118 protein-coding genes, 3 tRNA genes and 1 pseudogene (2 of these 122 only partly in view) are annotated in these 111,087 nt (G+C 57.4%); 42 read left to right on the plus strand and 80 right to left on the minus strand.

From position 1 onward, the window contains the following. From AZE99_RS13760 to AZE99_RS13860, 20 genes and pseudogenes are all read right to left on the minus strand, one after another. A protein-coding gene (locus AZE99_RS13760; RefSeq protein WP_067202228.1) for a GTA baseplate fiber-binding domain-containing protein crosses the window boundary here: on the minus strand, positions 1-1,003 show its 5' end (the start). 1,223 nt of this gene lie to the left of the window's left edge; only the first 1,003 of its 2,226 coding nucleotides appear in the window; it begins with the start codon at positions 1,001-1,003; its stop codon lies beyond the left edge, outside the window. Continuing rightward, positions 1,004-1,396: a hypothetical protein gene (locus tag AZE99_RS13765; protein WP_067202231.1), complete on the minus strand. Its 393-nt coding sequence runs from the start codon at positions 1,394-1,396 to the stop codon at positions 1,004-1,006. It lies immediately after the preceding gene. A gap of 26 nt (positions 1,397-1,422) precedes the next feature. Further along, positions 1,423-2,241, minus strand: a complete 819-nt coding sequence (locus tag AZE99_RS13770) for a DUF2163 domain-containing protein (RefSeq protein WP_067202234.1) — start codon at positions 2,239-2,241, stop codon at positions 1,423-1,425. After that, positions 2,238-4,586, minus strand: a pseudogene (locus AZE99_RS13775) (DUF2460 domain-containing protein). The gene AZE99_RS13770 and the pseudogene AZE99_RS13775 overlap by 4 nt, the downstream one beginning before the upstream one ends. A 2-nt stretch (positions 4,587-4,588) precedes the next feature. Next, positions 4,589-5,176, minus strand: a complete 588-nt coding sequence (locus tag AZE99_RS13780) for a tail tape measure protein (RefSeq protein ID WP_067202236.1) — start codon at positions 5,174-5,176, stop codon at positions 4,589-4,591. Then, entirely contained in the window at positions 5,169-5,381 is a 213-nt protein-coding gene (locus AZE99_RS13785; RefSeq protein WP_067202239.1) for a phage tail assembly chaperone, read from the minus strand. Before AZE99_RS13785 ends, AZE99_RS13780 begins: the two co-directional genes overlap by 8 nt. Then, complete coding sequence (locus AZE99_RS13790; protein ID WP_067202240.1) at positions 5,381-5,710, minus strand: gene transfer agent family protein; 330 nt, start codon at positions 5,708-5,710, stop codon at positions 5,381-5,383. The genes AZE99_RS13785 and AZE99_RS13790 overlap by 1 nt, the downstream gene beginning before the upstream one ends. Then, complete coding sequence (locus AZE99_RS13795) at positions 5,703-6,110, minus strand: phage tail tube protein (protein WP_067202243.1); 408 nt, start codon at positions 6,108-6,110, stop codon at positions 5,703-5,705. Before AZE99_RS13795 ends, AZE99_RS13790 begins: the two co-directional genes overlap by 8 nt. A gap of 247 nt (positions 6,111-6,357) precedes the next feature. Next, positions 6,358-6,753, minus strand: a complete 396-nt coding sequence (locus tag AZE99_RS13800; RefSeq protein WP_067202246.1) for a DUF3168 domain-containing protein — start codon at positions 6,751-6,753, stop codon at positions 6,358-6,360. After that, a complete protein-coding gene (locus AZE99_RS13805; RefSeq protein WP_067202249.1) occupies positions 6,750-6,971 on the minus strand; it encodes a hypothetical protein in 222 nt (73 codons plus the stop codon). The genes AZE99_RS13800 and AZE99_RS13805 overlap by 4 nt, the downstream gene beginning before the upstream one ends. Further along, a complete protein-coding gene (locus AZE99_RS13810) occupies positions 6,968-7,297 on the minus strand; it encodes a head-tail adaptor protein (protein WP_067202252.1) in 330 nt (109 codons plus the stop codon). The genes AZE99_RS13805 and AZE99_RS13810 overlap by 4 nt, the downstream gene beginning before the upstream one ends. After that, positions 7,294-7,839, minus strand: coding sequence for a head-tail connector protein (locus AZE99_RS13815; RefSeq protein ID WP_231862624.1), 546 nt, complete (start codon positions 7,837-7,839; stop codon positions 7,294-7,296). Before AZE99_RS13815 ends, AZE99_RS13810 begins: the two co-directional genes overlap by 4 nt. Before the next feature lie 117 nt (positions 7,840-7,956). Further along, positions 7,957-9,129: a phage major capsid protein gene (locus AZE99_RS13820; protein ID WP_067202254.1), complete on the minus strand. Its 1,173-nt coding sequence runs from the start codon at positions 9,127-9,129 to the stop codon at positions 7,957-7,959. A gap of 119 nt (positions 9,130-9,248) precedes the next feature. Then, positions 9,249-9,653 carry an HK97 family phage prohead protease gene (locus AZE99_RS13825; protein WP_443027771.1) on the minus strand — a complete coding sequence of 135 codons (405 nt, stop codon included), beginning with the start codon at positions 9,651-9,653 and terminating at the stop codon, positions 9,249-9,251. 92 nt (positions 9,654-9,745) lie between these two features. Next, a complete protein-coding gene (locus AZE99_RS13830; RefSeq protein ID WP_067202256.1) occupies positions 9,746-10,054 on the minus strand; it encodes a DUF6127 family protein in 309 nt (102 codons plus the stop codon). Positions 10,055-10,331: 277 nt separating this feature from the next. Beyond that, positions 10,332-11,468, minus strand: coding sequence for a phage portal protein (locus tag AZE99_RS13840; protein ID WP_082788390.1), 1,137 nt, complete (start codon positions 11,466-11,468; stop codon positions 10,332-10,334). Between the two features lie 108 nt (positions 11,469-11,576). Next, positions 11,577-12,965 carry a DNA-packaging protein gene (locus AZE99_RS13845; protein ID WP_156472359.1) on the minus strand — a complete coding sequence of 463 codons (1,389 nt, stop codon included), beginning with the start codon at positions 12,963-12,965 and terminating at the stop codon, positions 11,577-11,579. Further along, a complete protein-coding gene (locus AZE99_RS13850) occupies positions 12,958-13,446 on the minus strand; it encodes a hypothetical protein (protein WP_067202264.1) in 489 nt (162 codons plus the stop codon). The genes AZE99_RS13845 and AZE99_RS13850 overlap by 8 nt, the downstream gene beginning before the upstream one ends. A 184-nt stretch (positions 13,447-13,630) precedes the next feature. Further along, positions 13,631-15,412, minus strand: a complete 1,782-nt coding sequence (locus AZE99_RS13855) for a patatin-like phospholipase family protein (RefSeq protein WP_067202267.1) — start codon at positions 15,410-15,412, stop codon at positions 13,631-13,633. A 62-nt stretch (positions 15,413-15,474) separates the two neighbouring features. After that, a complete protein-coding gene (locus AZE99_RS13860; RefSeq protein WP_067202270.1) occupies positions 15,475-16,554 on the minus strand; it encodes a DUF2855 family protein in 1,080 nt (359 codons plus the stop codon). Between the two features lie 148 nt (positions 16,555-16,702). Between AZE99_RS13860 and AZE99_RS13865 the strand changes: the two genes are divergently transcribed. The 3 genes from AZE99_RS13865 to AZE99_RS13875 all read left to right on the plus strand — a co-directional run bounded on the left by AZE99_RS13865 (position 16,703) and on the right by AZE99_RS13875 (position 20,452). Further along, a complete protein-coding gene (locus AZE99_RS13865) occupies positions 16,703-18,259 on the plus strand; it encodes an alanine/glycine:cation symporter family protein (protein ID WP_067202272.1) in 1,557 nt (518 codons plus the stop codon). Positions 18,260-18,422: 163 nt separating this feature from the next. After that, a complete protein-coding gene (locus AZE99_RS13870; RefSeq protein ID WP_067202275.1) occupies positions 18,423-19,004 on the plus strand; it encodes a YqaA family protein in 582 nt (193 codons plus the stop codon). Between the two features lie 74 nt (positions 19,005-19,078). Next, the gene (locus AZE99_RS13875) at positions 19,079-20,452 is read left to right on the plus strand and encodes a glutamate--cysteine ligase (RefSeq protein WP_067203723.1); all 1,374 of its coding nucleotides are present in this window, start codon (positions 19,079-19,081) and stop codon (positions 20,450-20,452) included. A gap of 113 nt (positions 20,453-20,565) precedes the next feature. On the opposite strand, the gene dinB is transcribed toward AZE99_RS13875, so the two are convergent. The 3 genes from dinB to AZE99_RS13890 are packed head-to-tail and all read right to left on the minus strand — an operon-like array spanning position 20,566 to position 23,281. Then, complete coding sequence (gene dinB, locus AZE99_RS13880) at positions 20,566-21,672, minus strand: DNA polymerase IV (RefSeq protein ID WP_067202278.1); 1,107 nt, start codon at positions 21,670-21,672, stop codon at positions 20,566-20,568. A 39-nt stretch (positions 21,673-21,711) separates the two neighbouring features. Then, positions 21,712-22,428, minus strand: a complete 717-nt coding sequence (locus AZE99_RS13885) for a hypothetical protein (protein ID WP_067202280.1) — start codon at positions 22,426-22,428, stop codon at positions 21,712-21,714. Continuing rightward, complete coding sequence (locus AZE99_RS13890) at positions 22,370-23,281, minus strand: pentapeptide repeat-containing protein (protein ID WP_067202283.1); 912 nt, start codon at positions 23,279-23,281, stop codon at positions 22,370-22,372. The genes AZE99_RS13885 and AZE99_RS13890 overlap by 59 nt, the downstream gene beginning before the upstream one ends. 91 nt (positions 23,282-23,372) lie before the next feature. On the opposite strand from AZE99_RS13890, the gene AZE99_RS13895 reads away from it, so the two are divergent. Further along, positions 23,373-24,632, plus strand: a complete 1,260-nt coding sequence (locus AZE99_RS13895) for a multidrug effflux MFS transporter (RefSeq protein ID WP_067202286.1) — start codon at positions 23,373-23,375, stop codon at positions 24,630-24,632. Positions 24,633-24,674: 42 nt separating this feature from the next. Then, the gene (locus AZE99_RS13900; protein WP_067202289.1) at positions 24,675-25,109 is read left to right on the plus strand and encodes a DUF2147 domain-containing protein; all 435 of its coding nucleotides are present in this window, start codon (positions 24,675-24,677) and stop codon (positions 25,107-25,109) included. Positions 25,110-25,118: 9 nt separating this feature from the next. Here the strand turns inward: AZE99_RS13900 and AZE99_RS13905 are convergent, their stop codons facing one another. From AZE99_RS13905 to AZE99_RS13945, 9 genes are all read right to left on the minus strand, one after another. Continuing rightward, positions 25,119-25,541, minus strand: coding sequence for a GFA family protein (locus tag AZE99_RS13905; protein WP_067202292.1), 423 nt, complete (start codon positions 25,539-25,541; stop codon positions 25,119-25,121). 9 nt (positions 25,542-25,550) lie between these two features. Beyond that, the gene (locus AZE99_RS13910) at positions 25,551-26,561 is read right to left on the minus strand and encodes an SO2930 family diheme c-type cytochrome (protein ID WP_067202294.1); all 1,011 of its coding nucleotides are present in this window, start codon (positions 26,559-26,561) and stop codon (positions 25,551-25,553) included. After that, positions 26,562-28,022 carry a parallel beta-helix domain-containing protein gene (locus AZE99_RS13915; RefSeq protein WP_231862625.1) on the minus strand — a complete coding sequence of 487 codons (1,461 nt, stop codon included), beginning with the start codon at positions 28,020-28,022 and terminating at the stop codon, positions 26,562-26,564. Positions 28,023-28,130: 108 nt separating this feature from the next. Continuing rightward, the gene (locus AZE99_RS13920; protein ID WP_067202296.1) at positions 28,131-28,826 is read right to left on the minus strand and encodes an aspartate/glutamate racemase family protein; all 696 of its coding nucleotides are present in this window, start codon (positions 28,824-28,826) and stop codon (positions 28,131-28,133) included. A 37-nt stretch (positions 28,827-28,863) separates the two neighbouring features. Then, on the minus strand, positions 28,864-30,336 hold the full coding sequence (locus AZE99_RS13925; RefSeq protein ID WP_082788393.1) for an NAD(P)(+) transhydrogenase (Re/Si-specific) subunit beta: 1,473 nt from the start codon (positions 30,334-30,336) through the stop codon (positions 28,864-28,866). Then, positions 30,336-30,632, minus strand: a complete 297-nt coding sequence (locus tag AZE99_RS13930) for an NAD(P) transhydrogenase subunit alpha (RefSeq protein WP_066743604.1) — start codon at positions 30,630-30,632, stop codon at positions 30,336-30,338. The genes AZE99_RS13925 and AZE99_RS13930 overlap by 1 nt, the downstream gene beginning before the upstream one ends. After that, complete coding sequence (locus tag AZE99_RS13935; RefSeq protein WP_067202299.1) at positions 30,632-30,991, minus strand: PH domain-containing protein; 360 nt, start codon at positions 30,989-30,991, stop codon at positions 30,632-30,634. Before AZE99_RS13935 ends, AZE99_RS13930 begins: the two co-directional genes overlap by 1 nt. Before the next feature lie 10 nt (positions 30,992-31,001). Continuing rightward, positions 31,002-32,129 (minus strand): NAD(P) transhydrogenase subunit alpha, encoded by a 1,128-nt coding sequence (locus AZE99_RS13940; protein ID WP_067202302.1) that lies wholly within the window; start codon positions 32,127-32,129, stop codon positions 31,002-31,004. Positions 32,130-32,145: 16 nt separating this feature from the next. Beyond that, complete coding sequence (locus AZE99_RS13945; protein WP_067202305.1) at positions 32,146-32,268, minus strand: aa3-type cytochrome c oxidase subunit IV; 123 nt, start codon at positions 32,266-32,268, stop codon at positions 32,146-32,148. 168 nt (positions 32,269-32,436) lie between these two features. Between AZE99_RS13945 and AZE99_RS13950 the strand changes: the two genes are divergently transcribed. Next, positions 32,437-33,864: a sigma-54-dependent transcriptional regulator gene (locus AZE99_RS13950; RefSeq protein WP_067202308.1), complete on the plus strand. Its 1,428-nt coding sequence runs from the start codon at positions 32,437-32,439 to the stop codon at positions 33,862-33,864. Between the two features lie 127 nt (positions 33,865-33,991). Continuing rightward, positions 33,992-34,597 carry a hypothetical protein gene (locus AZE99_RS13955; protein WP_197460203.1) on the plus strand — a complete coding sequence of 202 codons (606 nt, stop codon included), beginning with the start codon at positions 33,992-33,994 and terminating at the stop codon, positions 34,595-34,597. A gap of 7 nt (positions 34,598-34,604) precedes the next feature. On the opposite strand, the gene AZE99_RS13960 is transcribed toward AZE99_RS13955, so the two are convergent. Next, entirely contained in the window at positions 34,605-35,996 is a 1,392-nt protein-coding gene (locus tag AZE99_RS13960) for a DEAD/DEAH box helicase (RefSeq protein WP_067202314.1), read from the minus strand. Positions 35,997-36,104: 108 nt separating this feature from the next. Continuing rightward, positions 36,105-36,605, minus strand: coding sequence for a hypothetical protein (locus tag AZE99_RS13965; RefSeq protein ID WP_156472283.1), 501 nt, complete (start codon positions 36,603-36,605; stop codon positions 36,105-36,107). A 176-nt stretch (positions 36,606-36,781) separates the two neighbouring features. Between AZE99_RS13965 and AZE99_RS13970 the strand changes: the two genes are divergently transcribed. Both AZE99_RS13970 and AZE99_RS13975 read left to right on the plus strand, forming a co-directional pair. Then, positions 36,782-38,230 (plus strand): FAD-binding oxidoreductase, encoded by a 1,449-nt coding sequence (locus AZE99_RS13970; protein WP_067202319.1) that lies wholly within the window; start codon positions 36,782-36,784, stop codon positions 38,228-38,230. Positions 38,231-38,281: 51 nt separating this feature from the next. After that, on the plus strand, positions 38,282-39,067 hold the full coding sequence (locus AZE99_RS13975) for a SapC family protein (protein WP_067202322.1): 786 nt from the start codon (positions 38,282-38,284) through the stop codon (positions 39,065-39,067). 224 nt (positions 39,068-39,291) lie between these two features. Here AZE99_RS13975 and AZE99_RS13980 read toward each other — a convergent pair whose 3' ends face one another. Next, a complete protein-coding gene (locus tag AZE99_RS13980; RefSeq protein ID WP_067202324.1) occupies positions 39,292-40,143 on the minus strand; it encodes an N-formylglutamate amidohydrolase in 852 nt (283 codons plus the stop codon). A 175-nt stretch (positions 40,144-40,318) separates the two neighbouring features. Between AZE99_RS13980 and AZE99_RS13985 the strand changes: the two genes are divergently transcribed. Continuing rightward, complete coding sequence (locus tag AZE99_RS13985) at positions 40,319-40,696, plus strand: response regulator (RefSeq protein ID WP_067202333.1); 378 nt, start codon at positions 40,319-40,321, stop codon at positions 40,694-40,696. Positions 40,697-40,739: 43 nt separating this feature from the next. Next, a tRNA-Val gene (locus tag AZE99_RS13990) sits at positions 40,740-40,814 on the plus strand. Between the two features lie 21 nt (positions 40,815-40,835). Here AZE99_RS13990 and AZE99_RS13995 read toward each other — a convergent pair. The 4 genes from AZE99_RS13995 to rpmF form a co-directional block, all read right to left on the minus strand. Further along, entirely contained in the window at positions 40,836-41,876 is a 1,041-nt protein-coding gene (locus AZE99_RS13995) for a helix-turn-helix transcriptional regulator (protein ID WP_067202336.1), read from the minus strand. A 111-nt stretch (positions 41,877-41,987) separates the two neighbouring features. Then, positions 41,988-42,956 (minus strand): beta-ketoacyl-ACP synthase III, encoded by a 969-nt coding sequence (locus AZE99_RS14000; RefSeq protein WP_067202339.1) that lies wholly within the window; start codon positions 42,954-42,956, stop codon positions 41,988-41,990. After that, entirely contained in the window at positions 42,953-43,996 is a 1,044-nt protein-coding gene (gene plsX, locus AZE99_RS14005) for a phosphate acyltransferase PlsX (RefSeq protein ID WP_067202342.1), read from the minus strand. The genes AZE99_RS14000 and plsX overlap by 4 nt, the downstream gene beginning before the upstream one ends. A gap of 52 nt (positions 43,997-44,048) precedes the next feature. Further along, entirely contained in the window at positions 44,049-44,228 is a 180-nt protein-coding gene (gene rpmF, locus AZE99_RS15995; protein ID WP_082788395.1) for a 50S ribosomal protein L32, read from the minus strand. Between the two features lie 196 nt (positions 44,229-44,424). Here rpmF and AZE99_RS14010 point away from each other — a divergent pair, with 196 nt between their 5' ends. Next, on the plus strand, positions 44,425-44,817 hold the full coding sequence (locus tag AZE99_RS14010) for an MAPEG family protein (RefSeq protein WP_067202344.1): 393 nt from the start codon (positions 44,425-44,427) through the stop codon (positions 44,815-44,817). A gap of 6 nt (positions 44,818-44,823) precedes the next feature. Here AZE99_RS14010 and AZE99_RS14015 read toward each other — a convergent pair whose 3' ends face one another. After that, the gene (locus AZE99_RS14015) at positions 44,824-45,486 is read right to left on the minus strand and encodes an MBL fold metallo-hydrolase (RefSeq protein WP_067202347.1); all 663 of its coding nucleotides are present in this window, start codon (positions 45,484-45,486) and stop codon (positions 44,824-44,826) included. Between the two features lie 56 nt (positions 45,487-45,542). Continuing rightward, positions 45,543-46,253, minus strand: coding sequence for a S24 family peptidase (locus AZE99_RS14020; RefSeq protein WP_082788396.1), 711 nt, complete (start codon positions 46,251-46,253; stop codon positions 45,543-45,545). 312 nt (positions 46,254-46,565) lie between these two features. Here AZE99_RS14020 and AZE99_RS14025 point away from each other — a divergent pair, with 312 nt between their 5' ends. Next, positions 46,566-46,853, plus strand: a complete 288-nt coding sequence (locus AZE99_RS14025) for a hypothetical protein (RefSeq protein ID WP_067202349.1) — start codon at positions 46,566-46,568, stop codon at positions 46,851-46,853. Between the two features lie 12 nt (positions 46,854-46,865). Here the strand turns inward: AZE99_RS14025 and AZE99_RS14030 are convergent, their stop codons facing one another. Both AZE99_RS14030 and AZE99_RS14035 read right to left on the minus strand, forming a co-directional pair. Next, on the minus strand, positions 46,866-47,696 hold the full coding sequence (locus AZE99_RS14030) for a hypothetical protein (RefSeq protein ID WP_156472284.1): 831 nt from the start codon (positions 47,694-47,696) through the stop codon (positions 46,866-46,868). Positions 47,697-47,910: 214 nt separating this feature from the next. Then, the gene (locus AZE99_RS14035; protein ID WP_067202354.1) at positions 47,911-49,143 is read right to left on the minus strand and encodes a TIGR04063 family PEP-CTERM/XrtA system glycosyltransferase; all 1,233 of its coding nucleotides are present in this window, start codon (positions 49,141-49,143) and stop codon (positions 47,911-47,913) included. A 109-nt stretch (positions 49,144-49,252) separates the two neighbouring features. Between AZE99_RS14035 and AZE99_RS16320 the strand changes: the two genes are divergently transcribed. The 3 genes from AZE99_RS16320 to dgcA are packed head-to-tail and all read left to right on the plus strand — an operon-like array spanning position 49,253 to position 51,829. After that, complete coding sequence (locus AZE99_RS16320) at positions 49,253-49,420, plus strand: hypothetical protein (protein ID WP_197460204.1); 168 nt, start codon at positions 49,253-49,255, stop codon at positions 49,418-49,420. Further along, entirely contained in the window at positions 49,413-50,825 is a 1,413-nt protein-coding gene (locus AZE99_RS14040) for a putative O-glycosylation ligase, exosortase A system-associated (RefSeq protein WP_067202356.1), read from the plus strand. The genes AZE99_RS16320 and AZE99_RS14040 overlap by 8 nt, the downstream gene beginning before the upstream one ends. A gap of 35 nt (positions 50,826-50,860) precedes the next feature. Then, positions 50,861-51,829, plus strand: a complete 969-nt coding sequence (dgcA, locus tag AZE99_RS14045) for an N-acetyl-D-Glu racemase DgcA (RefSeq protein WP_067202359.1) — start codon at positions 50,861-50,863, stop codon at positions 51,827-51,829. On the opposite strand, the gene AZE99_RS14050 is transcribed toward dgcA, so the two are convergent. The 4 genes from AZE99_RS14050 to AZE99_RS14065 all read right to left on the minus strand — a co-directional run bounded on the left by AZE99_RS14050 (position 51,826) and on the right by AZE99_RS14065 (position 55,469). After that, the gene (locus AZE99_RS14050) at positions 51,826-52,119 is read right to left on the minus strand and encodes a putative quinol monooxygenase (protein WP_067202361.1); all 294 of its coding nucleotides are present in this window, start codon (positions 52,117-52,119) and stop codon (positions 51,826-51,828) included. The genes dgcA and AZE99_RS14050 overlap by 4 nt on opposite strands. 63 nt (positions 52,120-52,182) lie before the next feature. Next, positions 52,183-53,361 carry an acetyl-CoA C-acyltransferase gene (locus AZE99_RS14055; RefSeq protein ID WP_067202364.1) on the minus strand — a complete coding sequence of 393 codons (1,179 nt, stop codon included), beginning with the start codon at positions 53,359-53,361 and terminating at the stop codon, positions 52,183-52,185. Between the two features lie 110 nt (positions 53,362-53,471). Next, positions 53,472-54,638 (minus strand): mechanosensitive ion channel family protein, encoded by a 1,167-nt coding sequence (locus AZE99_RS14060; protein ID WP_067202367.1) that lies wholly within the window; start codon positions 54,636-54,638, stop codon positions 53,472-53,474. A 75-nt stretch (positions 54,639-54,713) separates the two neighbouring features. Further along, positions 54,714-55,469 (minus strand): TlyA family RNA methyltransferase, encoded by a 756-nt coding sequence (locus AZE99_RS14065; RefSeq protein ID WP_067202370.1) that lies wholly within the window; start codon positions 55,467-55,469, stop codon positions 54,714-54,716. Positions 55,470-55,519: 50 nt separating this feature from the next. Here AZE99_RS14065 and AZE99_RS14070 point away from each other — a divergent pair, with 50 nt between their 5' ends. After that, the gene (locus AZE99_RS14070) at positions 55,520-56,053 is read left to right on the plus strand and encodes a hypothetical protein (RefSeq protein ID WP_067202372.1); all 534 of its coding nucleotides are present in this window, start codon (positions 55,520-55,522) and stop codon (positions 56,051-56,053) included. Positions 56,054-56,357: 304 nt separating this feature from the next. Here AZE99_RS14070 and AZE99_RS14075 read toward each other — a convergent pair whose 3' ends face one another. From AZE99_RS14075 to argH, 5 genes are read right to left on the minus strand one after another with little or no spacing between them, the layout of a single operon-like run. Beyond that, positions 56,358-56,831 (minus strand): DUF2721 domain-containing protein, encoded by a 474-nt coding sequence (locus tag AZE99_RS14075; RefSeq protein WP_082788398.1) that lies wholly within the window; start codon positions 56,829-56,831, stop codon positions 56,358-56,360. Then, positions 56,828-57,604: a precorrin-2 dehydrogenase/sirohydrochlorin ferrochelatase family protein gene (locus tag AZE99_RS14080; RefSeq protein WP_067202375.1), complete on the minus strand. Its 777-nt coding sequence runs from the start codon at positions 57,602-57,604 to the stop codon at positions 56,828-56,830. Before AZE99_RS14080 ends, AZE99_RS14075 begins: the two co-directional genes overlap by 4 nt. 49 nt (positions 57,605-57,653) lie before the next feature. Then, complete coding sequence (gene lysA, locus AZE99_RS14085; RefSeq protein ID WP_067202378.1) at positions 57,654-58,913, minus strand: diaminopimelate decarboxylase; 1,260 nt, start codon at positions 58,911-58,913, stop codon at positions 57,654-57,656. Positions 58,914-58,944: 31 nt separating this feature from the next. Continuing rightward, positions 58,945-59,196 carry an LPS translocon maturation chaperone LptM gene (gene lptM, locus AZE99_RS14090; protein WP_067202381.1) on the minus strand — a complete coding sequence of 84 codons (252 nt, stop codon included), beginning with the start codon at positions 59,194-59,196 and terminating at the stop codon, positions 58,945-58,947. A 1-nt stretch (position 59,197) separates the two neighbouring features. After that, positions 59,198-60,574 carry an argininosuccinate lyase gene (gene argH, locus AZE99_RS14095; RefSeq protein WP_067202384.1) on the minus strand — a complete coding sequence of 459 codons (1,377 nt, stop codon included), beginning with the start codon at positions 60,572-60,574 and terminating at the stop codon, positions 59,198-59,200. Here argH and AZE99_RS14100 point away from each other — a divergent pair. The 3 genes from AZE99_RS14100 (at position 60,534) to AZE99_RS14110 (ending at position 62,514) form a co-directional block, all read left to right on the plus strand. After that, positions 60,534-61,190 (plus strand): TlpA family protein disulfide reductase, encoded by a 657-nt coding sequence (locus AZE99_RS14100; protein WP_231862627.1) that lies wholly within the window; start codon positions 60,534-60,536, stop codon positions 61,188-61,190. The two genes, argH and AZE99_RS14100, sit on opposite strands and share 41 nt — an antisense overlap. 127 nt (positions 61,191-61,317) lie before the next feature. After that, positions 61,318-61,833, plus strand: a complete 516-nt coding sequence (locus AZE99_RS14105; RefSeq protein ID WP_156472285.1) for a c-type cytochrome — start codon at positions 61,318-61,320, stop codon at positions 61,831-61,833. A gap of 6 nt (positions 61,834-61,839) precedes the next feature. Beyond that, complete coding sequence (locus AZE99_RS14110; RefSeq protein ID WP_082788399.1) at positions 61,840-62,514, plus strand: cytochrome b/b6 domain-containing protein; 675 nt, start codon at positions 61,840-61,842, stop codon at positions 62,512-62,514. A gap of 45 nt (positions 62,515-62,559) precedes the next feature. On the opposite strand, the gene AZE99_RS14115 is transcribed toward AZE99_RS14110, so the two are convergent. Further along, positions 62,560-62,635: transfer RNA gene (locus AZE99_RS14115), tRNA-Val, on the minus strand. A 532-nt stretch (positions 62,636-63,167) separates the two neighbouring features. On the opposite strand from AZE99_RS14115, the gene dnaA reads away from it, so the two are divergent. After that, entirely contained in the window at positions 63,168-64,604 is a 1,437-nt protein-coding gene (dnaA, locus tag AZE99_RS14120) for a chromosomal replication initiator protein DnaA (protein ID WP_082788400.1), read from the plus strand. 31 nt (positions 64,605-64,635) lie between these two features. On the opposite strand, the gene AZE99_RS14125 is transcribed toward dnaA, so the two are convergent. The 3 genes from AZE99_RS14125 to mutM form a co-directional block, all read right to left on the minus strand. After that, entirely contained in the window at positions 64,636-65,292 is a 657-nt protein-coding gene (locus AZE99_RS14125; protein ID WP_067202394.1) for a DUF4136 domain-containing protein, read from the minus strand. Positions 65,293-65,535: 243 nt separating this feature from the next. After that, positions 65,536-65,805 carry a 30S ribosomal protein S20 gene (gene rpsT, locus AZE99_RS14135; protein WP_067202399.1) on the minus strand — a complete coding sequence of 90 codons (270 nt, stop codon included), beginning with the start codon at positions 65,803-65,805 and terminating at the stop codon, positions 65,536-65,538. 112 nt (positions 65,806-65,917) lie between these two features. Then, positions 65,918-66,730: a bifunctional DNA-formamidopyrimidine glycosylase/DNA-(apurinic or apyrimidinic site) lyase gene (gene mutM / locus AZE99_RS14140; protein ID WP_067202401.1), complete on the minus strand. Its 813-nt coding sequence runs from the start codon at positions 66,728-66,730 to the stop codon at positions 65,918-65,920. 106 nt (positions 66,731-66,836) lie between these two features. Here mutM and AZE99_RS14145 point away from each other — a divergent pair, with 106 nt between their 5' ends. Both AZE99_RS14145 and ubiB read left to right on the plus strand, forming a co-directional pair. Next, on the plus strand, positions 66,837-67,577 hold the full coding sequence (locus AZE99_RS14145; protein ID WP_067202404.1) for a class I SAM-dependent methyltransferase: 741 nt from the start codon (positions 66,837-66,839) through the stop codon (positions 67,575-67,577). 13 nt (positions 67,578-67,590) lie between these two features. Then, complete coding sequence (gene ubiB / locus AZE99_RS14150; protein WP_067202407.1) at positions 67,591-69,144, plus strand: 2-polyprenylphenol 6-hydroxylase; 1,554 nt, start codon at positions 67,591-67,593, stop codon at positions 69,142-69,144. A gap of 23 nt (positions 69,145-69,167) precedes the next feature. Here ubiB and AZE99_RS16195 read toward each other — a convergent pair whose 3' ends face one another. Continuing rightward, positions 69,168-70,019, minus strand: coding sequence for a hypothetical protein (locus tag AZE99_RS16195; protein WP_231862628.1), 852 nt, complete (start codon positions 70,017-70,019; stop codon positions 69,168-69,170). Between the two features lie 316 nt (positions 70,020-70,335). Here AZE99_RS16195 and AZE99_RS14160 point away from each other — a divergent pair, with 316 nt between their 5' ends. Genes AZE99_RS14160 through AZE99_RS14175 form a run of 4 tightly spaced genes read left to right on the plus strand, consistent with a single transcriptional unit; the run spans position 70,336 to position 73,284 of the window. Then, positions 70,336-71,616 carry a bifunctional phosphopantothenoylcysteine decarboxylase/phosphopantothenate synthase gene (locus tag AZE99_RS14160; RefSeq protein ID WP_067202412.1) on the plus strand — a complete coding sequence of 427 codons (1,281 nt, stop codon included), beginning with the start codon at positions 70,336-70,338 and terminating at the stop codon, positions 71,614-71,616. Further along, a complete protein-coding gene (gene dut, locus AZE99_RS14165; protein WP_067202415.1) occupies positions 71,616-72,062 on the plus strand; it encodes a dUTP diphosphatase in 447 nt (148 codons plus the stop codon). The genes AZE99_RS14160 and dut overlap by 1 nt, the downstream gene beginning before the upstream one ends. 35 nt (positions 72,063-72,097) lie before the next feature. Beyond that, positions 72,098-72,505, plus strand: a complete 408-nt coding sequence (locus AZE99_RS14170; RefSeq protein ID WP_067202418.1) for a hypothetical protein — start codon at positions 72,098-72,100, stop codon at positions 72,503-72,505. After that, a complete protein-coding gene (locus AZE99_RS14175) occupies positions 72,502-73,284 on the plus strand; it encodes a HesA/MoeB/ThiF family protein (protein WP_067202421.1) in 783 nt (260 codons plus the stop codon). Before AZE99_RS14170 ends, AZE99_RS14175 begins: the two co-directional genes overlap by 4 nt. Positions 73,285-73,345: 61 nt before the next feature. Here the strand turns inward: AZE99_RS14175 and mhpA are convergent, their stop codons facing one another. Genes mhpA through AZE99_RS14195 form a run of 4 tightly spaced genes read right to left on the minus strand, consistent with a single transcriptional unit; the run spans position 73,346 to position 77,768 of the window. After that, on the minus strand, positions 73,346-74,806 hold the full coding sequence (gene mhpA, locus AZE99_RS14180) for a bifunctional 3-(3-hydroxy-phenyl)propionate/3-hydroxycinnamic acid hydroxylase MhpA (protein ID WP_067202424.1): 1,461 nt from the start codon (positions 74,804-74,806) through the stop codon (positions 73,346-73,348). Beyond that, a complete protein-coding gene (locus AZE99_RS14185) occupies positions 74,803-75,906 on the minus strand; it encodes an MBL fold metallo-hydrolase (protein ID WP_067202426.1) in 1,104 nt (367 codons plus the stop codon). The genes mhpA and AZE99_RS14185 overlap by 4 nt, the downstream gene beginning before the upstream one ends. Positions 75,907-75,912: 6 nt before the next feature. Beyond that, positions 75,913-76,752, minus strand: coding sequence for a fumarylacetoacetate hydrolase family protein (locus AZE99_RS14190; protein ID WP_067202428.1), 840 nt, complete (start codon positions 76,750-76,752; stop codon positions 75,913-75,915). Beyond that, positions 76,749-77,768: a VOC family protein gene (locus AZE99_RS14195; RefSeq protein WP_067202430.1), complete on the minus strand. Its 1,020-nt coding sequence runs from the start codon at positions 77,766-77,768 to the stop codon at positions 76,749-76,751. Before AZE99_RS14195 ends, AZE99_RS14190 begins: the two co-directional genes overlap by 4 nt. An 89-nt stretch (positions 77,769-77,857) precedes the next feature. Between AZE99_RS14195 and AZE99_RS14200 the strand changes: the two genes are divergently transcribed. Then, a complete protein-coding gene (locus AZE99_RS14200; protein ID WP_067202432.1) occupies positions 77,858-78,496 on the plus strand; it encodes a TetR/AcrR family transcriptional regulator in 639 nt (212 codons plus the stop codon). A gap of 166 nt (positions 78,497-78,662) precedes the next feature. On the opposite strand, the gene AZE99_RS14205 is transcribed toward AZE99_RS14200, so the two are convergent. From AZE99_RS14205 to AZE99_RS14220, 4 genes are all read right to left on the minus strand, one after another. Next, entirely contained in the window at positions 78,663-79,616 is a 954-nt protein-coding gene (locus tag AZE99_RS14205; protein ID WP_156472287.1) for a hypothetical protein, read from the minus strand. After that, a complete protein-coding gene (locus AZE99_RS14210) occupies positions 79,606-82,257 on the minus strand; it encodes a fimbrial biogenesis outer membrane usher protein (RefSeq protein ID WP_067202436.1) in 2,652 nt (883 codons plus the stop codon). Before AZE99_RS14210 ends, AZE99_RS14205 begins: the two co-directional genes overlap by 11 nt. Positions 82,258-82,271: 14 nt before the next feature. Beyond that, entirely contained in the window at positions 82,272-83,036 is a 765-nt protein-coding gene (locus AZE99_RS14215) for a fimbrial biogenesis chaperone (protein ID WP_067202438.1), read from the minus strand. Positions 83,037-83,114: 78 nt separating this feature from the next. Beyond that, complete coding sequence (locus tag AZE99_RS14220; RefSeq protein WP_067202441.1) at positions 83,115-83,654, minus strand: hypothetical protein; 540 nt, start codon at positions 83,652-83,654, stop codon at positions 83,115-83,117. 1,175 nt (positions 83,655-84,829) lie between these two features. Here AZE99_RS14220 and AZE99_RS14225 point away from each other — a divergent pair. Together AZE99_RS14225 and AZE99_RS14230 are read left to right on the plus strand one after the other, a co-directional pair. Next, the gene (locus AZE99_RS14225; protein ID WP_067202444.1) at positions 84,830-85,234 is read left to right on the plus strand and encodes an MAPEG family protein; all 405 of its coding nucleotides are present in this window, start codon (positions 84,830-84,832) and stop codon (positions 85,232-85,234) included. Between the two features lie 535 nt (positions 85,235-85,769). Next, positions 85,770-86,438: a response regulator gene (locus AZE99_RS14230; RefSeq protein ID WP_156472288.1), complete on the plus strand. Its 669-nt coding sequence runs from the start codon at positions 85,770-85,772 to the stop codon at positions 86,436-86,438. A gap of 2 nt (positions 86,439-86,440) precedes the next feature. Here the strand turns inward: AZE99_RS14230 and AZE99_RS14235 are convergent, their stop codons facing one another. Continuing rightward, a complete protein-coding gene (locus AZE99_RS14235) occupies positions 86,441-88,204 on the minus strand; it encodes a hybrid sensor histidine kinase/response regulator (protein ID WP_067202449.1) in 1,764 nt (587 codons plus the stop codon). Further along, the gene (locus AZE99_RS14240; RefSeq protein WP_067202452.1) at positions 88,197-89,513 is read right to left on the minus strand and encodes an MFS transporter; all 1,317 of its coding nucleotides are present in this window, start codon (positions 89,511-89,513) and stop codon (positions 88,197-88,199) included. Before AZE99_RS14240 ends, AZE99_RS14235 begins: the two co-directional genes overlap by 8 nt. Positions 89,514-89,994: 481 nt before the next feature. On the opposite strand from AZE99_RS14240, the gene AZE99_RS14245 reads away from it, so the two are divergent. Beyond that, positions 89,995-90,936 carry a hypothetical protein gene (locus AZE99_RS14245; RefSeq protein ID WP_067202454.1) on the plus strand — a complete coding sequence of 314 codons (942 nt, stop codon included), beginning with the start codon at positions 89,995-89,997 and terminating at the stop codon, positions 90,934-90,936. Positions 90,937-91,016: 80 nt separating this feature from the next. On the opposite strand, the gene AZE99_RS14250 is transcribed toward AZE99_RS14245, so the two are convergent. From AZE99_RS14250 to AZE99_RS16445, 3 genes are read right to left on the minus strand one after another with little or no spacing between them, the layout of a single operon-like run. Continuing rightward, on the minus strand, positions 91,017-91,355 hold the full coding sequence (locus AZE99_RS14250; protein WP_067202457.1) for a GFA family protein: 339 nt from the start codon (positions 91,353-91,355) through the stop codon (positions 91,017-91,019). A 23-nt stretch (positions 91,356-91,378) separates the two neighbouring features. Then, a complete protein-coding gene (locus AZE99_RS14255) occupies positions 91,379-92,092 on the minus strand; it encodes an NAD-dependent deacylase (RefSeq protein ID WP_067202460.1) in 714 nt (237 codons plus the stop codon). Between the two features lie 22 nt (positions 92,093-92,114). After that, the gene (locus AZE99_RS16445) at positions 92,115-92,246 is read right to left on the minus strand and encodes a hypothetical protein (protein ID WP_257721886.1); all 132 of its coding nucleotides are present in this window, start codon (positions 92,244-92,246) and stop codon (positions 92,115-92,117) included. A gap of 252 nt (positions 92,247-92,498) precedes the next feature. On the opposite strand from AZE99_RS16445, the gene dapB reads away from it, so the two are divergent. Together dapB and AZE99_RS14265 are read left to right on the plus strand one after the other, a co-directional pair. Then, positions 92,499-93,227, plus strand: coding sequence for a 4-hydroxy-tetrahydrodipicolinate reductase (dapB, locus tag AZE99_RS14260; RefSeq protein ID WP_067202464.1), 729 nt, complete (start codon positions 92,499-92,501; stop codon positions 93,225-93,227). 115 nt (positions 93,228-93,342) lie between these two features. Continuing rightward, on the plus strand, positions 93,343-93,633 hold the full coding sequence (locus AZE99_RS14265; protein WP_067202467.1) for a hypothetical protein: 291 nt from the start codon (positions 93,343-93,345) through the stop codon (positions 93,631-93,633). Positions 93,634-93,807: 174 nt separating this feature from the next. Here the strand turns inward: AZE99_RS14265 and AZE99_RS14270 are convergent, their stop codons facing one another. Further along, the gene (locus AZE99_RS14270; RefSeq protein ID WP_067202470.1) at positions 93,808-94,392 is read right to left on the minus strand and encodes a hypothetical protein; all 585 of its coding nucleotides are present in this window, start codon (positions 94,390-94,392) and stop codon (positions 93,808-93,810) included. 165 nt (positions 94,393-94,557) lie between these two features. Between AZE99_RS14270 and AZE99_RS14275 the strand changes: the two genes are divergently transcribed. Next, entirely contained in the window at positions 94,558-96,501 is a 1,944-nt protein-coding gene (locus AZE99_RS14275; protein ID WP_082788402.1) for a sensor domain-containing phosphodiesterase, read from the plus strand. Positions 96,502-96,603: 102 nt separating this feature from the next. On the opposite strand, the gene AZE99_RS14280 is transcribed toward AZE99_RS14275, so the two are convergent. The 3 genes from AZE99_RS14280 to AZE99_RS14290 all read right to left on the minus strand — a co-directional run bounded on the left by AZE99_RS14280 (position 96,604) and on the right by AZE99_RS14290 (position 99,351). After that, positions 96,604-96,999 carry a DUF302 domain-containing protein gene (locus AZE99_RS14280; protein WP_067203732.1) on the minus strand — a complete coding sequence of 132 codons (396 nt, stop codon included), beginning with the start codon at positions 96,997-96,999 and terminating at the stop codon, positions 96,604-96,606. Positions 97,000-97,052: 53 nt separating this feature from the next. Next, positions 97,053-98,123, minus strand: a complete 1,071-nt coding sequence (locus AZE99_RS14285) for an NAD(P)-dependent alcohol dehydrogenase (protein WP_231862629.1) — start codon at positions 98,121-98,123, stop codon at positions 97,053-97,055. 169 nt (positions 98,124-98,292) lie between these two features. After that, positions 98,293-99,351 (minus strand): alpha/beta hydrolase, encoded by a 1,059-nt coding sequence (locus tag AZE99_RS14290; RefSeq protein WP_067203733.1) that lies wholly within the window; start codon positions 99,349-99,351, stop codon positions 98,293-98,295. Positions 99,352-99,633: 282 nt separating this feature from the next. Here AZE99_RS14290 and AZE99_RS14295 point away from each other — a divergent pair, with 282 nt between their 5' ends. The 4 genes from AZE99_RS14295 (at position 99,634) to AZE99_RS14310 (ending at position 101,221) form a co-directional block, all read left to right on the plus strand. Further along, entirely contained in the window at positions 99,634-99,894 is a 261-nt protein-coding gene (locus AZE99_RS14295) for a hypothetical protein (RefSeq protein ID WP_067202476.1), read from the plus strand. Positions 99,895-99,899: 5 nt separating this feature from the next. Beyond that, on the plus strand, positions 99,900-100,538 hold the full coding sequence (gene nth / locus AZE99_RS14300; protein ID WP_067202478.1) for an endonuclease III: 639 nt from the start codon (positions 99,900-99,902) through the stop codon (positions 100,536-100,538). A 93-nt stretch (positions 100,539-100,631) separates the two neighbouring features. Next, complete coding sequence (locus tag AZE99_RS14305) at positions 100,632-101,051, plus strand: hypothetical protein (protein WP_156472289.1); 420 nt, start codon at positions 100,632-100,634, stop codon at positions 101,049-101,051. Positions 101,052-101,144: 93 nt separating this feature from the next. Further along, a tRNA-Arg gene (locus AZE99_RS14310) sits at positions 101,145-101,221 on the plus strand. Positions 101,222-101,275: 54 nt separating this feature from the next. On the opposite strand, the gene AZE99_RS14315 is transcribed toward AZE99_RS14310, so the two are convergent. Then, on the minus strand, positions 101,276-101,902 hold the full coding sequence (locus AZE99_RS14315; RefSeq protein ID WP_067202481.1) for a TetR/AcrR family transcriptional regulator: 627 nt from the start codon (positions 101,900-101,902) through the stop codon (positions 101,276-101,278). A gap of 124 nt (positions 101,903-102,026) precedes the next feature. Between AZE99_RS14315 and AZE99_RS14320 the strand changes: the two genes are divergently transcribed. Genes AZE99_RS14320 through AZE99_RS14330 form a run of 3 tightly spaced genes read left to right on the plus strand, consistent with a single transcriptional unit; the run spans position 102,027 to position 106,548 of the window. Then, positions 102,027-104,393 carry a TonB-dependent receptor gene (locus AZE99_RS14320; RefSeq protein WP_067202484.1) on the plus strand — a complete coding sequence of 789 codons (2,367 nt, stop codon included), beginning with the start codon at positions 102,027-102,029 and terminating at the stop codon, positions 104,391-104,393. Positions 104,394-104,413: 20 nt separating this feature from the next. Beyond that, positions 104,414-105,274 (plus strand): alpha/beta fold hydrolase, encoded by an 861-nt coding sequence (locus tag AZE99_RS14325; protein ID WP_067202486.1) that lies wholly within the window; start codon positions 104,414-104,416, stop codon positions 105,272-105,274. A 17-nt stretch (positions 105,275-105,291) separates the two neighbouring features. After that, positions 105,292-106,548 (plus strand): spinster family MFS transporter, encoded by a 1,257-nt coding sequence (locus AZE99_RS14330; protein WP_067203737.1) that lies wholly within the window; start codon positions 105,292-105,294, stop codon positions 106,546-106,548. 69 nt (positions 106,549-106,617) lie between these two features. Here AZE99_RS14330 and AZE99_RS14335 read toward each other — a convergent pair whose 3' ends face one another. The 4 genes from AZE99_RS14335 to AZE99_RS14350 all read right to left on the minus strand — a co-directional run bounded on the left by AZE99_RS14335 (position 106,618) and on the right by AZE99_RS14350 (position 110,118). Further along, positions 106,618-107,565 (minus strand): hypothetical protein, encoded by a 948-nt coding sequence (locus AZE99_RS14335; protein WP_067202489.1) that lies wholly within the window; start codon positions 107,563-107,565, stop codon positions 106,618-106,620. A gap of 108 nt (positions 107,566-107,673) precedes the next feature. After that, a complete protein-coding gene (locus tag AZE99_RS14340) occupies positions 107,674-107,865 on the minus strand; it encodes a hypothetical protein (protein ID WP_067202492.1) in 192 nt (63 codons plus the stop codon). A gap of 104 nt (positions 107,866-107,969) precedes the next feature. Beyond that, a complete protein-coding gene (gene bla / locus AZE99_RS14345) occupies positions 107,970-108,956 on the minus strand; it encodes a subclass B3 metallo-beta-lactamase (RefSeq protein ID WP_067202494.1) in 987 nt (328 codons plus the stop codon). Positions 108,957-109,110: 154 nt separating this feature from the next. Then, the gene (locus AZE99_RS14350) at positions 109,111-110,118 is read right to left on the minus strand and encodes an SDR family oxidoreductase (RefSeq protein WP_231862630.1); all 1,008 of its coding nucleotides are present in this window, start codon (positions 110,116-110,118) and stop codon (positions 109,111-109,113) included. 81 nt (positions 110,119-110,199) lie between these two features. Between AZE99_RS14350 and AZE99_RS14355 the strand changes: the two genes are divergently transcribed. Further along, entirely contained in the window at positions 110,200-111,024 is an 825-nt protein-coding gene (locus AZE99_RS14355) for a TauD/TfdA dioxygenase family protein (RefSeq protein WP_067202499.1), read from the plus strand. 15 nt (positions 111,025-111,039) lie between these two features. On the opposite strand, the gene AZE99_RS14360 is transcribed toward AZE99_RS14355, so the two are convergent. Further along, positions 111,040-111,087 carry the 3' end of a hypothetical protein gene (locus AZE99_RS14360; RefSeq protein ID WP_067202502.1) on the minus strand. It continues 507 nt past the right edge of the window, so 48 of the gene's 555 nt are visible here — the last part of the coding sequence; the start codon falls outside the window, past its right edge; the stop codon is at positions 111,040-111,042.

The following is a 111,087-nucleotide window of genomic DNA, read 5'->3' on the forward strand; positions in this document are numbered from 1 at the left end:
GAAAGTCCCGAATGATCGATATGCGTCCGGCCCCCGGACGAAATGCTGACTGGACGCCTGGTTGATAATCACGCAACGGGTCATAATAGCGGATCGACAATTGTCTCGGGACCGCCGCCACCGGAGCCGTGCGCATTTCTGGCGAGGCAATTTCCTGCTTTCCTGCGACACGCGCAAAATCGCTCTCCATTTCCAAGGCATGCGCCGGATCTGCAGCGGATCGCGCGCGGGCATCGATGCGATCAAAAGCGCTCGGATCGGCCGAAAAAGACAGCGGGATGGCATCGGTCAGTGACCGCAAACCAGCCTGCCGGTCTTCACCGCCCGCCGCATATCCAATGACCGTATCAGCCGGCGGCATGACAATCCGCTGGGCCGAAACATCCTCTATAATATCGGAAATTGTCACCGCCCCGTCATCGGCAATCACTTCGAATGTCAGAGACGGAATTCGATTGCCATATTCGGTCAAGTCCATGTCTTCGAAAACGGCCAGCGCCAGACCGCGATAGGCTGGCGTGCCCCCATCGGCTTCAGCACTGGCCATCAGGCCGTCGGCAGCCTGTTCCTCGGTACCGGGATGAAAGGCAAATCGGGTATCGGTTTTGAAATCTCCGGCGACGCCGCGGAAGATTTTCCCGTCCGCCCAGATCCGTCCGATGCCATTGATCCGTCGGCTGGACAAGGCCACCGCGAAACAGGCAGAATAGCTGTAGATTGTCGTGCTCGGCCGTCCCTTTCCGCCGCCTTCGCGACTGCGGCTCTCCTTGATATCCGTCGCCCAGATCACCGTTCCCGCGACACGCATCCTGCCGAATATGCGGGGGACCTGGGCCCCGTAGCTTGACGTCTGAACCGCCAGTTCCTGCAGGTGCGGGCCTTCGCGCCCTTTCGGCCTGAACAGGACATTCTGATCAATCTGCTGGCCGATAACGGCCCCGATGGCGCCGCCAATCGGTCCACCGAATGCAGTGCCCACGGCGCTCAAAACCAATGTCGCCATTCAATCCTCCGTCAGTCTGAATATCGCGACAATCGGCCAGGGCGAGTCACCGGGACAATATACGACCTTGCCCAGTCCGGCGTGGGCGTGCACAAAACCATCCTCGGCCCGGATCAGGAAATGCCACTGGACCGGACTGGGCCTGACCAGAATAATATCGCCTTCGCACAGCTCTGATTCCGGCGGGAAGCGGGTAAATCCGGTCTCCGCCATGAATTTGTTGATCGACTGTTCGCACCCGCCGCGGATCGAATAGCCGTTGGGCGCGTCGCACTCGAAATCGCCAGCCAGCAGGCATTTCTGCGCAAGGCCGATGCAATCGAGCCCGGTTTCTTCGTCGCGGCCATGCAGGCAAAAACGCGCACCGCAAAGGGCCATAGCCTTGTCTGCCATTTTTCGTGATCCTTCTCTCGGTGGAATCATGCGCCGGGATATCTGGTGAGCAGATCATTCCCTGGCAAATAGGGTTCGCCGCGAAAATTGATGCTGTTGGCAAAGCGGTCCCGGCAGGTTGCGAAATTCTTGTTACAGCCCTCGGTGAGCAGCACCCTTGTGCCTGGAACAACGGGTTGTGCAGGCCGGTCCGCCAGCCTGACAACAGCCGCTTCCCCGTCGACAATCGCATAGCTGAGCCCGCAATTCGGACCGTCGAGAAAACGCAGGGAGCCGAACGCAAAATCGGCAGCCGTGTCATTCAGCCCATCAACTCCAATCCCATCGGCGCTGACCGTTATGATCCGCCCTTCCCGCTGATGACGGTGCAAGCTCAGCTTGCATAGGCGATCCCCAAATTCGGCTCGGCATGTAGGTGACGTCAGCGGTGCGACGGGTTCGTCAAGAAAGCTTGTTGCACCCAGCATCTCGACGGTGAAACTGTCACCCGACCGCACAATTTCTCCAAATTCTCCGCAAATCAACGGCAGTGGTTCGGCCTCGGGCTGCTCCCAGTCGACCAGCGAAATATAGAGCAGCGCGCCATCCCAGCGCCCGGCATCCAGATCGCTTTCGGCAATCGCGGCGCTGGTCATGACGCCTGAAATTTCGACATTGTCGATATCCAGACTGTCGGACAGCGCAATCGTTGACGGCACCATGCCCGGCGCCGCCCGATAGCGAAACGCATCGACGAACAGATCACGGTCATGCGAGGTAAAGCCGAGCGCAATGCCGTCCGGACGTTCGAGACGCCACAGATAGGCGCTGGTGGTGACCGCGCGGTCGAGCCAGTCGAGGCTCATGCCGCTTCCCGGACTTCGACGAGCAGCACCTCGGGGATATCGCCAGCGAGGAAGGTCGCGTGGCTGACTGTCAACTGGTCGCTGGCGAAGCGGACCGGCACATCGAACAGAAATCCGGCGGTGATATCGCTATTTTCGGCGGGCGGACTGTCGAAGACGATTGTCCCCGCCGGTCCCAGTGACCAGCCGATCGCAATCTGGCCGTTGACGGCCACCTGCAGCGTTTCCGGGTCGGGCCGGCTAATCCGTCTTTGCTGTGGCTCGTCGGCGGGATCGCCGTAATTTTTTACCAAGAGGAACTCGGTCATTTGGCCATCGCCCGTGCCGAGATATTGGTCGGTCGGCGCCGGTTCCCCGACCATGTCATGCGAGCTATGGTCGTAGGGATCACGAAAACGAAAGGCTTTCGCGGCTCCCCGGCGCGCGCGGAAGAAAGCGATCAATATCCGCAATTCTTCCTCGCTGCGGACGCCGGGCCCGACATCAAATTCGAGCCGCGCATCGGCCCAATCGCTGTTGCGTTTCTCGTGACCGGAAATGGTCGTCACGATATTGGTGGAAAATCCCGGCGACACGCTGGCCCCCTGGCCGATCACGAGCGGGAATTGCACGTCGTCGAAGGCGTTCACATCCTCCTCCTCTTCCTGAAAATAGGTGAATCCGTCCCGCGCCACCTGCGGCAGCGCCCAGACGAAAATCTCCGCTGTGCCTCTCGCGCGCGCATCATCGATGGCGTCGACCATATGGCTCCAGATGAACCGGTCCGCCGGTTGCAGCACGAAACCGGTGAAATATTGCTGCTGTTCGACCGGATAGCCCAGCCTCTGGGTCGCCAGTTCGATCCCGGCCTTCGTGGCAGAGCGATTGCCGGCAATCACCTAGTCATAATCCTCCAACTGCAGGATATCGAAAGCAGGAAACGCCCAGCCCACAGGCAGATTGGCCCGCTTGGCTTCCGGCGCCTGCTCATCCAGGATCGTCGGCAAATAGGCCAGCAACAGGGTCTCGACCGGCGTCGAACCCGCTTCGTCTTTCACCGCGTCCAGCAGGTCGGCGGTCGACGCCGCCAATATCGCACCAGCCTGATCCAGCATGGCATTTTGTGCCGCCGTCTTCGGGCCATCAATGCTGGCTATGCTGACCGAATTCTCGCCAAAAGATGCGCTGGCCGCATCGTCATAAAGACAAATACGTTTGTCCGGCATGATCCACCACCACGGCTCGCCGACCTGAAAACGGATCGCCGCGCCTGCATCCCGGGCAATGGCGGTAAAGGCCCGCGCGACCGCCTGCAGATAGTTCATGGCGTCACCATTGGCGGGCGAAAGCAGCGCTGACGGCGGCTCCCAGCCGGTCAGCGCCGGATCGCCATTTTCCGCCCGCTGCTTCCAGTCGCTCCAGCAATGCGCGTCGAACAGTTCGTAGGACAGCGACAATATCACCGAAAAACCCATGACTTCGGCGCGCGATATCAGGTCGCGGTGCCAGACCGCCGCCGGCTGGTTGATCGCGGCAAATTCTTCACCAGTCTGGGCCGCCGACAGACTAACATAAAGCCCCTCACCGGCCGTCTCCAGCCGGAAATAATGGCTCATCCCCAGATAATGGTTGATCGCCCCGCGATAGCCCAAAGCCCTCGTCATCCGCAGCAGGCGTTCCGGCGTCTGGTTGAAGCTGTCATCATAGGCGGTGGCCATCGACAGGCCATGTTCCGGCACCATGACGTCACCAATTTCCAGTACCGCGCCCTGACCGTCGGTCCGGATCGCGCTCATTTCCACCCAGCCGATCTTCGGCGTCAAATAGCGCGTACCGAGATCGTCATATTCGGGCGGAATGATCGAAATGAACAACCGGTCGATATCCTCGGGAAACACAGGATCGGCCTCTCCCGGCAACAGGAACCCCCCTTCAACCTTTGAAAATTCTATCGAAATATGCGCATCGGTCGGCGTGCCGCTGGCATAGTTCCACAGCCGGACATACCAGGATTTCGGATCGCCCGCCGCATCCCGCCCCTCGATGGTCAGCGTCGGTCCGTCGACCGCATCGAGCGGCATGATCCCGGAAGACCGCCAGCGAAATTCCCATTTGAGCCGCGAATAGTCGCGCTCCGTTTCATAGGCGAGCAGCGGATGATCGAGCCTGTCCTCGCTCTCCCAGATCAGCCCGGCCAGATCGTCGCTATTGTAAAAGACCGCATCCACACGCAGCGCATCTGCTGCGGTCGTCACCACCGACGCCATCATCGGGCGCGGAAAATTGATCGTCCAGAAACGGGGATCGAAGCGCTGGATGAAGCTGCTGCGCTGCCCCGTTCTTTTGTCGGCTAGCCAGAAGCCCATAATCAGCCCCCCTTCGCGCTCAGCACATTGCGCACCGCCCGCGCCACCTGCCGGCTCGACCGGCGCATCTGGTCCGGCGCGCTACCCTGACCGTTGTCGGATATATTGATCGTCAAACGGATATTGGGCGCGGCACTGACGGAAGTCGGCTGCTCGATCCGCCCCGAAGCAGTCGGCACGAATATCTCCGGCCCGCGCTCGCCCACCATATAGGCACGGCCACCACTGACCGGGCCGCCTGTCGCCCGGCCCGGTGCACCCAGAAAGGCGCTCAGCAAGGATGTTCCCAAATTGGGCAGACCACCACCGGAGCCGCCCGAACCAATACCTAACAGGCCTTGCAATCCGCTATGGATCGCGGCGCTGGCAATGTCGTTCATCACCGACAGCGCCACCCGGCGCAAATCCTCGAAACCCAGGGAACCACGCCGGATCGCGCGGCTAAGCGTATTCTCAAGCGCCGAACCTGCCCGCTCCAGACCTGACGCCAAGGGGCCGTCAAGCTGGCCCTTCATATCGGCCACGTCTTTCGCAAAACCGGCGGTATCGGCGCGCACGCTGACCACCAGCCGTTCGATTTCTTCATCCATCGGGAAAAGCTTCTTTCAATATTGCTAAAGTGGATTGATCGAGAGGCAAGGCCGTAGCCCCGCCCATCACATGGCCATCGAGAGACCGGAACAGGCCAGTCAGTTCTTCAGGCGTGGCGCGCCAAAACTGGTCGGGCGTCCAGCCGAGGATCAGCGGCACAAGACCCGCGAGCCGCGACGCGGATGTGCTAAAATTATCGGCCATCAGCTATCGGCAGGCAGACCGGACAAAATCTGTTTCAACAAGATCTTCAGCGCCGGCGTCACCCCGGCAAGACCCAGTTCCATCATTCCCTCGCCGAATTGATAGCGGGTCAAATGCTCTGGCCGGTCACTGGCAACATGCCAGAACAGCGTGACGATTTCCGACAGCAAAAGCCGTCCATTAGCGGCCCGTTCAACCAGATCGAACAAAGATCCCAGCTCCTCTTCAGCCGCGACAAGAGCCGCAAAACTGGGCCGCAGGATCAAGCGCGTGCCGTTGATCGTGATCTCTGCCTCGCCCCGCAACGCATTGGCGCGCCGCTCAGACACTGGCCACCGCGCCGGAGCTTTCCAGGTTCAGCGTGTAACTGCGCTCGCCGTTATAATCGCCGCTATAGTCCAGCCGCGCGACGAGAAAGTCACCCTGCATCCGCTCGCCGCCCTCGAAGCTGAGTTCATAGGCATCGATGACGCCGCCGAGCGCATGATTCTTGATCCGCATCTCCGCATCAGAGCCGGTAAACACACCCGCGCCGGACACGGACACCGACCGAACCCCCGCACCCGACAGCAATTGCCGCCAGCCGCCGCTATCCTTGCTGGTAATCGCCACCGGTTCGCCGTTGATCGACATCTGCGTGGTCCGCAGACCCGCGATCGTCGTGTAGCTGACGGGGCTCTCGCCATCGCCGATTTTCAGGAGAAAGGCGCTGCCTTTTTCTGCTGCCATATTCCGGTTCCTTCCTGTTGTGTTTCTATTGTCTCGCGGCAGTTCGCTGCGCGAACGCCTCCGACGGGGCGGGCTTTCGCCCGGCGCGCGGTCGCGCTTGCCTCGCTTTGCTCGGATTAAATCATGATAATTTGCTGAACTGATACCGACGCGAAGCGGAGGCAAGCGCGACCGCGCGTCCGCAGCGTAAGCGAGGATAGCCAAGGGCGCGGATGCGCCCGCCCGGCGCCTGAGGTTAAAATAAATACTATTTCAAAACCCTTGCGCGATATTCGATCAACCCGCTCCACGGGCTCACCGCGCTGCGCAGAATGCGCGTGCGGCGGAAATCGAAGGTGACGATCTGCCAGACATCCGGATCGTCCAGCCCCGGCTCGAGCGCCTCCTCGACCAGCGCCATTATCCGGTGCAGACGCGCCGCCGTCTCACCGTCGTCGTGTACGGTCAGCGCAAGGCTCAACTCGCGGCCGACCCCGCCCTTGTAGCTCCAGTCGAGCGACGCCCCGGTGGCCAGCGCGATATAGGGAAATGCGGCACGCGGCGGCGGACCGTCGAATATGCCGCTGACCAGGCCGGTCAGTTCCGCGTGCGCGCTCAGACTTGCGACGAGTTGCTCCTGCACCGCCTCCAGCGCGCTGCTCATCGCACGGCCCGCATCAGAAAGGCGACATCGCGCAGGCTGCTATTCTCGATCAGCCGCCGCTTCAGCCGCCGGGCTTCAACCCGAATTCCACCAGCCGTTTCGGCGATCCGCACATCGTCTGGCAATTCCTCCGCCAGCGCCGATTTGATTTCGGTTCGGGCGCGGGCCAGCCGCTGCTCGGCAATCGCCTCGCCGCGCTTCTGCAATTTTTCCATCATCGCTTCTCTTCCGCCTGCAATATCGTTTTCGGGATCAGACGGTGCTCCAGAATCACGCTTGAAACGGTCATTATCCGGTCGCCCCAGACCAGCCGGTCGCCCGGCCTGATCACCTGGGTTTCGCGCAGAGTGAACCGCCAGCGCGGCATCGCCGAGCGGCTCTCCGCTTCGCTGGTCGTTGCGCCATGCAAGGCTTCGGCAGCCGCCCAGAAGACGCCCACGGTAAGATATTGCGGTTCGGCGGAGCCCAGCGCATCGCGCCCGACACTCTGCCGCTCGATTGATATGCGTTCGCGCAAGATGCCGGAAAATTCCTGTCCCATCATGCCATCCTCATTCGGCGAAAGGGTCGCCACAAGGCGGTCACGGCGCTTGGCGGACCACCGGCATCAACGCCGTCGCGATTGGCGTAGAGATAGCCCGCCATCCGCACGATCCCTTGGCGCAGGCCGGCAGGCAGTTCGTCCCAGTCCGTCGCCAGACCGGCGCTATAGGTCACGCGGATCCGCGAGCCGCCGTCGCTGCGGTGCAGCCTGATCCAGCCGATACCATCGCTGTCTATGTCGAGCGCATAGTCCTCGACCGCCAGCACCGCCGCAATCCCGTCCGCGCCCATGGCCTCGACCGAAGCAATCGACTGCACCGGCAGCCGCTTCAGCTTCTGCCATTCACGGCGCGCAGGCAATATATCGGTCACAGACCGGATGATAAGCATCTGGCCGGTAAAATCCTCGCACAGCGACGCGGCGCTGCGCAGAAACGCATCGATGGCATCATCATCGGCGAGATGATCAATCCGGATAAATTCCCTGACCTCTGCGATCAGCGCTGCTGGCAAGTCCGGCCAGTCTGCAATGGGGAAGCTCACGGTCGCGGCATCCTTTCAATTATGGTTCGAAATATGCGCCCGTGCCGGATCGAGAGGGGGAGCAATCGGCACGGGCGCGCTGCGCCGAAGCGCAGCAAGGGCTTCAATCAGGAGGTTTTACGACGCGCTGAACTGCATCAGCTTGATCGCTTCCGAATTCATGATCTGTCCGCCGACCCGCCTGGTCGCGTAGAAATGGACGAACGGCTTGTTGGTGAATGGATCGCGCAGGATGCTGGTCGCGCTGCGCTCGGCAATCAGATAGCCGGCGCGGAAATTGCCGAAGGCGATCGACAGGCTGTCCGCGGCGATATCCGGCATATCCTCCGCCTCGACCACCGGATAGCCGAGCAGGGTCGCCGGCTGTCCGTTGGCCAGCGAAGGCTGCCACAGAAATGCGCCATCGGCGGTCTTGAACTTGCGGATATGCGCGAGCGTGCTGCTGTTCATCACGAAGGACGCACCCTGCCGGTAGGCGGGACGGAGTGTGTGGACCAGATCGACCAGCACATCCTCGCTGTCGAAACTGCCCGACGCGCCCGACGGTACATATTGCAGCGATCCGAAGGCCCGCACTTCATCACTCTCGTCGGTCACCGCCGCATTGAGAAAACCGCGCGGCTGGTTGACGCCGGAGCCGCCGACAAAGGCCGCCCCTTCCGCCTGGGCAAATTCACGGGCGATTTCATCGGCAAGCCAGGATTCCACGTCAAAAGCCGCGTCATCCAGCATCGCCTGCGAGGCCGCCGGATTGGCATAAAGCTCGCCGCTCGGCGGCGCGATCTCGTTGAAATCCGGCGTATCAGTTTCCGGACGGCCCGCGGTCTCGCTGACCCAGCCAGAGGGCGTGCCGCCGGTGGTGACCAGCTTGCGATAGCCAGCCGTCCCGGTCTGCACGACCGTCGCAATCGACCGGATCGGCGAGATATCCTTCAGCGTCGCTCCGATCAGCCCGTCGATCTCCTGCGGCACAGCAAAGCCGCCTTCCGGACCGGACGCGCCGGAAAAGCTCTTCAGCTCAACCCCCGCCTGCTCGCCACGGCGGAGATATTTGGCCACAAAATCCTGAGCGGCAGCCGAAGAGGGCATCCCTTTCGCGCCATCCAGCACGGGCCGGGCCGCGGCTTTGGAAAAATCGGACATCTGGCCCTTCAGACCATCAACATCGCCGCGCAAGGTAGCAATCGCCTTGCCATGATTTTCCGTTTCTTCAGCCATCAGCACCGCATCAAAAGATGATTCAAGCGGATCGGCCTTGATTTCCAGTGGGGTTTCGGGAGAGCGTTCCATAATATTCCTTTCCTTGGGTTTTCCTTCAATCGAACGTGAAAATCGCACGGAGGCACAAAGCCACGAAACAGGTCGTTCCTCTTCGTGACTTCGCGTCTTCGCGCGAAAAAAAATCAGAGCTATTCAACCAGATGGACCCGCGCCAATGCCTGCATAGGAGACGTCACCAGCGAAATCTCCGCCACATCCAGATCAAGCAATTCGCGCGGCTGTTCGCCCGCGGCCCGCTTCACGCGATAGCCAAAGCTCAGCCCATTCACCGCCGCACTGGACAACAAGGCCGCAGCATCCCGCCCGGCCTTGGTCGCGGTCGACACCGTCCCGATCACCCGCAACCCGCGCCGGTCTTCGCGGACAAAATCGATGCTGCCGATCCGCCGCATAGGGTCATGTTGCCACAACAGCGGCAAGGACTTGCCTCCCGGGAACGCACCAAACGCGCCGGGCCTTATGATATCCCCGCCCTTGTCGATCCGGTCAAAGATCGCAGCATAGCCAGCGAAGCGCAGGGCACCGGGAATCACTGAAGGAGAATCCGTTCGCCCTGAGCCTGTCGAAGGGCTCTTCCCGGCAAGAGGTGCTTCGACAAGCTCAGCACGAACGGGTTTGTAAACGCTCACGACACCAGGTGCCCCAACCCCAGCCGCATCGCGATCCCGACCAGCAGCAAGGCCAGCACCCCCCGAATTATCCAGCGGATCGCCGCCTTCCACGCGCTCGCCTTGGCGTCGCGCCAGGCGCGGAGCAGTTCGCGCAGCTCGTCAATATCGTCCTGCGCCGTCGGATCGGCCAGCCCGAGCCGGTCGAGCACCCGCACCGCGCCGCTGTCCGTCGCCTCCTCGACAATCGCCCGCAATGTCACCAGATCAGCCCCATCGCCTTCCGCCTGCGCCATCAGGCGGGCAAGCATTTCGTCGTTTTGCATTTTTTTTAAAACTCCGTTTTAACCTCAGGCGCCGGGCGGGCGCATCCGCGCCCTTGGCTATCCTCGCTACGCTGCGGGCGCGCGGTCGCGCTTGCCTCCGCTTCGCGTCGGTTTGAACCTAACCAACAGTTGGATTGCCGAACCGACGCGAAGCGGAGGCAAGGCCGACCGGCCGCCGCGCCTTATGGCGCGAAAGCCAAGGGCGCGGATGCGCCCGCCCGGCGCCTGAGGTTCAATAAAAAACCCGCGCAGCGAACTGCCGCGAGACAAAATAGCGCTACACCCCCAGCATCGCCCGTTTCTCTTCCGGCGACAGAAAATCCGCCTCGCACACCTGTTTCCACAGCCGCTCGCGATCTTCGGACAGCGCCGGGATCTGGTCGCGGTCCACCGCCAGCGCAACTTCCGGCCACCACGCACCCAGCGCACCCGACAAGCCATCCAATATCTTCCCCGCCAGCGGCAGGATCATCAGCCGCCACAGCGCCCGGTTGGCCTCGCGATAATTGGCGTAACTATTGTCGCCGGGCAGTCCAAGCAGCATCGGCGGCACGCCAAAGGCCAGCGCAATCTCCCGCGCCGCCGCCTCTTTCAACGCGACAAAATCCATATCCGCCGGGGTCATGCTCATCGACTGCCATTTCAGGCCACCTTCGAGCAGCATCGGCCGACCGGCATTGCCCGCCCCCGCAAAACTTGCATCCATTTCGGCCTTCAGCCGGTCGAACTGCTCCCCGGTCAGCGCCGATCCATCCGCGCCCGGATCATAGACCAGAGCGCCCGAAGGCCGCGCCGCATTGTCCAGGATCGCCTTGTTCCATTTCGCCGCCGCATTGTGGACCGCGACCGCTTTCGCCGCCGCGCCGAGACAACCGAGACCATAATGATCATCGGTCGGGTGAAAGCCCTTGAGATGCACAATCGCCGGTCGCCCCGTCGCATCCTGCGCCGCAAAGCGCGTGCGATGCTCACCGGCGCGGTAATTATAGGCCACCGGCCAGCCCTTGGCATCCGGCTCGACGGTTATGCGGTCCGGACGAAGCGCGTAGAGCTCCGCCGGCTGATCCTCGTCCCCGAGAATGACCTGCACATAGGCATTGCCATGGAGCAGCAGATGCGCCGCAATGGTCTCCAGCAGTGACTGGCTCGCGCCCGGTCCACCGACCAGGGCCGCAACCTTTTCATCCACCGGCAGCAGCGGCGCACCACCAACTCCCTCGGCAACAATCCGCACCGCGCGCTGGGCAATGGCATTCTCGACATAGGCCTCGCGCACCCTTCCTTCATAAGAAAAAGGCGCGTCCCCCGAAAGAGCCGCGCCACCATAAGTGCCGATATAGGACCGCCCCAAAGGCGGCCGCGCTGGTCCACCCCCGCCCTTGAAGGCGAGCGCGATATTTTCCCAGAATGTCATGTTTGTTCCTTGGTTTTGTAAAATATGCTCCGCACCTGATGCGGAGCCCTCTCGGCGTTCAGTTCCCAACCTCTAGAGCTCCGCATCAAGTGCGGAGCACATAAATCTCTACCGAACCCGTGGCTCCCGCGCCTTGCCCAGCATCAGTTCCGTCAACGCCCAGACCAAAGCATCCGCCCGATCCGGCGACCGCCCCGGCCCTTCATAGCCGCCGCCGACCAGCAGCCCGCACATCTCGTCTTCCAGTTGCGGGAACGCACCGGCATGATGGACGCGGCCATTTTCATAGAGCGCCGCCACCGGTTCCGCCCGCGCGACCTTGCCGCGCGAAGCGTGGACCAGCTTCACCGGCAGCGAAATCTTCGCCGCCTGCAGCACCGATTTAACCATCGCCCCGCCTTGATTGGCTTCGGCAATGACGCGGTCGGCATCATAGCGGTCCGCCGCATCAGCCACCTTGCGTGCCCATGTTTCGGGGCTGGCCTTTTCCACGCTGCAATCGGCCAGCACATAAGCTTTACCATCCGCGCCCAGTCCGGCGACAATGATCCCGCAAGCGTCTCCATTTTTCGATGCCGGCGGGTCGACGCCGATTACGATGCGGGCAAAACCAATCTCCCGTTCGTCTCGAGCGCAGTCGAGAGACCGGTTCGCGCTATCCAAAGTGTCTCGACTTCGCTCGACACGAACGGCATCGCGGCCAACCCGGCACTCCTCAATCATCGCCCTTGTCCACAGCGCGCCCTCGACATCCTCGATCAGCTCGCCATCCAGCTCCTGTCGCCCCAGCCTTGTGCCGCCATAATCCGCCGTCATCGCGGTGAGAAAAGCCACCGGCAAATGCAGATCATTATCCAGAGTCCGGCCTGACGTGATCGCCACCTCTCCACTCACCAACGCCCGCACCAGCGGCACCGGCCGCGGCGTTGTGGTCGCCACCAGTTGCGGCCGGTACCCAAGACGCAAACCCATTTTCAGATTGTCCCAGGCCGCTTCCGCCTGTCCGGCATTGTTCATCCATTTGGCAATCTCGTCGCACCAGCCGTGGCTGTGCTGCGGTCCGCGCAGGCCCTCCGGCTCGGCGGCGGAATAGAGATGCGCCTGCGCGCCATTATCCCAGGTTAGCCGCTTCAGCGACGGTTCCCAGACCGGCCGCTGCTTGGGTGGCGCGATCGATAGCAGACCGCTTTCCCCTTCGACCATCACCGTGCGGGTTTCGGCATAATTGGCCCCGACCAGCGCGAAGCGGGCGCTGCCATCGCCTTCGGCAATGTGGCGCACCCATTCCGCCCCGGCCCGGGTCTTGCCAAAGCCGCGCCCGGCCATGATCAGCCAGACCGACCAGTCCCCTTCGGGCGGCCTCTGTCCGGGTCGCGCCCAGAAATGCCAGCGGTAGAATAATTGCTCCTGTTCCTGCCGGCTCAGCGAAGAAAAAAATATGTTGCGCTCCCGCGCGGTCCATTGGGCAAATAGCTCCGCCTCGGAGATATCATTCATCATTGTCGGACGTCGGCTGCTTTCCCTCTCCTTCGGCCAGCGCCCGCCGGCGCAGCAGCTTCATCCGCATGTCTCCCAGTTTGCGGTCCAGATCGATGCGCACCTGCTCGGGATTGATATCATCCTCGATCGCGCGGGCCAGCGCCACCATCTGCTTGTGCGCCAGCAATAATTTGACGCCGATACCGTCATTATATTGTCTTACCGTCGCCACTTGCTTGCCCTCATGGAACACAGGTTTGTCGACGCCATTGCGGGCGCGGTCGAGCAGATCCATTTCAAGCAGCTCATAGCCGGCGGCGAGCGAACGCATCCATTGCCGGAAAAACTCCGGATCCCGCTCACGCCAGCTATAAACAGTCGACACCGCAACACCGGCAGCCTTCGCCGAATTCGCCACATGCGAGCTTATCGCAAGCTCTTTCAGGAACTTCAGCTTGCGCCTGTTGTCATAACATCCCCTGACTTCTGATTTTGGCATAATATACTCCGCACCGGATCGACGCGAACCGTCCGACCACAAAAAAGGGCCTTCCGGTCAGAACGGCCCCGCCTGTCCGGTGGGGTCATTCAGAGCCGGTCGGCCCGAATCACAATTTCGCGATGTTCCTGATATGTACCTAAACAGCGTGACGATGTCAAGCTATTTTAACCTGTTTGGTAAATTACTCCCCGAGATCCATGGTCGGAATGACCTGTTCGCCGATATAATCCGCCGCCATATCCGCCAGTTCCCGGCCAAGATGCCAGTCGAGTATCTGCATGTCGGCGATGATCGGCGGATTCACCAATATATCCTGCTCGCCGAGCATTTCCTTCGATGCCATCCGGCTGGCGACCACCATCGAACGCGACATGATCTCGACAATCGACGGGAATTCCACAGCTCGCTTGCGGCGCAGTATCACGTCGCGCAGCAGGCTCCAGCGCCCGCGGATATCATCATAAAGAGCATCGGTGCGCCAGACCTCGTTCGGGTCACCCAGAGACACCACGATATTCGGCCCGGCCTTGAGCCCGTGCATCACCTTGACCGGGACATTGTCGAGCACGCCGCCATCGACCAGAATATTGCCGTCACTATCGATAAATGGTGGCAATATGGTCGGCAGGGAACCCGAAGCCCGGACACATTCCCACAACGGCCCCCGCCGGTGGACATGCAGACCGTTGGTCGAGAGATTGGTCGAGACGCCGAAGAAATTGATCGGCTGGTCGGCAATATCCCTGGTGCCGTAACGGGTTCTCAGTTCGCTGTCGAACACCGTCGGATCGAGCAGCGAGTAGATCGGCAGGGTCAGCCGCTTCATCGCCTTGGCATGGATGAACATCGCCTCCATCTGGTCGAGCGTTTCGTCGACCGACATGCCGCGCGCAATCGCTCCGCCCATCGCCGCGCCAGCACTGGCACCGCCGATAAAGTCGATCGGAATCTCGGCCTGCTGCAGTGCCTTGATCACGCCGAGATGGGCACAGCCCAGGGCGCCACCACCGGCCAGCACCACGCCAACTGCCCTGCCGGTCAGGAACCGGGCGACCTTGGTAAAATCCGCATCATTGTCGAGCGCGACATGATGGTGCAGCTTGGGAGCGCGCGGATCAATCCAGTCACCACTGTGGCTGATCGTCTTGCCGCCGTTCGAACGGAGCAGCAGCAACGTGCGTTGCGGTTCCGCAATCCAGCGCATCGCCGATATTTCCATCGCATTGGGCTCGGGATCCGCCCGGCCGGACCGCCCCACCATCACCAGCGCATCGGCATTGCGGCAGACCATCTGACCCCAGTCGTCCGAGCCACTACCGTCGATCAGCACATAGGCACCCTTGGCTTCCTGATCCGCGAGCCATGACTGATATTCATGAGCATCCGCTGCCTCGCTCGTCGCCCGGTCGATCGGCACCACCGGTGTTTCCGCCCGGACCACGGCTTCAAAGGCGCCCGCCAGCCGCGCCAGAAAACCGTCGGGCAATTTGCTGTTTCCGGCTGGCAATAAGGCAATTACACGAGGGTTTTTTGATAAGATGGAAGATGTCCGTGCCGTCGCCACTGCCAGCCGTTCTGAAACCAGCTTGAGCATGGCCACGTTCAGCTGGGGATGGCGCAGAGCAATCTCGTCAAAGGCCTGCCGCGATACGTCCAGCACCGAAGAATCGCGCATGGCGATGACATCGGCGGTGCGCTTGCCGCCAGCAAAAAAGGCCAGCTCACCCACCGCTTCGCCGGTTTCGATATGCGCGACAATCCGCTTCTTGTTGACCACCACCCGGAACCGGCCGGATTCGACAAAATAGAGCGCATCGGCGTCTTCACCCTGACGCACCAGCGCTTCGCCGCCGGCAATTCGCCGCATCTCCGAGACCGATTGCAAAGCCTCCAGAGCCTCTGGCGCCACCCCGTCAAAAAGAGCGTGTCGGCTCAGGTCCGGCTTTTCAGTTGGTTCAGCCACGCAAAACTCCCCCCGTTGGTGCGACCCATCAGAGAAACGTATCCAGTCTTATTTCACCATAATCAAGCCTGCGCCTGATCCATCTGGCACATCAAGCCGCGACTGGGTGCAACCTCATTGGCGAGCATCGCGAGATAGGCAGATTGCAGAGCCTCCGGTCCCGCAATATCCTCGATCGTCAGATAGGCGCTCGCCCCTTTGACGAATGCAGAAAATTGCTCATCGACCCGCGCCCGAAACGCCGCCGGACCGATTTCCTTCATCAGGCTCTCGGCTGCGGTAGGCGCAAAGAAAAGCTCGGCTTTCGGCCCCGGCAGATCACTGGCACCCCCGCGTTCTTCGACATGGGTCGCGCCAACCAGCGAACTATATTTCAGATTGTCGCCCCAGTGCGCATGGATAGCGGCGAGCAACTGACCGTTACCGGCAAAGTCGACCGACACGGTCGGCGTACCCGCATCGGCGGCCGAGAGATCATCATAGGTCAGAACCTCGTCATAAAGCCCCGATTTCTCGACAAAAGCCTTGTTCCCCGTCGAGGTCAGGCCAATGCGCCTGATCGTCGGACTCAGGTTTTTCGCAACCATGGCCAGACCCAGTGAGGTTTTCGAAGACGCACTGGTCATCAGCAATGCCTCTGCCCCGAACCAGTCGTTCGACCGCATGAAATGTTCGATCAGGAAGCTGGTGGTGAACAAAGGCTGGAAGATCGCGCGCTCCGCTTCAAGCGGACTCTCGTCCGTTCCCAGCCGGTGATATTGATTATAGATGATCGCCAGTCCCTGCCGGTGCGCCGCGCCGTCGATGAAGCCGCCATCCTGGACATTGGCTGGCGTCACCAGCAAATGGCTCGCCATCGGCAAATAGCCGTAAACCCGTTCACCCACGGCAATATCGGCATTTTCCGAAGCGACGACCTTGGCAAAGCCCCAGACCGGAACAATGCCCCATTGGTCATCGCCGGTAGGAAAGAAATTCCAGTAGCCAAAGCCGTCACCGACCACGGCATAAGTGATATTATTCGCCGTCAGCGCATATTTTTCAACGGCGAGCAAAATCTGGCCATCTGCCAGAACCGGTGCCTCGCTGTCGTGCCATTGCGTTTGCGCCAGATCATTTTTCTTCACCCACAGGCTTTGCATCTTTCAGACTCCATCCGATTTTCCGGTTTCAGGCCAGCATAAGGGCTCGCGGCCATTTGGCAAAAGCATTTGCCAAAAACCGCCCGCCTGCTAATCCTGCCCCCGATTATGGAATTTGCGCGTCCACGCGCCATCGGGGAGAATTTTTGTGAGTGCAGCACCGGCTTTGATTGATCAAGTGACCGCGGTGTCGGATTTAATCTGGCTCGGAATGTGGAACGACCAGCCGGTCTTGCCGGTAATGGGCCAGCCCATTCCTCCGATGGTCATCATCCTTCTCGGTGCCGGGCTATATTTCATGATCGGCCTGAAGGGCTATCCGCTGCGCAACCTGTTCCCCGCCATGGCCGGCTTGTTCAAGAAGTCCAAGGTCCCGGGCGCCGGTGAGATATCTCCCTTTGCAGCCCTGTCCACAGCGCTCTCCGGTCAGGTCGGCACAGGCAATCTGGCCGGCGTCGCCACAGCCATCACGCTGGGTGGGCCAGGAGCGATCTTCTGGATGTGGATCACGGCCCTGTTCGGCATGGCACTGGCTTTTGCCGAAGGTTCGCTGGCGGTACGGTTCCGCTCGCAGGCAGCGGACGGCACCTATCGCGGTGGCCCGATGACCTATATCACTCTTGGCCTTGGTCCGAAATGGATCTGGCTGGCGGTTCTGTTCTGCCTCGGCGCCCTGTTTTCGGCTCTGGTAACCGGCAACGGAATTCAGGCGCAAAGCCTGGGGACATCAGCCAACCAGCTATTTGGCGTAGAACCATGGGTCGGCGGCGTCGTCGCGGCGGTTGCTGTTTTCACCGTCATCATCGGCGGCGTAAAGTCGATTGGCCGGGTAGCAGAAACCATCGTCCCGTGGATGGCCGGCGCTTATTTGCTGATGGCACTGATTGCCATCATATTGAACATTGGTGACATGCCCGAAACATTTTCGCGCATTTTTGCTGGTGCCTTCGGCTATGACGCAGCGTCTGGCGGCTTTCTTGGCGCGATGATCATGATCGCGATCCGCTCCGGTGTCGCGCGCGGCCTGTTCTCCAACGAAGCCGGTCAGGGTTCGACCCCGATTGCCCATGCCGTCGCGCAAACCAATGATCCTGCCGCCCAAGGCCGCTTCGCGATGATGGGTACATTCATCGATACCATCGTCATCTGCACGATGACGGCTCTGGTCATGCTCACGGTCGAAGGAAGCTTTGTCCACACGCTTGAAAATGGCACGACGGAAATTGTCAAACATGCGTGGCAGTCGGATCTGAACGGTTTTGAAATGACCTCGGGCGCGTTCGCCGCGGCTTTCTCACCCGAATTGCTGGGCGTTCCCATCGGCACGCTCATCGCCTCGATCGCGCTGATCCTGTTCGTCTTCACAACCTTGCTCACCTGGAGCTATTATGGCGAACGGGCGATCACCTATCTCTATGATCTGGTGCCCGGTTCGTCGCTGCAGGGCGAGAAAGTCCTGCACGTCCTGTGGCGGATTCTCTGGTGCATCGTCATCTATTTCGGTTCCTTTGCGGATCTCGAAACCGTCTGGCGTCTGGGCGACATTTCCAACGCAGTCATGACTCTCCCCAATATCGTTGCTCTGCTGGCGCTGTCCGGTGTGGTCTTCGCGCTGGCAAAAGGCGATCGCGCCGCCGGCACCGACCATGGCCGCGAGACTCCGAAGGAATTGCTGGAAGAGATCACCGGCGCACCCGGTCACTAGATGGTGGGTTTTTGGCGCGACGGCGAATTGGCTGTGCTTCACTTCGCTCGATATCATCTCCAACAAACCGAGCGAAGCGAGGCAAGCGCGACCGCGCGCCCGAGCTTATGCGAGGGAAGCCAAGGGCGCGGATGCGCCCACCCGGCGACTGAGGTCTAAAAAAATGCTCAAACGCCTATACGAATGGATGCTCGACAAGGCCGCGCATCGGCAGGCCCCGAAATGGCTGGCCGGAATCAGCTTTGCCGAATCCAGCTTCTTCCCGATCCCGCCCGATGTCATGCTGGCCCCCATGTGTCTGGCAAAACCCGAGCGCGCCTATTGGTACGCGCTGGTCTGCACCGTCGCCTCGGTTCTCGGCGCACTGCTCGGCTATGCCATCGGCTATTTTGTCTTTGAGACCGTCGGCATGCCGATCCTCGAATTTTACGGTGTCACCGAAAAATTCGATATTTTTGCTCAGAATTTCAACGAACAGGGCTGGGTCGTCGTCCTGCTGGCCGGCTTCACGCCACTGCCGTTCAAGGTGATCACCATCGCTGCCGGCAGCACCGCCATGCCGCTCCATATCCTGATCGGCGCCGCCATTATCGCCCGTTCTGCTCGCTTCTTTCTGGTCGCTGCCCTGCTCCGCTATTTCGGACCGCCGATGAAGGACTGGATCGACAAGAATTTCGCTCTCGCCACCACTGTCGTCGGCATCCTCTTCGTCGGCGGCTTTGCCGCCGTCAGCTGGTTCCTGTGACAAGGAACAAAAGCTTTCAGCGGAACAGCTTTTTTTCAGTAGCCCAGCCGCTGATCATTTTCTAAGGCTGGATGATGAGCACAAGACAGGTTTCCGACAGCAACGATCCCGTGATCGAAAATATCGACCAGTTGATCGAACCCATGGTCCAGGGCGAAAAGCCGAAGGACCGCTGGCGGATCGGCACCGAGCACGAGAAATTCGTCTATTCCACCACCGACCATCATGCCCCCAGCTATGATGAACCCGGCGGCATCAGGGACCTGTTGCTGGCGATGCAGGAATTTGGCTGGAAGCCGGTCGAAGAAGGCGGCAAGGTCATCGCCATGTCCGGCAGTGACGGCGCGATCAGCCTGGAACCCGCAGGCCAGCTGGAACTCTCCGGTGCGCCACTGGAAAACCTGCACGAGACCTGCAACGAAACCGGTCGCCATTTGCAGCAGGTGAAGGCGATTGGCGAGAAGACCGGTACAGGTTTCCTCGGCATGGGCATGTGGCCGGACAAGACCCGCGCCGAATTGCCGATCATGCCCAAGGGCCGCTACCAGATCATGCTCAATCACATGCCGCGCGTCGGCAATCTCGGCCTCGACATGATGCTGCGCACCTGCACCATCCAGGTCAATCTCGACTATGGTAGCGAAGCCGACATGGCGCAGAAATTCCGCGTCGGTCTCGCGCTGCAGCCGCTGGCCACCGCGCTGTTCGCCAATTCGCCCTTCACCGAGGGCAAGCCCAACGGCTACCAGAGCTTCCGCAGCCATATCTGGTCGGACACCGACCCGCACCGCACCGGCATGCTGCCCTTCGTGTTCGAAGAGGGTTTCGGCTACGAACGCTATGCCGAATATATGCTCGACGTACCGATGTATTTCGTCTTCCGCGACGGCAAATATATCGACGCCGCCGGCCTCAGCTTCCGCGATTTTCTCAAACGCAATCTCTCGGTTCTGCCCGGCGAGAAACCGACCATGTCCGACTGGACCGACCATCTTTCCACCGCCTTCCCGGAAGTGCGCCTGAAAAGCTTCCTCGAGATGCGCGGCGCCGATGGCGGCCCCTGGAACCGGATCTGCGCCCTGCCAGCCTTCTGGGTCGGCCTGCTCTACGACCAGACCGCGCTCGACGCCGCCTGGGACAGGGTCAAGGGCTGGAGCATGGAAGAGCGCGAGGCGCTGCGCAACGCCGTACCCAAGCTCGGACTCGATACGCCGATCCCCAATGGTCAGACGTTGAAGGACCTGGCCAAAGAAATCCTCGACATATCATCGGCTGGCCTGACCGCGCGCAACCGCCTGAACACCAGCGGCGACAATGAAAGCGGCTTTCTCGATCCGCTGCGCGAAGTGGTCGCCAAAGGCAAATCACCGGCGGCGCAACTGCTCGAGCGCTATCACGGCGAATGGAACGGCGATGTCAGCCGGGTCTATGACGAGATGAGTTTCTGATCACCCTCACTGCGCGTCGCACAGGTTTGTGCTCCGCGCTCGACGCGGAGCCCTGCCGGCAAAAATGCGCTCGTTGAAACGAAGAACTCCGCATCAACTGCGGAGCACAGGCGCTAAAATTCGAACGCAGGCTGATCGTCGCTTTGCTCAGACACAGCCGCTGCCTCCGCGCCTTCCAGATTGCCGAGCGTCAACCCAAGCAACCGTACGCCATTTTCCACAGGCATGATACTCGCCAGCAAGTCCCGGCCGATCTTCGCGAATTCATTCTTGTCCGCGACATAATGATCCACTGAATGCGACCGGGTGACCTGCCGGAAGTCGGCATATTTGGCCTTCAGCGTCACCGTCCGCCCGCGCGCCTCGCATTTCTCGATACTGTTCCAGACGATATCAATGATCGTCTCGAACGCGTCGTGCATATCGCTGTCGCTGACCAGATCATCGCCATAAGTCCGCTCGCCGCCGACCGATTTGCGAATCCGGTTGGACCGCACTTCGCGATGATCGACGCCACGCGAGGCGCGAAATAGATAGCCCGCCGACTTGCCGAAATGCTGACTGAGGAAATCCTGCGACTGCGCGCGCAGATCGGCGCCGGTGTGAATATCCAGCTTCGCCATCCGCTCCGCCGTCTTCGGACCAACGCCGTAGAAACGCCGCACCGGCAGCCCGGCGACAAAATCCGCACCCTGATGCGGCTTGATCACGCAAATTCCGTCCGGCTTGTTCTGGTCGGAAGCAATCTTGGCGATGAACTTGTTATAGCTCACCCCGGCGCTGGCGGTGAGACCGGTCTGTTTTTTGATCTCGGCCCGGATCATCTCGGCGATCCTTGTGGCATTGCCGATCCCCATCTTGTCCTCGGTGACGTCGATATAGGCCTCATCCAGCGACAGCGGCTCGACCAGATCGCTGTGCATGCGGAATATCGCCCGGATCTGCTGCGACACCTCGCGATAGACCTCGAACCGGTGCTTGACGAAAATCAGATCGGGACAGCGCCGCTTGGCAGTGACCGAAGCCATGGCCGATCGCACCCCATATTTGCGCGCTTCATAGGAAGCCGCCGCGACAACGCCGCGCTTCGACGAACCGCCGACCGCCACCGGTTTGCCGCGGAGTTCGGGAAAATCCCGCTGCTCGACGCTGGCGAAAAACGCATCCATGTCGATATGGATGATCTTGCGCTGAAGCAGATCGGGCGTGGAATCGGACATGGCCTCATTCTAGCGCCTGTTTCGCCACTTGGGGAGCGACTACATTTCCTCGTTCAGCGATTTCCGATAGCGTTCGACCAGCGCCTCGCTGACATTGGCGCGGATGGTCTCGCCAAAACTGGCGCGCATGCCGCAGCTCATATAATCTCCTGCCTCGGGATATTTTTCATAATCCGGCCGGCCATCCGCAAATATCTCCAGCCGGCCATCCAAGATCCGGAAAATCGGGATAGCGGCGCCTTCCGATACCGGGATATACCAGCCCGATTTCCTGTCGAAATAGAGATGCGAGGCGTAGATGCTGCACAAATGCGCATTGGCCCCCACCGCGCTGGCCCTGATCGCGTAAAGCCCGTCATCCCCGCGCTCGATCAAGATCTCGGTCATCGAGGCACCAACGAGGGAGGGGGCGATTTTGTCGAACAGGCCCGTCTGGACGAATGCAGCGGGGAGCGGCAGCACATCGTCAACAAACAAGCTTGCCTCGCCGCGCGCCAGCCAGTCTTGTTCGCCCAGCAGAGCGAGCAGCTGCCCCTTGCGCAAGCTGTAGCTTTCGCGGATGCAATCCACCGGATATTCTGCCGCACTGCAAAGATTGCGCTGTTTCATCCAGGTTCGCTGGCCTGCCTTGCTTCCGGCATCAATTGCCTTTGCGCGCTGATACAGGGTTGCAATTTCCCGATCCGCGGCACGCAGTTCACTGGCATGTTCGCCGCAAATTTCCTGCTCGACCCTGCTCGCCCTTGCCGCAGTCAAATGACGGGCGCGCCTCCACCATCTTTTGTGCGGCGTTTCCGACCACCAGTTGCCGCGCTTCTTCGGCGGTCAGGCTGACATCGCTGTCGCCCCCGCGCAGGATCACGGTGCCGTCAAAATCGCTTTTCGCCAGATAGGGCAATTGGCGGGGCCCGATAATCGTCTGGTCGATCCGGGCACCGGCGAGGTCGACAGCGTGCAGACCAAAGCTGTGCAGCGTGGCATCGGTGAAATCCGCGCCCCTGGCGGTCATCTTTGCGCCGCCCTTATAGACCGGACAGCCGTCCTCCACCGTGATCCCGCATGCAAAGGTGAAGCCGTTCATATGGGCACCGTCGAGATCCCATCCCTCGATGCTGCCATCGAACCAGCCGCCATCGAAACGGCCATGGGAAAAATCGGCACCCTTGGCCGTGACATTTTTCAAGCCGGCGTTGCGGAACAGGACGCCGGGCATGATTGCGCCGCTCATATTGGCACCAGTCAGATCGGACTTGATGAACCCGGCCCCGGGTGCATGCGCGCCGGCGAAGCTCGCACCCGCCAGTGCACTCTCTTCAAAGCAGATGCCGGCCAACATGGTCCCGGCGAAATCCCAGCCGGTAAAATTGCCGCCCTTGACGATCAGGACATCCACTGTCCGCTGGTCGATCATGCGCAAGAAACCGGACAGCGATTTTATTTGCTGGCCGTCGATTTCACGCGGGGCAATGTCCGGCTTCTCCTCGCCCCATATATCACCCGACACCGAAATGCAGCTGGGCGATACCGGCGCGGTTTCCGCCCGCACAGCGGCTGTCCCCGCCAGCGCCAAGCCAATCAGTGCAAGCTGGGAAACCCATAGCTTGATCATCCCATTTTCCCTCGATTTCGGAGCCCGGCAGAGGCGCAAGCTTTTCATTTATACTATAGCCACACTCGCCTGATCTTGCCATAGGCCACCGGTGCAACGCAAAGCTCTCCCATTTCCGATTGGCCGTCTCGAACTCACCTTCCTGATGGCGAGCCTGATGGCCCTGAACGCGCTGGCCATCGACATCATGTTGCCCGGACTGGGTTTCATGTCCGATGACTTCGCGCTGCCGTCGGTCAATGACCGGCAATGGGTCATCACCTCCTATATATATGGCATGGCTATCGGTTCGATCCTCCACGGTTCGCTCGCCGATCGCTTCGGACGCAAGCCGGTCCTGCTGGTGTGCACCCTGATATATGTGGCCTTCGCCATATTCTGTGCATTTGCCTGGGATTATCAGCTGCTGCTGATCGGCCGCTTCGTCCAGGGGCTGGCCGCATCGGCAATGGGCGTGCTGGTCAACAGCATCATCCGCGATCGCTATGAAGGCGACGAGATGGCGCGATCCATGTCCACCATCATGATGGTGTTCATGATCGTGCCAATCACCGCGCCGCTGCTCGGGCAAATGGTGCTGCTGGTGGCGCCGTGGAACGGAATATTCGTCGTTCTCGCAGCAGCCGGGCTGGCGGCCTTTCTATGGGTATTGTTCCGACTGCCCGAGACATTGCACCCCGACGACAAGACGCCGATCCATCCGAAGGCGATCGGCTCGGCATGGTATCAGGTCATCTTCAATCGCAACAGCTTTGGCCATGTCCTGGCGAGCGGCCTGATGATGGCCCCACTGTTCGCCTATATCGCTTCGGCGCAGCAGATATTTTTCGACATTTTCGATGCCGGGGATATTTTTGTCTTCGTCTTCGCACTCAATGCCGCCGCCATGTCGCTCGGAAATTTCGCCAATAGCCGGATCGTCATGCGTTTCGGCGCGCGGCGGGTGTCGCAATCGGCGCTGATATGCTTCATCCTGGTCTCGATCATCCACTTCATCCTCGCGATGACGGGCGGCATCAATATCTGGACCTTCTCGGCCCTGCTGGTGCCATCCATGGCCATGGTGGGTCTGACCGGCGCCAATTTCAGTTCGATCGCAATGCAGCCCTTCGGCAAGATCGCCGGAGTCGCTTCATCCTTCCAGAATTTCGCCCGATCCACTCTGTCGGCGGTGATCGGCGCATCGATCGGCCTGCAGTTTGACGGCACGGTGCGGCCGATAGCCATCGGCTTTCTGGTCTGCGGTATTGCATCGCTAGCGCTGATTTTCTGGGCCGAGGAAGGCCGATTATTCCGGCGCGTTCAGATTGGCGTAACCCGGGACGCTCTAGCAAAGATTGACAGTCTATAGGCGAAAGCTGGTAATATCGGCTGCGCGCAAAGGAGCCCGACCATGTCGATACTAACCCCCGCTAAAATAGCCGCCTGCCTGATCCCCGCCGCGATGACCTTCGCCACCCCCGCGCTGGCTGCGGATTCGATTCACGGCGACTGGATCACCCAGGAACGGGACGCCATCATAAAGATCTCGAAATGCGGAACGACCGTTTGCGGCCGCATCTACAAATATCTGGTCACTCCGCCCAACGGCCCCGGCCAGAAGGACATCAACAATCCCGACAAGAAACTGCGCAATCGCACCCTGCTCGGCATGGCGATATTGACCGGCTTCAAGCCCGATGGCGATATCTGGCGCGGCAAGGTCTATGATCCGAAAAGCGGCAAGACCTATCGTTCGGAAGTCAGCCTCAACTCTCCCAACAAGCTGAAGATGAAAGGCTGTATCGCCTTTTTCTGCCAGGGCCAGGACTGGACCCGGGCGAAATAGACCTTCCCTTCATTCCGCAACCTTCGCGCCGCCTCGACCCTCTAACCACCGATCCTTGGCGGGGACATCAACCCACTGGTGCCGTTCGCTCTCCCAGACGCTGCGCGACGGGGCTGGCAGATCATCTCCTTCAAAGCAGCCGGTCGCGATACCAATACCATCTGGATGAAAAGGCGTCAGCCAATAGACCGTGGTACCGCAATCCGGACAAAAACGGTTCTCAAACGGCGAACCACTCGCACCCGTTCTCACATAGGGGTTTGATTTTCCTGCAATTTTGTAGTCACTCAGCTTGAAATAGGCACCAACGCCGAAGGGCGCACCGGTCCGCTGCTGACAGCCGCGACAATGGCACATCACCACCGCATAAGGTTCACCGCTCGTTGTGATCTGCAATTGGCGGCAATGGCAATGGGCGATTCTGCTGGTCATTGACTGTCCCTATTCCATCTCCGCGATCCACTGACTCAGCAACGCCACGCCCTCTTCATGCACCATTGTCCGCCCCACTTCCGGCATGGAGATCCCCGCCTCAAGGCTGTTCAGCCGGTAGATCATGATGCTGCCATCCGGGTCACCGGGGGCAATGTCGAAATCATGGGTGCCGCTCCCCCGCCCCGCCGCAACCGGGCGCTTGTGGATGCCGACGCGGACCGGCATGCTCTCTTCATAGGTCAGGAACAGGCCGGAGTTGCTCGCCGAGCCGTTGATATTGTGACAATGGGCGCAATTGACATCGAGATAGCCGCGCGCGCGGTCTTTCAATGGCGCGCTGGTCTCACCCCAGACTGGCACGCGGTAATCCACTTCGGGAACCGCGTCGATCAGACCCAGCCGGGCAAATTCCGCGAGCTGCCCGTCATGGGTCAGATTACGCGCCTTCGGCCCGATCGGCGTCACCGCTCCCGACAAGGCATGGCATTCCTTGCACTGGTTCTTGTTGGGCACACCGTAATTTATCGAACGCTCCTGCCCCGAAGGGTCGGTGAAGGTGACCGGAATGCGCGCGCCCGCAATTTTCAGCGTCGCTTCGGTCTGCTCTGCATTCCACACATAAGGCAGCGCCAGCCAGCCGTCGGCGCGGTGCAGCAGCACTCTGGTCTCGAGCAGCATTGGCTTGCCGTCACGCTCATAGCCAAAGCTCTTGATCAGCGCCGATCCCACCGGGAAATCGAGCAACCCGTCGCCACTGGCCTTCGCCTGCTGTCCTTCCGGCACATAGATGAACCGGTATTTTTCCGCATAGTCGGTAAACAGCGGCATGTTCAGCCGATAGGCCACAACCCGGTCATTGGGCCGCCAGCCGGAGGCATCCCTGAAAAAGCGATAGTCTGACAGAACCCGCGGCAAGCCGTCGGACAGGATCACATCGTCCGCAACTCCCGCCGGTTCGCGCGCACCCGCCGAAAAGGCGAGAACCACTATCGCGCACGCAGAAACCAGCCAGCGCATCTATTTGATCGCGTCTTCCATCGCCTGCGGCAGAGTGATCGGCTTAAGCTGCCGACCGTCAAACGGCTCGCTGGCTCCCGCCACCAGTGTTGGCCTCGCTTCGGTCAACGGCTGCCCGGCCTTGGTCAGACCCAGGGACAGGATTGCGACATCATCGCCGATCAGGATATTCTCACCCGTACCATCCTCGATAATCGGCGGAATCGCGCCACCAAATGCGGCCTTCAGCTCGGCGCCACCGGGGAAGACCGGCTTGTAGCCCGCGCGGCCATGATCATTTTCAAACACCCGCACACCAATCGGCTTCGGGTTATAATTGGGGTCCTTCTGCTCCTTGCTATAGGAGACGATCAGGATATTGCCGGTGCCATTTTCAGCAAAGCGGTTTTCGAATACTTCCACTTCATAATGCGACATCACCATGACGCCCATGCCAGCGGGGACCTCGGCGACGATATTGCCTGCGGGAGCGAAATTGGGGGTATTATTGTCGACCACGATATTGTCGAACACCCGGACATTGCGGCCACCCTGTTTCGGAATATTCGGCAGATCGAACACCAGGATGCCACCGGTGTTATTGACCGCGACATTATTATAGACGTCCGCGCCGATACTGTTCTCGATCTCGATCCCGGCAACATTGAACCTGGCCACGCTGTTGCGGACAATGATATTTTCCGACTGGCCGACATAAATCCCGGCATCGGAAGAGCCGATCGTGATCACGCTGTCGACCAGAACATTGCTGCTTTCGACCGGATAGATCGCATAAGCACCATTTTCGGCATGCGGCCCGCGGGTCCATTCGACCCGGACCTTGTAATAGACGATATTGTCCGCGCCCTTCGACTTGATACCATCGCCCTTGCTGTCCTCGATCGCGAAATCGCGCAGCACAACATGATCCGATGTCACCAGCAGGCCTTCGCCTGCGCCCAGCTGCCCGGCGAAATTCAGCACCGTCTGGTCCATGCCGGCGCCGCGGATAGTGACATTGTCAACGTCGAGAGAGAGACCATCGACCAGGTCAAAGCGACCGGCGCCCAGTTCCACCACATCGCCCGGTTCGGCGAGGATCAGTGCTTCCTGCAGTCTTTCCTGCGCATCGGCACCAGGGGCGACAGTGACGGTTTTTGCGAGTGTCGGGGCGCTAAGGCACAGCGCGGTGGCGAACAAAAGACCTTGTTTCAGCCATTTGGAAGCATCGGCACGGAGCCGAGTTTGGCTCGGCGCGAGGCGCGAGGAGGGAGCAATGTCATACATTGTGACCGACGAGCAACGCTGCGCCGGGCCAAACTCGGCCCGCCCCTTCGGGGTCGTGGTGGGAAGCCCGCTGGCGGCGTCGCGACGATTGCACGGGCAACCAGCCCGCGCTGCCCGCCGTTCCTTGCCAGCGGGCTTCCCACCACGATGACGACGTTTCCAAATGGCTGAAACAAGGTCTAAACTGCGGATCATATCTCTCTCCTCCAGGAAAGAGCCATGATGCCGTAAAATCAGGCGGATGCCAAGAGCATTGACATGAATGTCAGTAGATTGGGAAAAGTCGAAGTTTAGGCCGGAATTCTAGGCCTCTGCGAGAACCCAATCGATCGCCGCATCGGCATGAATTTCGGTGCTGTCGTAGATCGGCAGGATATTCGCCTTGGTATCGATGATCAGGTCCAGTTCCGTAGAGCCCAGGACCACCGCCTCGACATCGCCCTTGGCGATATTGGTGATATAGGTTTTCATTGTCCGTTCGGATTCGCGCTTGGCCTGATTGAACATCAGCTCTTCGTAAATGATCCGGTCGATTTCCTCGACCCGCTCGTCATCCGGCGGAGTCAGGGTTATGCCCTTGCCGACGAGGCGCTTGCGGTAGAAACCCTCGGTCATCACATTGCGGGAACCGAGCAAGGTCGCCGTCTTTATGCCATCGGCGACCATCTTGTCGCCCACGCAATCGGCAATATGAAGGATCGGCACGCCCACTTCCGGCTGCACCTGATCATAAATTTTGTGCATCGCATTGGAACAGATCAGCACCGCGGTCGCGCCGCTATGCTCCAGCCGCTTGGCTGCTCGGGTCATCAGGCCAGCCGCCGCATCCCAGTCATCATCCGACTGCAACCGGGCATAGTCACTGAAGTTCACGCTTTCGATCAGCATGTGCGGGCTGGAAAAACCACCCAGCCGCTTTTGCACGATACTGTTGATCCGCGTGTAATAGCTGGCGGTCGATACCCAGCTCATCCCGCCAATCAGGCCAATTTTACGCATTGAAATTACAATCCCCGAAAATATTCGAAATCGGCGTCTAAAGCGCCTTTACGATTTCCTCGCACATTTTCTTCGCATCGGAAAGCAACATCATGGTCTGGTCCATATAAAAGACCTCGTTGTCGACCCCGGCATAGCCGACGCCGCCCATCGAACGCTTGACGAAGAAGATGGTCTTGGCCTTTTCGACATCGAACACCGGCATCCCGTAAATCGGCGACCCCTTGTCGGTTTTCGCCGCCGGATTGACCACGTCATTCGCGCCGATGATGAAGGCTACATCGGCCTGGGCAAATTCGCTGTTGATATCTTCGAGCTCGAAAACCTCGTCATAGGATACATTGGCTTCGGCGAGCAGCACATTCATATGACCCGGCATACGGCCGGCCACCGGGTGGATCGCATATTTGACGCTGACACCCTGTTCTTTCAGCATGTCGCCCATTTCACGCAAGGCATGCTGGGCCTGCGCCACGGCCATGCCATAGCCTGGAATGATGATCACGCTTTCGGCCTGTTTCATCATATAGGCAGCATCTTCTGCCGAACCACGCTTCCACGGACGGTCGATCTTGGCCGCGCCATCGCTGCTCGCCGCTTCCGCGCCAAAGCCGCCGGCGATCACGCTGATGAAGCTGCGGTTCATCGCCTTGCACATGATATAGGACAGGATCGCGCCGGACGAACCGACCAGAGCGCCGGTAATGATCATAGCGGTATTGCCAAGCGTGAAACCCATCGCTGCCGCCGCCCAGCCGGAATAGCTGTTCAGCATCGACACCACGACCGGCATGTCGGCGCCGCCGATCGGGATGATCAACAGGAAGCCGATCAGGAAGCTCAGCCCGACAATAGTCCAGAAAATCGCGCCCGTACCGACGGTCGGCGCAATGGCGAAATAGGCAGTCAGTCCGATGATCCCGGCGAGCACGCCGAGATTGATGACATGACGCAGCGGCAGCATGATCGGCGCGCCCGACATATTGCCGTTGAGTTTCAGGAAAGCGATAACCGAACCGGAGAAGGTGATCGCACCAATGGCAACGCCAAGGCCCAGCTCGACACGGCTGACGGTCAATATTTCACCCGTCGCATCCAGGATGCCGAATGCACCGGGATTGAGATAGGCGGCGATACCGACCAGCACGGCGGCCATGCCGACCAGCGAGTGGAAAGCGGCAACCAGCTGCGGCATATCGGTCATCGCAATGCGGCGCGCGGTAAAGAAACCGATCGCGCCGCCAATGGCGATCGCGCCGGCAATTTCCGGCAGGCTGGCAATGCTGTGGGTCCACAGGGTCGTGACCACGGCAATCAGCATACCGGCCATGCCGAAACGGTTGCCCGTCCGGCTCGATTCTGGCGACGACAGGCCGCGCAGGGCGAGAATGAAAAGCACGCCCGCAATCAGATAGGCCGCTGCGACCCAGGGGTTTACCGGTTCACCGGACGAAGCAAGCGCCGGAGTCGAGAAGAGCAGCGCGGCGGCGCCAATCAATGCGTATCGCATTATTTGCGCTCCTTTTTCTTGTACATCGCGAGCATCCGCTCGGTCACGGCAAAGCCGCCAAAAATATTCACGCTCGCCAGCACCACCCCGACCAGACCCAGCCATTTGGCGGTCTGCCCGCCATCAGCCTGCGATCCCGCCGCCGCCGCAATCAGCGCCCCGACAATGATCACCGAGCTAATCGCGTTGGTCACCGCCATCAGCGGCGTGTGTAGGGCCGGGGTCACCGACCAGACGACATAATAGCCGACAAAACAGGCCATCACGAAAATTGATAAAATTGAAATAAAGTCCATTATCGTTCCAGTTTGTCTGCCATTAATTTTTGCATCGCATCTACATCGGAATTTCGTCCGATTTTAAATTCAATCGGGTTCCGGCCCGAAAGATAGATTTTGATTTCGGCGTCGAGGTCAAAAGTTCCAGCACTTTCAATCGAATATGCAGTGATCGATCGATAAGGCACCGTCAGATATTCTTTTTTGCTGCCGGTGATCCCTTGCACGTTCACGTAAATCACCCTCCAAGAGGTGAATGCAATCCAGTCCCGGACAGTTTTGAAAACTACTACCACATCTTCGGCATCGGTGAGCGCATGTCCGTGCTTCGCGATAAAATCTGCCGGATCACCGGTTGTTGCGTTGAGTAGCCCCATAGCTATTTCCTCACCCCAGCAACCGCTCGTTCACGACCTTGCCATCCTTGGTAAGCCGTATGCCAATCGTCACTTCATCGTCATCGGGCAGCACCGGCCTTTTGGCCTCTTCATCCCAATAGGCGCTGAGGAAATTATAAAGATTGCGCGAAAATAGTGCCGAGCTGTCTGCTGCCATCATCGCCGCGATATTGCTCGCGCCGATGATCTTGACGCCATGTTTCTCTACCACTTCGCCGGCGACAGCGCCTTCGACATTACCACCTTGCTCCGCCGCAAGATCAACGATCACGCTACCGGTCCGCATGGTCGCGATCTGCGCGTCCGAAATCAGCCGCGGCGCGGCGCGGCCGGGGATCAGCGCGGTGGTGATCACGATATCCTGCTTGGCAATATGGCTGGACACCAGTTCGGCCTGCGCCTTCTGATATTCCTCGCTCATTTCGGTGGCATAGCCGCCCGAGCCTTCGCCCTCGATGCCTTCGACCGATTCAACGAAGATCGGTTTCGCGCCAAGCGACTGGATCTGTTCCTTGGTGGCGCTGCGCACATCGGTCGCGCTGACCTGTGTGCCAAGACGCCGGGCCGTGGCAATCGCCTGCAATCCGGCGACGCCGACACCCATGACAAAACAGCGCGCGGCCGAAACCGTGCCCGCTGCGGTCATCATCATCGGGAAGACCCGGCCATATTCATTCGCGGCCATCAGCACGGCCTTGTAACCCGACAGATTGGATTGCGAGGAGAGGATATCCATCGATTGCGCGCGGGTGATCCGCGGCATGAATTCCATCGCCAGCGCATCAATGCCCAGCTTTGCATATGCGTCGACCCGCTCGCGCTCGCCAAAGGGATTGAGGCTGGCAACCAGCCATGCGCCTTTCTTGATGCCCTTCAGAGATTGCGGTGAAGGACCCTGCACTGCCAGAACAATGTCGGCATCCTTCAGAACGGCGGCGCGCGTTCCGATTGTCGCACCCATGTCCTGATAATCCTTGTCAGCAACAGCGGCAGATTCGCCCGCACCCTTTTCAACCGCCATGGTGGCGCCGAGAGCTATGAACTTCTTGACCGTTTCAGGCGACGCACTGACGCGCGCTTCGCCGTCGGCGAGCTCCTTCAATACCGCAATTTTCACACTAGATTCCAATTCGTTAGGAAATGAGTATAACCACCAATATTGCTACAATAGCGGTTAGGATCGTTCCGACCTTCAGCATCGACAGGAATTTCGCGTAGGTTTCCTGTGCCGTGCCCAAATTATTATTCGCTGTCATGATTTCCCCAAATTTTCATTCTGAACTGACGCGAGGTGTAACCCTATATGTGCGACTGCTCAAGTCCTACCCACCGTCATTTTCGATAGAATATTTATCCATCCCTTAATCGGCTCTTTACCGGTTGCCGCTATGAAAATGCTTCATTGTGGGACAATCGGGACAAAAATGGCACAAAACGGCACAAAATTACTGCTGCTTATCGATGATGAGCCGGCGCAATGCCGGTTGATTTCGGCACTGGCCTCTCGAGCCGGATTCCGCACCATCTATGCGCGCGACGCGGAAACCGCGATAGCGACGCTCGGCACGCAGGACGGGATGATGCTCGATGCGATCATCCTCGACCATTGGGTGCCGGGTTCGGAAGCCACCGAACTGATCACCGAACTGAAAGCCCGCCGCCCCGCCCTGCCAATCCTGATGCTGACAGCGGTCGGATCGATAGCCGAAGCCGTTGATGCCGTTCGCGCCGGCGCCACCGATTATCTGATCAAGCCAGTTGCCCCCGAACTGATGCTCAAGGCGCTCGACGCCGCGGTCGAATCGTCAAAGGATGACGGGGAACTGCGACCGCTCACCGAAAAAATATCGGCACCGCTCGAATTTGAAGAAATTGTCGGGGCTGCCCCCGCCTTCCGCGCCGCACTGGCAATTGCCGCCAAGGCTGCCCGCGCTCGCGTCCCGGTATTGATCGAAGGCGAAGGCGGGGTTGGCAAGGAAGTCATTGCCGACGCCATTCACGCCGCCAGCCCGCGTTCAAAATTGCCGATGTTGAAGCTGAATTGTGGCGCCATTACCGGAAATCTGCTCGATTCGATCCTTTTCGGTCATGAAAAGGGTGCTTTTACCGGTGCCTTTGACCGCAAGATCGGCCTGCTGCAGCAAGCCGAAGGCGGCACGATTTTCCTCGACGAAATCGACCGAATTCCCCCGGAAACCCAGGTCCGCCTGCTGCGCTTCCTGAAACATGCGGATATCCAGCCGCTTGGCAGCCTGAACAGTTTCCAGCTCGACGTCCGGATCATCGCCGCAACCAATCGCAAGCTTGAACGCGAAGTCGAACAGGATAATTTCCGGGAAGACCTCTATTATCAGATGAACGTCGTGCAGCTGACCATTCCGCCGCTGCGCGACAGGACCGGGGATATTCCGGCACTGGCACGGCATTTCCTTGCCCGCCTCGCGCACCAGCCCGGCCTGCGCAGCCTTGGCATTACCGATGAAGCGCTGAATCTGTTGCGCAGCTATCGCTGGCCCGGCAATGTTCGGCAGCTGCAGAGCGTTCTCTTCAGGGCCGCCGTCATGTGCGACCACAATGCCCTGAGCTGCGACGAATTTCCGCAGATCGCCTCCTTTGTCGCCGAATCCGGGGATGCTGACCCGCATCTGATGAACAGCCCGGAAGGCATTGGCATCACCCTCTATTGCGAAGACGGCAATTTGCGGCCGCTGGAAGATATCGAAGCCGATGTGATCCGTCTCGCCATCGGCCATTATCGCGGCCGGATGACCGAAGTCGCCCGGCGCCTGGGCATCGGGCGCTCGACGCTCTACCGCAAGCTGGCCGATCTGGGCATTGATAACGCAGCATAATTTTTCTGCATTTTGTTGGAATTTGACATTTTCGGCCATTTCCAACAGCCGCGAGTCCAACGCGAATCCGACCCGAATCCAACATCGCCATTGATGTTTCGCCTCGCTGGTCTTAAGTCTGGCTGATATGAAAAACATGCTTCCAAATCTTCCATTCGGTGCCGCCCTGACGCTTGCACTGCTCCTTTCAGCCTGCGGAAAACAGGAAGCGGTCGGCGATGTTCCGTCGAGCGAAGAACTCGCCAAGCAGGCGGATGCCGCGAGTCAGGCAATCCGCGATGAAGCGGCTGCAGCAGATGGCAATGGAGCGAAAGCCGCCATCGACCTGACCAGCATGGAAAGCTATGCCAACGCCTTGCGCGGTTACACGATCATGGTGCCCAGTGGCTGGACGGTTGATCAATCAGCCAGCGATGACAATGGCCGTGTGTTCACCGAAACGGTGAGCGGCACGAAACTGGCCGTCAGCTGGGTGGAAAATCGCGAAGATGCAGCCTGGAGCAAAGCGGTTCAGGCTATCGAAGATGGCAACGAGGCCATGGAAGGCGCACCGGTTGGCAAGAATGAATATCGCGCTTCCGGCGTTTTGACCAATGGCCTCAAATCGGGCCAGCGACTGTTACGCAAGCCCGATGGCACGATGGTACAGGCTGAAGTAACCTATGCCGCTGACCAGTCAAAAACGACTGACCCATTGGCGACAGCGATCCTCGACAGCCTGACTCTCCAATAATAACGCTCTAGCGGTTTAGCTTGGCACCCAGAAAGCTCGGCATCGGGCCATTCCAGCCGTCATCGGCTTCATTGTCGTCCCGAACCACAGGTGGCTTTTTCTCTGGAGCCTTGGCAGCAGGTGCCGGTTTCTTCGGCGCATCGCTCTGCCGCGGCTTCTTCGGCCGGTCATCCTGGCGCGCCCGCTTTGGCGCATCATCCTGTTGCGGAGCCTTCGCCTTTTCAGGTTTCGACGGAGCAGGTTTCCCGGCAGCCTTTTCAGCCGGCTTTCCGCCAGCCTTGGCCTTGCGTTCCTTGCGGACCGCGATTTTCATACCGGTCAGCTTTTCGATACTTTCGACATGCTCGGCATCGCTGCGGGTTATAAATGTAATGGCTACACCGGTTGCACCAGCACGGCCGGTACGACCAATCCGGTGGATATAATCATCCGGATGCCAAGGGATATCGTAATTGATGACGTGACTGACGCCTTTGATATCCAAGCCGCGCGCAGCAACGTCGGAGGCGCATAATATGTTGATTTCACCCGACTTGAACCGGTCCAGTTCCGCCAGACGCGAGCTCTGATCCATATCGCCATGAATCTGCCCGGCATCAAAGCCGTCCTTGCGCAAGCTCTCGCAGAGGTCGCGCACTTCGGTCTTGCGATTGCAGAAGATGATCGCGGTTTCGACGCCTTCATTGTCCAGTATGTCGACGATCAGCTTGCGCTTGGCCTTGGGAGCAACCTCAATCAGGGATTGATCAATCGAGGTATTGGCCGTTGCCGGGCGTGACACCTCGATATATTTGGGATTGTTGAGAAACTGGTCCGACAATTTCTTGATCGGCGGCGGCATCGTCGCCGAAAACAGCATTGTCTGCCGCGTTGCCGGCAATTTCGAACAGATTGATTCGATATCGGGAATGAAGCCCATGTCGAGCATCCGGTCCGCTTCATCGATGACCAGCAATTCGCAGCCCGACATTAAAATCCGTCCGCGATCGAACAGGTCCATCAAACGGCCAGGCGTAGCGATCAAGACATCGACGCCTTTTTCCAACGCCTTGATCTGGTCTCCCATCGAAACACCGCCAATGAGAAGCGCCATGCTGAGATTATGGTTCTTGCCATATTTCTCGAAATTCTCGGCAACTTGTGCCGCCAGTTCGCGGGTCGGCTCGAGAATGAGCGACCGCGGCATCCGCGCACGCGAGCGGCCATGCGCCAATATATCGATCATTGGCAGCACGAAGCTTGCTGTCTTGCCAGTGCCGGTCTGGGCAATGCCGATGATATCTTTCATCATCAATACGGGAGGTATGGCCTGTGCTTGAATCGGCGTCGGTTCGTCATAGCCAGCCTCGGCTATGGATTTCAACAGTTCTTCAGACAGGCCGAGATCGGCAAATTTCATAGTGGTTCCGGAAAAATATAGGATGCACCCTTGCATCCTGTCTTAGCCTCTCGGGCTGTGCCGGGCAATGGTCCCATATCCGGGATTTGTCAAGCTTTCTCGCTTGATCTAGCGATCCGGGACAAGTTCGCGAAACCTTTCGATTTCGCATTTGGCCCCGGTGCGAGAGTGCAGGATATCGCGGCCTGCGCACATCTTGCCATCCCCCGTTTTTTCGACATAGAAACCGGAATAGAAACTACGCGCCTGGCATTTATCCTCGAGCCGGGCCCGGATTCTCTTCCGGTCTTTTGTAACCAGGTCGAGATAGCGATCCGCAAACATCTGCACGCCGAGAATATTGTTCATCGGCAGACATTTGCCGATTTTCTTTTCGCGATAGGTCTGCCGCGAGGCATCCTGGGAAAGATCTGCCATCGGCGCCAGCGGAGTCGGTCGACTGCGGGGCACCCGGATGATCACCCGCTTTTCGATTCGCACCTGTGCAAAGACCAACGGTCGCTCCGAGACAAAGATCATGGCCGAGTCTGCCGACGAAATATCCGCCGGCTGCATCTCGCGCATATCTGGCACAGAGAGCAGCAATATCGCTGTAAGTGACAGGCTCACTATTATCCCTTAACTAACCTTGGTCGTCGTTATATCAGCGTCGATTGAATATTGCATGAACTGAGAATTTTCCATCTATTATCATCGTGAGGCAAATTGCATGTCGCAGGTACCTCATATAGTGGATTTGACGACTGGATAGCGGGTAATTGGCACCATCGCGCAGGAGAAAAAATATGCCAGAAAAGGCAAATTGGCTGGCACAGATGCAATCGGTGGTCGGTGCGAAGGGATTTACCAGCGCAAGCGATGACATGAAACCTTGGCTGACCGATTGGCGCGGCCGCTATACCGGTGCAGCAGCCGCTCTGATCTCGCCGGCGACCACGCAAGAGACGTCGCAAATACTCAAGATTGCAAATCAGCATGCTGTGGCCATCGTTCCGCAAGGCGGCAATAGCGGGATGGTCGGGGGAGCAACCCCTGATACCAGCGGCCAGGCCGTTATCTTATCGCTCCGCCGGATGAATAGCATCCGTTCGATCAGCGCGGACGACCAGTTGGTCGTGTGCGACGCCGGCGTGGTTCTCCAGAATCTGCACGAAGCGCTGGCAGCCGACGGGCAGAGATTCCCGCTGACTCTTGGCGGCAAGGGGTCCGCAACGGTCGGCGGACTCATTTCCACAAATGCCGGAGGCACCCAGGTTCTCCGCCACGGAACGATGCGTTCGCTAGTCGCCGGGATTGAGGCAGTGCTGCCCGACGGCAGTATCTACGATGGGCTCGCAGCGCTAAAAAAAGACAATCGCGGCTATGATCTGAAACAATTATTCGTGGGCGGCGAAGGCACTCTGGGCGTTGTCACAGCCGCGACCCTGAAAACCGTGCCCGCTCTGGTGGACCGCTGCGTCGCATGGGCCGCTGTTGACAGCACAGACGCTGCCTATCAGCTATTCCGATTTCTCAACAAACGGACATCGCAATCGCTGGAAGGTTTTGAAATTGTTCCGGATAGCTGCCTCAAGTCGGTACTGCGCCATATTCCCGACACCCGTTCACCGCTGGAAGGCGCTCATCACTGGCACGTGCTCATTGAAATTGTGCGCGATCAGCCGGATGCGCAAGACCCAGGAGCCGTTACCGAAACGCTGCTCGCCGAGGCCCTGGAACGGGATTTGATCGAAGATGCAACCCTTGCGACCAGCGAACAACAAGCCGAGGATTTCTGGAAAATCCGCGATTCCATTTCCGAAGCGGAGCGCGCCAGCGGCCCGGCCTTGCAGCATGACATCAGCGTCCCGGTGCCTGGAATGGCCAGGTTTATCAACGAAGCTTCACCGATCATCGAAGCAAAATTCCCAGGCACCACAGTGGCCGCATTCGGCCATATGGGAGATGGAAATGTTCATTTTCATGTCAAGGCACCTCCCGGTGCGCATGCAGCAAACTGGATGCGGGATTATAGCAGCCAGATCACACCGCTGGTCCATGATCTGGTCATTGCGGCAGGCGGTTCGATTTCGGCCGAACATGGAATCGGCCAAAACAAGCGCACGGAACTGGAGCGACTGTCCTCCCCCGCGCGACTCTCCCTGTTGCGCGCAATAAAAACTGCGATTGATCCCAAGAACATTATGAACCCGGGCAAACTCGTTCCCCTTGCGTCCGGCCATTCAGGCTCTTAAAGCGCAAGACAACTATTCGGTTTCAACAGTAATATTTCGGAGAATCTGACCATGGCGAGCACGCCGCAAGCACAAGCACTGCCAATGTTCTACAAGGACCTTGTCCCGCTCAATTCCAACGAGCATGCAAAATGGAAAGTCAAAGGACTCGACAATGCGTCCTTCATGCAGTCGCAACACGCCATTCCGATCACCACTGATGAATTCGCCAATGCTGCTCGCAATTACCCGATCGTGTTCTCTGTGGGTGACAATAGCGTTCCCCTGATTCTGATGGGCCTGAACGAAGGCGTGAACACCTTCATGAACGAAGAAGGTCATTTCAGCGAACCCGCCTATGTTCCGGCCTATGTTCGTCGCTATCCCTTCATGCTCGCCAAATTGCGTCCGGATGCAGAAGAACTCTCGCTCTGCTTTGACCCGACGACCGATGCTATCGGCGAATATAAAGACGGAGACGCCCTGTTCGACAAGGATCAGCCGACCGAAACCACAAAGAATATCCTGGATTTCTGTGAACAGTTTGAACAGGCAGGCCAGCGAACCGGTCAGTTTGTCCAGGAGCTCGAAAAAATGGGATTGCTGATGGATGGCGAAGTCTCCATCCAGCAGACCGGCGTTGAAAAACCGTTTGTCTACCGCGGATTCAAGATGGTCAACGAAGAGAAACTGCGTGACATGCGTGGCGACGAACTCCGCAAGATCAACCAAAACGGAATCTTGCCGTTGATCTACGCCCATCTCTTCTCGCTTCAACTGATGCGTGATCTGTTTGCAAGACAGGTAAGTGCAGGCAAGATGCCACAGGTAACCGAAGCACCTTCCGTACAGATTTGACCTTTAACGCCTACCTGCTTCGTCCGACTTGGCTGAAGCGGGTAGGCGTGCCTGATAATTTTTCGGCCTTGGGGACTTGCAACCGATCCTCACAAGGCCCACATCACTGATGTATTGGTCCGTATCCCCCGATCGGATCGATATAGGCGTTCCTTTGGAATGCCACCTCCCTGAACCTTGGCCACCTCGCCGAAATGGCGAGGTGGTTTTTTATTGGGAGACCCTCATTCTGCTGCTTCAAGCAGATGGCTGCCTGACATTTGCTCGGCGAGCATTATGCAGCAATTTCCGATCAATTCCGAAATCGACCGTGTCGCAGCAAGCGGCTCTCGCATATTCTGGTCGAGATATAACGATCGATTCACTTCGAGTTGAAATGCATGGATATTGCGTGCGGGCTTGCCATGCCGCTCCAGAATATAGCCGCCAGAATAAGGGTGGTTTGTCTGAACATGGTAGCCGTGCATCCGGTAATGAACCGCAGCCAGTTCTGCATATCGTGATTCGCAACTCCTTCCGAAGCGGTCTCCGATAACAAAGTCGATTTGCTTGCCGTCCTCGTCAAATACCGATGGCATGCTGTGTAAGTCCAGGAGCAGCGCACATCCATATCTAGCCCGAATGCGATCGAGGAGCTGCTCCACCATTACATGATAGGGCTCGTGATCTAGCTCGATCCGATCAATGACATGCTGATGTTGCCATTTTTCACGCCAAAGATTGCCGACGCCGTGCAGACGACGCGGCAATATCCCCAAACCGCCTCTCACCTTTTTGCTTATCTGTGGTATATGGGCCGGGTCCATTCCATCCACCATATCCGGATCAATTTCCGAACGACTGCGGTTGAGATCCACCCAAGCTCTCGGTTTTCGCGCAACGATTGATGGAAATCCGGTGGATATAGCCGATGCGGCAAGCCGGTCTGCATAACGATCTTCCAATCGAAGCAAATGGGTTGCTGGAACATTCAAATTGTCGAGAAGCTCATCCGGATATTCCCGGCCCGAATGGGGGACGCTGACCAGCAGAGGGAAGTTGAGCGCCGAAACATTGGACAGGGTATAAGTCGCCACTGAGGACGGTGTCTGGGGGGAATGAGAATTGGTCAAAGACGTCCCTCGAAAAGCTCAGCGCTTTCTGTCAAAAAAACCTTGGCCTTCGGGAAAAAATTAACCGGTTTGCACTTACTAGATGCCCTCGGCATAATAGCCCGTCTGTTTTCAGACATATTCAGGAAGGCGCGACAATATGATTCGGATTCTCCTCGCGGAAGATGAACGGGCGATGCGTGAGCATCTTACACGGGCTCTGGAGAAAGCCAACTATGAAGTTGTCGCTGTAGACCGCGGAACCGCAGCAGTACCATTGCTCGACGCGCAAAAATTCGATCTGCTTTTGACCGACATCGTCATGCCGGAGATGGATGGAATCGAGCTGGCACAGCATTGCGCCGCCGTCTGCCCGGAGACCCAGGTCATGTTTATTACCGGCTTTTCCGGCGTAACCTTGCGCGCTGGACAATCTGTTCCGAAGGCAAAAATATTGTCGAAGCCCTTTCATTTGCGGGATCTGGTTCTGGAGGTTGACCGGCTGTTCGAACCAGACTGTATCAGTGACCTGAATTAGGCCTTGCGCCAGCCGAAGCGGCTGGCTAGACGGCCTCCAGCGTGGGCGTATAGCTCAGTGGTAGAGCACTTCGTTGACATCGAAGGGGTCGGGAGTTCAACTCTCTCTACGCCCACCATTTTCCGGCATATTGGAATATTCAGGCCGCAAGGGCCGTGGCCGAGCCAGTGTCCTGGCTTGGTGGATGGCCGTACCAGCTTGTATAGGCACGAGTGAATGCACTCAGTTCGCTATAGCCCAGCTTGGCGGCGATTTCAGAGAGATTCCGGGTGCCCTCCAAAAAATAGAGATGGCAGGTATCCCGCCTGACCTGCTCCAGTAGCTGCCGGTAGGACATGCCTTCGGCTACCAATTTGCGCCGCAATGTTCGTTCCGCCATGCCAAAGGTGATGGCAGCCGCATCAAGGCTGAGCCCGGACTTGTCTAAAAGATATAATAGATATTCGTAAGTCAGTTTCGCGAGATTCTCCCGTTCGAATCGGGCTCGAGCAAAAAAGGCTTCTTGCCTCCGTGTCGCTGAAATAATCGCTGGATTGTAGCGTGATATAGGATTGGCCATAACTAGCCGATGATATTCGAGATAGGTGGACGGTCTATTGAAATAGCAGGGAATCGGCGACTTGGTCGAGCCTCCATCGGGAAACCCCCTGAATCCGTCAGGCCGGGGATGTGCGAAATGTGCCGCCTTGACGGTATTGAAGCGACCATCCGCCAGCAATTCTCCGCAATGATAGACCAGGGCGAAGACGATATGTACGAGATCGGGCGAAACCGCTTTATCCTGATTCCATACCAACCGGTCTCCGGAAGAGAGCGGCATGAGTTTCACGATGGGTTTATCGCCACCCAATCTCTGTTCTGCGACAAGCTGGATTAAAGCTTCGCCAAAACTGGGCTGGAAAAAAGCAGAAAAGCCAAGGTCGGAAAACCCCCGTGGCACCATATTCTGGCCGATCGCAGAATGGATATCCGGCCAGTTGAGTTCTTCCTGCGCCGCAGCGCAAAGACTTGCAATCGATTCGTCACCAAGTTGACAACCGGGATCTCGCAATTGCGATTCGGAACATTGTAAAGCGTTCAAAAGCTGCGGCTTGCGGGCCTGAAGCGCGTGGCAACTGAGATAGGCGCGGTACAGAAACTGAGCCGAGATCTTCAAACTTGTAAATGCCGGATAGTTCATGGCACCAAGCTAGGGGCCGAAATGCGTTCCGCTCAACCGACTTTCGACAAGGATGTAAAATCGGCGACGAAAATGACGATTTTGGTTATTGAGTCGATGAGCGAAGCAGATTCAATATCGAATGACCGACGCGCCCCATGTAAATCCGCCGCCCATCGCTTCGAGAACCAGCAGGTCTCCCGCCTTGATGCGGCCATCTCGTACGGCGGTATCCAGAGCCAGCGGGACAGATGCTGCCGAAGTATTGGCGTGCATGTCGACGGTTTTGATCACCTTCTCCGGAGCCAGATTCAGCTTTTTGGCAGTGGCATCCAATATCCGGGCATTGGCCTGATGCGGGACAACCCAGTCGACATTGTCGATCGATTCGCCAGCTTCATCCAGAACTTCTTTCAAAACCGAAGACAGATTGACGACCGCATGGCGAAAAACCTCGCGACCTTTCATGCGGAGCTTGCCGACCGTCCCTGTAGTGCCGGCGCCGCCGTCTACATATAATAGCTGATTATGCGCGCCATCGGCGTGCAATCGGGTCGCAAGGATACCATTCTCGCCCTGCTCAGCCGCCAGCACAATCGCGCCGGCTCCATCACCGAACAGCACACAGGTTCCGCGGTCTTCCCAGTCGAGTATCCGGCTGAAAGTTTCTGCGCCGATAACCAGCGCATTTTGCACGCTGCCGACACGGATCATACTGTCCGCTACCGAAAGCGCATATAGAAATCCCGAGCAGACCGCAGCGACATCAAAAGCCACGCAACCATTGCTTCCCAATGCATCCTGAACAATGGTGGCGGTTGCGGGAAATGTCTGGTCGGGAGTTGCAGTTGCAACGATGATCAGATCAATATCTGCGCCGCTGATACCAGCCGCTTTCATGGCCTTGTCTGCAGCTTCGATGGCAAGACTGGATGTGGTTTCGTCATCCTCGGCAATATGGCGGAATTTTATGCCGGTGCGCTCAACGATCCATTCGTCGGTGGTATCCACGCGCTTGGCCAGATCGGCATTGGAAACCCGAGTGCGTGGCAGGGCCGAACCGGTGCCCTTTATGACAGAACGTCTGGTGGAGGCGCTCATTTTGCCACCTCTGAGACGGGTGCGGCTTCGCTGATTTTCTTCAAATCTTCACTGATACGTTCAAGAATACTATCCTCGACCAACCGAGCGGCCACTTCAACAGCATTGGCCACGCCTTTTGCATCCGCGCCGCCGTGGCTCTTCACCACCACACCATTCAGACCCAGAAACACGGCGCCGTTGTGATTATTGGGATCGAGTTGATCGCGCAACATTTCCGTGGCCGGCCGGGATATCAGGAAGCCGATTTTGGAACGAAGGCTGCTGAGAAAACTCTGTTTTAGCAGATCGGTGACAAACCGCGCGGTTCCTTCCAGCGCCTTGAGCGCGACATTGCCGGAAAAGCCATCGGTCACGATCACATCGACTTCGCCGGTAGATATCTTGTCGGCTTCGGTGAATCCGAGAAAATTCATATGCAGGCCGGCGGCGCCTTTCAGCGTCGCAGCCGCTTCCTGAATCGTACCCGTGCCCTTGGCCTCTTCGGTCCCGATATTCAGCAGCTTCACCTTGGGGCGATCGAATCCGTGCATGATCCGGCTGTACGCCGCACCCATCACCGCGAACTGCACCAGATTCCGGCTATTGCATTCCGTATTGGCGCCCAGATCGAGCATCACTACATCGGTTTCTTTCATCGTCGGCAGCAGCGCCGACAATGCCGGCCGGTCGATACCCGGCATGGTGCGTAGCGCCAGCTTGGCGATGGCCATCAGGGCGCCGGTATTGCCGGCACTGACAGCAGCGCTGACTTCGCCGGTTTTCACAGCATTTACTGCCATGCCCATGGATGTTGTTTTCGAACCGCGCAGCGCCTGCCCCGGCTTGTCATCGCCGGAAACGACGTCCGGCGCGTGCAATATCTCGGATGCTGCGCTGAGATTGGGATGATCCTTGAGCGCTTCGCGAATCAGCGCTTCATCACCGACGAAAAGAAACTGAAAGCCGGCATGACGGTGGCGCGCGAGTGCTGCGCCTGCAACCATAACACGCGGGCCTTCATCTCCGCCCATCGCATCAATCGCGATTCGCGGCCTCATTCCCACCGGTTATTCCCCTTGATTGCGCGTCAGAAGCCGAAAGACTAGCCGATTAAAGATCGGCGGCCAAGACTTCTCGGCCATTATAATGGCCGCAAGCGCCACATAAATGGTGCGGGCGCTTCAATTCTCCGCAATTCGGGCATTCCTGATAAGCTTCGACTTTCAAAGCATCATGAGACCGACGCATACCGCGTTTTGACGGTGTAGTTTTTCTTTTTGGTACAGCCATTGCTAAGCCTGTTCTATATTTTTAATATCAAATGCCTGCGTCAAAGCCAAACAATCCAGTCTCCGGATTTTGGAGAATCACCTGGTTGGGGTTCAGCAGATTGCACGCGAAGTGGCGCGTATAATGAATTTCCTGTGCGTTGCAAGCATTGTGCTTCTATAGCAGCCCTATAATTTTCACATATTTGGGGGACAAGATGATTTTACCAATAACATTGACCGTGGTGGGCACGGCGGCGTTGATAAATATCTGGCTGATGATCCGCGTGGGACAGGTCAGGACCAGCGAAAAAATAAGTGTCGGTGACGGCGGTAACGAGAAAGTCATCCGCCGCATGCGCGCGCACAGCAATTATATCGAAAGCGCACCATTTGTGCTCCTACTGGTCGCGGCTATCGAATTGGCCAGCGCAACTTCTCCCACTTGGCTGTGGATCCTGAGCGGCCTCTATCTGCTTGGCCGCGTCGCGCACGGGGTTGGCATGGATGATGGCAAATTCGGCAAAGGCCGGACGATCGGTACGATTGTGACGATGCTGGTCCTGCTTGGCCTTGGCGTTTATGCGATTAGCATGCCGTATTGGGTCTGAATTTCTTCAGCGCGCCGCCAGGACATCATCGGCGACAAACGCATTGGTTTTTCGCTCATAGCCGAACTGGCTGGTTGGACCATGCCCCGGAATGAAGGTCACATCATCACCCAGCGGCCAGAGCTTCTGGGTGATGGCGTCGATCAGATCCTGATGATTGCCACGGGGAAAATCGGTGCGACCTATTGACCCCTGAAAAAGGACATCTCCAACCACTGCCAGCTTTGACGGCTGATGGTAGAAAATCACATGACCTGGCGTATGGCCGGGACAGTGGATGACATCGAGCACCAGCTCACCGACGGTGACCTGGTCACCATCCTTCAGCCAGCGATCCGGCTCGAAACTTTTGGCCTTCATGCCAAAACGCGCGCCATCGCCTTCGAGCTGATCGATCCAGAATCGGTCATCCTCGTGCGGACCTTCGATCGGAATACCCAGTTCCTCGGCGAGCATACCCGCTTGACCGCAATGGTCGAGATGGCCGTGAGTCAGGATGATCTTTTCAAGATCAACGCCATGCTCGTCGATCGCCGCTTTGAGCCGTGAAAGATCACCGCCAGGATCGCTGAGAGCGGCCTTGTTGGTTTTGGTGCACCACAGGAGCGTGCAATTCTGCTGAAGCGGGGTAACCGGAATAATCACGGCCTTGAGGGGAGCATCTGTCATGACAGGCTATTTGGCGTCTACGCCGACAAGTTGCAAGCCGCGTATTAGCCGCCCGGTCAAAGCCGCCGTCCCGTCCAGACAACCCGGCCTATGATGTTTACGCTTTCTGCGCTGACATCATCCCAATCCGGATATTGCGGATTGTCGCTGCGGATCGACAGCTTTCCGGACGGTCCCATGGCAACGCGCTTGACCAGCAGCACATCATCCATACGCAGGACATATATGCCGTCGCGTAGCGGCCTGGTTGCGGCACTGTGATCGACCATGATGTCATCGCCATTGCCCAGGGTCGGGTCCATCGAATCGCCATCAACCACAATCAGCGACAGATCGGCAGGATCGGTGCCAAGCCGCCTCAGCCATTTGGGCGCGAAGCCCATCGATTCTGCATATTCATCATCAGCCAATGATCCCGGACCAGCCGAAGCGCCGACCTGCAGTTGCTTGATTCGAAGCAGCCCATCCGTCGTCACGGCACCTGTCCGGCGAGATTCGCGTAGGGCGGGAGCACCAAGCAACCGTTCCTCCACCCCGTAAAATTCTGCCAGCCTGCGCCGATCTTCCTCATCCAGCTTCTTGGGGGAGCCGCGCCGGATATATTGCTGGATATAGGCCGGGTTTTTGCCAAGCATTTTAGAAATCGCGGCAAAATCATGGCCGTTTTTACGGATCAATTCTTCCAGATTGGCGCGCGGGTCTTGGGTCACAATGGCACCGACATAACCAGCTTGGCCGAAATTGGCAATAGGATTTTTCCTAGACATGTAGGAAATCCCATTTCAAATAGGAATTTCCCTATTCAACGAGTCGCCATTTTACGCGACCAGTAGCGAGAAGGAGATTATTGGTGTCACTGCTACGAAAAATCGAAATATTCCTGCGGGAAACTGACATGGCGTGGACAAAATTCGGACGGCTTTCCGTATGCGATCCCCGCTTCGTTCAGGACCTCCGCAATGGTCGTCAACCCGGAAAAACCGTGTCCGAGCGAGTAGAATATTTCATGAAAATTTGGCGGTCAGATCATGCCAATTGATCGGGTTCCCTTGAGAAAATCTCGCCGGAACCCCGGTTCGATGATCGCCCGTCAATTGGAAGCGTTAACCGGAGATCAGGCCCGCGTAACCCTGACACGCGAAAAGCCTTGGGCTAGCATTACCTTCGCTGGCACCCGGCACAGCTTTGCGGTTCAATGGGATAGTTCGTCCGGCCCGAACGCCATTAAAAACCTGGCCGAGAAGCTCCCCGACCACGAATTTTCAATCCCCGGTTATTTTGTCGCAGATATCCTGGTCACCGAACAGTCAGAATTCCAACTGCTGATCGAGGCCCTGTCGATCGTGGATCCCATAGACATTGCCTGAAACCCGCAACGATCAGCGTTGAGCCGTCATTCTTTCCAGAGTGCCAAGCGCAGCCTTCAATGCCGCATCCATATCCGCCTGCCGGTTGTCCTGAGCATCGACCTCGGCTGGGTCGACGGACCGCAGCGATGGAATGGATACCGGCGCGGACCGTTCAGAAACCTCAGCCAGAGACACGGTCTTTTCGGCATTTTCGGTCGATAGGAGACTCGCTTGCGGCGCGGCAGTCCGCTCACGCATTTCCAGCGCTTCAAGGCGCCGTAGCCCGGCTTCCAGACGATCGGCAAGCTGCGCTAGCGACAAGGTAGACAAATCCGCTTTGGGAGAGGCCGCTGCTTCCGGCTGGACAATATTCTCGGTCCGAGCCGCAACCGGTTCTTGTTCTGATGCCGAGCTTTGACTTCTCTCGGCAGCAAACGGATCTGGCGTCACGTTCGGCTCGGCAGATTGTTTTGCTGGCTCGGCTATGTCTTGGGAAGCCGCCTGAGAATCAAACCGCTTGATTGTATCAGCGAGCGGCGCGCCCAGGTCGGAGGATGCAAAAATCGGCTGACGCGCCGGAGCGTCTGGATGACGGTCCGCAGGTCTGATATTCGGCAGGTCCTTCAATTCAGTCACCTGTCCCGGTGATTTTTTTGGCTTTTTCAGGAATTTGGTCAGTGATTTTGCCGAAAGATTGAGTTTTGGAACCGAAAAACGCGTTTTTTCTGCACGCGAATCATCCATAGAATCCGTCGTTAAACTTTTGCGAATTGCCAAGCTCATGTCGGAGCCTCCTTCATGTGATTTCATCTTATGATTCAGGAATAGATATAGCGCGGATGCGGATATCATGCCTGCCACGACCGCTATCAGACTTCGCGCCGTATTTCCCAGCGGCGGCGCAGCGGCCGGGATAATCTCCGAAAGCCCGGTCACGCCGACTATATTTTCCAGATAGACATGCGGCAAGGTGGCGATCACCAACGCTGCCGCAATACCCCCCGTGACGGCCATCGCTGGCTGTTTAAACCGAGCGAAATCCTGCTCTATTTGATCCACATTATTCTCCACCGTCTCACGCCGCGCGCTCGAAGGACGTTCGCGCAATCAACCTTTGGTAAACAGGAGTGTAACGCAAAATGTTTGACGACCAGTTACGATCCGCCTCAACAAATTTCCGTGCTGTTTCAATAGTTTGGTTCCAACGCCCGCGATTATCGAGCAGATGGGCGAGCTTTTCTGCGATTTTTTCGGGATTACCGGCAGCGAATAAAGTGCCGGTGACACCATCCTCAATCAACTCCCGATGACCTCCCACGTCGGACGCAGCGACAGGACGACCTTGCGCCATCGCTTCCAGAGGCTTCAGCGGTGTCACCAGATCGGTAAGCCGCATAGCCTTGCGCGGATAGACCATGATATCCATCAGACCATAGAAACGCTCAACATCTTCATGGGGAACACGGCCGGCAAAAGTTACTGCCGATCCCATGCCCAATCGCTCGACCTGTGTCTTCAGCGCCTCTTCCATCGGACCGCCGCCGACGAGCAGCAGGTGCACGTCCGCATGGGAAGCCCGAAGAACCGGCAGAGCTGCGACCAGATCGTCGAGCCCTTCATAATCATAAAAGCTGCCGATGAATCCCAATACCGATTTCCCGGCCAAACCCAGTTCGGCGAGCAGCGACTCGTCACGCGCCGGGGGCTCCCCGAAAAGGTCGAGATCGACACCATTGGGAGAGACAGTTATTTTTTCAGGATTCACGCCGCGTCCGATCAAATCGGACCGCAAGCCTTCGCAGATCACCGCGACTGCATCGGCGCCGTTAACGACATGATTTTCCAGCTGCCGCGTCAACCAGTAGCGCGGACTGTTTGCCTTGCCGGTGCCATTGCCGACTGCCGCATCTTCCCAGAAGGCCCGAATTTCATAGACCAGCGGCATACCCGTCTTCCCGGCGACACGCAATGCGGCCAGCCCGTTGAGCGCAGGCGAATGGGCGTGCAAGATATCCGGCTGCCAATCGCGGATGACCTGTTCGATTCGCTCCGCCAGAACAGCAACTTCGCGCCATTCGCGTATCGGGGATGGTCCCTGAACCTGGCCCAAGGTGCGGAAAAATTGCAGGCCGTCAAATTCTTCCTGCGGCTGATCCGCACAATAGTCGTGCTGGTTTTGTCGAACACCGGTTACACCGGCCACGGTCAGCCCGTTGGCAATTTGCGCCTTCATGATCGCGCGCGTGCGAAAGCAATAACCGCTGTGCAGCGGCAGGCTGTGATCTAGAATGTGCAATATCCGCGTCATGGTCGAACGCCCTGCCAAAAAAGGATTAACGTCCCGTCAACCCAAAACCTGTATCGCGCAATGGTAGAAGAGCGTGTATTCGCCGCTCGTATCAGGATGGAATGGGTGGATGATAGACAATTTTTCTATCGCGTTGACGCATGGCCTGCTGCTGATCGCAGCTTGGCGTCTGGTCCATCGCGACGATCTTGATGTCGAAGCCCCCCCGGAACGCGACCAGAAACCAGAGGGTTTTCTGAAGCGACCTCCTCGCGACGGATCACGACCCGATGCGTGACCTCGCCTTTGTCGGATATTTGCTGGCGCTGCTGTTCCTCGCCTTCAAGCGACCGTTTCTGTTTACCCTGATATATGCCTATGTCGACATCGTGGCGCCACAGCGGTTGAGCTATTTCATGCTGAACTCGGTACCGCTTTCGCTGATCGTCTTCGCTCTCGCCTTGCTCGGTTACATGTTCGCGGACAATAAGCAGGACAGCCGCTTTTCCGTCCGGCAGGCAATGATGATCCTGTTGCTGGCTTATTGCGGATATACAACAGTCCAGGCGGAAGTGCCGGACGCAGCGCTGGAAAAATGGGACTGGGTGTGGAAAGCCTTGGTTTTCGCGATTTTCCTGCCGCTGACCCTTAGGACCAAATTACGGCTGGAAGCACTGGCTCTATTCATGGTGCTATGCGCCGGTACATTGATCATTACCGGCGGGATCAAGACATTGGCCTCTGGCGGCGGCTATGGCGTGCTGGTGCTGCTGGTCGACAATAATAGCGGTTTGTACGAAGGCTCGATCATCTCGACGGTTGCCATCTGCATCATCCCGCTGATCCTCTGGCTCGCCCACCACGGGACGATTTTCCCTCCCGACTGGCGGGTGAAGCTATTCGCCTATGCCCTGATCTTCTCCGCCCTGCTCATCCCGATAGGCACACAGGCCCGAACCGGCATGGTATGCATCGCGGTCCTGGCAGTACTGCAATTGCGATTCGCTCGTTTCCGATTGATTTACGCCGGACTTGCGGTGACTCTGGGACTCCTGTCAGTTCCCTTTCTACCGCAAAGTTTCACCGACCGGATGGCGACAATCGAAAATTACGAAGCCGACCAGTCGGCATCGACTCGGCTCGCAGTTTGGCGATGGACGCTGGATTATGTGAAAGAGCACCCTTTTGGGGGCGGCTTTGACGTCTATCGGATCAACAAGCTGACCTATGAATTGTCTGAAGTCGACGTCACTCAATATGAGCAATGGGGCATCGACCCGGACGATGTCGACGCCCGGCTTGTCGAGGATGAATCCCGTGCTTTTCACAGCAGCTATTTCGAAATGCTAGGCGAGCAGGGCTATCCTGGTCTTATACTCTGGCTGATCATCCATGTCGGCGGCCTGTGGCGAATGGAACTGCTGCGACGAAAATATGCCAGATCGAAAAAGCAAAGCGAGCAATGGGTGGCTCCTCTGGCCATAGCCTTGCAGCACGGCCACATGATCTTTCTCGTCGGGGCCTTGTTCGTCGGGATCGCATACCAGCCATTTGTCTATATGCTTGTCGCGCTGCAGATCGGTCTCGACACATATATGGCGCGGCGGTCGGCAGAAGCCCGGCGGCAGCCGATCGGCAAACAATCTACCGGCATAGCAAAACCAAAGAATTTGTCCGAACCCCGCCGACCTTTTACAAATTGAGTGACGCTTTTGACGGCCCATAGTAGAAGCGGCGCATGACTCTCGCTGTTACTGTCACCGTCGAACGATGGCCCGTCGCTGGCTCCTTCATCATCAGCCGGGGAGCGAAGAGCCATGTCGACGTTGTCCTGTGTGAAATATCGGATGGCACCTACAGCGGCACGGCAGAGGCGACTCCCATCTATTATGAGGGAGAGAGCGCAGAAAAATGTGCAGAAGAGATCACGCGATTTGCAAACAGTCAGCCGAATCTGGATCGCGCTACGCTGCTCCAGAACATGCCTCGTGGTGCGGCGCGAAATGCTCTCGATTGCGCGCTCTGGGATCTGGAATGCCGGAAAAACAATAGAGAATTGTGGCAAGTGTCCAGTTTGCCCAAACCCCGCCCCCTGATCACGGCCTTCACCATATCGCTCGGCCAACCGGACGTGATGGAAGCACAGGCTCGTCAGGCAGCAGCCAGTGGGCACAGGCTGCTAAAATTGAAATTGTCAGGCAAGGACGATCATCAAAGGGTGGCCGCCGTCCACCGCGGTGCGCCCGGTGCCCGCCTGATCGTCGATGCCAACGAAAGCTGGAACGATCTCGACATTGCAGCCGAAGCCTCGCAGTTGGCACAATATTCCGTCGAACTGATCGAGCAACCAGTCAGCGCCGGACGGGATCATCTGCTCAGCGGGGTGAAATCACCGGTGCCGCTTTGCGCTGACGAAAGCTGCCACACCAGCGCCGATGTCGAACGAATTGCACCTTTTTACGATGCGGTGAATATCAAACTCGACAAGGCCGGCGGATTGACCGAGGCGATGGCGATGGCCCATGCTGCGCAAGCCACAGGCATGAAAATCATGGTCGGCTGCATGCTCTCGACTTCACTGGGCATAAGGCCAGCGTTCGCGCTCGCACAGCTTGCCCAATGGGTCGATCTTGACGGCCCCCTGCTGCTCGCCAAAGACAGGGCTGATGCCTTCCGATTTGAATCCGGCAGAATTAGCCCCGGCTAAATTCCGTCCAAATATTCTATCGCCGGAGCCGCTGCCATACAGGGTGCAAGCTTAGGACCACTGGCGCGGAAATGTTCCGATTTACCATGCGCATCCAGAGCCGCCTGATCGACGTAACGCTCAAGGACCTTATATTGCTGCGGATTGTCCTTGCTCTGGAATACCGAGTAGAATTCATTACCCGGTTCGTTTGCACGAACTGCAGCCATCAGCTCGGAAAAAGCGGCCTCAAAGTCGGCATTCTTGCCTTCGGCCACGGTTAATGTTGCGACGACGCCTACTGCGCTCATGCTATACTCTCCTTGATAAAAAAAGGGCCGGCGATTTCCCGCCGGCCCATCAAATTTTAGTTGCTAGAAAATTTCGAACAGTCCGGCTGCGCCCTGCCCGCCGCCGATGCACATGGTAACCACGGCATATTTTGCGCCGCGACGCTTGCCCTCGATCAGGGCGTGGCCGGTGCAGCGTGCCCCGGTCATACCATAAGGGTGGCCGATCGAGATCGAGCCGCCGTTGACGTTGAGAAGCTCGTCAGGAATGCCCAGTTTCTGCTGGCAATAGAGCACCTGCACGGCAAAAGCTTCGTTGAGTTCCCACAGGCCGATATCGTCCATTTTCAGGTCAAAGCGTTCAAGCAATTTGGGTATCGCAAATACGGGACCAATACCCATTTCATCAGGCTTGGTACCGGCGACAGCCATGCCAACATAGCGGCCCAGCGGGTTGTGTCCGGCTTTCTCGGCTGCTTTTGCTTCCATGACTACGCTGGCAGAAGAACCGTCGGAAAGCTGTGATGCGTTACCCGCAGTGATAATATTTCCTGGGCCGAGTACCGGCTTCAGACCTTGAAGGCCTTCTAGTGTCGTCGAAGGACGGTTGCCTTCATCCTTGTTGATCGTGACCTCGACATGCGAGATCTCCTTGGTTTCCTTGTCCTGCACACCCATGGTGGTGGTCACTTCGATAATTTCAGCGTCGAAATGGCCAGCTTCCTGGGCTGCTGCAGTGCGCATTTGCGACTGATAGGCATATTCGTCGCAAGCATCGCGGCTGATACCATAGCGTTTGCCAACCACTTCAGCGGTCTGCAGCATCGGCATGTAGATATCGTCATGCATCTTCATCAGTTCGCGGTCTGGCTGCACACGCATTTCGGGTGTCTGGACGGTCGAGATTGAATCCTGTCCGCCGCCGACAACCACATCCATGCGATCGATTGTTACTTGCTTGGAGGCAGTTGCGATCGCCATCAAGCCGGAGGAACATTGCCGGTCGATTGTCATGCCGGGCACTTCGATCGGAAAGCCCGCGCGCAAAGCAACCTGGCGAGCCAGATTTCCGGCTTGCGAACCCTGCTGCAAGGCACTGCCCCAGACGACATCGTCAATCGTCGCAGGATCGATACCGGCTCTTTCGACAGCTGCTTTTGCGGAATAATGACCGAGAGTGGCACCGGTGGTTGTGTTGAAAGCACCCTTATAGGCGCGCCCAATGGGGGTGCGAGCGGTGGAAACGATGACTGCGTCACGCATTATGGAATTCCTTTATAATTGATATCGGAGTCGAATTTTGAGCCCATTGTCCCCGTTAATCGGCCAATTAACAAGGAATTTTTTCTGCGGCGCGCTGCCGTTACGGAACGCTAGCCCTCATTCACCGGCACGCCGTAACCGCCCTCGGGATAAGGCAGAATCATCTCGCCATCCGGCGCAGCAGTGAAAGTGGTTTGCGTCGGATAGGCAAATTCCAGACCTTGTTCATTGAATGCCTGCAATATTGCCAGTCCAATTGTATGGCGTCCGGCATAGACCACTTCATAGTCGCTGCTCATGATATCGAAATCGAGTTCGAAATTGATCGAGCTATCACCAAAACCGACGAAGCCCGAACGAACGAACACCGCGTCATTTTCTTCGACAATCTTTTTGAGAAGATCCGGAATCCGGCGCGCCTCACTTGGCTTCGTCTGATAAATAACACCAATACCAAAGCGGGTCCGCCGCCTCGCCAGACGGGTCATGTTGACGATTTCCTTGTCCAGCAAATTGGTGTTGGAAATAATGATTTCTTCGCCGGTAGTTGCCCTTAGCCGCGTGCTTTTAAGGCCGATTTTTTCGATCGTCCCTATGGTGTTGTCATAAGTGATGGTTTCGCCGCGTCGAAACGGCTTGTCGAAAATAATCGACAGGGCTGCAAACAGATCGGAAAAGATCCCCTGAGCGGCAAGACCAATGGCGATACCACCAACACCGAGGCCCGCAATCAGACCGGTCACATCAACCCCCAGATTGTCGAGAATCATGATTGCAGCAATGGCAAACAGCACGAACGTGACCAGCAGGCGGATCAAGGTCATCGCGTTTTCCAGCGTTTCGTGCTGGTCCGGATCTTGCGATGTCTTGCGGACGATCAATCCCAGAATGATCTCGCGGAGCCAGATCGCAACCTGCAGAACCGCAGATATCGTGAACAGAACATGCACCACACGGTCGAAGCTGGATGGCGCACTGGCAAAGCTCACGACGAGTTCGGCCGATACCATCAACATGAAAAACTTGCTGGTACGCGCAATGGCCGTGCCGATGATCGTTCGATATCCGGTTAGCCCGTGATTGTTGCGCACATAGCGTGCGCCGAGACGCTTGATCGCGCCGAGCAGAAAAAATATGGCGGCACCAATGAGGACTGCCACAATAAGTTCTACATAATGATCGGTCAGCCAGCGGGAGCCGTCCACGGTCAAACGCTGGATGGTCGCGCCGAGATCCGGCATGGTGGGCACAAGGGGGGACTCTGTTGTTTTCGTCATAGACTTCCAGCTAGGGAGATGTGCTGAAAATAACAACCCGTGGGATGAAGCGCGTATTCTTCACGGTTGATTCCTTCACCCTTTTCGCGCCCCGATCAGAAACTCGACATTGCCCTTCGGGCCGGTGATCGGGCTTTCGGTAATTCCCATGATATCCCAACCGGATGCGATCAGCCAGTCTCTCACTTTTTCACAAGCGGCATGTCGAACGGCTTCGTCCCGCACAACCCCTCCCTTGCCCACGTCGCTGCGCTCGGCCTCGAATTGCGGTTTGACGAGCGCAATCAGGGTCGCTCTTTCTTTGGCAAATTCGAGTGGCCGTTCCAGCACTTTGACCAGTGAAATGAAACTGGCATCGCAAACGATGATGTCGACTTTCTCCGGCACGTGCTGATCGGTGAGAATCCGCGCGCTGGTTTGCTCGTGCACCACCACCCGCTCATCCTGCCGCAATTTCCAGGCAAGCTGATTGGTGCCGCTATCCACGGCGTAAACCTTCTCCGCACCGCCAGTCAGCAGGACATCGGTAAAGCCGCCGGTACTGCTGCCTACATCCATGGCGATCATAGCGGTGACATCAACATCAAAATGGCGCAGCGCATGATCGAGCTTGATGCCGCCCCTGGAAACCCAAGGATGATCTTTCCCCTTGAGCTCAATCGCTGCATCGCTCGCTATCTTGTGCCCCGGCTTGTCGATTTTCTTGCCGGCCACGGTCACCAGCCCAGCCATGATATAGGCTTGCGCCTTGGCCCGGCTGTCGGCGAGACCGCGATCCGCCAATATCTGGTCAATGCGTTGTTTCACGACTTTGGGCTCGGACTGGGTCATATAAAATCAGGACTAGCCTAGCGTCGCGCTTTTGGCCATATTCCTTCACTATGAAAAACATCTCTGCACCGCTCTCTTTTCCGCTCGCCTTGCTTGCACTCGCAGCATGCTCAACCGCGCCGCCTGAGCCAGCGCCAGCACCTCAACCCACCAAACCGGTCGCGACACCAGCCCCGACACAGCCGCAGGGCGACTGGATTGACTGGCCAATCACCCCCGGTACATGGGTGTATCGCGAGGATGACCGCGGTTCGTTGGCATTGTTCGGCCAAGCCGATAAAGATGCGATCTTCATGATCCGCTGCGATCGGTCACGCCAACAATTGTTCCTGTCGCGCTCCGGCTCGGTCGCCGATGGCGCTACGATGACACTCAGGGCCAGCGCTGGCCAGCAGTCCTACGCCGCTGCCAATAGTGGCGGAAAACCGCATTATGCGGCAATTTCGGTATCTCCGGGTGATATCATGATGGACCGCATTGCCTATAGCCGGGGCCGCTTTGCCGTCGAAACCAGTGGCCTGACATCAATCGCCATTCCGGCATGGCCTGAATTCAGCCGCGTGGTGGAAGATTGCCGGGCCTGATCCAATACGCATCAGGCCGGAACGCGCAATTGTGACAGCAAAATAAAAAAATTCAAGACTTGTTCGAAAACCGGCGTTGATTCACATTCACAGCGTCGAACAGCGGAGAAGTTTCAATGCAACAGTTCGTATTACATTCACAAGCGAAAGGAGGTGGTCCGATGTCTCATGGTTCAGCACAGGGGTCGGAAAAATCCGTTCGGGGGGCAAATCTGATTTAAATATCAGGCAACCCGGCAGCGGCACTTCCTACCGCTGACCCATGTTCAGAGGTTGTCGGTCCCGAGGGACCGGCAGCCTCTTTTCATTTTATTCGCTCGGATGTTTCCAGATATTCTTCGCGGATCATGAAGTCACGAATCCCAATCCGCACCTCCCGTAAGAATTGGATGAGAGCGAGCGAAAGCAGGCTGATTGCAACGACGAAGGCGCACCCGATAGCGAGAGAGAGGTCGACTCCGGTTAGCTCCATGATGAAAAGCATGCCGATCAGCGCGCAGGCAGTGATTGCGCTCACAACGCTCAGAAATATGGCACGATTGACGATCCGGATGCGCAACTGCAGATCCCCCAGTTCCGCAACCACAAGCTCATGGTCCCTGCCGGTGGTGGACTTGAACAATTCCTGCAGGTCGCGCGAACGGTCGATAATCCGCGCGAGACGTCCGGCGAAAAGGTTCAGCATGGCCCCAATGCCAACGAGAAGAAACGCCGGAGCCAGGGCGGTTTGCAGCACGATAACGATATCGGTACCGGCGATCTGGGAAAATCCGTTCACGGCTTCATCCGTATCCGCAAGGTCAATCCGGTTGTCGGACGCTCGTCCCACAATGTCAGGGTGAAACGCTGCGCATCGGCACGCACACGATCCAGCACCGCTGCCGGCACATCGTCACTCGTAAAAATCTGGTCCGCCTGCCCCAGCCAGCGTGCCTGGCGAAGGGTCAGGTCATCTGGGTCCGCGCTCGACAGCTCGAGATCGATGACTTGCGAACGGGACTGCCCATGCGGCTGGTCCAGCCATGCCTCCAAATCTTCCAATTCATGATCGGCCAGCACGTCGAGCGGGCCACCGGGGTCGAGCACTGCATCAATGGCCTTGCGTCGCGCAGCACCGTCCGGCCACGTCTGCTGAATCCGCTCCCGCGCATTCAGCAAGGCGGTTGCCAGCGTCCCCAGACTGGCGGGCAGCAATTGCTCCAGCCGCTGCCGCAGCGCCTTGGCCAATCCTGCCGAAGCTCCACCTGTGCCTATCGCAAGCAGCACCGGGTCACGGTCAATTATCGCAGGAGTGGTATAGTCGCACAGCGCAGACCGGTCGACGGCGTTGACCAGCAGGCCCCTGGCTTTCAGGCGCGCTACCGCCGCAATCGCCTCATCGTCATTTTCCAGCGCAACCACAGCCAGCGTCAGCCCGTCGGCATTTTCATCATCGGTGATTTCCGCTCCGGCACGCTCATAGAGTCGCTTTTTGGCGTCGGCCATTTCGCCACGTCCTAGGAGAAGAATCTTGCGACCCTGCAAATTAACGAAAATAGGCAATTGGTTCATGGCATTCACCCATATATTTGGCCACCCCGACAATCGCGGGCGTGGCGCATTATTTCAGCCAGTCGGGCACATGTTCCGCAGCCATGATAGTCGCCGGTTCGATTCGTTCGGCGACCACTGCATATCGATCACCATCAACCAGCACTTCGGGCACCAGAGGACGGCTGTTATAAGTATTCGCCATCGTCGCCCCATAGGCGCCGGCGGTGCGAAATATTCCCAGATCGTCTGTCTCGACGCGATCGACGACCCGTTCCTTGGCAAAAATGTCGCTGCTTTCGCAGATCGGGCCGACGATTGAAGCAACCATCGTCTCGCCGTTCGGTTCAACCGCCTCGAAATCATGCCAGGCATCATAAATAGCGGGCCGCATAAGATCGTTCATCGCCGCATCGACAATCACGAAATCGCTGTTCACGCCCGGCTTGATCCGGATGACCTTGGTGATCATGACGCCGCTATTCCCGGCTATGACCCGGCCGGGTTCGAACATCAGGGTGACATCCCAATCCCGAGTTACCCGCGCGACCATGGCACCATATTCCGCCGGGCTCGGCGGATTGTCTTCCGGCTTATACGGCACACCCAATCCGCCGCCCAAATCGACATTGGTGATGACATGGCCTGCACTCCGCAGCTGCGCCACCAGTTCACCCATTCTGGCATAGCATTTTTCGAGCGGGTCAAGGCTCTGGAGCTGACTGCCGATGTGCACGGCAACGCCACGCAGGTTCAGCCCTTTAAGCTTGGACAAACGCGCGTAGATAGCAGGCGCGACATCGATCCCGACGCCAAATTTATTTTCCTTCTTGCCAGTCGAAATTTTCGCATGCGTTCCCGCATCTACATCGGGATTGACGCGAAGAGTTGCCGAAGCCTTCTCACCGCGGGCAGCCGCTATCTCTGCGAGCATCACGCCTTCTTCTTCCGATTCCAGATTGAACTGGCCAATTCCCTTGTCGAGACCGAGCGTCAATTCCTCGCGGCTCTTGCCAACACCGGAAAAAACAATGTCTTCCGCCTTCATCCCGGCCGCCAGAGCACGCTGCAATTCGCCGCCGGATACCACGTCCGCACCATAGCCCTGGTTTGCCAATATTCTGAGAACCGCCAGATTGGGGTTTGCTTTCACCGCGAAAGCGAGATGGATTTTGCCGGCATCTTTCAGCCCCTCGCGAAAGACCCGCGCATGGCGTTCAAGCGTTGCCCGCGAATAGACATAGACCGGGGTCCCGACCTCCTTCGCGATTTGTGGCAACGGAATATCTTCCGCGTGCAATATACCATTTTTGAGCTGGAAATGGTCCAATATCTTATACTTTCAAACGTGTGGAAGGGGATCAGCCGGGCGGCGGCAGATCGAATTCGTCATCCTGCCGCGTTTCCGACCGGCGCAGCAGTTCATCGCTGCGCTCCGGCATGGCCTGGCTCGACGGCACCAGCAGGTCTTCGCCGCTGGGCGTTTTCATTTCACCATAGACAGGGGGTGGTAGCGCCTCGCCTTTGGCCGGTTGCAATGCACCACGATTGCCGCACGCTGCCAGAACAAGGGTCGCACCGGTCAACAGCAGGATAGAATGGATTTTGTTCATATCAACTCTCCAGGCCAAGCGCTTTCCTGGCCTTTGCGATCTGAACCCTTACTTGATCCGGGGCAGTCCCGCCATAGCTTGATCGGCTGGCGACGGAAGCATCGACGCTCAATACGCTGAATACGTCGGCATTGATCCGGCCATCGATCGCTTGAAACTGTTCTAGCGTTAGGTCGGCCAAACCACAGCTTTGCTCTTCGGCCAATGCCACCACGGCACCGGTGACATGATGCGCCTCACGAAACGGCAATTTCGCCTCCCGCACCAGCCAGTCGGCGAAATCGGTAGCGGTTGAATATCCCGACTCCGCAAGTGCACGCATCCGGCTGCCGCTGAATTCCACTTCTGCGACCATTCCCGTCATAGCCGCGATTGACAGGCCAAGCAGGTCATGGGCTTCGAACACCGGTGGCTTGTCGTCCTGCATATCTTTCGAATAAGCGAGCGGCAGTCCCTTCATCGTAATGACCAGCGCGTTCATCGCCCCTGCAATTCGTCCACAATGGCCACGCACCAGTTCTGCGGCATCGGGGTTGCGTTTCTGCGGCATGATCGAGGAGCCGGTCGAAAAACTGTCGGGCAGTTTGATAAAGCCGAAAGGCTGGCTCGCCCAGATGACAAATTCTTCCGCCAGCCGCGAGAGATGCAAGCTGCACTGGGTTGCTGCCATCAGATAGTCGAGCGCGAAATCCCGATCGGAAACCGAATCGAGACTATTGCCGGTAGGGCTATCAAAACCCAGCGTCGTTGCTGTTTTTTCACGATCAATCGGAAATCCCGTCCCGGCCAACGCAGCAGCGCCGAGCGGCGATTCATTCATCCGCTTCCGCGCATCGGTGAAACGCGAACGATCTCTCCGAACCATTTCAAAATAGGCCATCAGATGGTGTCCGAGGCTCACAGGCTGGGCCGATTGCAAATGGGTGAAGCCTGGCATGATCGTTTCGGCATGCTCTTCGGCACGATCTATCAGCGCCTTCTGCAACGCGGCCAGCGCGCTATCGACCATGTCCATGGCATCGCGCACCCAGAGCCGGAAATCCGTCGCCACCTGGTCGTTGCGTGAGCGCGCAGTATGCAGTCGGCCCGCAACGGGACCTATAATTTCGGAGAGCCGAGCCTCCACATGCATGTGAATGTCTTCGAGGTCGAGATCTTCAGCAACGCCTTCGGCTTCATATTCCTGCGCGATCTGGTTCAGGCCATTAATGATCTGCGTCGCGTCCTCCGCTTCGACAATGCCCTGATCCGCCAACATGGCAACATGCGCCAGGCTCGCGCGAATATCGTGCCGCCATAATTTCTTGTCGAACGGGATCGAGGCGTTTATCTCGCGCATGATTGAGGAAGGGCCATCGGCAAATCTGCCACCCCACATGATATTGGAATTTTTTGTGCCTTTTGTGATGCGTACCGTCCTGTTCATGGTCTTGGTGTTGAACCTAGCGGCCTGCGATAGAGGCTCGAGCGAAGCGGGGCAAGAATTTGCTGGCACCGAGGCTCAGGAAGAAGGCGAGAGCATCGAGAGCGGTCAGGGCATGGTTGGCAAGCTGGACATTTCCCAACGCGGCGGGCCAATGGTTGATACTAACTTTGAGGCGCCCGACGGAAGCACTGTGCAATTGAGCGATTTCGCTGGCAAGCCGCTACTGGTGAACATCTGGGCAACCTGGTGCGCGCCCTGCATTGTCGAGATGCCGATGCTCGACAAACTGGCAGTACGCGAGAAAGACCGGCTCAAGGTGCTTGTTGTATCGCAGGATATCCAGGGCGCGGAAAAAGTTATCCCATTCTTCGAACGCGGCAATTTTGAGGAACTGGAGCCCTATGTCGACCCCGAAAACGGTTTGAGTTTCGGCTTCGGCTCCGGCTTGATGCCTACCACCGTCCTCTATGACGCGCAGGGGAAAGAAGTATGGCGGGTGATCGGCGCCATGGATTGGGATGGCGCCAAGGCAGCGGCCTTGATGGAAGAAACGCTGGCAGAAAGCTGAGCTACACTCTCTGAAACGCCGATTGCTGAACCGGGTAAAACCGGTCATCGATTCTCCAAAAGTAGAACCGATTGTGTTTATACCTGATTTCGCTATTCTCGAGCATCCTGAGCTTTTGGAGAATTCGATGAAACGCTGCAAAATTCAAATCATGCTACCGATACTCGCCGGGCTGACCCTGCTTTCAGCTTGCGGACAGAACACCGAAACCGATGTGGCATCCGACACCGCCAGTGTCGAGCTTCCCGGTGGAATGACGGTGCAAGATCAGATCGAGCTACGGCAAGCGCAACTCAAGAAGATGGGCAAGGCGTTCAAGGCGATCAGCGATCAGTTGAAAGCGGGTAGCCCGGATCTGGCGCAGATCCAGACCGCTGCTGCAGTCGTTCCGAAAGAGGCGACAGGGATGGTCGACTGGTTTCCAGACGGCACGGGACCAGAGTCCGGCGTAAAAACGGAAGCGCTGCCGATCATCTGGGAAAACAAAGCAGATTTCGCTGACAAGGTCACGGCAATGCAGGAAGCGGCCGCAAAGCTCGAAACGGTTGCCCAGGGAGGCGACGTCGCTGCCATTGCGACCGCATTTCAGGCCACGGGTGGCACGTGCAAGGCCTGTCATGACAAATATCGGCTGGACGACTAGCCCGCCATGACAACCGGCTCAGCCCGAATTATGGTCTGGGACGCTGCCATCAGGCTGGTACACTGGCTGATGGTGGTTCTGGCCCCCCTGCTCTGGTGGACCGCAGAAGAGGGCTATATGGACTGGCATAAAGGCTTCGGCCTGACGATGTTTGGCCTGGTGCTATTTCGGCTTATATGGGGATTGATCGGTACATGGACGGCACGATTTCTCCCAATGGTACGCCAAATCGGGTCGATAAAATCCTATATCGGTACATTGCGCAGCCGGGAACATGGCGCGACCTTTGGCCACAGCCCTCTGGCTGTGCTCAGCGTCTTTGCCTTGTTATTGGCGCTGACTACCCAGGTTACGACAGGATTATTTTCCGTTGATGTCGATGGCCTCGAATCAGGGCCGCTAGCGGTACTAGTGTCTTTCGATACGGGCAGACAATTTGCCGAGTTTCACGAATTCAACTTCAACCTGCTGGCAGGGCTAATCGGGCTGCACATTACGGCAATTGCCGTTTACCGCTTCGTGTTGCGAGAGAAACTCGTCCGACCGATGATAACGGGGAGCCGGCCCCGCGATGACTTTTCCACCGCTCAGTTGCCCGACAACCGACTGCGCCTGTTGCCATTAATATTCGCCGCAGGCCTGTCGCTGGCCTGCGTGATAACAGTAGTAAATTTCGGTTGAAGCATATCTCTTGAACAAACCAACGCCGATTTCACATCGGGATGGTGGTGGGCGATGACGGGCTCGAACCGCCGACATCTTCGGTGTAAACGAAGCGCTCTACCAACTGAGCTAATCGCCCCATGACTAGATGCATAATTGCATCGTCGAGGTCAGGCGAGCGCCATTGCCAAATCATGGCGCCTTTGGCAAGCCTATTTGCTAGAGTTTGCAAACAAGATTGCCGGCAGCAGGTTTCTGACACTGATCTGCTGCGCCGATTAACCATTTTAACAGAACCTAAGCTGACTCCGCGATTCGCATCTTATCCCCTATTATCCACAGCATATAATTCATATAATTCAATGGGTTAAAAAGATATTTAGCAATATCCACGGCTTGCCGCTGTCAACCGATATATTTCAATTTTTTTACAGCGCCGCTCTTGATCGACTCGGCTCGAGGGGCTTACTAACGAATCTCGGCTGGTGGCTCAGGATGCGATTTCCAAGCCTCACATGACAATGAAAATTATGATTGAAAACGTGTTTTCAGCATAGATTCTTGCGCCTGATTGATTCCCATGGCTGGGGGCGGTTGATGGTCGCGTGTGTGAAATCTGCAGTCGAATATTGGTGCTGCTATCGTGCGGTCCAAAGGGATTATGTCGGGGGATGTTTGTGAACGAAAGCGTATCTGATCGGGTTGACGATCTGTCTGGGAATGAGTCGGGGATAACTGAAAGCCAAATTTCAGAAAATTTGGAAACTATTTGGCAAAAAATCTGTGCGGGTCTGCGCCGTGATTTGGGCGCACAGATTTTCGGTCAGTGGATCAAGCCGATCAAGCTCTCTGTTTTTGATTCGGACACAGGTCTGTTACAGCTTGAACTCCCTTCAGAATTTTCTGCCGCCTGGGTCCGTGATCGCTATGCCGAGCGGCTCCTGCTCGCATGGAAAGTTCATCATCCGGCGATCAAGGACATTGTCTTTCAAGCTCCATCAGGGGCGGCCAAAATTGCCCAGATTTCGCATGCCAATAGTGCAGGCAAACAAAGCGAATATAAAATTGCTTCCGAAAGCAAGTTTCGCCTGGACCTCGATCCGCGGATGACCTTTGACCAATTCATCGCCGGTAATTCGAATGTTCTCGCGCTCAATGCCGCCCAGCGCACAGCCGCAACCGAAAAGCCACTTTTCAGTCCGCTCTACCTCCAGTCCTCAACCGGCCAGGGCAAGACCCATTTGATGCACGCCATCGGCCATGCGTTTCGCGAAGAATTTCCTTCGGCGACCATCATTTACATGTCAGCCGAACGATTCATGATCGAATTCGTATCGGCCATGCGTCGCAACGAAGGCATGGAATTCAAGGCCTCGCTGCGCGAAGCCGATTTGCTAATGATCGATGACATTCAGTTCATTGTAGGCAAAAACTCGACGCAGGAGGAATTTCTCCACACCGTCGATTCGCTGATCAGTCAGGGCAAACGCGTTGTCGTTGCAGCGGATCGCCCTCCGCAAGCGCTTGATGGCGTCGATCAACGCCTGCTCTCGCGTCTGTCCATGGGGCTGGTTGCCGATATCCAATCTGCTGGACTCGAGCTGCGTCGCGACATTCTCAAGCACCGCCTTGCCACCATGCCGCACCAGCAGGTGTCAGAAGAAGTGGTGGATTTTCTCGCTCGCACCATCAGCCGCAATTTGCGCGAGCTGGAGGGCGGACTCAACAAGCTGCTGGCTTATGCGCAGCTGACCGGACGCGAGATCAGCCGCGAGCTGGCCGAAGAGCAATTATCCGATATATTGAGCGCTTGTCGCCGCCGGATTACGATTGACGAGATTCAGCGCACAGTTTGCGAATATTACCGGCTCGATCGTAACGAAATGTCATCGAAACGCCGCGCACGGGCTGTGGCCCGGCCGCGGCAGGTCGCTATGTATCTGGCAAAGGTGATGACGCCGCGCAGCTATCCAGAAATCGGCCGGAAATTTGGCGGCCGCGACCACAGCACGGTTATCCATGCGGTAAAGCTGGTCGAACATCTGCGCGGTGAAGATAGCGAAATGGACAATGACGTCCGGATGCTCCTCCGCCAGCTTGAAAGCTGAATAGCTTTCAAGCCAGAGGGTTTCTGGTCTATTATTTCTCGGGAGCGACCGAAATCCGGACCCGTTCGCCGCTGTTCCCCGGAAAGTCGGTGAACATGGCTTCCACCAGATTCGGTACTAGATAGGTCAGATTCTTCGAACGCGATAACGCTTCGGCCTTGCCTTCGAACAGGCGTTCACCATCAATCGCCCGGTCAATCTTCATATCCAGCTCCGTGGTATACACGGTGAAGCTGCGGACGCCGTCATAGCCGGTAAAACCATAGCCTCCGTAGAGAAACGGATCGTGGAAACCATAGCGATAGCCGGGGCGTCTGTAATAGCCGCCAAATCGGGTAGAGGGATAAAATGGGTCAATGTCGCCAACGACTTTTTCACGCCCCTTGTCGATATCATAGTCCATGCTGACAATCAGCTCTGCTGCAGCCGGATCGTCGCTGCGCCGATATCCAAGGTCGAGCATCCGCTGCTCGACCAGCATCGCATATTGACCGAACTCGAGTCCGCCGGACAAATCGGGATCAGAGGCAACCACGGCGAAGCTCTGGCCCGTGGTGTCAGGAAGTGCGACGAACCGCTGAACGTCGGCGCGAAACGGCGTTGCACACGCCGCCAGAGACAGAAGCGCAAGCGGCGCAAACATCGCCAACCCCTTGCGGTTGAAGACGTGTTTCGCGAAAATAGTCATATTTCTTCCTTCAAATTACCCACCATCATGATGCGCAACATAGAGAAGCCGGGCTGAACCGGCTTTGAACGACGGCAAATTGACGCCCAGCACAGACTTGAACCTTTTCGGATCGACTGCACAAGAAAAAACAGAAATGTCCGCCGGTCTCGGGAGAGGCATCCCGGATCTGCGCGACTCGATCGCCCAAAAGAAAACCCGCCACAATCGGACGGGTTATTCTTTTTGGATATACGGGGCTGATTAAGCTGTTTGCAGCGCGGCAACCCGTTTTGTCAGACGGCTGAACTTCCGTGAAGCCGTATTCTTGTGATACAGGCCCTTGGTAACACCGCGTGCCAATTCAGGCTGTACGGCCTTGAGCGCTGCCGCTGCCACGTCCTTGTCACCGGCCTCAACCGCTGCGTCTACAGCCTTGATCTTGGTGCGGATCTGGCTCAGGCGATTTTTGTTGATCGCGGTGCGGCGCGTGTTGCGACGGATACGTTTTTTTGCTTGCGGCGTATTAGCCATGAAAAACCCTCAAAATCTGAAATTAAATGCCGGGACGGTGCGTATCGCTTCCGGCTCAAGACGGCGGGCAATAGCGTGGCTTCCGATTCTCGTCAATAGCTTAGTGAACCGCTTATTTCTGGCATTGCGAACAGTAAAAGGTCGACCGCCCGCTGTCGACTCGCCGCAACACGGTTGCGCCGCATTCACAGGCCTTCCCTTCCCGACCATAGACTCGCCAATCCTTTGCGAAATAGCCCAGTTGCCCGTCCGGTTGCACGAAATCGCGCAGCGATGATCCACCGGCCGCGATGGCCGCGAACAGAACCTGCTTTATCGCGGCAACGAGCCGTTCATAGCGCGGCTTTGATATCGCGCTACCCTTCAGTCGTGGAGATATTCCCGCCATGTGCAGCGCTTCGCAGACATAAATATTGCCGAGTCCCGCGACCGTTCGCTGATCTAGCAGCAATTGCTTGATCGGTGCCTTGCGATTCTTGGTCGCAGCCTTCAGGTAACTGCCGGTGAAATTGTCCCCCAGCGGCTCCGGGCCCATCGATATAAAAGGTTTGTAACTGTCCAGGTCCTCGACGCGCACGATATCCAGCGAACCGAATCGCCGCGGGTCATTGAGCGCCAGCCGGTGACCGGAATCCGTCTCTAGCAGCAGATGGTCATGTTTCTCGATCTCTTCAGGGTCAATTCGCCAACGGCCCGACATGCCGAGATGGAAGATCATGACATCACCGCGATCGGTTTCGATGAACCCATATTTCGCCCGCCTGCCGAGCGCTGTTACCACCGCGCCCGTCATCCTTTGCCGTAAATCTAAGGGAAACGGCCAGCGCAGATCGGCGCGACGTGGTTCGACCAGAGCAAGGCGTTGCCCCTCCAGCACCGGCCGCAAACCGGCGACTGTCGTTTCCACTTCGGGCAACTCGGGCATGACGTTCCTTATCCGATACGGTTCAAAGGGCAGCTATAGAGTGATTGCAGTGCTGCCAAGGCTCGTCTACTCGGGATTTCAAACAAATATTCAGCACGAGCAAAAAATGGCTATCGAAAGCAAAACCGTCTCATTCGGCTATGAAGAGGTCGACGAAAGCGAAAAGACCGGCAAGGTTGGCGCGGTTTTCTCCAGTGTTGCATCCCGATATGATGTGATGAACGACGCAATGAGCGCCGGAACCCACCGCTTGTGGAAAGATCGCTTCGTGCGCCGCGTGAAACCGCGCGCAGGCGAAACTATACTCGACATGGCCGGCGGCACCGGCGATATTGCCTTTCGCATGGTTGACAGCGGCGCCGATATCACGGTCGCGGATATCAACGCAGAAATGCTGGCCGAAGGCGTCGAACGGGCCCTTGAAAAAGATGAGACACGTCTGGTCTGGAGCCAGCAAAATGCCGAGCAACTGAACTTTCCCGATGCCCATTTCGATGCCTATACGATCGTCTTTGGCATTCGCAATGTCACCCATATCGACAAGGCCCTGGCTGAAGCCCATCGCGTGCTGAAATATGGCGGGCGTTTCTATTGCATGGAATTTTCGCAAACCAGATGGCCCGGCTTTGACAAGGTCTATGAAACCTATTCCCACCATATCCTGCCCAAAGTCGGTAAAGTCCTGGCGAATGACGAAGCCAGCTACCGCTATCTCGCCGAATCGATCGCGAAATTCCCGCCGATGGAAGAATTTCGCGCCATGATTCAGGCCGCCGGATTCAGCCAGACAAAAGTTGAGCCCATGATGGGCGGGCTGGTCGCGATCCACAGCGGCTGGAAAGTCTGAACAACCGCACCCGATGACCAGCTCCCGTATCCATATATTTCGCCTGCTCAAATGGGGCCGTACACTCGCCAAACATGGCGCGCTGCGCGATCTTGAGAAGCACAAGGCAACACCGCCACAGGTTCGCCGCCTGTTCCGCATTGCGCGGATCGGTACATTTCAGCCGAAGGAACCCAATTATTCGGCTGCGCTGCAGGCCATTGGTCCGGCGGCTATCAAGCTCGGACAGACGCTGGCAACCCGCCCCGATGTGATCGGTGAAGCAGCGGCGCGCGATCTATTGCAATTGCAGGACAGCCTGCCACCCGTGTCCTTTGACCTGATCCGCGACGAGATTGAACTCAGCCTCGGCAAACCGCTGGACCAACTCTATAGTCATATCGATCCCGATCCGGTGGGCGCCGCCTCAATCGCCCAGGTTCACCGTGCGACCACGCTGGAGGGCAAGGATGTTGCGGTGAAAGTGCTGCGTCCCGGGATCATCAAAAAATTCAACCAGGACATAGAAACCTACGAATGGGCTGCGGCCCATCTCGAGGCAATGGGTGGCGAGGCCAAGCGTCTCCGTCCACAATTGGTCATCGCCAATTTCCGCCGCTGGACCATGCGTGAACTGGACTTGCGTCGCGAGGCAGCGAGCGCGTCCGAGCTGGCCGAACATATGGCCCAGGTGGAAAAATATGAAATTCCGGCTATCGACTGGGACCGGACATCCGGTCGGGTACTGACGCTCGACTGGGTCGATGGGGTGAAAATCTCGAACCGCGATAAGCTGCTCGCGGCGGGCCATGATCTGGATTCGATTGCGAGTCGGCTGGTGCACACATTCCTGAAGCAGGCGATTGAGGGCGGCTATTTCCACGCAGATATGCATCAGGGAAATTTGTTCGTGAAGGCAGACGGCACGATTGTCGCCATTGATTTCGGTATCATGGGCCGGATCAACAAAAAGGCACGCGTGTGGCTGGCGGAAATCCTCTATGGCCTGACCACCGGCAATTACAAACGTGTCGCTGAAATCCATTTTGAAGCACAATATGTCCCGGATCACCACAGCATGGAGGATTTCGCCACGGCGCTGCGCGCGGTCGGTGAACCGATGCGCGGCAGACCGGTGAGCGAATTGTCGGTCGGCGACATGCTCGACGGGCTGTTCGCAATCACCCGCGATTTCGACATGGAGACCCAGCCGCATCTGTTGCTGCTGCAAAAGACGATGGTGATGGTCGAAGGCATAGCCACCGATCTTAACCCGACTATCAACATGTGGGACGCCAGCGGACCTTATGTGAAAGAATGGATCCGCGGCGAACTTGGTCCGGAAGCGGCGATTGCCGACCGGATCAATGCGGACCTCGACACGTTGCTGCTACTCCCCGACATTGTCCGGCGTCTGGACCAGCAACTCCCTCGCCAAGGTGGCGCTCCGCCCCCGCCACCGGTAGCCGATGTCGAGTTGATTTGGGAGAAGCGGAAAAAAGGCCAAGGCGGCGGATTCTGGCGCTATGCATTGACGGCAGTGCTTGCAGGTGCGGCAAGCGCTGGTGCCATGTTGCTTTTGGGATAATATTCCGCAACCGCTTGGTAAATTTATTCAGGATCGGCTGGTGAAACGCCATTCCCTTCCTGCTGATCGCCCTTTGCCTCTGCCTGCTTCGCTTTTTTGGCTCGGACAAACAAGGTGATCACACCGACAATGATTGTCGTGAGAAATGCTAACAGGGCCAAAGAAAAATCATCAAGAATTTTTAGAAATCTGGTTATCCAGCCTACATCTTCTTCCAATATTTGTCTTTTTTTCAGTAATCTCTCGCGCTCAAGTGCGGCCCGCTCGGCTTCTGATACGACAACGGTGACATTGATAACCTTGCTCGACTGGTTTTCAAGAACAGTGCCGTCCTCGGCCAAAACAGTGATCTCGGCGGACAATTGATGACTACCGTCACGTCGCGGCGTCACGTCCCAATTCCACACTTGGCGACGGTTCCTCCCCATGACCTGATCGACCGGTTCAGCGGGATCAATTTCAAAGGCCCGCCCCTTCAGTCGAGCCCGCATTTTTGCCCCAATCTCAATCTCGGCAGTCTGGGCTTCGCCTTCGCCACCTGCTCTTTCGACGGTACGTTCTTTCTCCTCTTCCGGCCCAATCGCAAGCCGGACTTCAGTGGGAACACCCTTAACCATGCTTCTGTTAGGATTGAACGCAGCGACACCGGATCGTAGATCTGCGATCTGCTCAGCGTAATTTTCACATTGCGCCCGCGGCAAGCGACGACCGACTGCAGAGCACCAAATCGACGAATTTTCAGCTGTGGTTTTCTGACTCCGGGGCTCTTCGGTTGCGCCATGGACCGGAGCCGCGCTGGGTACTTCGCGGGATATCACTGGTTCCGCGGCGGGACTCACATTAACCGGAGCGCTTGCCATATCTGCCTCGGCCACGACAGTCGGTGCCGCCTGCCCGTCGGCCACGGATTGTTCCGACAGTGGCTCGCCAACGCTCTCTAAAGAACCCGAGACTTCTTCCGCAACCGCATCATCATTGGATGCGGCCTGACACGACGACAATGCCGCAGCGAGTATCAAAGTGATTGCTGGCTTGGTATATTTTTGAATATTCATCGCCGCCTCCCCTGTCATTTAACCCGTGAAGCGCGACCCCGGTTTATTTTTCTCGACATTATACCTTTGTTCGCCAAGAATCAAACGAGGCACATGCTGCTTGGCTTTGGACCTGCTTGGCCCTAAATCGGACAACATGGTAAAACCCAAACATATCCTGCTGATCATCGGCGGCGGCATAGCTGCCTATAAGGCGGCGGAACTTATTCGCCTGATCAAAAAAGCGGGACTCACTGTCCGCTGCGTGCTGACTGATTCGGGAGCGCAATTCGTCACTCCCATGACATTGGCGGCGCTGTCGGAAAATGAAGTGCATACAACGCTCTGGTCGCTGAAAGACGAGACCGAAATGGGGCATATCCAATTATCGCGCGAGGCGGATCTGATCGTCATATGCCCCGCTACGGCAAACCTCCTTGCCAAAATGGCGGGCGGGATTGCTGACGATCTGGCAACGACGCTGCTGCTGGCAACCGACACTTCGGTATTGGCCGTACCCGCAATGAATGTCCGCATGTGGCAGCATGCCGCAACCCAGCGCAATATTGCGCAGCTCAAATCCGATGGCATTATCGTCATGCAGCCCGATGAAGGCGATATGGCCTGCGGCGAATTTGGCCCCGGCAGGTTGCCCGAGCCAGAAGCGGTGATGGCGCAGATCAACGCGCAGATAGGTTCGGCGTTTCCTAGAATTTCCGCCACCGAATCCGAGCTCGGTGCCAACCCGCTCCACGGCCAGCCCGCTTTTGCTCCCGACCAGCATCGTCCGCTGCGCGGCAAGCATGTTCTGGTCACGGCGGGACCGACACATGAACCGATCGATCCGGTTCGCTATATCGCCAATCGGTCGTCCGGCCGCCAGGGCTTTGCCATTGCCGCCGCCGCAGCCGACGCCGGGGCAAGGGTGACTTTGGTAGCCGGCCCCGTCCACCTGCCAACTCCAGCTGGTGTCATGCGGATTGATGTCGAAACCGCGATAGAGATGGAAAGGGCAGTCCATGACGCCCTGCCCGCCGATATCGCGATCATGGTTGCCGCCGTCGCCGACTGGCGCGCGGACAGTCGGTCCGGACAGAAGATAAAGAAAAAAGGTGATGCACCTGCACCGCTAAAGCTGACGGAAAATCCGGACATATTGGCTGGCCTCGCCCGGCACGAACAGCGCCCCGGCTTGCTGATCGGCTTTGCTGCCGAGACAGAGAAAATTGCCGAACATGCCAAAGCGAAGCTCGAGAAAAAATCCTGCGACTGGATCGTCGCCAACGACGTATCCGGGCCCGTTGGCGAAAGCGTGATGGGCGGGACCGATAATAGCGTCCATATTGTAACCCGGGCCGGTGCCGAAATCTGGGAACGTCTGCCCAAGATGGAGGTCGCTAGACGTCTGGTTACCAAGATTAGCGAGGAAATAGCCTGATGTTTGATCCAATTGAAATAGCCGTCAAAAGGCTGGATCACGCTGGCGATCTGCCACTTCCATCCTATGAAACTGCCGGTTCGGCCGGAATGGACGTTCGCGCGGCGGAAGAGCTGATGATCACGCCGGGTCAGCGCGGACTGGTCGGAACGGGTTTCGCTTTCGCCATCCCCGAGGGATATGAGATTCAAGTTCGCCCCCGTTCCGGACTGGCATTAAAAAAGGGTATCAGTATCCCCAATACGCCCGGGACAATCGACAGCGATTACCGTGGCGAGTTGAAAGTCATCCTGATCAATCACGGCGCAGAAGATTTTGTAATCCAGCGCGGTGATCGCATTGCCCAGATTGTCGTCGCCCCAGTGCAGCGCGGAATTCTGAACGAAGTGACAAATCTGGATGAGACTAAACGCGGGTCTGGCGGTTTCGGGTCAACCGGCGTATAAATTATCGCTAGAATCGTTTTTGAAGAGGTAATGTGATGATCAATATCCTTGCTGCCATCGCTCTTACAGGAGCCTTTGCCGCCGCCGATGACATCGAAATAAAGCAATTGTCTGCTGATTTCTACACTCTGGAACTGGCCGAGTTTGAGAAAAAGCTGCCCATTCTGGAACGGCACGAAAGGCAGGCCGAACGCATTGCAAAAAAGGCCGATTGCAAGCTGACCACCGATATCGGATGGGTCCACGCACGGGTCGATTTCGCGCTGGAAGTCTCTCCCGAGGGCCGGGTGACCAAGGTTGTTCCCGTAGAAACCGGCTGCCGGCCGCTTGAAACCTACGTCATTCAGCATCTGACCAAATATGCCGGCCGCGATGGAGCGGTCAAAAGAACCGGCGATCAGAAATGGTACCGTCAGGCGATCACCTTCCGCTGGCCTGAATGAGTCCACTCAGCGACGAACAGCTCGACCGTTATGCCCGCCATATCGTACTCAAGGATATTGGCGGGGTGGGGCAGAAGAAGATTCTGGATGCCCATATATTGGTGGTTGGTGCGGGCGGTATTGGTTGTCCGGCGATTCAATATCTGGCGGCGGCGGGAATTGGGGCGCTGACAATTTTTGATGATGATATTGTGTCGCTTTCAAATTTGCAGCGGCAGGTTTTATTTGGCGAAAATGATATCGGGAAAGAAAAAGTCGAAGTTGCCAAAGCTGCCGCCCAGCGCATCAATCCTGATGTTGAGATATTTCCTATAAATCAACGACTTACCGCGCAACATCCGGGCGAGGACGGCGCAGCATTTTTTGCGCCTTTTGATGCGATTATCGACGGGTCGGACAATTATCAGACCCGGCTGCTGGTCTCCGATCTCTCGGTCGAGCACCGCATCCCGCTGGTTTCCGCGGCGATTGGTCAGTTTCAAGGACAGCTCGGCACGTTCCGCGGCTGGGAGGAAGGCAAGCCCTGCTATCGCTGTTTTGTCGGCGATGCGCTTGACCCCGATGATTGCGACAATTGCAGCGAAATTGGGGTGCTCGGCGCGATGGTCGGTCTGATGGGCAGTTTCGCGGCGATGGAAGCGATCCGCGTGGTCACCGGCTTTGGCCAGGACCCGGTCGGGAAACTCCAGCTTTTCGATGGCCTTGCGCCCTCGATGCGCAGCATCAATCTACCCAAGGACCCGGATTGCAAAAGCTGCGGTACGCCTCCACCAACTTAACTCGCACAGGCTTGATCGCCACTAACTTGATCTGAACGATATCCATTTGGCGAGGATATCCTCAACCGCTGTGCGCGCTTCCCTTGTCGCCCGCTACTGCCTGCCAGGACTGGCGAAGCTGGTCAGGATTGCCCGTGCCAAACACGTAGCGGTCCGGGCGTACCAGAACCGCTTCTGCGCTGCTCTGGTCAAGCCAGGTGCGCAAGCCGGCAGCAAACGGAACGAGCGGATCCTTGCCCAGCTCGTCACGGGTGATCAGCCAATGGTCGATGCCCAGCACATCGTCGAGCCGGGTGTCACCGTCTCCCGGGATTTGCGGAAAGTAGCTCCCCGCGGCTGCCGTACTGGCCATGATTGCCCCTGCCTCGATAGGCGGATAGGCAGGCGGACCATCGGGAAGCTTGCCCAAAAAGCGGGCGAGCCTGAGCTTCATGTCGCGCAGCCATGCTGACCATTTGTTCGTGGTGCACACCATCCGCCCCATCATGATTGCCATGTCGATCGTCGCGCGGAGATTTGGCTCCCGCTCGGGCTGGTAGGAGTCGAGCAAGCTGTCCGGAGCTTCACCTTTGATAGTTGCGGCAAGCTTCCAGGCAAGACTGGCCGCATCGCGCAGGCCGGAGCACATGCCCTGACCAGCAAAGGGCGGCATCTGGTGCGCGGCGTCTCCGGCGAGCATGATTCTACCCTTGCGCCACTGTTCGGCGATGCGTGCCCGAAATGTATAGACGGCCTTGCGCTCCATCCGAATCGCGCCGGTGACATTCCATGGTTCGAGCAGCTTTTCGATGAAGGCATCCTCGCTCACCTGCTCTGCAGTCTCACCGGGCAGGATCATGAATTCCCAGCGGTGTCGTCCTTCGCCCATCAGCACACAGGTGGTGGGTCGCTTTGGATCGCAGATCTGGAGATTCTCGGTCGGCAGTTTCGAATAGTCGTCGACCAGCACATCGACGACGAGCCACGGTTCTTCGAAATTGAGGTCTTCAAAGGCGATGTTCGACTGTTCACGCACCGACGAGCGCGCACCATCGGCGCCGACAAGATAATGTGCGCGGATCGTTCGGTCGCCGTCGGGGGTGGATATTTGCGCGGTCACACCTTCGCCATCGTCGGTGAAGGATCTGACCTCCCACATGCTGTGCAGCGTGGCATTGGGAAAGGAGGCCAGCGAACGGCGAAGGAGCATCTCGACCGTTGGCTGATGGATCATGTTCGCCATCGGCCAACCACCGGGGCCTATCTGGTCGGAGCCATCAAAGCGCAGCAGGACTTCGCCGCGGGCATTGAGGAAATCATAGCGAGAGGCCCGGCGGCTTGTCGCGTTGACTTCGTCGGCGACGCCGGCCTCCTGCAGGATTCGCATAGACTCGTGATCGAGGTGGGCTGCGCGGGGCAGCGGATATATATCCTTCTCTTTTTCGGCGACGATCACCCGCAGGCCGCGTCGCGCCAGCAGCACCGCCAAGGTCACCCCGGTCGGACCGCCCCCGGCAATCAGAACATCGCAATCGCAGGTCATCGGCCGGACTCGTCATTATTGGGTGGCCTGGAAGGATGTTTGTCATTGACCGGGGAGGCACGCTGGTCGCCGACCACCAGCACCATCCCGTCCTGTGCCACTGTCAGCTCACCCTTGAAATATTCCGCCATGCCCGCAGTGTACATGCGGCGAACGACGAAATTGTCAGGATATGGGATCAGGTGGGTGAGCAGCAGATGCTTGACCCCGGCCTCCTGCGCCTGCTTGGCCAGCGCGATATTATCCGCGTGATAGGGTATGGTGCGTTCGGCGACCTCGGCTTCGAAGTGCATGCCCAGCTTCTTCATCTGCGGGATTGCCCGGCGCACCATGTGCGCAGCGTAGGATTCGTGCACCGCCAGGTCGGCATCGCGCATCGCCTCGAAGTTGACCGGGCTTACTTCTGTGTCGCCGCTGACGAAGACCTTCTTGCCCTTGTACCGCAGAACATAGCCCAGCGCAGGCTGGACCGGATCATGTGCCACCAGTGTCGCATCGATCGTTACCCCGTCCTTGTTATAGACGCGTATAGTGCGTTGCCCTTCGCCGAATTCGACCTCGAGTGGAACGCCGAACGCAACCGACCGGTTCTTTTTCAGATGTGGCATGTTGGCGCTGCGATAGCCTTCATCGAGGGCATAGGCCTGTGCAAGTCCATCTAGCACCTGTTTCGTACCAACCGGTCCCTGCACCTCTAGGGGAGTTTTGCGACCCCAGATCCAGCCGGTGTTGATCAGCGGGGCTAGGTCATGGAAATGGTCCGAATGAAAATGGGTAATGAATATCCGCTCAAGCCGATCGACCGGGATTTTTGATTGCGCGAGCGAATGCACCGCGCCGTCGCCAACGTCGAACAGGAACATCTTGCCACCCGCCGACACCAGCGTGCAGGCCTGCGCTGCGGCCGCGCTGACCTCGGGCGAGCCGGTCCCGCAAATCAGCACGCGCACATGCTGTTTGTCGTCAGTAAAAGATTCATCCGGCCCCTGTTGCAGCCGTGCCTGAATGGCCCGGTCAACCAAGGCATCGCGGTTGAGCCAAGCCACTAGCAGGGCCACCCCGAGCAGCGTGATCAGGGCATAGACGGACTTGCGGATCATTGCGCCCTAGCCCTCCGCCGTCATGGTAGCTTCGATATGACCCAGCCCGTCGATCTCGCAACGAACCACGTCGCCCGGCTGGAGGAACCGGCGCGGATCCATCGCCGCGCCGATACCGCCGGGTGTGCCGGTGAATAGGCAATCACCCGGTTCCAGAGTCATCCCGACCGAGAGATGTTCGACCTGGCTCCAGACATTGAAGACGAGATGCTTCGTATTCGAACTCTGCCGCTCCTCACCATTGACGAAGCAGCGAATGCCGAGGGTATGCGGATCTCCCAGTTCATCGGCCGTGACAATCCAAGGGCCCATGGGCGCATGGGTATCAAAGCTCTTGCCCAGTGACCATTGCGGCACGGCATGCTGCCACATGCGCTCCGTCACGTCGTTACCGACGCAATAGCCGAAGATCGCCGCCGGCGCATCCGCCGCACCGACATGTTTGCCACCCTTGCCGATGATCGCGACCATTTCGGCTTCATAATCGGCGGTCATGGTTCCCTTGGCGATGTCGATATCATCATAGGGGCCGTTGACGCTCGTCTGCGCCTTGGTGAACCATATCTGCCGCTCTGGCGTGCCCAGCTTCGATTCCTCGATATGGTCGGCATAGTTGAGGCCGATGGCAAATATCTTGCCGGGGCGTTGCACGGGGGCTTCCAGCTTGACCGAGGCGAGCGGTACGCCGCCGCCGGCCGCAGCCTTGGCCTCAAGCTGTGGTTTGAGGGCATCCCAGTCGCTGATGATGTCGATCATGGTGCCGGGCACGCCAGTATCGACGACATGGTCGTCCACGACGATGCCGGTGCGGGTCTGGCCATTAACGGTGTAGGTGCAGAGTTTCATGCGGCAGATTCCTCAGTTTTGCGGCGAAACAGCCGCCGGATTCGAATGTTGAGCGTGGTGATGAAGGCAATGAGACCGGGCGGGGGAGGCATTTTTCCCGCGAACATCGGGTTCGGGCTGCCCCATTGCACCGCGAGCAAGGCGCTCATCGGCTGAATCTGGGGTGGGTCAGCGGCGGTAAACAGATCGCCATCGGTCCAGTGCTCAAGCTCGTTGCCGAAAGGATCCTTCCAGTAATCGAAAACCTGGCTGCCCATGATATGGCGACCCACTCCCCAGGCAGCCTTGTGTTGCTTCGACTTGAGATACTGGTGGCCCAGCATCAGATCGTCGAGATTGGCAACCTCGAAGGCAGCGTGCAACAGGCCAATTTCACCCGGCAACTGAGCCAGGAACAAACTGTGATGATCGGCTGGTTTGTCGCCGCGATCACAGCGCATGAAGGCGCCCAGCGGCACATCCTTCGCTGCCTCGACCTCATCCGACGTGAGAAAGCCGAAGCGGTCCTTGTACCATTTCTCCGATGTGCGGAAGTCACGCACCTTGAGCACGGCATGGCCGATGCGACGGATATGGGCCGGGGTTGGATCGAGCCGTACGGCCTTTCGCAAGCGCGGCTTGGCAACCGCCGTATTGAATGGATGGTCGGGGAAGGGGAACTCAGGGGCTTCCCTGCTCTGGCCCGCCACAATTTCGACCCCGTAGCCATCGGGATCGATCAGCCTCACGATCTTGCCGCCGCCGGGCTCGGCGCTGTCCTCGACAAGGACATGCTCATGTACGGCAAGCCGATAGAGATCTGCCATGGTTTTGGCACGAAAGGCGACCCCCAGGAAGCGCGCTTCACCCGGTTCGGTGACATGGACGAAGGGACGGCCGTCGGTTCCCTTGCCGTAAGTGCGTCCGCCGACCTCGAAACAGGACATACCAAAATCTTCCAGAAAGCCGCGCATCACCGAAAGATCGGGGGCGGAGAAGCGTACATAGGCAATGTCTTCGACCTTGATGACAGGCATCGTCCTTCCTTCCGCGAATCATAGTTGACTATTTGGTCATATAGGTCAGCTAGCTTGCAATTGACCGTCTGGTCAAGTAATGTTTGGCCATGTCCAGTCCCACCGAACTATCACCGCGCGCCGCGCGCACCAGAAGCGCTCTCATAGCGTCCGGCCTCGACTTGATGGTCGAGCGCGCGATTGACGCCATTCCGATTGACGATTTCGTCGGCAAGGCGGGAGTGGCCAAGGGCAGCTTCTTCAATCATTTCGCAGACAAGCAGGACTTTGCAATTGCGGTGGCCGCTGAGGTGCGCATGGAGGTTGAGGCGCAAGTTGCGCTGGCCAATGAAGCTATTGGCGATCCAGTCGAACGAATTGCGGGAGGCATGCGCGTTGCAGCCGAATTCGCACTCGATCACCCCAGAAAATCAGTCATATTGCTGCGCAGTCAAGCTTCCTCGACCGCGAGCGCGCATCCGTTGAACAAGGGGTTGAAGCAGGATATCGATATGGCCTGCGAGCTGGGTTATCTGCGAGCCGAGGCTCGCAGTTCCGGTGTGCTCTACTGGCTCGGTCTGTGCCAGATCCTGATGATCAACCTGGTTGAATTCAGGCCATCCCATAATGAGGCGTCAGGGAAACTGTCTGAGATGCTGGTTCTCGGGCTTAGCGGGCTTGGCTTGCCCCAGCCGCAAGCAGCGCAGCTTGCCGAAAACACCCGTTTGGCTGCAAATAAAAATTACTGACAGACAATCCACATTTCTTGCTCGGAGCGTGGACGAGCGTCCACCATCATTGCAAAAGCTTCGGCATGCCACCCAGCGCACCCATGCCAATCCGCCTGCCGCTCGTTGACAGTTCGCGGGACTGGATATGCGATCTATCTCTGCATGTATGACTGCAATCAGAATTTTACTCTGCCGTGAACGTCACCGTCAACAGATCGCTATACTGCCCGGCTGCCGGCAACCCATTGGGTGCGGGCACCACTATCTCCAACGGGACTGCACGCTCCATCCGACCATGGGCATAGTTGAGTCTGCTTGAGGAGGCCGCTGTGGAAAGATCTATATTTTCCCCCTTGAAGGCCAGATTGTAACCAATGCCCGGTGCTCCCGCTTCATGCGCCAACTTGCCGCGATTGGCAGACTGGAAGGTGACAGCCACATCCGCATTGCTCATGATATTGAAATCCACCGCCGCCCGGGTGGCTCGGGACAGGTCCCCCAGGTCGATAGATGTTTCACGAATACCTTGCGGGAAATCATCCGACCGGATTTTCAGGACCGATGCGACCGGAGCCAAAATCGCCAGCGGCGCTTCTGCGACGAGATCCTGAATGCCGTTGTCGGCCCGAAACAGCCTTACGATCGCCTGTCCGCTGTAGGTCCCGCCGCGAACGATTTGATTTGCCGGAATCGAAACGTACATCGTGGCGCCTTGCACGGAACGCCCGGCACTGAATTGCCCTTCCACTCGTGACGTTGCCGTTCCCTGATAATCGCTGCTGAGGAAAGACGGGCCACTGGTCGTTTTAAGCACGTCATAATAAAGCGGATCACCCGGACCGCTCAAGGCATTGACACCGCCGCCAGAGAGGGGCGCTGCGGTGAGGACGAACCGGCAAGCAGCACCTTGATGGCGGACCGATATGGTCACGGTTTCAAAAGACTCTCCGTCTTCAAACACCTCATATCCCCGGCCATAAAGCCCTCGCCAGTCGACGCTGTTGTCAACTGTCAGTTCAAGAGCGCACGGATCGCTTTCCTGCATCACGTCACTCTGCGCAAAGCCGGGCATGCTGTGGAACAACAGACTGGCCCCGGTCAAATAGGTGAAACGTTTCAAGTGTAGATTAGTCATCATTCTCTCCTTCCGCTTCAAAATCCAGATCATATGCCAAATGGGCTTCCAGCTCGTATATACCGGTGACATCTTTCGGGATGGTCACAGCTTCCGTCGCGGTTTGTCCATCGGCTGTGACGGTAATATCATATGTTCGTCCGGCTTCGAGGCCCTCAAGGAAAAACCGTCCCTTGGCATTGGTGAATATCTGGGTCGGTTCAACGCTTTCATCGAGGTTCTCGGTATCCCGGGCCAGACCGGTAACAAAGACCAGAGGATCACCATCCCGATCAACCATATTGCCCAAAAGCGAAACATTGCGGGCGTTACCCACTTCAAGATTATAACCGCTTCGATATCCCGGGTTCAGCCCGAATACTTGTCCGCCCAACGAGGTACCCGCTTCCGCGTCCGGAGCGTCAACCTGGATGGAGCGGTTAAAATAAGGTGTCAGGGTCGTTAGCAATGCCGGCCCCAGAGCACCGCTATAAGCAGAATATTTCGTTCTGCTTGATCCAAAACCGGTGCGCGGCTCCACCGCTAGCTGATAGTCTCCGGCTTTCTTGTTCGCTTTTACAATCGCGAAACTGTTGCGGACGGGCCGGCCTATGGCAAATTGGCCATCCGCCATGGCAAGCGCGGTTCCAAATGTGACTTCGGTACGCAAATCCCGGTTACCGTCACTGAAATAATTGCGCGCGATCTGCTGTATCGACGTTTCAAAGCGGTTGTTGACATAGGTACCGCGAACAAATTGCCGGTCAGAGCCGTCACGCCGCTCCACACTGGCATTGTAACCAAAGGAATTCACACCAGATGATGCGATACGGTTATAATCCAATCGGGCGACATTGTCATCAGTGGTATAGGAAGAGGTGAGCGAACCACGACCAAGCGGTATCGACAGCCCAACCCGGAACACCGGTCCGCTCCCCTCCTGGTTTTTCCTATACTCGGCACTGACAGACATTGAACCGAAGGATAATTGCCGCGAATAGTTGATACCCGCATAATAGACATCGCTCAGCAAGGTCCCGCGATATCCTTCGTAACCGGCATAAATCTGGGCTCGCGAATCCGGCCCGACTTTCTGGCCAGCACGAAAGCGCGCTTGCTTGGAGAGCAAATTGTCGCTGAACAGCTGGTCAAGGGTCTGGAAATTCTTGCCGGTTAGCGTGATCAGCCCGTCGATGGTTCGTTCCTTGTCCGGATCGGTATCGCGCCATCGATATTGAAAGGTCACCTTGCCGGTATCAAGGCCCGGATCATTGATGTTGGTCGCTGCGTTAAGCCCGAAGGTCCCGAACGGCAAAGCCCAGACAAATTCTCCGCCGACCAGGTTGAATTGGCGACTTCCTTCCCAGTTCAGTCCGACCGTGAGTTCTGAATTCAGACCATATCTGACGAAGCCGGTGCCGTTGTAATCATTGTCATCGTACCGCCGCACGCCATTGTCGTCAGTATAGGGCAGACCCACATTCAGAGCGAAATCAACCAAGCCCGGCGCCAGCAATTCCAGATCGAAAAATGCCGGATAAATCCGCGTTTCCGTTTCGCCACTGGCATAGGTAATCCGCAATTCGATGTCATTGCCAGCCGAGGGAACCAACGGAAAATCACGCAAGTTGTAACGGCCGCTTCGCAGATCGAAAGTCCGGACAAGAGATCCGTTGAGCAACACTTCGACACGCGCAGGGCGGTCGAGCTCAAATGCCTGTGACGGCGATGGTCTGACGTTAAGATATGGGTTTATGTTGAAGTTTCGATAGGCCGATATCCCGGCAATATTTGGTGCATTCTGAAAGGGTCTCGTCGCAACATTGAGATCGCCGAGTTCGTAGCGGACAAGGGAATCGCGATCATCATAGGTCAGCCGTACGTCGCCACGGGTGAATTTGCGGACGCGGCTATCATCATAACGAAGCTCTGCTTCGGCAACGACGCCATATAGATTCAATGCCAGATCTATATCACTTGCCAGCCGGTCAAATCCACTCGGCACAAATTTTGAATCTTCCACAAAAGTGGCACCGGCACGCACGGAAACATAAGCGGAGATATCGCTTTGCTCGACGATATCGATATCGGAGCGCTGCCCTATCCCCCGCAGGTCCAGATTTCTGATCGTCCGGATGGCGGCAGGAATTTCAATCTTCAACACCAGTTGCGTATGATCGAAAGTGATGGAAATCCCGAGTTCACGCAGAGCATCAAACGAGACCTCCTCGCGCCCGCTCGCCAAATTCCTGAGCAATGCAGCCGTATCATCGACCGTGGTTGGAGCGAGCACATTGGAGACAAATGCCGCGTCCACGGAGCCTTCACTATCGCCTTCATCCGGAGTGACAACATAAGTGCCGACATTGATCCCCTCAATCAGGACACTATAATCGCCTTTTTCAAGAGCGGGGCGTTGCTTGCCAAAAACCTGCTGAAAAATATCGTCTATCGAGCCATTGGTCGTATCAGACGGTGTACCCGATTGCTCCGGCGCCGGAACATCTTCGTCGGACTGCTTGTCCATCGCGGGGGCGACTTCAGCGGGCTCTTGTTCCCCTGCGGGGGAACCGCCAATGGGCTTCTGCTGTCCATTGGCAGGATTGGACGATATCAGAGCGAAAATTGCTGCAAGGCCCTGACCCGATATAGTGGTTTTGCGCATGCCGCATATCCGCCTTAGTCAAACACGACATATTCGGTACGAAGTTCGCCTTTGACGGGGCCAGGCGGAATTGCTTCCGGCCATGGCAGACGTACGATCCGCTCACTGCCTACCAGAATGTTTAGATTGACCAGTGATGCGGCGCTCTCACCAGTCAATGTCACTGGCTCACCGCCGCTTTCGGGGGTAATAATCAGGCTGGCCTTATCCAGAATGGCACGCCGTTTTCCGTCGCTGGCAATTCTTGCCTCGAGCCAGGTTTTGCCTGCTTCGTCGGTAATCGGCGCAACCGAAACCAGGCGAGCAGAAGGTGTGGACTGCGGAGGCACGATGTAAAGGGCGGCCTCATAACGATATGTCATGTTAACATTAATGCTAACATCATCTGTTTCTTCCTGTTTGAATTTTATCGGCAATTGGGTCGTAACCAGGCGATAAGCCAGTTCGTGCTCTGGCAGAGCATCTCCGACCCAGCGGACTTTGAAACTCTGGCTAGATTTGGGAGCGATCACCATTTGCGGCGGAGTGACCAGAAGATCCTCATCCTCTGCCGTAAGAATGTCCGTGCCATCCGGATTTTGCTGCCGCTTGAAGGTTCGCACTTCTATGGCAATGGGCTGTGTATGGGTATTTGTAATCACAACGGACTGGGCCGCGCCCGCGCCCGATGGCGCCAGCTGAATTACAATCGGCTTCATATCATAGCTATGGGCTGGATAGGGAATGATAAAAGCTAACAGCGACAGTAATAAAACCATATTCATCATAGCGCGGAACATAGCTATCTCCCCTAATTACAAATCAAAAATTAAAAGGCCGGCAGTGTATATAACACTGCCGGCCTAATATTTAGTATATTAAAGATCAGCTGCCAAAGTGATGGTCAGAGTATCTTCATATGTTCCTGCAACATAGGAATCTGCAACGCCTGGGAAGTTGAGATCCATGTTGCCAGTGCGTACACCACCGTTCAGGAAGATATTCGTCCAGTCCGATACCGTCACAATATCAACTGCCGAACCAGCCATCGCGGTAGAGTTTGTCGAGGTGCCGCTGACACCATTGCCCAGTTCGAAACCGATGGTTTCGACATCATAGGCAATGTTGATAGCGCCACTGCTTTCGACATGCCGCATGCCACCGTTCAGTGATTCCAGGGAAACCGTGTAAGGTGAGTTACAGGAATAGGCGATCACCAGACTTCCCTGATTGCCAAAGTCGGTCATGTTGACATCGAAAGATCCCGAACCTTCAGGAATCAATTCGCAGTTGCTGTCGATCGTGCCGCTAAGCGCAATCGCATAGGATTCTGAATCAGGCGTCACTGCTGATGCAGGTGTAGCGATCATCAACGCTGGAACGGCAACTGCTGCTGCGAGTTTTACAAGGTTTTTCATTTCAATTCTCCGTTTTATGGGGAACACCCCCGATTATGCGATTTCCGGTCTGGAAATCGCTCTCAACGGCCGGAATTTACGGCAGCATCGACCGGCCTCGATTGCTGCCGACGGGAATTTGGAAGCTGGAGAAAGGCGCTCTGACGCAAAATAGTGCAACAATCGTTGCCTAAATCGCGCCACCCTGCTAAAACTTGCAGAGTGAGCGTTTCTCACAGTTAGGGCAGTGTTCCCGTGAACCTGTCCGCTTGGCCTGCCAGCGATTTGAGACCAATCATGGTCGCTGGCGGGCCCCCTTTTCTTGGAAACGCGGTCACCCGGTCTCCAAAAAACTCTTCTAATATCTTCGCCTGTCCTTTCTTCCGCACAATGCGGGGGAGACCAAAATTAAGCGTGTTAAACTATGGCGAACCAGCAAGCGGGATCGATACGTAATTGCACTAAGCAATTTGATCAGGCTTCCAATTTCAGCATTCGAACCTCTGCTCGATTGCTTTGAGCCGGGCAGCACGATAGCTTTGCGAGCTGGGCGCATTTTAGAATTTATTAATGTATTGATGGTAAATGGAGATATATTCCAGACAGACTCATCCGAAAGTACTGCGGGTCCAGTAATATGAATCTGGCGATAAATGTCGCTCGACATACAAGTCTCCTCAGTATGCATTTTCAGCACACCTCCCTCAAACTTGCGACCCTGGTTACAAAAAACACCGTCGTTATAACGAGTGCTGAACGTTAACCTTCGGCTGACATTAAACGTTAACACCTCATTCAGCCGTTCGCCGCTATCATCCACAAAATATAGCGGTTTGCAAGTGATTCAAAACGCTCGATTTATTCCGAACCTGGCTACTTCCAGAAAATTCGCTTATGAATCAATGCTGAAAGCCCTGCAGCTGAGTATTTGCCTTCGACAATCGGATTAGCTTTATTCTTCCCAACATGTCGTATTTATACAATTTCCGTTAATATTATTGGTTAACTCCAATGAGATGGCGGCGAATCTGGTGTCCGAGTCGCGACCCGTCAGACATGTTTCATCGATCGTTTTTCGGCTACCAAATCTGTTTCCGGCCAGAGCAACGATGTGCCGAGCACACCCCTATCCTCCCGCCCCCAAATTTGCGCTTTGGCAAATTCGGCCTAAGATGGGAAAAACAGGGAGGAACATCATGACATTACCGGTAACCGGCCTCGCCGCCGCGATTTGCGCCTTGCTGCTGATCTATTGCGCCTATGCCACGGTCAAGGTCCGCCTCGCGACCCAGATCGGCTTTGGCGACGGCGACAGTCCCGATCTGCTCGCCGCCCGGCGCACCCATGCCAATCTGTCGGAACATGCGCCGATCTTCCTGATCATGCTCGGCGTTCTGGAACTGGCCAACGCGGACCATCGCGGCATCACGATCATCGCAGCGGTCTTCCTGATCGGCCGGGTCGCCCATATCGTCGGCATGGCCCAGCATCACAAGGGCGGCTCCCCGCGCTTTCGGCAACTGGGCGTATTGGCGACCTGGCTGACCACCATCGCACTGGCCTTGTGGATCGTCTTTCTGTTTGTGACGATGCATCTCTAGAGCCGGTGTTCAGCAGCTGATGCAGAGCGACAGACCGAGCATTCATCTTGCCCCCTGGGCTCTGCACCCATCGCGCCATCGCCTCCAGCAGGGCCAGCCGCGCCGTCCGCGCATTTAGGCCCTACGGGAGGGACCTATTGCCCCCGGAGGACCCGTTTGCGCCTGGGCTTGATGCTTCTGAACTGCCGTGCTGACCAAAGCCCACAAGCGCGAAAGCAGGGCTGTGAAGAAGGATTGCGAGCAATAGCTTGGGACCCTTGCTGGTTGTCGCTGTGCGATTCATGAGTTTCATTTTAGTGTCAGCCAGCTGAATCGATGTTCGCTTCGGATCGGAAACCGGCGATTGCAATTATCTGGTCAGTTTCGCCCGAAAGGGTGGCTGGAAAACCAGGACTCAATAGCTCGGACATTTGACCGGGCGGCCAGCAGTTTGCGATCAGACTGGACCTGTCGCCGGTTGGTGACTATCGCTATCCATCTTTCGGTTAACCGGAGGTAATAAGATATTGGTATAAAACCAACGGGGTTGCAGGAGTTGAATTCAGAAACAAATGACCTGTTAAAGATCGCAGTTATCGACGATCACCGGCTGTTTCTGACTGGGTTCACGCTTTTGCTGGAGCAGTTTGACAAGCCTTTCATGGTGACTCCGTTCGGAGAACCAATGTCGCTGCTCGAGAGTCTGGACGACGGCATTGTATATGATCTGATCATCTGTGATCTGGTTATGCCGAGCATGAACGGACTGGCTTTTGCGCAAGCCTTGCGCGACCAGTCCGCTATTCCGCTGATGATGTTGTCCGGCATCAACACATATCCTCCGATATCGGAGATGAAGCAGCTGGGAGTGAACGGCTTTGTTCACAAATCGGCGAATGATGAGATTTTGCTGGCTGCCATTCAGACGATATTGGTGGGCAAAACCAGTTTTCCCGATGCAGCAGAGGCCGGAGCAGAAGCACAGGCTACGCAATTTGGTGATGTGGCCGAACCCTATGACATCGAAAGCGTTCCGGTTTTGACTCAACGCCAGATCGAAGTCCTGCAACTTATTTCCAACGGCGCCTCGAACGCCGAAATTTCGTCCAGCCTTGGCATAAGTGGCAATACGGTGAAAAGCCATTTGCGCCAGATTTTCGATTTGCTGCAAGTCAACAAACGCACTGCCTGCGTCCGCGCCGCCCAGGCATTTGGCCTGATCTAGCTTTACGAAATCTCAGGCTGCGGCGGCCGGGAAATAATCCGGTCGAGTATGGCCCATATCTCGTCCGGCTCCACCGGCTTGTTGAGAAAACGGATACCTGCCCCGGCCTGCTCAATGGCGACCTTGCCCATTTGTCCGCTCATCAAGATTGCCGGCACGGCCTCGTTCACTTCTTCCCTGAGCATTTCGATCAAATCCAGACCGTGCTGGTCATAGTCCAGTTGCTTGTCGATGATCAGCAACGCCGGAACCGCCGATGTCCTGCTTACCAGTTGTACTGCATTCTTCTGGCTGGACGCTGATATCACCTGACAATTCCAGCTCGACAGCAGCTGGGTCATCGAGGTCAGTACCGCTGGATCATCATCGACAATCACCACCAGCGGAGATTTTTCAAACCGCTGGATCGCGGTTCGACAGGGAATTTCCGGGACCCGGTCACTCGCCTTGATCGGCAACGTGAAGGTGAATCGCGTGCCCGCTCCCTGTTCGGAATCTATCGCCATCCTGATGGCCAACAAGCCGCAGAGACGCTTGACGATCGCGAGGCCCAGTCCCAGTCCCTTGGGATTGTCGTCATTGCCGGCATCCAGTTGCACATATTCGTCGAATATACGTGCGAGATTTTCCTTGTGGATGCCGGGTCCGTTGTCGGAAATTTCAATAATCGCGTGATCTTTCGCATGACGCAGCGAAAATTCGACTTTCCCGCCAGCTGGAACGAATTTCCGGGCATTGGACAATATGTTCCGGATGATGCGGGAGAAGAGGACCGGGTCGGTCACCGATTCAATATTTTCAAAATCCGCAACCAGCTCGATTTTGGCGCTATTGTCTGACAGAAATTCGCTCGCCAGTTTCTCGCACAGGTCCGCGATATTCACCATGACAGGCTTGGGCATGATGGCGCCACTATCGATGCGCGACACATCGACAATGCCCTGCAACAGTTCTTTCTGTGCCCGCCAGCTGTCCTGGACCTGGTCGAGCAACGCGATCTGGTCCGGCCGGTCCAGTGTGTCGCGGAGTGCCTGCATGAAAAATCCCTGCGACTGCAGGGGCTGCGAAAGGTCATGGCCGGTTGCTGCCAGAAAGCGTGTTTTTTCCTCGGAAGCTTTTTGAATGGTCTTGTTCTGCTCGATGACTCTCTCGGTCAGTGCCTTTTTCTGCCGCGCCGCAATCGTGTCGCGGGTTTCGATTTCAACCCGTGCGCTGAGAAACATTGCCAAAGCGAAATATACCATCATCGCAAAACCGACCAGTCCGAATGGCGCGGGGGCGTTGATCATCAGATAGGCGCTGAACGGCGGGACCGCGAATAAGGCCAGGGCGATATAGCCAGGGCGATAGGCCGAGCTGGGCAATATGCCGCCAAGGGTGATGCTGCAGACCAGCAAACAACCGATGAACACGGTATATTCCAGCTGGAAATCGGTCTGGTAAATAGCAATTGCGCCCCAGACCATCCCGGTTAAAGCGGAAACAATCATATGCCCGAACAGATAGGAACCATGGTTCTCGCGGGTTATGCCGCCGGGCGCCTTCAGCCTGGCATAGAGAAAGGTAACCACCACCATCGCAGTGCCGCTGGCAAACCAGAGCGTAGCGGTGCCAGGTCCGCTGATGAAATACATGATCGCCGCTGTATAGGTGATCAGAAACTGCACGATCAGACAGGAACCACCAACCCGCTTTTTCAGCATCGCCGCCTGTTCAATTCTCAGTTCGACCAAATCGGCAGCAGGATTTTCGATCAGTTCAGCCAATGGCGCTATCCCGCTTTTGTACCACTATGAAGTCCGGCCCGGTTTTGAGCACATAGAATGCAATCAGCCTCAGCAAGATCGGCAAAGCCGAATAGAAGAACAGGAAGGTCAGCATCGCATTTGGTCCGTCGGCCCCGGTTGTTTCGAAGCCGATATAACCCAGAGCCGGAAATGCCAGACCCATGGGGACGATGAAAGACAGTTTTGAAACGGAGTTTTTGACGGCCAGATACAGGCCGCCGAGGCGGTTGTTACCTTCTTGCTCCTTTTCATACACGATATCCGCCAGCATCGACGTCGGCATGATCGCATCGCTGCCAAATGTGCTGCCGATGATGATGCTCAGGATAATCGCACCGGTAACATCGCCGCGACCCACCAACGGGATCAGAGCGAGGGCAAAAGCGCATAATAAAATTGCTGCCATCCAGGATGTTTTTTTGCTGTAGCGCTTGGATAAATATATCCAGAGCGGCAGGAAAGCCGCCGATGACAATAAGAGGACAGCGAGAAAAAGCCCGACCAGTTCCGCTGCGCCGACAATATGGACAACATAGAGAACCATCAATCCGGCAACCAGCGAATTGGCGGTTTGCACGATGAGGAAACTGACCAGCAGATAGCGGTATCGCCGATCCGAGAGCACCGATTTCAAGGCTTCGACGGGGGTCAGTCGCGGGCTGTCGATAGTTCTCGCCGGGGTCGGCACAAACAGCAGAAACAGCATAAGGCCGATAAAACATAGCGCGATTATTGCGTAAGCGATCACATGCAACGCCTCGCCTATTGAATATCCCATGATGAATGGCAGCGCGGCGGCCACGATTGCCCCGACTACCTGAAATATCGCTTTCGATCCTGCCAGCAATGATCGTTCGTGGACATCGGGCGAAATTTCCAGGCCGATCGACGAATAGGGAACGTCCAGAATCGTGTAGAACAGGAAATAGAGGCCGCTCGCCAGAATCAGATAGGCCGGGCCTATGGTATCCGGCGGGGCGAGGAAAAGATAAACAGCGACGCTGAAACCCAATACGCCCGCTATCATCCAGGGCTTGCGCGGGCCGAAACGGGACCGCGTCTCGTCGCTCCAATGACCGATCAGGGGATCGGTGACGATATCCAATAGCCGGCCCAAAACGAATATCGCCCCGACAAGGCCCAGTCCGAGGCCCATATCAACCGCATAAAAAGTCGGCAAATACATGGCCATGGCCAGTCCGGCCATCGCCAGTGGCGTGGTCAACAGGCCAAAACATGTTAACTGCCAGACATTGAATATGCGGACATTGTCATCGCTGCTACTCATAGGCTGGATATATTCCCCCCTTTCGCTCCGAAGCTTCGCCTGCACGGATTCCTGCAACCGTCTCGGTCATTTACGAGAATGACGCAACCGCCCTTTCGGGTGATTGTGCAGAATGGGATTCGGGATAAGATGGGGTTGTAAGCAGTTGGTGGAACTAGAACTCACACACTGCTTTCTGGCATTCTTATCCACTATTTCGGGATGCCATCTGTTGCCGGGGCCCTAATTTGCGACCCTAGGGCTCCGGCAACTTTAATCAACAGGGCGGCTGGTGCAGAGCCCATATCGCAGCTCGCTCCATCAGCCCCGGCGGCGCAGGGAGCGGATTCCAGCGCATATGCGGAGCTGTGGGTGGCAAAACCCCTGATGATGTGCAATTCATTCAAGCCCCGCGAATAGACGAAGCTTCCGATCGATGGTCCTGTCGAAGGCCCGCTGAATTAGGCTGGTTCGGACTGTTTGAATCGGCTAACGCGCCCGGATGATTGAAAGCGGGTCGCATACGCCGGGGATTGACCCTGCCTGGTTTGAATTGCGGGCGGGTACGGCGATGCGTTGGGAACAGCCGGACAAGGCGCTCGAGGGATTGATCGGCGACTATTTCATATTCGATTCCGAGGGCCCCGAATCCATAGGGGCCTCCGAATGGATGCTGCCGAACTGGCCGACCATCCGCTTGGTTCTGGCCGAGAACCCGATGACCATCGAAGCGCCCGACTGGCGCTGGTCCCCGCTGCCCGAAGCCGGTTTCTACGGCCCTACCAGTCGCATCATGAAGCATATTTCCGATGGCGGCGTGACGGTTGGTGTCAGCATGACACCAGCCGGAGTCGCGCGGCTGTTTGACATCGATTTGTCTCTGTACCGGGACCGGATGGTGCGATTGCAATCCTTGCTGCCTGTAGGATGTGAAGCGCTGGTTGCCGAACTGCGGGCGTCGGACCGGGGACCAGCGGTCAAATCCATTCTCGACCGTTTTTTCCTGGCGCAGATGAAGCTGCCACATCCGGCTGAAGCGCAGATTATCGCGCTCAACCGTCTGTTGCTGGACGAGAATTTTCAGAATGTGAGAGAGCTCTCCCGCGCGCTGGAATTGCCGATCCATAGCCTGGCGCGATTGGCGTGCAAGCGCTTCGGCTACCCGCCAAAGATATTGCTGACCCGGACACGCTTCCTGAGATCACTCATTGCGTTAAAGCAGGCAGGCACCGCCCGTGGCTATAGCGTGATCGATGAGGCCTATACCGATGCGTCCCATTTTCTCCGCGATTCCGAACGTTTTCTGGGCATGACAACGCGTCGGTTTCTCAAGCTCGACACGCCATTTCTCGATGCGATTCTGCGCGCGCGCCAGCTCATCCTCGGCACCGCAACGCCGACCCTTGGTCCCGCCATCTATCGCGAACAGGTCCCGGAGGACTAATCCCGAATTGCGGTGGCGCGGATATTTGCGAGACAAGCCACCCGTGCGGCTCCACCGGGCGACCCGGGAGCGTGTCGCGTTCAGTAGCTCGCACCATCCACTTCGCATACCTGCAGATGCTGCCATTCCTCCGGCCCGAAAATCCGCATGTTCACGCCCATCCGGTCGGGCGGCGCGGTGACCGGGGTCCAGTGGGTGTGCGTGCCGCAGGTCACACAATTCCAGGTGGTGATCATCCGGTCGCCCTGGACATAGGGGTTGAGCGCCTCCGGCTTTGCCTCGATCTGCACATCATCGGGGGGCCAGTAGCCGCCGATCCAGCCAGTCTTGCGGCACAGGGAACAATTGCATCGGCTCACCTGTTCGGGCGGAGCCGGGACCAAAATCCGGACGGCACCGCAATGGCATTGGCCTTTCATCCTCGCCCCCTCAACATTGCCGCTCAACAAAGCCCGTGCGACAACAGTTGCTCGACCCAGCCGGGCACCAGCTCGCCTGCCTTGCCCATCCGGCTTTCGTGGAAATGGAAGCTGCCCTCCGACGGATCGAGATTGATCTCCAGCGTTTGCGCGCCGTGATAGCGGGCGGTCTGGACAAAGCCGGCGGCCGGATAGACAGCGCCCGATGTTCCGATCGACACAAACAGATCGCAGTTGCTCAGCGCCTGCTCGATCCGCTCCATCTGATAGGGCATTTCTCCGAACCAGACTATATCGGGCCGCAGACAACCGGGCTGGTGGCAATGCGGACAGGCGGGAGCCGCTGCCATCACGCCGTCAAACGGCGAGCGGGCATCACAGGCAAGGCACCAGGCGCTGTTCAACTCACCATGCATATGCAGCAGGCGTTTCGACCCGGCGCGGTCGTGCAGATCATCGACATTCTGCGTGACCAGCAGCAGCTCGCCCGCCCATGTCCGGTCGAGCTTCGCCAGCGCCTGATGCGCGGCATTGGGCTGGACAGTCTTAAGCTTGGCCCGCCGCTCGTCATAGAATTTCTGCACCAGATCGGGATCGCGGACAAAGGCCTCGGGCGTGGCGACATCTTCTACCCTATGCCCCTCCCAGAGACCATCGGGCCCGCGAAAGGTTGCGACTCCGCTTTCGGCGCTGATGCCCGCACCGGTGAGGATGACTATGTTCTGGATGGCTTTCATTTATCTACTCTTCGTTGCCCGATCACGATCCGGCCTTTGTCTCTTCAGGCATCGCATAGTCGTCATTGCGAGGAGCGCAAGCGACGCGGCAATCCAGCGACGCGAGCGACGCACTGGATTGCTTTGCTACGCTCGCAATGACGGTATTTTGCATGCCTTTCATCTGCTCCTAATAACCGTTCGCTTCGAGCGAAGTCGAGAAGCATGTGGGGCGCTCGGTCCAGAATTTGGAGTCCCGCGTGTCTCGACTTCGCTCAACACGAACGGCGAGAGGGAAAGTTCCTCCCATGCCGAAGTCGAGAAGCTTTGCACCCTGTTCAAAAAACGTTAGTGATGCGCCCGTCGAACCACGCTTTTCGACGCGAGACATCCTTCGACAAGCTCAGGACGAACGGGAACAGACAGAATGACAGCCATCGGAATTATCGGCAGCAAGGGCCGTATGGGACAGGCACTGGTCGCAGCGATAGAGGAAGCGGGCCACAGCCACGCGGGCGGCGCGGATCAGGGCGATGATGTCGCGGCACTGGTCGCTGCCAGCGATGTACTGGTCGATTTCTCCTCCCCGAAGGCGCTGCAGGCGATGCTGGATGCCTGCGTCGCTGCGAACACACCGATCGTCATCGGCACCACCGGACTGGAAGCCGTGCATCATGCCGCGATCGACGAAGCGGCGACCAAGATCCCGGTGCTGCAGACCGGCAACACCTCGCTCGGCGTCAATATGCTGGCAGCGCTGGTCGAACAGGCCGCGAGCAAGCTTGGCGATGACTGGGATATCGAAATCGTCGAAATGCACCACCGCCACAAGGTCGATGCTCCCAGCGGCACCGCAAAATTGCTTGGCGAAGCGGCGGCACGGGGCCGCGGCATTGATCTGACTGCCCATAGCGAAAGCGGACGGGACGGGATTACCGGCGCACGCGAAAAGGGCGCAATAGGCTTCGCGGCGTTGCGCGGTGGATCGGTTGCCGGCGATCACACCGTCATTTTCGCGAGCGACGAAGAGCGGATCGAGCTGACCCACCGGGCGGAAAACCGGATGATCTTTGCGCACGGCGCGGTAAAGGCGGCTGACTGGCTGGTCGGAAAGGACGTTGGACGATACGGGATGGCTGATATCTTGGACTTGTGATGAAATTCGAGAACAAACTGTCACTATATTGTGACACGTTTTGTCTATCGTGATGATATTGGTAATTTTTATTGACTTTTTCGCTGAACATTGGTCTCCGTAGGCTCAGAAGCATATGATAAAATTGAAATGCAAAGATTCGGAGATTACGAAAATGAAATTTGGTAAAATCGCAGCCTGCATTGCTGCCACTTCCTTGATTGCTGCACCAGCACTGGCTCAATCGCAGCAGAGCGTTGCGAAACCGGTAGCATCGAAAGTCGAACGCGTATCCGCGAAGACCGAAAAAGCTTCGAACCTTGAAGGCAGCGGCGCGCTTCTCGGTATTTTGGCATCAGTTGCTGTAATCGGCGGCTTTTTCCTGATCGCTGAAGTCAGCGACAACGACAACCCTACAAGCCCTTGAGCTTTTGAAAATTGAGATTTTTAAAGCGGGGCTATATGCCCCGCTTTTTTTTGGCCTGTACAATGCAGCGCTAGCGGGATGCGATCATCGCCTGAGCGGCGGATTGATGACAAGATCTCGTCGGGATGAAGGGCTCTGGCCCGGGACGACCGGTTTTCGACCGGCTCAAATGCGTTAAGTCCCGCTGGCACGCATGGCCGCAGTCTCAGGGGCGTCCATCACCGCGCCGACATCGATGGGCGCGTAATCCTCGTCCTCTGTATAACCGGCATATGTATCGTCAACGCCCGGATCGGAACCGAAATTCCGGTCATTCCAGTCCTGCAGTCTTTCCAGCCGAAGCCGCTCGATCTTGCGCGCGGGTTCGGCGGGTATCAGAATGCGCGAGCCCTTTTCATATCTGCCAATTTCATAGCTTCCATCTGTAAATGCGGAGGGTCGGGCCTGAGTTGACTTGATAGCCACATTGCTCGTCTTATACGCATTTTGCCCAAGCGCATAGCGTTCGACCGGGTCCAGAGGGAGCTGCGCAGAAAGCCGGGGATGCATCGATTGTTTGGTGACATGGCCCAACGCCAGTCCCGACATCAGGGCCAGCGACACCCCGATAGCGGTGTAGGAAAAAATCCCTGTAAGTGTCTCTTTTCGACTTCCCATGAGCAAAATACGCGCGGCCGTCTGATCCGTTCCCGCTAGATCGGCAGATTCAGGCGCGCGAACGGCAACCTTGCCGCCAAGCGCCCTTTCGCGCTTGGCCAATATTATTCCGGATCAACTGGGCTTATTGGCGTCACTCGCCCGGAAAAGCTGTTCTACATCCGTAATTGTCGGGCGAAGATGACCTCTTTTGCAATATTTCATCTTCTGTTTACTCCGATGCCATAGAGTTAACTGAAATTTCCTTCGGTTAATAAAGGATGAGGCTTGTTGCTGCTGTTCCAAAACAAAATTCTCGAGATGATCGCTACTGGCGTGTCACTCGATATTACAGCAGAACGATTATGTCACGAGCTTGAGCTATTGTTGCCCGAGGTTGCCTGTTCGGTATTGCGGGTGGAGGATAGCGGATTACTGTATCCGCTTGCCGCGCCGAGCCTACCCGAAAAATTTTCCGGCTTGATCAAGGGTCTCATGATCGGGCCCAATGTCGGCTCTTGCGGCAGCGCGGCCTACCGTCGCGAAGCCGTTGTCGTGACCGATATTGAAAGAGATCCGCGCTGGTCGGCGTTCAAGGAACATGTTCTGCCTTTTGGATTCAAGGCCTGCTGGTCGGTCCCTATCTACAATGCAGAAGGCGCAGTTTTTGGTACCTTCGCTCTATATTTCAAACAGAAGCGAATGCCTCGCGAACGGGAAAAGCAACTGGTTAGTGCCAGCATTCATCTCTGCGCGATCGCGCTGCAGCGGCACGACCGGGTTCTGGAACGCGAGCGGCGGGCTTCGATCGATGCGCTGACAGACTTGCCGAATCGGTCAAGTTTTGACGCGGCACTGAGCCGCCTGTCCTGTGACGAGCCAGGCACCTGGGCACTGATGGTTGTCGATCTCGACAATCTCAAGATGATCAATGACACGTTCGGACATCAAGCCGGTGATGAACTGCTGCAAAACGTCGCACGGCGCATAAAAATGATTGTCCGGCCCGATCATGTATTCCGGCTGGGCGGCGATGAATTTGCCGTGATCCTGCAAGAGACCGGAGCCGTTGCCGACCTGAGGGGTACAGCGTCACGTATTCTCGATGCCATAGGCATTGTCACCAGCTGTTGCGGGCATATGATCCAGCCCCGCGCAACAATTGGGGCGGCAGCGCTGACGCCAGGCGATCATGATGCAGAAACAGTGCACCGGCATGCCGACTTTGCGCTCTATCACGCGAAGGAAACTGGGCGCGGCGGCTTTGTCCGCTACTGGCCCGGCATCGGCACAACGATCAAGGACCGGATCGAGGTGATCCATGACGTCGATATCGCGCTCAGCGAAGGCCGGATCGAGGCTTATTATCAACCGATCGTCCGGCTCGATTCGGGCGAGATTGTCGGCATGGAAGCGCTATGCCGGCTGCGCAAACCGGAAGGCAATATCGTGTCGGCCGGCGCCTTTCACCAGGCCACAACAGACGTGGATGTGGCTGCAAAACTGACCCAGGGCATGTTGGCTCTGGTCGCAGCCGATGTTCGCGCATGGCTGGAAGCCGGGATCCCGTTTCAACATGTCGGGATCAATATTTCTTCTGCCGACTTTCATAGCGGCACACTCTATGACCGCATAAAGGCGGCCTTTGGTCGAGAGAATGTGCCGCTGAAACATGTCGTTCTCGAGGTTACCGAATCGGTCTATCTCGGACAAAATAATCCGGTGGTCGCCCAAGAGATCAAGGCGCTTCGTGCCCATGGCCTGCGCATCGCGCTGGACGATTTTGGCACTGGCTTCGCATCGCTCACCCATTTGCTGACAGTGCCGGTCGACATCATCAAAATCGACAAGTCCTTCGTCAGTCAATTGCAGCTTGGTGACCGCGGCATGGCGATCATCGAAGGCTTGCTCAGCATCGCACGCAAGCTCGGCATCCACGTGATCGCAGAGGGCATTGAGACCGAAGATCAGGCGCATTTGCTTCAGGAAATCGGATGCGAACTGGGTCAGGGATATCTGTTTTCCGCCGCCGTTGCGCGGGAATCAGCGACCGCATTGCTTTTGAAACATGCCCAGCAACACGGGCTCGATAAACGGCAACGGATAAGCGGCCCGCCGCTGCGCTCGAACACCAGCCGGCTGAAACCAAAACATGTGGGCCTGCCGAAAAAAGGCGTGAGGCCAGCATCGAAAGACGCAGACCATGTCACGCCTGCGCTGCGGGCGCTTTAACCGGCAGCAATTCAGCCTGTGCCGGGATGATGATGGCGGGAATTGAGCGGCAGGCGGAGTTAGATTGTTTTCCGTGATTTCCGGGCCTGTGATCGCAGGCTTCTAGGCGTTGGCCAGAGATTCGATCACATGCGACAATTTGTCTCGCACAGCCTCGGCAGCCTGCTTTAGCTGCGGATTATCGATGGCCTGCATCGAGGCGACCGGATTGATTGCGGCGACCTCCACCTTTCCATCGCCCTGTTGCTGGACCACCAGATTGCAGGGCAGCATTGTTCCGACCTTGTCCTCCAGTTGCAGCGCTTCGTGGGCGAGCGCCGGATTGCAGGCGCCGAGTATGGTGTAGGGCCGGAAATCGACGTCGATTTTGGTCTTCAGCGTCTTTTGCACATCGACGCGGGTCAGTATCCCGAAACCCTCGGTCTTGAGCGCCGCTTCGGTGCGCGCGATGGCGTCGTCAAAAGATGTCGCCAATATTGTCGCCATATAATATTTCATTTCATTCCCATTTTCCATTTTCCATTTTCGCGAAATTGCGACAGCCGATACAGTCACTGCCAGGGCTTGATCGCGATTTTCATCACGCCGTCGCGCTGGTTGGCGAACAGGTCATAGGCGGTTTCGATATCATCGAGCGCAAAATGATGGGTCACCAGCTTGCTGGTATCGACGCGGCCCGATCCGACCACTTCCATCAGCCGGCGCATTCGCTCCTTGCCGCCGGGGCAGAGGGTGGAGACGATTTTATTATCTCCCAGACCGGCAGAAAAGGCATCGACCGGCAGGGTCAGATCCTCGGAATAGACGCCGAGCGAGGACAGCGTCCCGCCGGGGCGCAGGGTGCGCAGGGCCCAGTCGAAGGTCCGGGACTTGCCCAGAGCCTCGATCGAGACATCGACGCCGCGGCCGTCGGTAATCCGCATGATCTCGTCAATCGGATCGACCTTGTTGAAATCGATGACATGATCGGCGCCCATGCTGCGCGACATGTCCATCCGCTCCGGAACGGTTTCCACGGTGATGATATTGGTCGCGCCCATCAGCTTGGCGCCGGCCGTGGCGCACAGGCCGATTGGTCCCTGGGCAAAGATGGCGACGCTGTCGCCGATCCTGATCCTGCCGGACTCGGCGCCGCTGAAGCCGGTCGAGAGAATGTCCGGGCACATCAGAACCTGTTCGTCCGTCAGCCCGTCGGGCACGGGAGCGAGATTGGCCATGGCATCGGGCACGCGCAGATACTCGGCCTGCGCGCCATCGATCGTATTGCCGAAGCGCCAGCCGCCCATCGCTTTCCAGCCATGGCCGTGATGGCCACCGCATTGCGAATGAAAACCGCACATTGATGCATTGGATGTGCCGGTCGGCGTGATTGCACCGGCGATAACCCGCTGCCCTTCGGAAAAGCCCTCCACCGCAGAGCCGAGCTTTTCGATGATGCCGACCGGCTCGTGACCGATCGTCAGGCCGCTTGCCACCGGATATTCGCCCTTGAGAATATGGACATCGGTGCCGCAGATGGTGGTGGTGGTAATCCGGATCAGCGCGTCGAGCGGACCGATGTCGGGAATCGGTTTCTCGCCGAGGATGATCTTGCCGGGCTCGATGAAAATGGCGGCTTTCATGTGGTTTTCCATTGGGGGACTCCATCTTGATCCTGATATGGGGAGCCAAATGTAGGACCAGCCAGTGACGCAGTCTCTACGCAATTGCGCGTAGTTCCGGGGTTCAGTTCGGCGCAATTTGCACTATTGCGCCCGGCCTCGACTGCAAGTTTTTCTACCTGGCCCGATGCTATCTAAACAGGTCGGCCAACCATTTGTCGACGATTGCCGTCGCCGGATAATCCGGGTTGCCAAGCGACCGGTTGATTTCTGCATGCCCTTTCAATCCCTTGCCCTCTACCGCATTGATCTGAACCGCAGTTCCTGCCGCACGAAGCTGTTCAGCAAGCGCTTTCGATTGCCTTGTCCCGTCTGCGCGCTCGATATGCAGGATCAGGAATGACCGCGCATTGGGTGCGGCAGCATGTGCCGTGGGTGATAGTGCCCACTGCCGGGCAGGATCGGTGCCAAATGCCTGGCTATAGGTTTTCTGCATGAATCTGTTGCCATCGACCATTTGCAGGGGAACATCATATGCGGCGCCATCCAGCGGAATAACGCCTGCCAGACCGCTGGGCTCGAGACCGACCGCGCGCAAATATTGCGGATCAGTGCCCACCAGAGCCGCAAGATGTGCGCCTGCACTATGTCCCATCAACACGACACGCCGCGGGTCAAAGCCCAGCACGGCCGCCCTGCCAACAAGATATTCTATCGATTTCGCAACATCGGCTGCTGCTTGCTCGACCGTTGCGTCAGGAACGAGACGGTAATTGATGGTAGCAAATGCATAGCCATTTTCCGGATAATGTTTTGGTTTGTATCTGCCGGTCGCATTCGACAGGTCGCCACGCTTCCACCCGCCGCCATGCACGAATATGATCAAGGGCGAATGTTCGCCTTTCACTTTGGCAGGGTAGAAGACCAGCCGCTGCAGAGGGTCGGGCCCATAAGCATATTCGGTGCCACCGCTGACGCGCTGGTCTCCGCTTGCCCGCTGGCCGCCGTTCTGGCGTTGGCCGACGCGCGGATTGTCGCGCAAGGCGCCAACACGTTCGCGCAGGGCAGTGCGGCATGGCGCGGACAATTGGTCCGCTTTGTCGATGATACAGGCGCGCCGGTTGCTGCGGTCCGCGCCGCATAATTTCACCACTTCGCGGCGGCATTCCGGCGAGAAGCTGGTCTGGGCATGGAGTAGCGGACTCGCTGCAACGACTCCGACCACGGCTATCAGGATGGTTTTTCGCATCAGCTTGCCTTTCAATATGGCAGGTTCCGGTCGAGGCGCGTTGCACCGGGGGCATTCCGCTTTGGAATAGGCTTCCGAGCCTTTGCGATCAAAAAAATAAATGTCGCAAATTGTAACTCTACCAGCCGACTTGTTGTGGTTATTCCGGACCACAGCAAGCCCGAAGCCAGACGCAGCAAGGGTGATTTTCACTTCTGATATTCGGAGCATATCGGATTGACTCTGCTTCGCCCATGACCGGACCGGCTTGCCAAGCTCCCGCACAGGCAATAGGCCAGCCCAATGGATTTTGATGACCAGTTGCAACGCTATTTCGGCACCGCCGACCTTTCCGCGATCCAGCCGGAGGCGATGAATGCGGGGATTGAGCATATGCGCGTCGACTTCGGCCTGGAGAAGGACCGCGGGCGGCGCTTTGCCCTGTGGGCGGTGCTCTATATGCTCGGCACCCATCTCGATCTGGACAAGGCCTTCGCGGATGAGACCGACCGCAATTCGGCGCGGGATTTCATGGATATGATGGACCGGGTCCAGGGCGACTGACTGGCATGAAAAAAGCCGATATCTTCGAATTCTATTCCCGCCTTGCCGCCGACAATCCGTCGCCGGAGACCGAGCTGAATTACGGCAACACCTATCAGCTGGTCGTCGCGGTGGCTTTGTCGGCGCAGTCGACCGATATCGGCGTCAACAAGGCGACGCGGCGGCTGTTCGCCGAGGTCACGACGCCGCAGCAGATGGTCGATCTCGGGCTCGAAGGCCTGAAGGAGCATATCAAGACCATCGGCCTCTATAATACCAAGGCGAAGAACGTGATTGCCCTGTCGGAAATGCTGATCGCCGATTATGGCGGCGAGGTTCCGGCCGATCGCGACGAACTGGTCAAGCTGCCCGGGGTCGGGCGCAAGACCGCCAATGTCGTGATGAACTGTGCCTTTGGCGCCGAGACCTTTGCGGTCGACACGCATATTTTCCGGGTCGGCAACCGCACCGGTCTGGCGCCGGGCAAGACGGTGCTGGCAGTGGAGAAAAAGCTCGAGAAGCAGACCCCCGCCCCGTTCCGCGTCCACGCCCATCACTGGCTGATCCTGCACGGCCGCTATATCTGCAAGGCGCGCAAGCCCGAATGCTGGCGCTGTCCGGTCGCCGATCTGTGCCGCTACAGGAAGAAGACGCCGGCGCCCTAGATACGCAATATTCCGTATAACCGGCCTCAAATTTTTGAGACATAGGATGCCAGTTAGATATTCACATCGTCAGATATTTCACGGAGAAAACCAATGCGCATCCTTGCCCCGATCATGATCACTGCCTTGCTTGCCACGAGTGGTTGCGCTGCGACCGGTACCGGCATGGCCGGCAAGTCATCTGCCGATGAAAATTATGTGATCAAGAAAATCGGCGAACCGAAAAGCTGCATCATGCGCAGGCAAATTCGTTCGACCGATGTGATCGACGACCAGACGATTGACTTCAAGATGATCAACGGTGATATCTATCGCAACAACCTGCCCAATAAATGCAGTGGTCTTGGCTTTGAAGAAGCCTTTTCCTACAAGACCTCAACCAGTCAGCTGTGCAACGTCGACATCATTCACGTGCTCGACCAGACTTCCGGAAGGATCGAACCCGGCATGGCATGCGGTCTCGGCAAATTCCAGAAGATCGAGAAAATCCGCAAGGATAAAAGCGGAGAATGAAGCGCGGGCCGGAGCTGTTTTCCGGGTGCTGAATAATCTATTGGCAAAGCGGCAAATCCGCTGCTAGATGCGCACCCGGCGATACACGCCCCGGCACCCGTAGCTCAGCTGGATAGAGCGCTGCCCTCCGAAGGCAGAGGTCACTGGTTCGAATCCAGTCGGGTGCACCAGTTTCAAATTTCCGATGGCAGGCAAGGCGCGGTTCGCGGTTTCGGGAACAGGCCCTAGTCCTTGTCCGCTGCGATTCCCTTCGCCAATATGCCATTGGCGATGTCGGCAATCTGGACCGCCGACTTCTCTTCGCTCCAGATCCCGTAGCGCATGCCGAGAAAGACGTTCATGCCCATGATCGCCCAGGCATGGGCTTCTTCCAGTCCGCCGCGAAAATCGCCGGCGGCGGTGCCTTCCTGCAGGCGCTCGTAGATTCGCGAGGCCGTTTCTTCATAATGCGAGCGATAGCTTTGCGGATCGACAAATTCGGATTCGTCGATGATCCGGTAGATTTCCTTATGCTCGCGGGCAAACGTCATGAACGCCTCGAGCGCCTGCTTTTCCCGTTCCAGCGCATCCTGCCACTCGGTCATCGCGCCCGCGGCATGGCTCTTGACCCGCGCGCTCATGTCCTTGACCAGTGCGCTGAACAATTCGTCCTTGGAATCGAAATAGGTATAGAAACTGCCGAGCGCGGTTCCTGCGCGCTGGGTGATCCCGGTGATCGAGGCTTCGTGGAAACCCTTCTCGCCAAATTCCAGCGCCGCCGCGTCGAGCAATTTGCGCTTGGTCTTCAGCCCGCGAGCGGTGCGCGGCTGTTTGTCTTTAGACTCAGTATGTTCGGTATATTCAGTGGCCATAATGTCACGGCTAACCGCATTTGAGTGGATAAGCAAATTTCTAAGTTGAATTTTGATTCATGTTTCAATATAGCGCCCTTCACGACCCGGAAATGCCGGGCACAGATTCAAGGAGGATGCTTTCATGAAATTCCAGCACACCGTCAGCTATGCAGCGATCATCACCGGACTTGCAGGCGGCCTTGTCGCTCCTGCCAGCCTCCATGCCCAGACCAGCGAGTCGGCGGATCAGGGCTCTGATGAAGGCTTTATCGTCGTCACCGCCCGCCGCCGCGAAGAACGGCAAATCGACGTTCCGATCGCGATCACCTCTTTCTCGGCGGAAAAACTGGAACAGCAGGGCGCGATCGATATTACCGATATCGGTCAGACCACGCCGAACACGACATTGGAAGCCTCCCGCGGCACAAACTCGACCCTCTCCGCCTTCATCCGCGGTATCGGTCAGCAGGATCCGGTATCGGGTTTCGAGCAAGGCGTCGGCATCTATCTCGACGATGTCTATCTCAACCGCCCGCAGGCCGCCGTGCTGGATATCTATGATGTCGAACGCATCGAAGTGCTGCGCGGTCCGCAGGGCACGCTCTATGGCCGCAACACGATCGGCGGCGCCGTCAAATATGTGACCAAGGCGCTGCCGCGGGACCCTTCGTTCAAGGCGCGGGTGACTTATGGCACTTACGATCAGGCCGAGGCGGTGGTAACCGCCAGCATGCCGATTTCAGACCTTATCCGGGTCGGCGCATCAGGTGCGCGCCTGTCGCGCGGCGGCTTTGGCGACAATCTGACCACGGGTCTTGAAAATTACAACAAGGATATCTGGGCCGGTCGCGGCACCCTCGAAATAGGCGGCCATGGCGAGCCCGTGTTGATCCGGATTTCCGGCGACTATACCAAGGACGAAAGCAACCCGCGCGGCGGCCATCGTCTCATTCCGGGCGCTGTGTCCGGCGCGCCGGTCCTCGACGATGTATTTGACACGCGCGGCGGGCTCAACGATCCGATACAGGATATCGAGGCTTATGGCCTGGCGATGAATATCTCCGCCAATCTCAGCGACAGCGTGACCTTCCGGTCGATCAGCGCCTGGCGCAAGGACAATACCGCCACGCCAATCGATTTTGACGCGCTGCCGGCGGTCGACCTCGACGTGCCCGGTCTCTATCTGAACGAGCAGATCAGCCAGGAATTCCAGCTGCTCTACGAAGGCGACAAGCTCAACGGCCTGGTCGGCTTCTATTATCTCGACGCAACGGCGGATACGTTGTTCGATGTCCGGCTGTTCACAACGGTGCCGGGCCTCACCGCCTTTACCGAAGCCGATGTCGATACCGAAACCTACGCGGTTTTCGCCGATTTCACCTATGACTTTACGGAGCAATTCAGCCTCTCGCTTGGTGGCCGTTATACCTGGGACGAGCGCACGGCGAGCATCCTGCGGCAGACTTATGTCGGCGGTGGATCGCCGACCTTTGGCGGCGCGGGCATTGCGGCGGGCGCACCCGGCACCGACTTCCAGGGCAGCGCAAATTTCAAGAAATTTACCCCGCGTGCCTCGCTCAGCTTTAAGCCGACGCCGGACCACAATATCTACGCCAGCTTCTCGCAGGGCTTCAAGGGCGGCGGCTTTGACCCGCGTGGGGTTGGCATCAATGCGCCGACCAGCAATGCCACCGGTGGCCCCAGCGATGCCGAAATCGCGGACTACCTAAGCTTCCAGCCGGAATCGGTCGACAGCTATGAAGTGGGCTACAAGGGCAGTCTGCTGGACGGTGCGCTCAATATCGCGCTGGCTGGTTTCTACAGCGACTATAAGGACGTGCAGATCCCGGGATCGGTGGCCTGTACCGTATCCGGCCAACCTTCCTTCTGCGGCGTGATTAACAACGCCGGCAAGGCGACGCTGAAGGGCGTCGAGCTCGAGGCGAGCGCGCGGCTGGGCCAGGATATGCTTGCCAGTGGTGACCGGGTGATGCTGTCGGGTTCGATGGGCTATATCGACGCGAAATATGACGAATATATCACCAATATCAATGATCCCGTGACCAACCTTCCGGTACCGACGGAGGTGTCCGAGTTCCGTTCGGTCCAGAACACGCCAGAATGGACCGCCAGTGGAACATTTTCTTATTCCACCCCGGTCGGAGAAGGCGATATCTATCTCGGAACCACCCTGTCCTATCGCAGCAAGACCAACCAGTTCGAGATTGCTAATCCCTATATCGATCAGAAGGGCTTTGCCTTGTGGGATGCCAATCTGGTCTACAACGCCCCGGACAAGCGCTGGAGCATTGGCCTGCACGGCAAGAACCTGACCAACAAGCGCTACAAGACATCGGGCTATACCTTCGTGGCAGCGGATGCGAGGACCGGCGATCTCGTGCTTGGCGCCAACGGCCAGCCGATCCCGACGCTCGGCCCCGAAGGCACGCTGACCGGATTTTACGGTAATCCACGCCAGGTCTTTGTCACCGCCGGGGTGAAATTCTGAACGACATCTAGGCAAACGTGATGAAATATGCCGATCATGTCTATCGCAGCGCAGACGACCGGCTGGATCTCTATGCCCGCATCTATGACGGGGAAGGTCCGCCGCTGCTGCTGATGCACGGACTTACCCGGAACAGCGGCGATTTCGAGGCACTGGCCGGACATCTGGCCGGCAAATATCAACTGATCGTCCCCGACCAGCGTGGTCGCGGACGGTCAGGTTACGACCCGGACCCGCAGAATTACACGCCCGCCGTCTATGTCGAGGACATGTTCGCGCTGATTGACGGGCTGCAGCTCGGGACGATGGGCCTGATCGGCACGTCGATGGGCGGACTGATGGCGATGATGATGGCGGCGATGCAGCCCGAACGGTTCGACAGCCTGATATTGAACGATATCGGGCCAGCGGTCGAAGCCACTGGTCTGGCGCGGATACAAAGCTATGTCGGCCAGCCAGCGGTGTTTGACAGCTGGCAGCAAGCCGCCGATCATTGCCGAACGGTCCAGAGCGACAATATGATCGACTATGGCGCGCAGGACTGGATGATCTTTGCGCGGCACACCTGCGAAGAAAGACCCGACGGCAAAATCCGCTTTGCCTATGATCCGGCGATTTCCGATGGCCTGTCGGGCAGCGAGCAGACCGTCATTCCGCCTGACCTCTGGCCGATATGGGACACGCTGTCCGCCCTGCCCGTGCTGGTCATTCGCGGCGCGTTGTCAGATATACTTTCCCCCGCTACCGTTGCCGAGATGGAACGCCGGCATCCCGATCATTTCAGCGCCGTGGATATTGAACATCGCGGTCACACCCCGATGCTGGACGAACCCGATGCGCTGGCAGCGATTGACCGCTTCTACGCGGAACCTAAAATGTAATGGCGGAGCAGCAAAGCATGAAAAGCCGGACGACTTCGCCCAATATCGCGCTCGGCATGTTGCTGCTCGTCTATATTTTCAATTTCGTCGACCGCCAGATACTGGCGATCCTCGCGGGGCCAATCCAGGCCGACCTCGGCCTCAGCGATACCCAGATGGGGCTGCTCGGCGGCGTGGCTTTCGCCCTGCTCTATTCGACTCTCGCCGTGCCGCTGGCATGGGTGGCGGACAAGACCAACCGCAGCTGGGTGATTACCATTTCGCTGGTAATATGGAGCGGCTTCACCGCCATCTCCGGCCTCGCGCAGGGCTTCTGGTCGATATTTCTGGCGAGACTGGGCGTCGGCATCGGCGAAGCCGGCGGCGTTGCGCCTTCCTATGCCGTGATATCCGACCATTTCCCGAGCGAGAAACGCGCGCGGGCGCTGGCGATCTATTCGCTCGGCATCCCCCTCGGATCGGCCACCGGAGTGGTCGCAGGCGGTTATATTGCCGCCACCGTCGACTGGCGTCTCGCCTTTTTTGTCGTCGGGCTATTGGGCATATTGATTGCTCCCTTCTTCAAATATTTCGTGCGCGACAAGGTCAAGGTGCAGGCCCCGGCCGATCAGACAGTGGCCCCTTACAGCTTCAAGGGAACCGTCGTTCTGCTGGCAAAGAAGAAGGCCTTCTGGTTTCTCGCCTTCGGCGCGGCCTCCAGCTCGATGCTCGGCTATGGCATTGCCTTCTGGCTGCCCAGCCTGTTGCAGCGCAGCTTTGGCCTGAGCCTGATCGAAACCTCTTTATTCTTTGGCGCGATATTGCTGATCGGCGGCGTCGCCGGCGTGCTCGGCGGCGGCATGATCGGCGACTGGCTGGGCAAAAGAGACAAGGCGGCCTACGGACTGGTTCCGGCTGTGGCCTTCCTGCTGGCGGTGCCGCTGTTCGCCGCCGGGATCATGAGCGGCTCGGCAACCATTGCCTTCATCCTTTTCCTGATCCCGCAGGCGCTGGCCTATTTCTGGCTCGGACCGGTCCTGTCAGCCGTGCAGCATCTGGTGCCGGCGGACGCACGCGCGACCGCTTCCGCCTTGTTCCTGCTGATCAACAATCTGATCGGTATCGGCGGCGGGATATTCTTTCTCGGGGCCCTGTCCGACAGCCTGACACCGATCTACGGCGAAGACGGGTTGCGCTATTCGATGCTCTATTCGCTGACCTTCTATGTCATTGCCGCCGTGCTGATGGCGCTCGCCGCCAGGCCGTTGCGCAGCGAATGGATAGAGGAAGGCTGATCGGCTTGCCTGAAGCGCTGGCCGGATATTAATCGGGCCGCGCATGCAGACTGGTTGCAAGTGCCCTGCTCAATCATTCTCGCGCGTGGTCAATTCCTTCTTGAATTGATGCAACATCGCCGAACTCTGCATCGAAGCAGATACATCGGCCGGAGAATTGTAAAGCGAGCTCAGCAAAATCAGATCCATTTCGCTGACCGAAGCTGGCGCCGCTTCGTTCACGCCCGCATCATCGAACAGCGCCAATATCGAGTAATTCGGCACAGGCTCGTTTCCGCTATCTCTGGCGTCAATATAGGATCGCATTGCCGCATAGTCGGCAATCTGGGTCGTCGTCAGGTCGACCAGTGCATCTTTTTCGAGCAGCAGGAAGGAGTGGGTCATCGACTGCGTAACGCTTCGCTTGATCCTGGATTTCACGTGTGAAATCAGGGTCGCAACTTCGGTCTTTGCCATTTCATCACTCGGCAGAACATCGGTTTCATCGGAATTTTGCAGCGCGCCGGTTTCAGCAGCGCCTTCCTGTATCCGCTTCCAGGAATAGGCCGGACCACCGCTTTCGGCGATCCGTGCTCTTTCCGGCAGCGAAAGATTTCCGAACACGCGCGATTTTTTCTTGCGCAGCAATGATATGGCTTCGTTACCGTCCGCGACCACCATCACAAAAACATTGGGACTGCAGCCTTCTGCGGCCACTTTCATATCCGCTGCCAGCGCAACGCCGCGCATGCGCTTTTCGACTTGCTCGATATTGGCTTCTGACAACCCAACGACTTTTGGACAGACCGGATTGGCAAAGCGGGCATATTGGCCCTGATGTCTGCCGCCCTTGGGCGTCGCGATAGCAGTCTCAATGAAATCGGCTATGGCAGCCTTCGTTGTTTTTGTGCCGGTCACAATGATATCGTCGTCGGATGAAGGCGGGTCGGTCAGCGTTGCCAAAGAGGAAGCCGGCAAGAACAAGAGGCCCGAGATTGCCGCGCCCATGGTCATCAGAACATATTGCTTCATCTTCATCGCTGGCTCCTGTTTCGCTGATAAATTTACACAAGGAAGAAAATATGTAAATAAAACTTATGATTTCTTCAGAATCAGTCGATTCAATCCATAATATTATTCCTGCTTCTAGCCATCCGCTGGCACAGCATAGAAGTCACGACAGGAATTCAACTTTCCCTCTACCAGCTTATACAGGGCAAGACGTTCGCTATTGCCATCCGGGCGCTTCCATAGCCTGCCCAACCAGGCGACATGTTCGTCGCCGGTAATATCGAGCACTTCAAAATGCATCGTCTTGTCGGACGGTTTTTTGGTCAAATGTTCGAGCAGCCGGGCAATTGCTTCAATGCCCTCTATCTGGCCGATCGCCGAATTTGCCGGAATTGCTCAATCAGCTCAATTACCAGTACCCATTCTACGCCTCAATCGCTCATGATCGCATTATGTTTCAGCGTCTGCTTTTCCAGAGCCGCCTCAAACGCTTTCTCCAGCTTAGCCATCATCGCCGGAAAACCCTCCCGGTCGATAAAGGCTAGCGGGTCACCCGCTTTCTGGCGTGCGCGCTTGTCCGCCATTCCGGAAAATTCGGGATGGTTGGCGAGGAAAATATCGGGATTCCAGTCTCTGGTCATCGCGAAAGTCTTGCGATAATCCGTAACAATTCCTTCATATTGCGGCGGTCCGACCAGCCGATTGGCGGCCACCGTCGCGGAACAGAAAAGCAGCGCCTGATATGTTTTGCCATCCTGCACTACCGGCATGGTCCAGGAGGTGCAGCCGCGGCTGTGTCCCGGCGTGATATGCGCGGTGAGTGTGACATTGCCCAGCTTCAGCTGTTCGTCGTCGGCGATGATCCGGTCGACCTTGACCGGCGGCGCGTTCATTGCGCTGTCATCCTCGGACCCGAGATAGAAACCGCCTTCGAGCGCTGAGCGGTCGCCTTCGCTCGCGATCAGTTTCGCGCCGGTCAGTTGCTTCAGCTCGGCCAGACCGCCGCTATGATCGAGATGGGCGTGGCTGTTGAGCAGGATTTTCACACCCGTTGGATCAAAGCCCAATTTGCGGATCGCGTCGGCAACATATTGCCCCTCGCCCGGCATGCCGCCATCAATCACGATATGGCCGGCATCGGTCGGGATGAAATACATGCCAAGCCCTTCGGTTCCGACAAAATATATGCCCGCCTTGCCGGAGCCAATAACCCGATAAGGCTCGACCGCGGTATACCAGCTGGGAAAATTTTTTCGAAAGTCGAATTCCGCCGGTATCTCGTCATCCACCATATTGGAGATCGTATCCAGCGTGTCGGTGCCCGAGCTGCCAGTGTCGGCAGGAGCATCCGCCATATCCTGAGCCACCGGGGCGCAAGCCACCAGCGCTCCCGCCATAAGTCCCGAAATCCAGCGCATATCTTTCTCCTCCGATACTTGTCCTGCTAATGCGCAGGAGCCGAATCCGCAATGTCCACGCTATCGTTTGCAAGACAGGATCAAAGCAATTCGCGATGGCGGAAAAAACGACAGTCGTTCTTCGCCAAAATGCTCCGCACATGACTATCCGCCGCTAGGCCCGGCCGTTCACGTCCTTGACCCAGGGGCCATAGGGTGAGTTGCCGAGCATCGCGACCTGGGTCTGGGCGCTGACCTGATTGATCCCGAGTTGCGGCTTCGCACCGGGATGGACGGGAAGCCGCAGCGGTCTCTTGCCGGGTGTCCTGGCTATCACTTCGGCGATCGCGCGCGGCACGTCCATCGGATCGGTCGAGCCGCCACCATTGCGCAGCGCGCCGTCGACCAACGCCTGATAGGCAGCCTTGCGCTCGTCATTGGCGCGCTCCAGCATCGACGCGGTATATATATTGCCATTTTCCCAGATCTTGGTCGGGAAGCCGCCGGGCTGGACGATGGTGACATCAACGCCGTGCGGAACCAGTTCATAGGCCATTTGCTCGCTCATCGATTCCACCGCGAATTTGGTCGAGCTGTAGAGCCCCATGCCCGGAATCATCACCCGGCCGAGCTGCGACGAGACATTGACGATCAGGCCGGATTTCTGCGCCCGCATTTTCGGCAGAGCCGCGCGGGCCACCCGCTGGTAGCCCATGACATTGGTGTCGAACAGCAGCTGCATCGTCTCGAGATCCTGCAGCTCCACCGGAGCGCCGGTCCCGATCCCGGCATTATTGATGACCACATCAAGCGCTCCGCCGTTGAGCCGTTCGGCTTCGGCAACCGCTCTGGTCACCGATTCATCCGACAGCACATCCAGTTCGAGGATCGTAATATCCAGTTTCTTGTCCTTGGCAGCCTCGGCCAACGCATCCCCTTCGGCGCGCGGCAGGTTGCGCATGGTGGCAAATATCCTCGCGCCCAGTTCGGCATAATATATTGCGCCGAGATTACCGAAGCCCGAGGAACAGCCGGTAATCAGGATCGACTTGCCAGACAGATGCGGCTTGCCATCGGCGGCTGCGGCGGTTGCGGGGCTGGAGGACAGGACCATGCCGGTTGCGGCTGTTGCAGCCAGCAACTGGCGGCGGTTGAGGGATGGCATGTTGTTTTTTTCTGGCATCGAAGGACTCCTAATTTTCGTTATCGCTGCTACACTAGCATAAAATCCGTTCCGGAGAGAGCGGGATGAAGGGGGAGCAGCATGCGCATATCAAAAGCCAGTGAAGCGGTGGGCGCGATTGTCGACGATGTCGATGTCACCAGCCTGAGCGAACAAGAGTTTTCTGACATCCGTCGCGCTTTTCTCGACCACGGCACATTATTCTTTCGCGACCAACAGCTCAGCCCCGACGACCATATCGCCTTTGCCGGGCGCTGGGGCGCAATCGACCTCAACCGCTTTTTCAAGCGGCGCGAGGGCTATCCGGAAATTGCCGAAGTGCTCAAGGAACCGGACCAGCAGCTCAATATCGGCGGCGGCTGGCATACCGACCACAGCTATGACGAAGCGCCCGCGATGGGATCGATCCTCTATGCGCTGGAAATCCCGCCGAGTGGCGGCGATACATTGTTCGCCGGCATGGCGGCGGCTTATGAAGCGCTCGACCCGGCGATGAAAGAACGGATCAGCAATCTGAAGGCGCGGCACGGGAATGCGCATGTTTTCGGCGAGGAGAGCGCCTATCGTAAGGCAATCGGTGACCGTTATACCAATGCCGATCAGGCGGGTCAGACAGCCGTTCATCCGGTGGTGCTGGCCCATCCCGAAACCGGGTTGAAGGGGCTCTATGTCAATCCGGGCTTCACGCTGGAGATTGTCGATATCGATCCGGAAGAGAGCCAGACGCTGCTCCAGCAACTATATGATCATATCATGCAGGACCGCTTCCACTATCGTCACCAGTGGCGCGAAGGCGATCTGGCGATGTGGGACAATCGGTCGACCTGGCATTATGCGATGAACGACTATCAGGGACACCGGCGCTACCTGAACCGGATTACGATCGAAGGCGTCGCTCTCGCATAGCCTGTCCTTCGGGGGTCAGACCGCGAAGCCGAGAGCGAGAAAGGCTATTGTTCCCAATGCCAG

The sequence above is a fragment of the Sphingorhabdus sp. M41 genome, assembly GCF_001586275.1.
In the GTDB taxonomy this organism is placed as follows: domain Bacteria; phylum Pseudomonadota; class Alphaproteobacteria; order Sphingomonadales; family Sphingomonadaceae; genus Parasphingorhabdus.

What these genes read in the sequence shown, in the direction of transcription:
- AZE99_RS14160 (WP_067202412.1), top strand. Translation starts at nt 70,336, where the DNA reads ATGGTAAAACCCAAACATATCCTGCTGATCATCGGCGGCGGCATAGCT.
- AZE99_RS13810 (WP_067202252.1), bottom strand. Translation starts at nt 7,297, where the DNA reads ATGATGGGACAGGAATTTTCCGGCATCTTGCGCGAACGCATATCAATC.
- AZE99_RS14295 (WP_067202476.1), top strand. Translation starts at nt 99,634, where the DNA reads ATGGATTTTGATGACCAGTTGCAACGCTATTTCGGCACCGCCGACCTT.
- AZE99_RS14170 (WP_067202418.1), top strand. Translation starts at nt 72,098, where the DNA reads ATGATCAATATCCTTGCTGCCATCGCTCTTACAGGAGCCTTTGCCGCC.
- AZE99_RS14040 (WP_067202356.1), top strand. Translation starts at nt 49,413, where the DNA reads ATGCGTGACCTCGCCTTTGTCGGATATTTGCTGGCGCTGCTGTTCCTC.
- AZE99_RS14035 (WP_067202354.1), bottom strand. Translation starts at nt 49,143, where the DNA reads ATGACGCGGATATTGCACATTCTAGATCACAGCCTGCCGCTGCACAGC.
- AZE99_RS13920 (WP_067202296.1), bottom strand. Translation starts at nt 28,826, where the DNA reads ATGCGTAAAATTGGCCTGATTGGCGGGATGAGCTGGGTATCGACCGCC.
- AZE99_RS13985 (WP_067202333.1), top strand. Translation starts at nt 40,319, where the DNA reads ATGATTCGGATTCTCCTCGCGGAAGATGAACGGGCGATGCGTGAGCAT.
- argH (WP_067202384.1), bottom strand. Translation starts at nt 60,574, where the DNA reads ATGTGGGGTGGCAGATTTGCCGATGGCCCTTCCTCAATCATGCGCGAG.
- AZE99_RS14280 (WP_067203732.1), bottom strand. Translation starts at nt 96,999, where the DNA reads ATGAAATATTATATGGCGACAATATTGGCGACATCTTTTGACGACGCC.
- AZE99_RS13850 (WP_067202264.1), bottom strand. Translation starts at nt 13,446, where the DNA reads ATGCCAAAATCAGAAGTCAGGGGATGTTATGACAACAGGCGCAAGCTG.
- rpmF (WP_082788395.1), bottom strand. Translation starts at nt 44,228, where the DNA reads ATGGCTGTACCAAAAAGAAAAACTACACCGTCAAAACGCGGTATGCGT.
- AZE99_RS14355 (WP_067202499.1), top strand. Translation starts at nt 110,200, where the DNA reads ATGCGCATATCAAAAGCCAGTGAAGCGGTGGGCGCGATTGTCGACGAT.
- AZE99_RS14305 (WP_156472289.1), top strand. Translation starts at nt 100,632, where the DNA reads ATGCGCATCCTTGCCCCGATCATGATCACTGCCTTGCTTGCCACGAGT.
- plsX (WP_067202342.1), bottom strand. Translation starts at nt 43,996, where the DNA reads ATGAGGCCGCGAATCGCGATTGATGCGATGGGCGGAGATGAAGGCCCG.
- dut (WP_067202415.1), top strand. Translation starts at nt 71,616, where the DNA reads ATGTTTGATCCAATTGAAATAGCCGTCAAAAGGCTGGATCACGCTGGC.
- AZE99_RS13955 (WP_197460203.1), top strand. Translation starts at nt 33,992, where the DNA reads ATGAAAAACATGCTTCCAAATCTTCCATTCGGTGCCGCCCTGACGCTT.
- AZE99_RS13860 (WP_067202270.1), bottom strand. Translation starts at nt 16,554, where the DNA reads ATGCAAAGCCTGTGGGTGAAGAAAAATGATCTGGCGCAAACGCAATGG.
- AZE99_RS14015 (WP_067202347.1), bottom strand. Translation starts at nt 45,486, where the DNA reads ATGACAGATGCTCCCCTCAAGGCCGTGATTATTCCGGTTACCCCGCTT.
- AZE99_RS14000 (WP_067202339.1), bottom strand. Translation starts at nt 42,956, where the DNA reads ATGAGCGCCTCCACCAGACGTTCTGTCATAAAGGGCACCGGTTCGGCC.
- AZE99_RS13970 (WP_067202319.1), top strand. Translation starts at nt 36,782, where the DNA reads ATGCCAGAAAAGGCAAATTGGCTGGCACAGATGCAATCGGTGGTCGGT.
- AZE99_RS13840 (WP_082788390.1), bottom strand. Translation starts at nt 11,468, where the DNA reads ATGACATTCTGGGAAAATATCGCGCTCGCCTTCAAGGGCGGGGGTGGA.
- AZE99_RS13900 (WP_067202289.1), top strand. Translation starts at nt 24,675, where the DNA reads ATGTCGATACTAACCCCCGCTAAAATAGCCGCCTGCCTGATCCCCGCC.
- AZE99_RS14210 (WP_067202436.1), bottom strand. Translation starts at nt 82,257, where the DNA reads ATGCGCAAAACCACTATATCGGGTCAGGGCCTTGCAGCAATTTTCGCT.
- AZE99_RS13950 (WP_067202308.1), top strand. Translation starts at nt 32,437, where the DNA reads ATGGCACAAAACGGCACAAAATTACTGCTGCTTATCGATGATGAGCCG.
- bla (WP_067202494.1), bottom strand. Translation starts at nt 108,956, where the DNA reads ATGCGCTGGATTTCGGGACTTATGGCGGGAGCGCTGGTGGCTTGCGCC.
- AZE99_RS14195 (WP_067202430.1), bottom strand. Translation starts at nt 77,768, where the DNA reads ATGCCTGTCATCAAGGTCGAAGACATTGCCTATGTACGCTTCTCCGCC.
- AZE99_RS13925 (WP_082788393.1), bottom strand. Translation starts at nt 30,336, where the DNA reads ATGCGATACGCATTGATTGGCGCCGCCGCGCTGCTCTTCTCGACTCCG.
- AZE99_RS14225 (WP_067202444.1), top strand. Translation starts at nt 84,830, where the DNA reads ATGACATTACCGGTAACCGGCCTCGCCGCCGCGATTTGCGCCTTGCTG.
- AZE99_RS13785 (WP_067202239.1), bottom strand. Translation starts at nt 5,381, where the DNA reads ATGGCCGATAATTTTAGCACATCCGCGTCGCGGCTCGCGGGTCTTGTG.
- AZE99_RS14350 (WP_231862630.1), bottom strand. Translation starts at nt 110,118, where the DNA reads ATGCCAGAAAAAAACAACATGCCATCCCTCAACCGCCGCCAGTTGCTG.
- nth (WP_067202478.1), top strand. Translation starts at nt 99,900, where the DNA reads ATGAAAAAAGCCGATATCTTCGAATTCTATTCCCGCCTTGCCGCCGAC.
- AZE99_RS14245 (WP_067202454.1), top strand. Translation starts at nt 89,995, where the DNA reads ATGATTGAAAGCGGGTCGCATACGCCGGGGATTGACCCTGCCTGGTTT.
- mhpA (WP_067202424.1), bottom strand. Translation starts at nt 74,806, where the DNA reads ATGACCTGCGATTGCGATGTTCTGATTGCCGGGGGCGGTCCGACCGGG.
- AZE99_RS14025 (WP_067202349.1), top strand. Translation starts at nt 46,566, where the DNA reads ATGATCGCCCGTCAATTGGAAGCGTTAACCGGAGATCAGGCCCGCGTA.
- AZE99_RS14070 (WP_067202372.1), top strand. Translation starts at nt 55,520, where the DNA reads ATGAAAAACATCTCTGCACCGCTCTCTTTTCCGCTCGCCTTGCTTGCA.
- rpsT (WP_067202399.1), bottom strand. Translation starts at nt 65,805, where the DNA reads ATGGCTAATACGCCGCAAGCAAAAAAACGTATCCGTCGCAACACGCGC.
- dgcA (WP_067202359.1), top strand. Translation starts at nt 50,861, where the DNA reads ATGACTCTCGCTGTTACTGTCACCGTCGAACGATGGCCCGTCGCTGGC.
- AZE99_RS14325 (WP_067202486.1), top strand. Translation starts at nt 104,414, where the DNA reads ATGAAATATGCCGATCATGTCTATCGCAGCGCAGACGACCGGCTGGAT.
- AZE99_RS14220 (WP_067202441.1), bottom strand. Translation starts at nt 83,654, where the DNA reads ATGAAAAACCTTGTAAAACTCGCAGCAGCAGTTGCCGTTCCAGCGTTG.
- AZE99_RS16320 (WP_197460204.1), top strand. Translation starts at nt 49,253, where the DNA reads ATGATAGACAATTTTTCTATCGCGTTGACGCATGGCCTGCTGCTGATC.
- AZE99_RS14055 (WP_067202364.1), bottom strand. Translation starts at nt 53,361, where the DNA reads ATGCGTGACGCAGTCATCGTTTCCACCGCTCGCACCCCCATTGGGCGC.
- AZE99_RS13800 (WP_067202246.1), bottom strand. Translation starts at nt 6,753, where the DNA reads ATGAGCAGCGCGCTGGAGGCGGTGCAGGAGCAACTCGTCGCAAGTCTG.
- AZE99_RS13890 (WP_067202283.1), bottom strand. Translation starts at nt 23,281, where the DNA reads ATGATCAAGCTATGGGTTTCCCAGCTTGCACTGATTGGCTTGGCGCTG.
- AZE99_RS13805 (WP_067202249.1), bottom strand. Translation starts at nt 6,971, where the DNA reads ATGATGGAAAAATTGCAGAAGCGCGGCGAGGCGATTGCCGAGCAGCGG.
- AZE99_RS14065 (WP_067202370.1), bottom strand. Translation starts at nt 55,469, where the DNA reads ATGACCCAGTCCGAGCCCAAAGTCGTGAAACAACGCATTGACCAGATA.
- ubiB (WP_067202407.1), top strand. Translation starts at nt 67,591, where the DNA reads ATGACCAGCTCCCGTATCCATATATTTCGCCTGCTCAAATGGGGCCGT.
- AZE99_RS13960 (WP_067202314.1), bottom strand. Translation starts at nt 35,996, where the DNA reads ATGAAATTTGCCGATCTCGGCCTGTCTGAAGAACTGTTGAAATCCATA.
- AZE99_RS13830 (WP_067202256.1), bottom strand. Translation starts at nt 10,054, where the DNA reads ATGCAAAACGACGAAATGCTTGCCCGCCTGATGGCGCAGGCGGAAGGC.
- AZE99_RS13875 (WP_067203723.1), top strand. Translation starts at nt 19,079, where the DNA reads ATGAGCACAAGACAGGTTTCCGACAGCAACGATCCCGTGATCGAAAAT.
- AZE99_RS14185 (WP_067202426.1), bottom strand. Translation starts at nt 75,906, where the DNA reads ATGATCCGCAAGTCCGTCTATGCCCTGATCACGCTGCTCGGGGTGGCC.
- AZE99_RS13915 (WP_231862625.1), bottom strand. Translation starts at nt 28,022, where the DNA reads ATGATCCGCAGTTTAGACCTTGTTTCAGCCATTTGGAAACGTCGTCAT.
- AZE99_RS16445 (WP_257721886.1), bottom strand. Translation starts at nt 92,246, where the DNA reads ATGCAAAATACCGTCATTGCGAGCGTAGCAAAGCAATCCAGTGCGTCG.
- AZE99_RS14110 (WP_082788399.1), top strand. Translation starts at nt 61,840, where the DNA reads ATGACAACCGGCTCAGCCCGAATTATGGTCTGGGACGCTGCCATCAGG.
- AZE99_RS14175 (WP_067202421.1), top strand. Translation starts at nt 72,502, where the DNA reads ATGAGTCCACTCAGCGACGAACAGCTCGACCGTTATGCCCGCCATATC.
- AZE99_RS14020 (WP_082788396.1), bottom strand. Translation starts at nt 46,253, where the DNA reads ATGTCTAGGAAAAATCCTATTGCCAATTTCGGCCAAGCTGGTTATGTC.
- AZE99_RS14080 (WP_067202375.1), bottom strand. Translation starts at nt 57,604, where the DNA reads ATGAACCAATTGCCTATTTTCGTTAATTTGCAGGGTCGCAAGATTCTT.
- AZE99_RS13930 (WP_066743604.1), bottom strand. Translation starts at nt 30,632, where the DNA reads ATGGACTTTATTTCAATTTTATCAATTTTCGTGATGGCCTGTTTTGTC.
- AZE99_RS14250 (WP_067202457.1), bottom strand. Translation starts at nt 91,355, where the DNA reads ATGAAAGGCCAATGCCATTGCGGTGCCGTCCGGATTTTGGTCCCGGCT.
- AZE99_RS14285 (WP_231862629.1), bottom strand. Translation starts at nt 98,123, where the DNA reads ATGAAAGCCGCCATTTTCATCGAGCCCGGCAAGATCATCCTCGGCGAG.
- AZE99_RS13995 (WP_067202336.1), bottom strand. Translation starts at nt 41,876, where the DNA reads ATGAACTATCCGGCATTTACAAGTTTGAAGATCTCGGCTCAGTTTCTG.
- AZE99_RS13795 (WP_067202243.1), bottom strand. Translation starts at nt 6,110, where the DNA reads ATGGCAGCAGAAAAAGGCAGCGCCTTTCTCCTGAAAATCGGCGATGGC.
- AZE99_RS14330 (WP_067203737.1), top strand. Translation starts at nt 105,292, where the DNA reads ATGAAAAGCCGGACGACTTCGCCCAATATCGCGCTCGGCATGTTGCTG.
- AZE99_RS13945 (WP_067202305.1), bottom strand. Translation starts at nt 32,268, where the DNA reads ATGACAGCGAATAATAATTTGGGCACGGCACAGGAAACCTACGCGAAA.
- dapB (WP_067202464.1), top strand. Translation starts at nt 92,499, where the DNA reads ATGACAGCCATCGGAATTATCGGCAGCAAGGGCCGTATGGGACAGGCA.
- AZE99_RS14215 (WP_067202438.1), bottom strand. Translation starts at nt 83,036, where the DNA reads ATGTTCCGCGCTATGATGAATATGGTTTTATTACTGTCGCTGTTAGCT.
- AZE99_RS13975 (WP_067202322.1), top strand. Translation starts at nt 38,282, where the DNA reads ATGGCGAGCACGCCGCAAGCACAAGCACTGCCAATGTTCTACAAGGAC.
- AZE99_RS14320 (WP_067202484.1), top strand. Translation starts at nt 102,027, where the DNA reads ATGAAATTCCAGCACACCGTCAGCTATGCAGCGATCATCACCGGACTT.
- AZE99_RS14125 (WP_067202394.1), bottom strand. Translation starts at nt 65,292, where the DNA reads ATGACTATTTTCGCGAAACACGTCTTCAACCGCAAGGGGTTGGCGATG.
- AZE99_RS14335 (WP_067202489.1), bottom strand. Translation starts at nt 107,565, where the DNA reads ATGAAGATGAAGCAATATGTTCTGATGACCATGGGCGCGGCAATCTCG.
- mutM (WP_067202401.1), bottom strand. Translation starts at nt 66,730, where the DNA reads ATGCCCGAGTTGCCCGAAGTGGAAACGACAGTCGCCGGTTTGCGGCCG.
- AZE99_RS13770 (WP_067202234.1), bottom strand. Translation starts at nt 2,241, where the DNA reads ATGAGCCTCGACTGGCTCGACCGCGCGGTCACCACCAGCGCCTATCTG.
- AZE99_RS13935 (WP_067202299.1), bottom strand. Translation starts at nt 30,991, where the DNA reads ATGGGGCTACTCAACGCAACAACCGGTGATCCGGCAGATTTTATCGCG.
- AZE99_RS13910 (WP_067202294.1), bottom strand. Translation starts at nt 26,561, where the DNA reads ATGCGCTGGCTGGTTTCTGCGTGCGCGATAGTGGTTCTCGCCTTTTCG.
- AZE99_RS13905 (WP_067202292.1), bottom strand. Translation starts at nt 25,541, where the DNA reads ATGACCAGCAGAATCGCCCATTGCCATTGCCGCCAATTGCAGATCACA.
- AZE99_RS14145 (WP_067202404.1), top strand. Translation starts at nt 66,837, where the DNA reads ATGGCTATCGAAAGCAAAACCGTCTCATTCGGCTATGAAGAGGTCGAC.
- AZE99_RS14060 (WP_067202367.1), bottom strand. Translation starts at nt 54,638, where the DNA reads ATGACGAAAACAACAGAGTCCCCCCTTGTGCCCACCATGCCGGATCTC.
- AZE99_RS13765 (WP_067202231.1), bottom strand. Translation starts at nt 1,396, where the DNA reads ATGGCAGACAAGGCTATGGCCCTTTGCGGTGCGCGTTTTTGCCTGCAT.
- AZE99_RS14315 (WP_067202481.1), bottom strand. Translation starts at nt 101,902, where the DNA reads ATGGCCACTGAATATACCGAACATACTGAGTCTAAAGACAAACAGCCG.
- dinB (WP_067202278.1), bottom strand. Translation starts at nt 21,672, where the DNA reads ATGTCCGATTCCACGCCCGATCTGCTTCAGCGCAAGATCATCCATATC.
- AZE99_RS13820 (WP_067202254.1), bottom strand. Translation starts at nt 9,129, where the DNA reads ATGGAACGCTCTCCCGAAACCCCACTGGAAATCAAGGCCGATCCGCTT.
- AZE99_RS14100 (WP_231862627.1), top strand. Translation starts at nt 60,534, where the DNA reads ATGATTGAGGAAGGGCCATCGGCAAATCTGCCACCCCACATGATATTG.
- AZE99_RS14265 (WP_067202467.1), top strand. Translation starts at nt 93,343, where the DNA reads ATGATAAAATTGAAATGCAAAGATTCGGAGATTACGAAAATGAAATTT.
- AZE99_RS14105 (WP_156472285.1), top strand. Translation starts at nt 61,318, where the DNA reads ATGAAACGCTGCAAAATTCAAATCATGCTACCGATACTCGCCGGGCTG.
- AZE99_RS14200 (WP_067202432.1), top strand. Translation starts at nt 77,858, where the DNA reads ATGTCCAGTCCCACCGAACTATCACCGCGCGCCGCGCGCACCAGAAGC.
- AZE99_RS14010 (WP_067202344.1), top strand. Translation starts at nt 44,425, where the DNA reads ATGATTTTACCAATAACATTGACCGTGGTGGGCACGGCGGCGTTGATA.
- AZE99_RS13870 (WP_067202275.1), top strand. Translation starts at nt 18,423, where the DNA reads ATGCTCAAACGCCTATACGAATGGATGCTCGACAAGGCCGCGCATCGG.
- AZE99_RS14290 (WP_067203733.1), bottom strand. Translation starts at nt 99,351, where the DNA reads ATGCGAAAAACCATCCTGATAGCCGTGGTCGGAGTCGTTGCAGCGAGT.
- AZE99_RS14240 (WP_067202452.1), bottom strand. Translation starts at nt 89,513, where the DNA reads ATGAGTAGCAGCGATGACAATGTCCGCATATTCAATGTCTGGCAGTTA.
- AZE99_RS14255 (WP_067202460.1), bottom strand. Translation starts at nt 92,092, where the DNA reads ATGAAAGCCATCCAGAACATAGTCATCCTCACCGGTGCGGGCATCAGC.
- dnaA (WP_082788400.1), top strand. Translation starts at nt 63,168, where the DNA reads ATGTTTGTGAACGAAAGCGTATCTGATCGGGTTGACGATCTGTCTGGG.
- AZE99_RS13845 (WP_156472359.1), bottom strand. Translation starts at nt 12,965, where the DNA reads ATGAATGATATCTCCGAGGCGGAGCTATTTGCCCAATGGACCGCGCGG.
- lptM (WP_067202381.1), bottom strand. Translation starts at nt 59,196, where the DNA reads ATGAACAAAATCCATTCTATCCTGCTGTTGACCGGTGCGACCCTTGTT.
- AZE99_RS13780 (WP_067202236.1), bottom strand. Translation starts at nt 5,176, where the DNA reads ATGGATGAAGAAATCGAACGGCTGGTGGTCAGCGTGCGCGCCGATACC.
- AZE99_RS14205 (WP_156472287.1), bottom strand. Translation starts at nt 79,616, where the DNA reads ATGATGACTAATCTACACTTGAAACGTTTCACCTATTTGACCGGGGCC.
- AZE99_RS14050 (WP_067202361.1), bottom strand. Translation starts at nt 52,119, where the DNA reads ATGAGCGCAGTAGGCGTCGTCGCAACATTAACCGTGGCCGAAGGCAAG.
- AZE99_RS14190 (WP_067202428.1), bottom strand. Translation starts at nt 76,752, where the DNA reads ATGAAACTCTGCACCTACACCGTTAATGGCCAGACCCGCACCGGCATC.